This window comes from Pseudoalteromonas sp. SG45-5, assembly GCF_014164085.1.
Taxonomy (GTDB): Bacteria; Pseudomonadota; Gammaproteobacteria; order Enterobacterales; family Alteromonadaceae; genus Pseudoalteromonas; species Pseudoalteromonas aliena.
In genome coordinates, this window is sequence record NZ_JACJEM010000004.1 from 1 (window position 1) to 110,039 (window position 110,039).

General features: G+C 39.2%; 98 protein-coding genes and 1 tRNA gene. 56 read left to right on the forward strand and 43 right to left on the reverse strand.

What is annotated here, in order from left to right; translation table 11 throughout:
- Positions 1-174: 174 nt before the first annotated feature.
- The gene (locus tag H5119_RS01610; protein WP_182700957.1) at positions 175-2,250 is read left to right on the forward strand and encodes a M13 family metallopeptidase; all 2,076 of its coding nucleotides are present in this window, start codon (positions 175-177) and stop codon (positions 2,248-2,250) included.
- Positions 2,251-2,363: 113 nt separating this feature from the next.
- On the opposite strand, the gene H5119_RS01615 is transcribed toward H5119_RS01610, so the two are convergent.
- The 3 genes from H5119_RS01615 to H5119_RS01625 all read right to left on the reverse strand — a co-directional run bounded on the left by H5119_RS01615 (position 2,364) and on the right by H5119_RS01625 (position 6,535).
- On the reverse strand, positions 2,364-3,851 hold the full coding sequence (locus H5119_RS01615) for an exopolyphosphatase (RefSeq protein WP_182700958.1): 1,488 nt from the start codon (positions 3,849-3,851) through the stop codon (positions 2,364-2,366).
- Positions 3,844-5,931 carry a polyphosphate kinase 1 gene (ppk1, locus tag H5119_RS01620; RefSeq protein ID WP_077536838.1) on the reverse strand — a complete coding sequence of 696 codons (2,088 nt, stop codon included), beginning with the start codon at positions 5,929-5,931 and terminating at the stop codon, positions 3,844-3,846. The genes H5119_RS01615 and ppk1 overlap by 8 nt, the downstream gene beginning before the upstream one ends.
- Before the next feature lie 97 nt (positions 5,932-6,028).
- The gene (locus H5119_RS01625) at positions 6,029-6,535 is read right to left on the reverse strand and encodes a glycine cleavage system protein R (protein WP_077536839.1); all 507 of its coding nucleotides are present in this window, start codon (positions 6,533-6,535) and stop codon (positions 6,029-6,031) included.
- 371 nt (positions 6,536-6,906) lie between these two features.
- Here H5119_RS01625 and H5119_RS01630 point away from each other — a divergent pair, with 371 nt between their 5' ends.
- The 7 genes from H5119_RS01630 (at position 6,907) to H5119_RS01660 (ending at position 15,550) form a co-directional block, all read left to right on the forward strand.
- Positions 6,907-9,141 (forward strand): ABC transporter permease subunit, encoded by a 2,235-nt coding sequence (locus H5119_RS01630; RefSeq protein WP_182700959.1) that lies wholly within the window; start codon positions 6,907-6,909, stop codon positions 9,139-9,141.
- Between the two features lie 15 nt (positions 9,142-9,156).
- Entirely contained in the window at positions 9,157-10,806 is a 1,650-nt protein-coding gene (pstA, locus tag H5119_RS01635) for a phosphate ABC transporter permease PstA (protein WP_182700960.1), read from the forward strand.
- 27 nt (positions 10,807-10,833) lie between these two features.
- Complete coding sequence (pstB, locus tag H5119_RS01640; protein ID WP_138584108.1) at positions 10,834-11,661, forward strand: phosphate ABC transporter ATP-binding protein PstB; 828 nt, start codon at positions 10,834-10,836, stop codon at positions 11,659-11,661.
- Between the two features lie 46 nt (positions 11,662-11,707).
- Positions 11,708-12,409 (forward strand): phosphate signaling complex protein PhoU, encoded by a 702-nt coding sequence (phoU, locus tag H5119_RS01645; RefSeq protein WP_077536843.1) that lies wholly within the window; start codon positions 11,708-11,710, stop codon positions 12,407-12,409.
- 150 nt (positions 12,410-12,559) lie between these two features.
- The gene (locus tag H5119_RS01650; RefSeq protein WP_182700961.1) at positions 12,560-13,237 is read left to right on the forward strand and encodes a TIGR00153 family protein; all 678 of its coding nucleotides are present in this window, start codon (positions 12,560-12,562) and stop codon (positions 13,235-13,237) included.
- 39 nt (positions 13,238-13,276) lie between these two features.
- Positions 13,277-14,545, forward strand: coding sequence for an inorganic phosphate transporter (locus H5119_RS01655; protein WP_182700962.1), 1,269 nt, complete (start codon positions 13,277-13,279; stop codon positions 14,543-14,545).
- A gap of 81 nt (positions 14,546-14,626) precedes the next feature.
- Positions 14,627-15,550, forward strand: coding sequence for a hydrogen peroxide-inducible genes activator (locus tag H5119_RS01660; protein ID WP_182700963.1), 924 nt, complete (start codon positions 14,627-14,629; stop codon positions 15,548-15,550).
- A 5-nt stretch (positions 15,551-15,555) separates the two neighbouring features.
- On the opposite strand, the gene H5119_RS01665 is transcribed toward H5119_RS01660, so the two are convergent.
- Together H5119_RS01665 and H5119_RS01670 are read right to left on the reverse strand one after the other, a co-directional pair.
- Positions 15,556-15,768, reverse strand: coding sequence for a hypothetical protein (locus H5119_RS01665; RefSeq protein ID WP_077536847.1), 213 nt, complete (start codon positions 15,766-15,768; stop codon positions 15,556-15,558).
- 197 nt (positions 15,769-15,965) lie between these two features.
- A complete protein-coding gene (locus tag H5119_RS01670; RefSeq protein WP_182700964.1) occupies positions 15,966-18,491 on the reverse strand; it encodes an EAL domain-containing protein in 2,526 nt (841 codons plus the stop codon).
- A 367-nt stretch (positions 18,492-18,858) separates the two neighbouring features.
- On the opposite strand from H5119_RS01670, the gene queA reads away from it, so the two are divergent.
- The 7 genes from queA to H5119_RS01705 all read left to right on the forward strand — a co-directional run bounded on the left by queA (position 18,859) and on the right by H5119_RS01705 (position 27,151).
- A complete protein-coding gene (gene queA, locus H5119_RS01675) occupies positions 18,859-19,893 on the forward strand; it encodes a tRNA preQ1(34) S-adenosylmethionine ribosyltransferase-isomerase QueA (RefSeq protein WP_182700965.1) in 1,035 nt (344 codons plus the stop codon).
- Positions 19,894-20,062: 169 nt separating this feature from the next.
- A complete protein-coding gene (gene tgt / locus H5119_RS01680) occupies positions 20,063-21,190 on the forward strand; it encodes a tRNA guanosine(34) transglycosylase Tgt (protein WP_182700966.1) in 1,128 nt (375 codons plus the stop codon).
- A 25-nt stretch (positions 21,191-21,215) separates the two neighbouring features.
- Positions 21,216-21,554 carry a preprotein translocase subunit YajC gene (gene yajC / locus H5119_RS01685; RefSeq protein WP_007375993.1) on the forward strand — a complete coding sequence of 113 codons (339 nt, stop codon included), beginning with the start codon at positions 21,216-21,218 and terminating at the stop codon, positions 21,552-21,554.
- Positions 21,555-21,573: 19 nt separating this feature from the next.
- On the forward strand, positions 21,574-23,433 hold the full coding sequence (secD, locus tag H5119_RS01690) for a protein translocase subunit SecD (RefSeq protein WP_182700967.1): 1,860 nt from the start codon (positions 21,574-21,576) through the stop codon (positions 23,431-23,433).
- Positions 23,434-23,442: 9 nt separating this feature from the next.
- A complete protein-coding gene (gene secF, locus H5119_RS01695) occupies positions 23,443-24,390 on the forward strand; it encodes a protein translocase subunit SecF (protein WP_077536852.1) in 948 nt (315 codons plus the stop codon).
- 137 nt (positions 24,391-24,527) lie between these two features.
- A complete protein-coding gene (locus H5119_RS01700; protein WP_182700968.1) occupies positions 24,528-26,312 on the forward strand; it encodes a bifunctional diguanylate cyclase/phosphodiesterase in 1,785 nt (594 codons plus the stop codon).
- 29 nt (positions 26,313-26,341) lie between these two features.
- The gene (locus H5119_RS01705; protein WP_182701012.1) at positions 26,342-27,151 is read left to right on the forward strand and encodes an ABC transporter substrate-binding protein; all 810 of its coding nucleotides are present in this window, start codon (positions 26,342-26,344) and stop codon (positions 27,149-27,151) included.
- Positions 27,152-27,204: 53 nt separating this feature from the next.
- On the opposite strand, the gene suhB is transcribed toward H5119_RS01705, so the two are convergent.
- Positions 27,205-28,008 (reverse strand): inositol-1-monophosphatase, encoded by an 804-nt coding sequence (suhB, locus tag H5119_RS01710; RefSeq protein WP_002957826.1) that lies wholly within the window; start codon positions 28,006-28,008, stop codon positions 27,205-27,207.
- Positions 28,009-28,258: 250 nt separating this feature from the next.
- Here suhB and H5119_RS01715 point away from each other — a divergent pair, with 250 nt between their 5' ends.
- Positions 28,259-28,675: a VOC family protein gene (locus H5119_RS01715; protein WP_138584117.1), complete on the forward strand. Its 417-nt coding sequence runs from the start codon at positions 28,259-28,261 to the stop codon at positions 28,673-28,675.
- A gap of 46 nt (positions 28,676-28,721) precedes the next feature.
- Here H5119_RS01715 and H5119_RS01720 read toward each other — a convergent pair whose 3' ends face one another.
- On the reverse strand, positions 28,722-29,384 hold the full coding sequence (locus H5119_RS01720) for a LiaF domain-containing protein (protein WP_182700969.1): 663 nt from the start codon (positions 29,382-29,384) through the stop codon (positions 28,722-28,724).
- 327 nt (positions 29,385-29,711) lie between these two features.
- Here H5119_RS01720 and H5119_RS01725 point away from each other — a divergent pair, with 327 nt between their 5' ends.
- The 4 genes from H5119_RS01725 (at position 29,712) to H5119_RS01740 (ending at position 32,478) form a co-directional block, all read left to right on the forward strand.
- The gene (locus H5119_RS01725; protein ID WP_077536856.1) at positions 29,712-30,278 is read left to right on the forward strand and encodes a BON domain-containing protein; all 567 of its coding nucleotides are present in this window, start codon (positions 29,712-29,714) and stop codon (positions 30,276-30,278) included.
- A gap of 141 nt (positions 30,279-30,419) precedes the next feature.
- Positions 30,420-30,578, forward strand: coding sequence for a YqaE/Pmp3 family membrane protein (locus H5119_RS01730; protein ID WP_008166086.1), 159 nt, complete (start codon positions 30,420-30,422; stop codon positions 30,576-30,578).
- Positions 30,579-30,883: 305 nt separating this feature from the next.
- Positions 30,884-30,960, forward strand: a tRNA-Ile gene (locus tag H5119_RS01735).
- 660 nt (positions 30,961-31,620) lie between these two features.
- Positions 31,621-32,478 carry a PA4780 family RIO1-like protein kinase gene (locus tag H5119_RS01740; protein ID WP_077536858.1) on the forward strand — a complete coding sequence of 286 codons (858 nt, stop codon included), beginning with the start codon at positions 31,621-31,623 and terminating at the stop codon, positions 32,476-32,478.
- Between the two features lie 271 nt (positions 32,479-32,749).
- Here H5119_RS01740 and H5119_RS01745 read toward each other — a convergent pair whose 3' ends face one another.
- Entirely contained in the window at positions 32,750-33,079 is a 330-nt protein-coding gene (locus H5119_RS01745; RefSeq protein WP_077536859.1) for a 5-carboxymethyl-2-hydroxymuconate Delta-isomerase, read from the reverse strand.
- 206 nt (positions 33,080-33,285) lie between these two features.
- On the opposite strand from H5119_RS01745, the gene H5119_RS01750 reads away from it, so the two are divergent.
- The 6 genes from H5119_RS01750 (at position 33,286) to H5119_RS01775 (ending at position 38,490) form a co-directional block, all read left to right on the forward strand.
- Entirely contained in the window at positions 33,286-33,768 is a 483-nt protein-coding gene (locus H5119_RS01750) for a CreA family protein (RefSeq protein ID WP_077536860.1), read from the forward strand.
- Between the two features lie 26 nt (positions 33,769-33,794).
- Positions 33,795-34,568, forward strand: a complete 774-nt coding sequence (locus H5119_RS01755; RefSeq protein WP_182700970.1) for a hypothetical protein — start codon at positions 33,795-33,797, stop codon at positions 34,566-34,568.
- An 11-nt stretch (positions 34,569-34,579) separates the two neighbouring features.
- Positions 34,580-35,206: a LysE family transporter gene (locus H5119_RS01760; RefSeq protein WP_182700971.1), complete on the forward strand. Its 627-nt coding sequence runs from the start codon at positions 34,580-34,582 to the stop codon at positions 35,204-35,206.
- A gap of 226 nt (positions 35,207-35,432) precedes the next feature.
- Positions 35,433-35,927, forward strand: coding sequence for a gamma-glutamylcyclotransferase family protein (locus H5119_RS01765; protein ID WP_138586627.1), 495 nt, complete (start codon positions 35,433-35,435; stop codon positions 35,925-35,927).
- A gap of 14 nt (positions 35,928-35,941) precedes the next feature.
- Positions 35,942-37,483, forward strand: a complete 1,542-nt coding sequence (locus H5119_RS01770; protein ID WP_182700972.1) for a serine hydrolase — start codon at positions 35,942-35,944, stop codon at positions 37,481-37,483.
- 89 nt (positions 37,484-37,572) lie between these two features.
- Positions 37,573-38,490, forward strand: coding sequence for a histone deacetylase family protein (locus H5119_RS01775; protein WP_182700973.1), 918 nt, complete (start codon positions 37,573-37,575; stop codon positions 38,488-38,490).
- 12 nt (positions 38,491-38,502) lie between these two features.
- Here H5119_RS01775 and H5119_RS01780 read toward each other — a convergent pair whose 3' ends face one another.
- The 14 genes from H5119_RS01780 to rsmD all read right to left on the reverse strand — a co-directional run bounded on the left by H5119_RS01780 (position 38,503) and on the right by rsmD (position 54,333).
- Complete coding sequence (locus H5119_RS01780) at positions 38,503-38,796, reverse strand: DUF4144 family protein (RefSeq protein WP_182700974.1); 294 nt, start codon at positions 38,794-38,796, stop codon at positions 38,503-38,505.
- Positions 38,797-39,606, reverse strand: a complete 810-nt coding sequence (locus H5119_RS01785; RefSeq protein ID WP_182700975.1) for a DUF2797 domain-containing protein — start codon at positions 39,604-39,606, stop codon at positions 38,797-38,799.
- Between the two features lie 22 nt (positions 39,607-39,628).
- Complete coding sequence (locus H5119_RS01790) at positions 39,629-42,169, reverse strand: EAL domain-containing protein (RefSeq protein ID WP_182700976.1); 2,541 nt, start codon at positions 42,167-42,169, stop codon at positions 39,629-39,631.
- A gap of 115 nt (positions 42,170-42,284) precedes the next feature.
- Positions 42,285-43,568, reverse strand: a complete 1,284-nt coding sequence (gene purD, locus H5119_RS01795) for a phosphoribosylamine--glycine ligase (RefSeq protein ID WP_182700977.1) — start codon at positions 43,566-43,568, stop codon at positions 42,285-42,287.
- Positions 43,569-43,583: 15 nt separating this feature from the next.
- A complete protein-coding gene (locus H5119_RS01800; protein ID WP_182700978.1) occupies positions 43,584-44,405 on the reverse strand; it encodes a class I SAM-dependent methyltransferase in 822 nt (273 codons plus the stop codon).
- A 106-nt stretch (positions 44,406-44,511) separates the two neighbouring features.
- Positions 44,512-46,098: a bifunctional phosphoribosylaminoimidazolecarboxamide formyltransferase/IMP cyclohydrolase gene (gene purH / locus H5119_RS01805; protein WP_182700979.1), complete on the reverse strand. Its 1,587-nt coding sequence runs from the start codon at positions 46,096-46,098 to the stop codon at positions 44,512-44,514.
- A 325-nt stretch (positions 46,099-46,423) separates the two neighbouring features.
- Positions 46,424-46,714: a DNA-binding transcriptional regulator Fis gene (gene fis / locus H5119_RS01810; protein ID WP_002957804.1), complete on the reverse strand. Its 291-nt coding sequence runs from the start codon at positions 46,712-46,714 to the stop codon at positions 46,424-46,426.
- Positions 46,715-46,733: 19 nt separating this feature from the next.
- Positions 46,734-47,705, reverse strand: a complete 972-nt coding sequence (gene dusB, locus H5119_RS01815) for a tRNA dihydrouridine synthase DusB (RefSeq protein WP_182701013.1) — start codon at positions 47,703-47,705, stop codon at positions 46,734-46,736.
- 281 nt (positions 47,706-47,986) lie between these two features.
- The gene (gene prmA, locus H5119_RS01820) at positions 47,987-48,868 is read right to left on the reverse strand and encodes a 50S ribosomal protein L11 methyltransferase (protein ID WP_182700980.1); all 882 of its coding nucleotides are present in this window, start codon (positions 48,866-48,868) and stop codon (positions 47,987-47,989) included.
- A gap of 66 nt (positions 48,869-48,934) precedes the next feature.
- Positions 48,935-50,782, reverse strand: coding sequence for an RNA polymerase sigma factor RpoD (gene rpoD, locus H5119_RS01825; RefSeq protein ID WP_077536874.1), 1,848 nt, complete (start codon positions 50,780-50,782; stop codon positions 48,935-48,937).
- Between the two features lie 123 nt (positions 50,783-50,905).
- The gene (gene dnaG, locus H5119_RS01830; RefSeq protein WP_077536875.1) at positions 50,906-52,657 is read right to left on the reverse strand and encodes a DNA primase; all 1,752 of its coding nucleotides are present in this window, start codon (positions 52,655-52,657) and stop codon (positions 50,906-50,908) included.
- A gap of 243 nt (positions 52,658-52,900) precedes the next feature.
- Positions 52,901-53,347: a GatB/YqeY domain-containing protein gene (locus H5119_RS01835; protein WP_077536876.1), complete on the reverse strand. Its 447-nt coding sequence runs from the start codon at positions 53,345-53,347 to the stop codon at positions 52,901-52,903.
- A 19-nt stretch (positions 53,348-53,366) separates the two neighbouring features.
- Complete coding sequence (gene rpsU / locus H5119_RS01840) at positions 53,367-53,582, reverse strand: 30S ribosomal protein S21 (RefSeq protein WP_002957797.1); 216 nt, start codon at positions 53,580-53,582, stop codon at positions 53,367-53,369.
- A gap of 145 nt (positions 53,583-53,727) precedes the next feature.
- A complete protein-coding gene (gene rsmD, locus H5119_RS01845; RefSeq protein WP_182700981.1) occupies positions 53,728-54,333 on the reverse strand; it encodes a 16S rRNA (guanine(966)-N(2))-methyltransferase RsmD in 606 nt (201 codons plus the stop codon).
- 207 nt (positions 54,334-54,540) lie between these two features.
- On the opposite strand from rsmD, the gene ftsY reads away from it, so the two are divergent.
- The 5 genes from ftsY (at position 54,541) to H5119_RS01870 (ending at position 60,091) form a co-directional block, all read left to right on the forward strand.
- Positions 54,541-56,493 (forward strand): signal recognition particle-docking protein FtsY, encoded by a 1,953-nt coding sequence (gene ftsY, locus H5119_RS01850; protein ID WP_182700982.1) that lies wholly within the window; start codon positions 54,541-54,543, stop codon positions 56,491-56,493.
- Between the two features lie 85 nt (positions 56,494-56,578).
- Entirely contained in the window at positions 56,579-57,256 is a 678-nt protein-coding gene (gene ftsE, locus H5119_RS01855; RefSeq protein WP_182700983.1) for a cell division ATP-binding protein FtsE, read from the forward strand.
- A complete protein-coding gene (gene ftsX, locus H5119_RS01860) occupies positions 57,253-58,239 on the forward strand; it encodes a permease-like cell division protein FtsX (RefSeq protein ID WP_182700984.1) in 987 nt (328 codons plus the stop codon). Before ftsE ends, ftsX begins: the two co-directional genes overlap by 4 nt.
- 294 nt (positions 58,240-58,533) lie before the next feature.
- Complete coding sequence (rpoH, locus tag H5119_RS01865; RefSeq protein WP_077536880.1) at positions 58,534-59,397, forward strand: RNA polymerase sigma factor RpoH; 864 nt, start codon at positions 58,534-58,536, stop codon at positions 59,395-59,397.
- 181 nt (positions 59,398-59,578) lie between these two features.
- Positions 59,579-60,091: a ClbS/DfsB family four-helix bundle protein gene (locus H5119_RS01870; RefSeq protein ID WP_182700985.1), complete on the forward strand. Its 513-nt coding sequence runs from the start codon at positions 59,579-59,581 to the stop codon at positions 60,089-60,091.
- A gap of 359 nt (positions 60,092-60,450) precedes the next feature.
- On the opposite strand, the gene H5119_RS01875 is transcribed toward H5119_RS01870, so the two are convergent.
- From H5119_RS01875 to gpmM, 4 genes are all read right to left on the reverse strand, one after another.
- Positions 60,451-61,197 (reverse strand): divergent polysaccharide deacetylase family protein, encoded by a 747-nt coding sequence (locus H5119_RS01875; protein ID WP_220492837.1) that lies wholly within the window; start codon positions 61,195-61,197, stop codon positions 60,451-60,453.
- A gap of 89 nt (positions 61,198-61,286) precedes the next feature.
- Positions 61,287-62,543, reverse strand: coding sequence for a S41 family peptidase (locus tag H5119_RS01880; protein ID WP_182700986.1), 1,257 nt, complete (start codon positions 62,541-62,543; stop codon positions 61,287-61,289).
- A 34-nt stretch (positions 62,544-62,577) separates the two neighbouring features.
- Positions 62,578-63,717: a murein hydrolase activator EnvC gene (locus H5119_RS01885; RefSeq protein ID WP_182700987.1), complete on the reverse strand. Its 1,140-nt coding sequence runs from the start codon at positions 63,715-63,717 to the stop codon at positions 62,578-62,580.
- Between the two features lie 3 nt (positions 63,718-63,720).
- Positions 63,721-65,265, reverse strand: a complete 1,545-nt coding sequence (gene gpmM / locus H5119_RS01890; RefSeq protein ID WP_182700988.1) for a 2,3-bisphosphoglycerate-independent phosphoglycerate mutase — start codon at positions 65,263-65,265, stop codon at positions 63,721-63,723.
- A gap of 271 nt (positions 65,266-65,536) precedes the next feature.
- Between gpmM and H5119_RS01895 the strand changes: the two genes are divergently transcribed.
- From H5119_RS01895 to gpsA, 4 genes are read left to right on the forward strand one after another with little or no spacing between them, the layout of a single operon-like run.
- Positions 65,537-65,968, forward strand: coding sequence for a rhodanese-like domain-containing protein (locus tag H5119_RS01895; protein ID WP_077536885.1), 432 nt, complete (start codon positions 65,537-65,539; stop codon positions 65,966-65,968).
- Positions 65,969-65,999: 31 nt separating this feature from the next.
- Positions 66,000-66,257 (forward strand): glutaredoxin 3, encoded by a 258-nt coding sequence (gene grxC / locus H5119_RS01900; RefSeq protein ID WP_077536886.1) that lies wholly within the window; start codon positions 66,000-66,002, stop codon positions 66,255-66,257.
- A gap of 34 nt (positions 66,258-66,291) precedes the next feature.
- Complete coding sequence (gene secB / locus H5119_RS01905; protein WP_077536887.1) at positions 66,292-66,777, forward strand: protein-export chaperone SecB; 486 nt, start codon at positions 66,292-66,294, stop codon at positions 66,775-66,777.
- Positions 66,778-66,780: 3 nt separating this feature from the next.
- Positions 66,781-67,788: an NAD(P)H-dependent glycerol-3-phosphate dehydrogenase gene (gene gpsA / locus H5119_RS01910; protein WP_077536888.1), complete on the forward strand. Its 1,008-nt coding sequence runs from the start codon at positions 66,781-66,783 to the stop codon at positions 67,786-67,788.
- Positions 67,789-67,833: 45 nt separating this feature from the next.
- On the opposite strand, the gene H5119_RS01915 is transcribed toward gpsA, so the two are convergent.
- The 4 genes from H5119_RS01915 to trmL all read right to left on the reverse strand — a co-directional run bounded on the left by H5119_RS01915 (position 67,834) and on the right by trmL (position 71,377).
- Positions 67,834-69,321: a methyl-accepting chemotaxis protein gene (locus H5119_RS01915; protein ID WP_182700989.1), complete on the reverse strand. Its 1,488-nt coding sequence runs from the start codon at positions 69,319-69,321 to the stop codon at positions 67,834-67,836.
- Between the two features lie 9 nt (positions 69,322-69,330).
- Complete coding sequence (locus H5119_RS01920) at positions 69,331-70,056, reverse strand: ABC transporter substrate-binding protein (RefSeq protein ID WP_077536890.1); 726 nt, start codon at positions 70,054-70,056, stop codon at positions 69,331-69,333.
- Positions 70,057-70,394: 338 nt separating this feature from the next.
- Positions 70,395-70,580: a hypothetical protein gene (locus tag H5119_RS20395; protein ID WP_252371765.1), complete on the reverse strand. Its 186-nt coding sequence runs from the start codon at positions 70,578-70,580 to the stop codon at positions 70,395-70,397.
- A gap of 332 nt (positions 70,581-70,912) precedes the next feature.
- Positions 70,913-71,377 (reverse strand): tRNA (uridine(34)/cytosine(34)/5-carboxymethylaminomethyluridine(34)-2'-O)-methyltransferase TrmL, encoded by a 465-nt coding sequence (trmL, locus tag H5119_RS01930; protein ID WP_077536891.1) that lies wholly within the window; start codon positions 71,375-71,377, stop codon positions 70,913-70,915.
- 160 nt (positions 71,378-71,537) lie between these two features.
- Here trmL and H5119_RS01935 point away from each other — a divergent pair, with 160 nt between their 5' ends.
- Positions 71,538-72,404: a cation diffusion facilitator family transporter gene (locus H5119_RS01935; protein WP_182701015.1), complete on the forward strand. Its 867-nt coding sequence runs from the start codon at positions 71,538-71,540 to the stop codon at positions 72,402-72,404.
- Here the strand turns inward: H5119_RS01935 and H5119_RS01940 are convergent.
- Genes H5119_RS01940 through H5119_RS01950 form a run of 3 tightly spaced genes read right to left on the reverse strand, consistent with a single transcriptional unit; the run spans position 72,364 to position 75,397 of the window.
- Entirely contained in the window at positions 72,364-73,311 is a 948-nt protein-coding gene (locus H5119_RS01940; RefSeq protein WP_182700990.1) for an alpha/beta fold hydrolase, read from the reverse strand. The genes H5119_RS01935 and H5119_RS01940 overlap by 41 nt on opposite strands.
- 3 nt (positions 73,312-73,314) lie before the next feature.
- Positions 73,315-74,730, reverse strand: coding sequence for an ATP-binding protein (locus H5119_RS01945; RefSeq protein ID WP_182700991.1), 1,416 nt, complete (start codon positions 74,728-74,730; stop codon positions 73,315-73,317).
- Positions 74,708-75,397 (reverse strand): response regulator, encoded by a 690-nt coding sequence (locus H5119_RS01950; protein ID WP_182700992.1) that lies wholly within the window; start codon positions 75,395-75,397, stop codon positions 74,708-74,710. The genes H5119_RS01945 and H5119_RS01950 overlap by 23 nt, the downstream gene beginning before the upstream one ends.
- A gap of 187 nt (positions 75,398-75,584) precedes the next feature.
- Between H5119_RS01950 and H5119_RS01955 the strand changes: the two genes are divergently transcribed.
- Complete coding sequence (locus H5119_RS01955; protein ID WP_182700993.1) at positions 75,585-76,073, forward strand: Spy/CpxP family protein refolding chaperone; 489 nt, start codon at positions 75,585-75,587, stop codon at positions 76,071-76,073.
- 69 nt (positions 76,074-76,142) lie between these two features.
- Here the strand turns inward: H5119_RS01955 and yacG are convergent, their stop codons facing one another.
- From yacG to nadC, 7 genes are all read right to left on the reverse strand, one after another.
- Positions 76,143-76,373: a DNA gyrase inhibitor YacG gene (gene yacG, locus H5119_RS01960; RefSeq protein ID WP_077536896.1), complete on the reverse strand. Its 231-nt coding sequence runs from the start codon at positions 76,371-76,373 to the stop codon at positions 76,143-76,145.
- A 188-nt stretch (positions 76,374-76,561) separates the two neighbouring features.
- Positions 76,562-78,238 (reverse strand): type IV-A pilus assembly ATPase PilB, encoded by a 1,677-nt coding sequence (gene pilB / locus H5119_RS01965; protein ID WP_182700994.1) that lies wholly within the window; start codon positions 78,236-78,238, stop codon positions 76,562-76,564.
- 115 nt (positions 78,239-78,353) lie between these two features.
- Complete coding sequence (coaE, locus tag H5119_RS01970) at positions 78,354-78,998, reverse strand: dephospho-CoA kinase (RefSeq protein WP_182700995.1); 645 nt, start codon at positions 78,996-78,998, stop codon at positions 78,354-78,356.
- 1 nt (position 78,999) lies between these two features.
- On the reverse strand, positions 79,000-79,884 hold the full coding sequence (locus H5119_RS01975; protein ID WP_182700996.1) for an A24 family peptidase: 885 nt from the start codon (positions 79,882-79,884) through the stop codon (positions 79,000-79,002).
- A 16-nt stretch (positions 79,885-79,900) separates the two neighbouring features.
- Positions 79,901-81,127 carry a type II secretion system F family protein gene (locus tag H5119_RS01980; protein WP_182700997.1) on the reverse strand — a complete coding sequence of 409 codons (1,227 nt, stop codon included), beginning with the start codon at positions 81,125-81,127 and terminating at the stop codon, positions 79,901-79,903.
- 73 nt (positions 81,128-81,200) lie between these two features.
- On the reverse strand, positions 81,201-81,656 hold the full coding sequence (locus tag H5119_RS01985) for a pilin (protein WP_282130285.1): 456 nt from the start codon (positions 81,654-81,656) through the stop codon (positions 81,201-81,203).
- Between the two features lie 665 nt (positions 81,657-82,321).
- On the reverse strand, positions 82,322-83,167 hold the full coding sequence (nadC, locus tag H5119_RS01990; RefSeq protein WP_182700998.1) for a carboxylating nicotinate-nucleotide diphosphorylase: 846 nt from the start codon (positions 83,165-83,167) through the stop codon (positions 82,322-82,324).
- A 324-nt stretch (positions 83,168-83,491) separates the two neighbouring features.
- On the opposite strand from nadC, the gene ampD reads away from it, so the two are divergent.
- The 13 genes from ampD to H5119_RS02055 all read left to right on the forward strand — a co-directional run bounded on the left by ampD (position 83,492) and on the right by H5119_RS02055 (position 103,617).
- Positions 83,492-84,046, forward strand: coding sequence for a 1,6-anhydro-N-acetylmuramyl-L-alanine amidase AmpD (gene ampD / locus H5119_RS01995; RefSeq protein ID WP_182700999.1), 555 nt, complete (start codon positions 83,492-83,494; stop codon positions 84,044-84,046).
- Positions 84,047-84,059: 13 nt separating this feature from the next.
- Complete coding sequence (gene ampE, locus H5119_RS02000; protein ID WP_138586618.1) at positions 84,060-84,911, forward strand: beta-lactamase regulator AmpE; 852 nt, start codon at positions 84,060-84,062, stop codon at positions 84,909-84,911.
- Positions 84,912-85,260: 349 nt separating this feature from the next.
- On the forward strand, positions 85,261-86,010 hold the full coding sequence (gene pdhR, locus H5119_RS02005) for a pyruvate dehydrogenase complex transcriptional repressor PdhR (RefSeq protein ID WP_077536905.1): 750 nt from the start codon (positions 85,261-85,263) through the stop codon (positions 86,008-86,010).
- A gap of 91 nt (positions 86,011-86,101) precedes the next feature.
- Positions 86,102-88,768: a pyruvate dehydrogenase (acetyl-transferring), homodimeric type gene (aceE, locus tag H5119_RS02010; RefSeq protein ID WP_182701000.1), complete on the forward strand. Its 2,667-nt coding sequence runs from the start codon at positions 86,102-86,104 to the stop codon at positions 88,766-88,768.
- Positions 88,769-88,778: 10 nt separating this feature from the next.
- Positions 88,779-90,698, forward strand: coding sequence for a pyruvate dehydrogenase complex dihydrolipoyllysine-residue acetyltransferase (gene aceF, locus H5119_RS02015; protein WP_182701001.1), 1,920 nt, complete (start codon positions 88,779-88,781; stop codon positions 90,696-90,698).
- A 205-nt stretch (positions 90,699-90,903) separates the two neighbouring features.
- Positions 90,904-92,331 (forward strand): dihydrolipoyl dehydrogenase, encoded by a 1,428-nt coding sequence (gene lpdA / locus H5119_RS02020; RefSeq protein WP_182701002.1) that lies wholly within the window; start codon positions 90,904-90,906, stop codon positions 92,329-92,331.
- Positions 92,332-92,492: 161 nt separating this feature from the next.
- Positions 92,493-93,173 carry a tRNA-uridine aminocarboxypropyltransferase gene (locus H5119_RS02025; RefSeq protein WP_182701003.1) on the forward strand — a complete coding sequence of 227 codons (681 nt, stop codon included), beginning with the start codon at positions 92,493-92,495 and terminating at the stop codon, positions 93,171-93,173.
- Positions 93,174-94,038: 865 nt separating this feature from the next.
- Positions 94,039-95,262 carry an alpha-xenorhabdolysin family binary toxin subunit A gene (locus H5119_RS02030; protein ID WP_077536910.1) on the forward strand — a complete coding sequence of 408 codons (1,224 nt, stop codon included), beginning with the start codon at positions 94,039-94,041 and terminating at the stop codon, positions 95,260-95,262.
- 108 nt (positions 95,263-95,370) lie between these two features.
- Positions 95,371-97,719 carry a hypothetical protein gene (locus tag H5119_RS02035; RefSeq protein ID WP_182701004.1) on the forward strand — a complete coding sequence of 783 codons (2,349 nt, stop codon included), beginning with the start codon at positions 95,371-95,373 and terminating at the stop codon, positions 97,717-97,719.
- Between the two features lie 1,263 nt (positions 97,720-98,982).
- Entirely contained in the window at positions 98,983-99,987 is a 1,005-nt protein-coding gene (locus H5119_RS02040) for a Fe(3+) ABC transporter substrate-binding protein (protein WP_077536912.1), read from the forward strand.
- A complete protein-coding gene (locus tag H5119_RS02045) occupies positions 99,987-101,618 on the forward strand; it encodes an iron ABC transporter permease (RefSeq protein WP_182701005.1) in 1,632 nt (543 codons plus the stop codon). Before H5119_RS02040 ends, H5119_RS02045 begins: the two co-directional genes overlap by 1 nt.
- Positions 101,619-102,668, forward strand: a complete 1,050-nt coding sequence (locus H5119_RS02050) for an ABC transporter ATP-binding protein (protein WP_182701006.1) — start codon at positions 101,619-101,621, stop codon at positions 102,666-102,668.
- 49 nt (positions 102,669-102,717) lie between these two features.
- Positions 102,718-103,617 (forward strand): Dyp-type peroxidase, encoded by a 900-nt coding sequence (locus H5119_RS02055; RefSeq protein WP_077536915.1) that lies wholly within the window; start codon positions 102,718-102,720, stop codon positions 103,615-103,617.
- Between the two features lie 173 nt (positions 103,618-103,790).
- Here H5119_RS02055 and argR read toward each other — a convergent pair whose 3' ends face one another.
- The gene (argR, locus tag H5119_RS02060) at positions 103,791-104,258 is read right to left on the reverse strand and encodes a transcriptional regulator ArgR (RefSeq protein WP_024611653.1); all 468 of its coding nucleotides are present in this window, start codon (positions 104,256-104,258) and stop codon (positions 103,791-103,793) included.
- 5 nt (positions 104,259-104,263) lie between these two features.
- Entirely contained in the window at positions 104,264-104,449 is a 186-nt protein-coding gene (locus H5119_RS02065) for a hypothetical protein (RefSeq protein ID WP_125825543.1), read from the reverse strand.
- A 34-nt stretch (positions 104,450-104,483) separates the two neighbouring features.
- Here H5119_RS02065 and mdh point away from each other — a divergent pair, with 34 nt between their 5' ends.
- A complete protein-coding gene (gene mdh / locus H5119_RS02070; RefSeq protein WP_182701007.1) occupies positions 104,484-105,416 on the forward strand; it encodes a malate dehydrogenase in 933 nt (310 codons plus the stop codon).
- Positions 105,417-105,490: 74 nt separating this feature from the next.
- Here mdh and ispB read toward each other — a convergent pair whose 3' ends face one another.
- Complete coding sequence (gene ispB, locus H5119_RS02075; protein WP_182701008.1) at positions 105,491-106,462, reverse strand: octaprenyl diphosphate synthase; 972 nt, start codon at positions 106,460-106,462, stop codon at positions 105,491-105,493.
- 422 nt (positions 106,463-106,884) lie between these two features.
- On the opposite strand from ispB, the gene rplU reads away from it, so the two are divergent.
- The 5 genes from rplU (at position 106,885) to H5119_RS02100 (ending at position 109,793) form a co-directional block, all read left to right on the forward strand.
- Entirely contained in the window at positions 106,885-107,196 is a 312-nt protein-coding gene (gene rplU, locus H5119_RS02080; RefSeq protein WP_182701009.1) for a 50S ribosomal protein L21, read from the forward strand.
- A 16-nt stretch (positions 107,197-107,212) separates the two neighbouring features.
- Entirely contained in the window at positions 107,213-107,470 is a 258-nt protein-coding gene (gene rpmA / locus H5119_RS02085; RefSeq protein ID WP_002957747.1) for a 50S ribosomal protein L27, read from the forward strand.
- 152 nt (positions 107,471-107,622) lie between these two features.
- Positions 107,623-108,774, forward strand: coding sequence for an Obg family GTPase CgtA (cgtA, locus tag H5119_RS02090; protein ID WP_182701010.1), 1,152 nt, complete (start codon positions 107,623-107,625; stop codon positions 108,772-108,774).
- A 72-nt stretch (positions 108,775-108,846) separates the two neighbouring features.
- Positions 108,847-109,338 carry a type 3 dihydrofolate reductase gene (folA, locus tag H5119_RS02095; RefSeq protein WP_182701011.1) on the forward strand — a complete coding sequence of 164 codons (492 nt, stop codon included), beginning with the start codon at positions 108,847-108,849 and terminating at the stop codon, positions 109,336-109,338.
- Positions 109,339-109,415: 77 nt separating this feature from the next.
- The gene (locus tag H5119_RS02100; RefSeq protein WP_077536919.1) at positions 109,416-109,793 is read left to right on the forward strand and encodes a DUF3718 domain-containing protein; all 378 of its coding nucleotides are present in this window, start codon (positions 109,416-109,418) and stop codon (positions 109,791-109,793) included.
- The last annotated feature ends 246 nt before the right edge of the window (positions 109,794-110,039 follow it).

The window sequence follows — 110,039 nt, forward strand, 5'->3', positions numbered from 1 at the left end:
CTTTGATCAATTTAACGAATTAAATTGCACTATAACGTCGTTAAAAATTTTTTATTTAGAACAACTAGATACAAAAACTTTTGCCTAGTTCTAGCGTAATTTTCTTAACGTTAAATAGACCCCATACATAAGCAGATTGGTATGATTTAATTCTAACTAACAAACGGAATAATTATGAATAAAGTAACAATGGCCGCTGCGAGCATAGCGCTTGCACTTGGTTTAGTAGGTTGTGGTGAAAAACAACAAGAAGCTAAAGTAACCGACACTCCAGTAGTAACAGCGCCTACTGAAAAACCACTAGAGCTTGGTATTGAATTAGCTAATATGGATAGTTCAGTACGTGCACAAGACGATTTTTATTACCATGTAAATGGCCAGTGGTTAGCTAAAACTGAAATACCAGGTGATAAGTCTAACTACGGTTCTTTTTCGCAGTTATATGATGAGTCGCAAAAAGCGATGAAAATTGCGCTGGAAAGCGCCGCTGCAAACACTGCCGCTAAAAAAGGCAGCGATGAATATAAAATTGGTGCATTTTACAAAAGTTACATGAATCAAGCTGCTCGTAATGAGCTAGGTATTACGCCATTACAACCATCAATAGACACGATTGATAGTATTAAATCTAAAGCAGATTTAATGGGCTTAATGGCTAAAGTTCAAAAGCAAGGCGGTAGTTTACCGTTTGGTTGGTTTGTAAATAACGATGCTAAAAACTCAAGTGAGTATGCACTGTACTTATCTCAGTCGGGTCTTGGTTTACCAGATCGTGACTATTACTTAAAAGATGACGAAAAATTCACTAAAATTCGTGCGTCTTATGAGCAATACATCACCGATATTTTAGCTAAATCAGGCGTTAAAAATGCAGCAGAAGCTGCTAAGAGTGTACTTGCGTTTGAAAAAACATTAGCTGATGCTCAGTGGAGCCGTGTGCAAAGTCGTGATGCAACTAAATCTTATAACATGATGACAGTAGCAGATGCTAGCAAACTGATGGGCGACCTTGATTTAGCGGCGTTCTTTAAAGACGCAGGTGTGAGTACAAGTAATATTATTGTTCGCCAACCAAGCTACTTAGAAGCACTTGCTACTATTTATAAAGACACTGATTTAGCAACGTGGAAAAACTACTTAAAATTTCATTTTGTAAGTGGTTATGCAGAGCTACTTAGTGAAGATTTAGTTAACCTTAACTTTGATTTTTACAGCACAACATTACGTGGTGTAGAAGAACAAGCGCCACTTTGGAAGCAAGCAGTTGATGCATCTAACAGTGTACTTGGTGAAATTTTAGGTAAAGTATACGTTAAAGATAACTTCCCACCAGAAGCGAAAGCGCGCATGGAAGAGTTAGTTGATAACGTAATTAAAGGTTACGGTGTTGCTATCGAGAACCTTGAGTGGATGAGCCCTGAAACTAAAATTGCAGCGAAAGAAAAGTTAGACAAATTTACGCCTAAAATTGGTTACCCAGACACATGGAAAGATTACTCTGAGCTAAAAATTAACTCAGATGAGCTAGTTGGTAACTACATTCGTTATAGCGAATGGGCATACGCAGATATGATTGCAAAACTGGGTAAACCAGTTGATCGTTCTGAGTGGCATATGACACCGCAAACAGTAAATGCTTACTACAACCCAGTAAACAACGAAATTGTATTTCCAGCCGCTATATTACAACCACCATTCTTTAATTTAGAAGCGGATGATGCTGTAAACTACGGCGCAATTGGTGCAGTAATTGGGCATGAGCTTGGTCATGGTTTTGACGACCAAGGCGCTAAATACGACGGTGACGGTAACTTACGTAATTGGTGGAGCGAGTCAGATCTTAAGCAATTTGAAGAGCGAAGCGCTGCTTTAGTTGCACAGTATAACGAGTACAAACCATTTGAAGATGCAAGTGTTAATGGCGAGCTAACGCTTGGCGAAAACATTGGTGACTTAGGTGGATTAACCGTTGCGCACAAAGCATATATGCTATCTTTAGGTGATAAAACAGCTCCAGTAATTAATGGCTACACAGGCGATCAACGCTTCTTTATGGGGTGGTCACAAATTTGGCGTCGTAAATATCGCGATGAAGCATTACGTAATCGCTTAATGACGGACTCGCATTCACCAAGTCATTACCGTGTAATCGGTATCTTGTCGAATATGCCTGAGTTTTACGAAGCGTTTGACGTAAAAGAAGGCGATAAAATGTATATTAAACCAGAAGATCGCGTAAAAATTTGGTAATTAACTAATTACCCCGATTTAAGGTTAATTAAAAGCCAGTAAGTATTTAGCTTACTGGCTTTTTTATACGCCATAATCATTTTATTTTTTCAGCCTTACTATAAGCGCGGCTATTAACTGCAATTTAATGCGATACCGACTTTTTTGAGATAGTGCTGTTCTTGTTCTAAATCTGCTTGTAGCAGAGTATATTCTTGCAAGTAGCCATCACAAAATTTTATAAATAACCCTGTGCGGCTTGCGCTAATTTCCATGTTTGGCTTTTGACTCGCTTGCCGTTTTTGATTAAATAAAATAGCTAAACGCAAAATAGTAATAAGCTTAAGCACTCGCTGCTGCGAGATGGTTATAAAGTCGGAGAGTTCATTAAGCTTGATTTTTTTACGATAAAAGCGAATAAGCGAACTCAGTATTAATTGCTCCTGTTGCGTAAAACCAGGTAATTGGCTATTAGCAACAATATAAGCACTGTGTTTATTTATGCCTGATGAGTTTATAGATAAACCAATTTCATGCAGTTTTGCCGCCCACATCAGTAGTGCAATATCATCTTGATTATTAAGTTGCCATGGGCCTTTTAAGCGTTCGTAGAGCCAACTAACCGTGTCAGAAACACGGATTGCATGGGTTTTATCTACAGTGTATCTGTCGCTTATATTATTGATGGTATTACTGCGAATGTCGTTATCGACCAGTTTTTGCTGCATTTCATGGAGTAACCCTTCACGCAGCGAAAAGTCGCTGTAGGTAAGCTGGGTTATTGCAAACTCTCTAAAAATAGCGATTAGGATGGCAAGGCCACCACAAATACTAAGCTGGCGCTCAGGGGTTAAACCTTCAATTAGCAGGTTATCTATTCGTTGAGCGTTGATAAATTGTTGTTTAAGGTTAATTAAGTCGTCGTAAGTTATACAAGATTGATGTGGTTTTTTCGCACTTATTATCGCGAGTATTGACTTAATTGTACCCGATGTACCAATGACATTTTTCCAGCCTTCGTTTATGTAATTAGCAAAAATAACTTCTATTTCTTGCTCTGCTTTTATTTCAGCTTTATTGAAGTGCTTAGAGCTAATTATGCCATCAATAAAAAATTGATTTGTGAAACTAACGCAACCCATATTACGGCTAGTAAGTAGTTTGTGTTGAAAGTGCTGACCGATTATTAATTCTGTACTCCCACCGCCAATATCAATAACAAGACGGTTATCTTCATTATGTAGGTAGTGGGCAACACCTTGATAAATAAGACGAGCTTCTTCTTGTCCTGCAATAACGTTAATATGAAATGGAAATACCTCATTTGCTTGTGTTAAAAAGGCATGGATATTTTTAGCGCGTCTAAAGGTATGGGTTGCCGCTACTTTTACATTACAGGCAGGGAAATCTTGCAGAGTTTTAGCAAACTGTTTTAGCACGACTAAAGCGCGATCAATAGCATACTGGCTTAGTTTTGACTTATCATCGAAGCTATCAGCTAAATACACACGCTGCTTTTCTTTATGTAAAATTTGCAGTGTGCCATCAACTTCACGAGCAACGACTAAATGAAAGCTATTCGAGCCTAAATCGACAGCGGCTATAGATGGGCGATTACTCATTGTTATAATTACTTTCCCATTTTTTTAGATGATCATAAGTCGCTATTTGTGAACGAATTTTTTTACGATTCCCACGTCGCACATAAGTGTTTTTTTGTTCTTTGTCGATTAAGCGTGCTTTTGTGCGGTCTTTAAATTGTAGCTCTAAAATATCAATAATGAGCAGCTTTAATTTAGCGTCTAAAATTGGCACGCCCACTTCAACACGATGATCAAGGTTACGGGTCATCCAATCAGCAGACGAAATATACACTTTGTCCTCGCCGTTATTACCAAACACCATTACGCGAGGATGCTCTAAAAAACGATCAACAATACTAATCACTCTTATGTTATCGCTAAACTTGGCTACCCCTGGTATTAATGAGCACATACCGCGCACAATAATGCGAATTTTAACGCCACAACGACCAGCATGATAAAGCTTATCAACAAGCTGCTTGTCGACCAAATTATTTACTTTAACGGTAATTTTACCGACAAAACCATTTTCGACGTGTTGAATTTCTTTATCGATTAAATCGAGTAAAGTGTCACGAGCATTGATAGGTGATAGCATTAAGTATTCAAAACTAAAAGGCTTATAGCTGCTTTCTATAAATCTAAATACGCTGTCGCATTCTTCACAGATCCCGACATGTTTCGTGAATAAACTAAAGTCGGTATATATTTTGGCGGTTTTTTCATGAAAATTACCGGTTCCAATATGCGCATACTTTACTATTTGGCCTTTTTCTTTACGTTGAATAATACACAACTTGCTGTGCACTTTTAACGCGGGTATACCAAAAATTACTTTAATGCCTGCGCTACTTAATATTTTTGCCCATTCAATATTATTTTGTTCATCAAAACGGGCCTTTAGCTCAACCATTACGGTAACTTGTTTGCCATTTTTAGCGGCATTAATCAGTGATGAAATAAGCCGCGATTTACTTGCAACACGATAAATATTAACTTTAATTTGTGTCACTTTAGGATCAAAGGCTGCTTGGCGCACATACTCCAGTAAATGATTAAATGTGTGGTATGGGTAGTAAAGTAAAATATCTCTCTCGGTAATAGCGTCAAATACGCTGGTGTGTTTATTAAACGCGGTGCTTTGTAATGCAGGTAATGGTTTATTTTCAAGATACTGACGGCCTACATTCGGAAAGGCAATAAAATCTCTAAAATTACGGTAGCGTCCAGCTGGGATCAGCGCATCATGATGGGTTACATTTAGCCGTTTTTTCATTACTTTAAGCATGCTTTCGGGCATCGTTTCGTCATAGACTAAGCGTACTGGTTCTGCATAAATACGTTGTTTTAATCCTTTGGACATCTTATCCAGCAGACCCTCTTCTAATTCATCATCAAGATTATATTCGGCATCACGGGTAAGCTTGATTGAGTGACCTTGGATAGTTTGAAAACTAAAAAAGCTGCTGAATACGTCATTTAAAAAATATAAAATAACATCATCAAGCATCACAATGGTTTTATGGCGGCGGGTTTTCTCGCTTGGTAAATTTATAAATCTTGGTACACGATCGGTTGGCACTTCGAGCATTGCGTAATGATTTTTCTCGTCACTCATTTCTACAAATAAGTAAGTCATGGTGTCATTTACGTAATCTGAGTAATCTCTATTCTCATCAAGTAAGATTGGGGATATATGTTGTAGAACATTGTCAGTAAAGTAATTTTTTAACCAATTTAAATGAAATTCACTGAGCTTCTCTGGTCTATTTACGTGAATATTATGTGTGGTTAAATCATTTAAGATTTGTTGGTGAATTTGATTGAATTTTTTACCAAGCAGTAATACTTTCTTTTGTATCTGACTCAGTAGTACTTCATCTTCTTCAAAATTAGCATTAGGAAGTTTGCTTAATAAAATACGGCGCTTAACGTCGGCTACACGGACTCTGAAAAACTCATCAAGGTTATTAGAAAAAATACCTAAAAAACGTATGCGCTCAATAATTGGGTTACTTTTGTCTTTAGCTTCTTGCAGCACACGTTCGTTGAACGACAGCCAGCTTAACTCCTTTGAAAAATACTCAATAACGTGGGTGTGTTCTATATGGGCATTCATACTTCATTCCGCTATTTAATGCTGAATAAAATATAATGTAACTTAATGACATTAAAATGACATGCGTGCCAGCGATGTGGCACACATGAGGGGGGAGTTATACTTCTTCGGTGTCTACGATTAGATCACTTGTTATTGACTCGAGCGCATCAATAACTTCTTCTTTATTCATTCCGTTTGGCAAAGTGACCGTCGCCACAGCGCTAAAAATAGGTACTCCCCAATTAGGTGCGCTTTGTTGTCTTGAATTTAAGTGAGTAATATTAGCCCCTTTATGACGTATCACACTTGCTAGTTCTTGAACAATACCAGGGCGATCGTTACCTGTAATAACTAGATTAATTTGCTCAAGCGATGATTGTTCAATTTCAGTGTTACCCGCTTCAATGCGTACATCGAGCTTGGGAAGTGCATTGAGTGCGCTTTGTAAGGATTGAAAATGCTCCTCTGCTACTTCAAGTTGAATAATACCTGCAAAGTGACCTAGTAGATGGCTCAAGTTACTACTAAGCCAGTTTCCGTGATTCTCCAATACGACCGAGGAAATATTCTCGACTAATCCAGGGCGGTCTTTCCCTAAAATAGTAATAACCAGTTGCTTCATAAATAATTCTCTTTTTAAGGCCAAAGAAAGTAAATGCGTAGGCACTAAGTGTTTAATTTATCGGTTGTTAAAGTGTAGCTATAAAGTCCTAATTTTAAATTGATAAAAGCGGGATTTAATATATATGCTATGCATTTTTTAAAGCTACGATTGCCTATTTGATACTTTGTGAGTATTGACCTCGATAAATGCTTTGTCCAATTATTTTACAATTTAGTTCATTTATAAGTCACCCATTTGAAGTTTTATTAAACCAATTATTTAACTGCTTTATTTATAGCTGCTATTAAGGGCTTATTGTTACCGCTGTAACATTACTGTCATCTTGATGAAATATAATTTATGCAACGTTAAGATTTAAGGGTGTTTTGATGACTTCCAATCCGAATAAACCGACTTTTAATACGGATCGAAGCCGTCTATTTAAAGATCGGTTTGCCCAATTTGGCATAACCGCAGGCGGGGTAATGGTATTAGTGGCACTGCTATTAATATTCTTTTATCTTCTTTATGTAGTACAACCAATTTTTGAATCAGCTAAAGTTGAAAAGCGTAACAGCTTAAACATTGCTAATGCAGATCAGATTATCGGTTTAGGCGTCGAAGAGCAAACTGAGGTGGCTTATTTATTAGGTCAACAAGGGCAAGTTGATTTTTATAATATTGAAAAATCAAATTTTGGTAAAAAACTCAAAACCCTCGATGTCATATTGCCAAGCGAAGCAAGTAGTTTTGCGACAAGTGCACCGTTTCAGGGGCAATATGCTTATGGCTTGAAAAACGGCACCGTGGTGGTGGTTGTACCTAAGTTTTTAGTTACCTTTCCAAACAACGAGCGAAAATTAACCCCACGTGTTGATTATCCACTTGGCGAAATGGCATTAGCAGTAGACGAACAAGGAGCGGCAATTAAGCGCTTTGCGTTTAGTCATTATGAAGATAAAACGGCTGTGGTTGCGTTAACCGAAGATAAACGTGTTTTATTCAGCAGCTTTGTGGCTGAAGAAAATATGTTTACCGGAGATGTTGAATGGGTTGTGCAGCGCACTGAACTTGATATCGAAGGCCGTGTAGATGAGCTTCTAATATCACCGGATACAACGCGTACATTTATTCGTTCGGCTAATCAAATTTATGTATATGATACACGCGACCCAAGCGATGTTGAGCAAATACAATTGCTTTCAGCCAACGAAGAGCGCGCAAATATAGTGTCTGCTCAATTATTAGCGGGTGCAAATTCGTTAATGCTTGCTAATGATAATGGTGAAGTTTCACAGTGGTTTGAAGTGAATACAGATACTGGCCGAGAGTATCAAAAAATTCGTTCATTCGAGACGAGTAAACAAAGTAAACTCAATATATTCACAGAATTTTACCGACGTACATTTTTCACTACCAGTAGTAATGGTGAGTTGGGTGTTTACTACACAACAAGTGAAGCTAAATTATGGCAGGGTAAAGTAAGTGAAGGTGAAATTAAAAACTTTGCAATTGCACCACGCTCTAATGCGGCATTAATTTTAGCTGATGACAAATTAACCGTATTAGAAATACACAATGAACACCCAGAAGTAACATGGTCAGCACTTTGGCAAGAAGTATGGTATGAAGGTTACCCAGAGCCAGGCTATATTTGGCAATCAACCTCAGCCAGTGATGACTTTGAATCTAAGTTTTCATTAGTGCCAATTTCGTTTGGTACAATTAAGGCCGCATTTTACGCCATGTTATTTGCAGTACCAATTGCATTGTCATCGGCTATTTACACTGCTTACTTTATGTCGAGCGGATTACGTAAAGTTGTTAAACCAACAGTAGAAATAATGGAAGCACTGCCGACTGTTATTTTGGGCTTTTTAGCGGGCCTTTGGTTAGCACCACTGATTGAAGAACATCTACCCGCAATTGTTGGATTGCTCATCTTATTGCCGCTAGGTATTTTAGGTGCTGCATTTGGGTGGACTAAATTACCAGCCGGTATTCGTCATAAAATTCCTGAAGGCTCTCATTCAATAATCCTTATACCCGTTGTGTTATTTATTGGCTGGTTTTCATTTGCGATGAGCGAAACGATTGAGCTTTGGATGTTTGACGGCAATGTACGTCAATATTTAACAAATGAACTTGGTATGACGTTCGATCAACGTAACTCACTAGTTGTTGGTATTGCGATGGGCTTTGCGGTTATTCCTACTATTTTCTCAATAGCAGAAGATGCTGTGTTTAGTGTACCTAAGCATTTATCAAACGGTTCATTAGCGTTGGGTGCAACTCAGTGGCAAACACTTGTACGTGTTGTATTGCTAACTGCCAGCCCTGGTATTTTTTCCGCCGTAATGATGGGGTTGGGCCGTGCTGTTGGTGAAACAATGATTGTACTGATGGCCACCGGTAATACACCAATAATGGATTGGAGTATTTTTCAAGGAATGCGGACGCTTGCAGCAAATATTGCAGTTGAAATGCCAGAATCAGAAGTAGGCAGTTCACACTATAGAATATTATTTTTAGCGGCTTTTGTACTATTCATATTCACCTTTATTTTCAACACAATCGCTGAGTTTGTTCGCCAGCAATTGCGTGAAAAATACAGCTCAATGTAAGTGGAGAGACACGACATGGTAAAGCAGTGGTTTAGGTCTGGTTCTCCTTGGATTTGGATGACCGGTGGTGCAGTGAGCATCAGTTTGATTTCAGTGTTAGGTTTATTAGCAATGATAGCCTGGAAGGGATTAAGTTTTTTTTGGCCTTCTGAAGTGATGCAGTATGAGCTTGAAGGCTCTATTGCAAAGCAAACCGTTATTGGTGAAGTTTACGACCGAGAAATGGTACCCAAAGAGCGTTTAGCTGCAACAGGTGTTGATGTATCAGCATTTGATAAAGAAGAGTTTGAGCGTTTACTTATCAAAACAGGTAACCGTGAATACGTCGATTTAGATTTTCGTTGGATACTTGAAACCGATATAAAAGAAAAATCGGCACCAGCGACACTTGCGGTATTTGAGCGTAGTAAAAACGGTAATTTTTATGGTTACCTAGAGAGCGTTATTAAAGACGGCAAGCCAGTTGCTGGTGATACCGTTGAGGCTTTACACGAACTTGTTGATCGCGCAGTTGATTTAAATGATGAAGCGCTTGATTTACAAAACGGCGATATTGGCCATATTAACTATGAACTTGAACGCTTACGGTTAAAAGAGAAAGGTTATTTACTTGATAATGAGCTAACCGATGAGCGTGTTGCAGAACTTGCTCAAGCACGTGCTGATTTACGTACAGAGTATGGCGTACTTGAAAAAGAGTTATTCGCACTGCGTAAACTTGCAAAACGTGACTATGTTACTGTAAAAGATATGCGCGGTGAAATTGTGACTATCCCTATGTATCAGGTACTTGATGTTTGGTTTCCAAATGACATGGGTTTTTTTGCAAAACTAGGTCATTACTTTGTACAGCTAGGTAAGTTTGTATCTGATGATCCGCGTGAAGCAAATACCGAAGGTGGTGTGTTTCCTGCCATATTTGGTACTGTCTTTATGGTTATGCTAATGGCGGTAATAGTAACGCCGTTTGGTGTTGTCGCCGCAATTTACTTACACGAATATGCAGCGAAAAACGCAGTGACGAAAATGATTCGTATTGCAGTCATTAACTTAGCCGGTGTGCCTTCAATTGTATACGGTGTATTTGGCTTAGGCTTTTTTGTTTATATGTTAGGTGGTAGTTTAGACCAATTGTTTTACCCTGAAGCATCGCCAACCCCTGTATTTGGTACGCCAGGTGTAATGTGGTCAGCATTGACATTGGCTATATTAACGCTCCCTGTTGTAATTGTATCGACCGAAGAAGGGTTATCTCGAATTCCAAGCACGGTACGTGATGGTTCATTAGCGCTGGGCGCAACAAAAGTTGAAACGTTATGGCGTATTGTAATTCCAATGGCAAGCCCTGCAATTATGACCGGTTTAATACTCGCTGTTGCGCGCGCCGCAGGTGAAGTTGCACCATTAATGCTGGTGGGTGTGGTAAAAATGGCACCTACATTGCCACTTGATGGTAACTTTCCATATTTTCACTTAGATAGAAAGTTCATGCATTTAGGGTTTCATATTTACGATGTTGGCTTTCAAAGTCCAAATGTTGAAGCAGCGCGACCACTGGTATATGCAACTGCATTTTTATTGGTGTCGGTAATTATAACGCTCAACATAACGGCCATTGGTATACGTAACCATTTACGTGAAAAATTCAGATCGCTTGAACACTAATTAGTAAAGATTTTATAGGTAATAAACATGATTACAGTCGCTACACAAGTAAACCAAGCAAATTTGGGCATGAAGTTAGATTTAGATAATTTAACCGATGAGCAAAAAGCGCTAGAAATTAAAGACCTTGATCTTTACTACGGTGATAAACAAGCGCTTAGTAAAGTGAACATGAGCATCCCAAAAGGCCAAGTAACGGCGTTCATTGGTCCATCGGGTTGTGGTAAATCAACGTTACTGCGTTGTATCAACCGTATGAATGACCTTGTTGATATTTGTCGCATTGAGGGTGAAATATTACTGCATGGACAAAATATTTACGATAAAAGCGTTGATGTTGCTGCGCTTCGCCGTAATGTGGGCATGGTGTTTCAACGCCCTAATCCGTTTCCTAAATCAATTTATGAGAATGTGGTTTATGGTCTACGCTTACAAGGTATTAAAGAAAAGCGCAAACTAGATGAAGTGGTAGAGCAATCACTTCGTGGCGCAGCCCTGTGGGATGAAGTAAAAGATAGATTACACGATAGTGCATTTGGTTTATCGGGTGGTCAGCAACAGCGTTTAGTTATTGCTCGCTCAATTGCGATTGAGCCAGAAGTCCTTTTATTGGATGAGCCGACATCGGCACTCGACCCAATTTCTACTTTGGTAATCGAAGAGCTAATAAACGATTTAAAAAACAAATTTACCGTTGTTATTGTTACACATAACATGCAACAAGCAGCGCGAGTATCTGATCAAACCGCCTTTATGTACATGGGTGAATTAATTGAATACTCAGATACAAATACCTTATTCACAACACCAACGAAGAAAAAGACCGAAGATTATATTACCGGTCGTTACGGTTAATTAGCCTATTACAGCGTGTTGTATAAGATCAAAAGAGAAGGTAATTATGGAACATAACATTAATAAACACATTTCTGGGCGCTTTAACCAAGAACTAGAAAATGTGCGTAATCACGTATTAAGCATGGGTGGCTTAGTTGAGCAACAATTAAGCAGTGCACTTGATGCGGTTAGTCGAAACGATGCAGAGCTTGCGCAAAAAGTCCGTGAAAATGACTATAAAGTAAATGCTATGGAAGTGAACATTGATGAAGAATGTACACGAATTATCGCTCGTCGCCAGCCTGCGGCTAGCGACTTACGTTTAGTAATCGCCATAGCGAAAACAATTGCTGATTTAGAGCGCATTGGTGATGAAGCAAAGCGAATCGCAAAAGTTGCTCTTGATTCATTTACCAAAGATCAACAAGATCTACTCGTAAATATTGAAAACATGGGCCGCCAAGTTTTAAAAATGTTGCATGATGTACTTGATGCATTTGCCCGTATGGATGTGCAACGAGCATTTCAGGTTCACAAGGAAGATGCCAAGGTAGATCGAGAGTATGAAGCCATTACACGTCAAATTATGACTTATATGATGGAAGACCCTCGTTCAATCCCAAAAATTATGGACTTAGTTTGGTCTGTTCGTTCGTTAGAGCGTATTGGCGACCGTTGTCAAAATATTGCTGAATACATTATTTATTTTGTAAACGGTAAAGATATTCGTCATACATCTCAAGAAGATATAGAAAAATCATTATAAATTTAACTATTTCATTCTTTTGTATTAAAGCGACCTTGTGTCGCTTTGTGCGTTGCAAGAGCAAGTGAAGCAATAAAAAGCGTTCACAATCGTTGTTAATGCTGTAAAATTCATGCTGCAAAGCATATCAATTTGATTAAAGGGTCAGTTATGCCTACAAACGCGTTTTTAGGAGTATTTGCAAAATCTCCTATCAAGCCAATGGAAGAACACATAAAGAAAGTTCATCAAGCAAGTAAAGCTTTGATACCTTTCTTTAATCACGTATTTAAAGAAGAGTGGGTACAAGCTGAAGAGCTTCGCATCACGATTCGTAATTTAGAGCGTGAAGCCGATGATATGAAAAGAGATATACGTTTACAGTTACCGCGCGGTTTATTCATGCCGGTAGAGCGTACAGATCTGCTCGAATTAGTAACCCAACAAGATAAAATTGCAAATAAAGCAAAAGACATTGCTGGACGTGTGATTGGTCGTGAAATGACCATTCCAAAAGTTATGCAAGTTGATTTCTTGGCTTATTTAACTCGTTGTGTTGATGCGACAAAACAAGCATCTAAAGCAATTAACGAATTAGAAGAGCTGCTAGAAACAGGCTTTAAAGGTCGTGAAGTGACCTTAGTAGAAAAAATGCTAGTTGAATTGGATGCAATAGAACAAGACACGGACGACATGCAAATAAAAGTACGCCGCCAACTACGAGATGTAGAAGGTGAGTTAAATCCAATTGATGTGATGTTTTTATACAAAATCATTGAATGGGTTGGCGAGCTTGCAGATATTGCAGAGCGCGTAGGATCACGTCTTGAGCTGATGTTAGCTCGTTAATTTAAAATCAGTTCAAACACGAAAGATTAAGGTTTTACAATGGATATCATTGCATCTTACGGCACGGTATTAATTTTAATTGCCGCAGCAGTCGGCTTTTTTATGGCTTATGGTATTGGCGCGAATGACGTAGCTAACGCCATGGGTACTTCTGTAGGTTCAAAAGCATTAACAATCAAACAGGCTATTTTTATAGCAATGATTTTTGAATTTGCAGGTGCTTATTTAGCTGGTGGTGAGGTTACATCAACAATTCGTAAAGGAATTATTGATGCGGCACCATTTGCAGATATTCCAGAACTTATGGTTCTGGGTATGATTGCTTCTTTATTTGCAGCCGGAACATGGCTATTAATGGCTTCGTTTCTAGGTTGGCCAGTATCAACGACTCACTCAATCATTGGTGCAATCATTGGTTTTGCATTAGTTGCAGTAGGCACTGAGGCAATTCAATGGGATAAAGTAGGTGGTATTGTAGGTAGTTGGATTATAACGCCCGCTATATCTGGTTTTATTGCATACTTAATATTTATGAGTGCGCAAAAGCTTATTTTTGATACAGACGCTCCACTTAAAAATGCAAAGCGTTATGTACCGCTTTATATGGGCCTAGCAGGCTTTATTATGGCCTTAGTTACAATTAAAAAAGGCTTAAAACATGTTGGTGTTAATCTAGGTTCTGTTGAGGGTTATGCACTTTCAATCGCTGTTGCAGTGGTTGTAGCAATTATTGGTAAAATTGCTATTTCTCGCTTAAACATTGATCCTAAAGCCGATAAGCAAATGCAGTTCAACAATGTTGAAAAAGTATTTGCAGTATTAATGGTACTAACAGCCTGTTGTATGGCGTTTGCTCATGGCTCTAATGACGTTGCTAATGCTATTGGTCCACTAGCTGCTGTTGTAAACATTGTTGAAAACAATGGTGAAATTGCTAAGAAAGCCGCTATTGCTTGGTGGATTCTACCGCTTGGTGGTTTTGGTATTGTGGCAGGTCTTGCTATTTTAGGTAAAAAAGTAATTAAAACGATTGGTGAAGGCATTACACATTTAACACCTAGCCGTGGTTTTGCTGCTGAATTAGCTGCCGCTTCAACGGTTGTTATTGCATCAGGCACAGGTATGCCAATCTCTACTACACAAACCTTAGTGGGTGCGGTATTAGGTGTAGGTATGGCGCGTGGTATTGGTGCTCTTAATATGAGTGTTATCAGAAACATTGTAGTTTCTTGGGTAATTACGTTGCCAGTTGGTGCTGCCCTTGCTATTGTTATTTTCTACGTACTAAGAACCGCATTTGGGGTTTAACAAAAAAGTACTCAAAGACTTTTAGCTTGAAAAGATCTCAATGCCCTAGGTGTTGGGGTCTTTTTATTTGTGGAAAGAAAAATGACGAATCTCCCAAGTATTAAACAGTTACAGTATTTGTTGGCTGTTCACCAGTATCAGCATTTTGGCCGTGCAGCGAGTGCGTGCTTTATAGGGCAATCAACTTTAAGCAGTGCGATTCAAAACCTTGAGGAAACACTTGGTTGTCAGCTCATTGAGCGAGAAAATCGTAGCCTTATGTTTACCAGCATTGGTGAGGAAGTAGTAGAACGTGCACGTAGGATTATTAACGACACAATTAGTTTAAAAGAGCTTACTAAAAGCTTTTTAACACCACTGCATGGTAAATTAACCGTTGGTGTAATACCGACTATCGCCAGCTTTATTGCGGCTCCGCTCTATCACTTTTGTAAAGAAACTTTTGGTGATTTAGAACTGGTATTAATAGAGGATACGAGTGATAAGTTACTCGATAAGCTCGAGCATGGACATATTGATTTAGCATTACTGGCTTTGCCATATGAAACCGACAAGTTTCACACTCAAGTGCTTGCTAAAGATCATTTTAGTTTGGTGCATCATAAAGATTACACACCAGCAAAGGGCGTGGAGGATTTTAATTTACTGCCGGATGCAAGTGTATTTTTACTCGAACGAGAGCACTGTATGACAGGGCATGCGCTCAGTGCGTGTCATTTAAATCGTGCTAGCTGTATTAACCCCTTTGAAGCGGCGAGTTTGCATACATTGCTTAGTATGGTTGAGCATCAGCTTGGTGTGACTTTTTTACCGCAAATGGCGATTAATGCCGGTATTTTGGATAATAAAAACATGATTGCGACCCCTTCGCAAAATGATGCATATAGGGATGTTGGTATATTGTGGCGTAAGACAACTGGGCGTATTCGTGATTTTAAATTGTTTAGCCAGCAACTTGAATCATTCTTAAAGTATCAATGCAGCTTAGATTTTATTAAAAAATAAAGCAGCTACAAAGGCTGCTTTTGATCATGTTTATGACCTTCGAAAGGTTCTAGTTCAGGTAAAAATAATAGGTAAATCCATACGACTAGGTTAAAGTAGGGCACACATCCTAAGACAGTAAATACCTTAACAGGATAGCCTTTAATCGTTGCATATCGATAACATTGATATGCAATAACAAAGTGTATAGCTAATAACAAAGTAACTAATTGCATCATACCTTTCTCCTTAAGATCCTAAGTAGCATCAAACTTAACTACAAAAGCCAGTTATGTACCACTAAGTGGTAATGTCATGTTTTTCAAGTGTAATCCATTAAACAGCATGACATTCTCTGGGTTGTGAGTAGAGTATAGGCAATAAAGACAATAATGACAGCAATAAAATGCTTAAAATTGTTTAATTTTACGGATTATTAGCTAGGTGATTGTTGATAAAAAACTTTATTACTTAAAATATTTTCAAGCTCACCTTTAACTTTTTCGATGGGCATTGGACGAGCTATAAAGTAGCCTTGGCCATAATCTACGCCAATCTCTTTTAGTGCATAAAAGATCTCTTTATTTTCAACATATTCAGCTACAGAGAGTTTGTCGAGAGAGCTACTTATGTCATTGATTGCTTTTACTAGAGCTAAATCAATAGGATCATTTAGCATATCACGTACAAAGGAGCCATCAATTTTAACATGCTGTGCGGGAAGTTGTTTTAGATAGTTAAACGTACTAAAGCCAGTACCAAAATCATCTATTGAAAAGTGGCAGCCTAGGTTATTCAGCTTTTCGATCATTTTACGCGTTGCTTTTAAATTATTTATACTTGCTGACTCAGTAATCTCAAAAATAATACGGGTAGGAGATACTTGGTACTTTTCTAAATTTGATTCAATAAGCGGTAATAATCGTTCATCTAAAAAAGACTGAGCAGATAAGTTAATAGCAACTTGCTTTAATTCTGGATGTTTCGCAACGCAAGAAACGGTGTTACGTATAACGCATTGATCCATCAAAAAAGTATCGTTTAGCATTTCAAGAGAAGGAATAAATTGGTCAGGATATACGAGTTTATTATTGAGTTTTAAGCGCAGTAGAACTTCAAAATAGGCTACTTTATTCTCTTTAAAGTCCCATATAGGCTGATAGTGAAGCTCTATATTATTTTGCTGTAATGCTTGGCGAATTTCATGGCCCCACTCTAAACCTGTTTGTAATGTATTGTTTTGCTTATCTTCTTTTGAATAGCAGTGAACTAAGTTACGACCTAAGTTTTTAGCAATATATAAAGCAATGTCGGCTTGTTTTAAACACTCATTAGGATCACAATTTTTTGATGTTATTTGAGCTAAACCAATAGAGCAACTTATAGTATAAACTTGGTCGCCAGACATAAATGCATGTTTTTCTATTGCACTGCACACTCCCTCTGCTACTAAGTGAGCCTCAAGCAAGTTCATATTTGTTAGTATTACGGCAAATTCATCGCCACCAATACGACAAACTAAATGATCACCACCAATATTATCTTTAAAAAGCTCAGCGACTTCTTTTAAAACAACATCGCCTTGATGATGCCCTTTGCTGTCGTTTATTATTTTGAAATGGTCAAGATCAATATAGATCAATGCGTGTTCAATATTAGTATGAGTCTTATCAGGCAAGCAAATTTGGTTAAGTTGTTGATCAAAATAATAGCGATTGTGCAGTCCCGTTAATGTGTCGTGTAATGCTAAATGACGCAGCTGTAATTCTGCTTGTTTTCGTTCATGGATATTATCGATTGTTGCAGTAATTGTCGCATTATTACGACTATTTTTAATCAGCTGAAGCCTGCATTCAACCCAAATTTCATTCCCATTTTTATGATTTATTTTTATTTCAATTTGTTGTTGCTGATCACCGCCATGGAGAATATTGCTTACTGTATTTTGTAGTTTTTGCTGGCATTCATTGGTACAAAAATCAGTGAGTGAGCGTTGCAGTGAATACTTCACGCCAAAGCCACTGAGAGTCTCCCATGCTGGGTTAATGAAGCGAATAAGGCCTTGTTGATCTAGTTCAAGGACAACCGTATTTAAATGCAATAAAATACGTTGATGAGCTGAAAATAACTCTTTGTATTTTACTTCACTCAAACTTAATTGCTCAACTTTGTTGGCAAACTCAGCGTAACTCACCATAAAATCTTCTCGGCGTGCTGCGTGATCACATACTTTGTTCAAAAATGAAGGGTCGTAGGGGGCGCGGATAAAATCGGTAACGCCTGACAGCAAAAGCTGTTCTGCATAGTCAGCATCTGCGTTATCTATAATCGTTACAATCGCTTGCTTAGGGTTATGCTGTAAAATATCTTCTACTAATATGCTTGATATTTCAGCCCTGTTTGCTGTTGCATCGAGTAACACAATTGAAAACTGCTGCTGATAATAAGCACTAAGCGCCTCTTTACTTGTGGTTACATGAGTAATTGCAAAGTTTAGTTTGAGTTGTTCGCTAATATCATTGGCTTTACTTTGCTGAGGTTCTAATAGTAATAGATTTAGGCGGCTGCTTTTTTCTAAGTGTGTTGAAAGCACATTAGCCAAAACTTGTGGCAACATATCTTGATGCTCAAAAGGCAGTACCGCATCAATACCATAGCTACGGGCGGTCGTTTCGGCTATTCGCTCACAGTAAATAGGGGGAGTGAGTAATATAGGTGTGTTTTTTGTGGTTTTTAATAAACCAGAACGGATCATTCGAGAAAAACGCCAGCCATCAATTTTACCTACATTCAGTCCTGTAATAATAATATCTACAGGTTGTTGCTTTAAGATTTTTAAGGCTTCCTGACTGTCTTGGACTTCAATAAAAGTAAACACATTTAAGCTATCTAAAGTGGCACGAATAGTGCGGCGCTCAGCACTACTTGCATTTAATATTAGCAACTTAAGCCGTTTTGCCACGTATTATTACCCCTACAAAAACTTATAATTATTTAACCGAGTTAGAGTAATGACATTTCTTTACAAGAACAAGAAGATTTGACTCTAAGTATAGACACTATTGGATTTTTGAGGTTGAAATTACACATTTCCCTTGTTTTTATACACAGTAGATCATTATAGACGCAGGCGCATGTGTGAGTGCACATAATTACAAATGTTACAGAGTGATTAGAACATATTTAGTTTAAACAGCGTCTAACTACAAAATAGTAGCCGCAGCTATTGCCAAATACCTTTAAATCCACCGAAATTAGGCTGATTTCTTGAGCTTAATACACGATAGATATACACTTGGCGCGATTTTAAATGATGTGGATAACCAATTATGCGCGTGGCTGACTTTAGCTTTGACTTACCTGATGAATTAATTGCTCGCTTTCCTAAAACGGATCGAACGAGTAGCCGCTTACTCAAGCTTGATGGCCCAAGTGGCGAGATTGAGCACAAGGTTTTTAGTGACATACTTGAATTAGTTCATGAAAATGACTTATTAGTTTTTAATAACACCAGAGTGATCCCTGCGCGTATGTTTGGCCAAAAAGCATCGGGTGGTAAAGTTGAGGTTTTAGTAGAGCGTGTACTTGATGAGCATCGCGTGTTGGCGCATGTTAGAGCAAGTAAGTCATTAAAGCCTGGTAACGAAGTGATCCTCGAAGGTAAAGCTAAAGCAATAATGGTGGCGCGTCACGACACCTTATTCGAACTTGAATTTGATCATAGCCAAAATGTGCTCGATATATTAAATGACATTGGGCATATGCCATTACCACCTTATATTGATCGCCCTGATAATGAAGCCGACCGCGAGCGCTATCAAACGGTTTACGGTGAAAAACCAGGTGCTGTTGCAGCGCCCACAGCAGGTTTGCATTTTGATAAGCAACTAATGGCTGCGCTTAAAGAAAAAGGCGTAAAAATGGCATTTGTTACCTTGCATGTTGGCGCGGGGACATTTCAGCCCGTGCGTGTAGAGACGATTGACGAACATGTAATGCACTCAGAATACATTGAAGTACCACAAGATGTTGTAGACGCCGTTGCACAAACTAAAGCAAACGGTGGGCGAGTGATCGCTGTTGGTACAACGTCAATGCGTTCACTCGAATCTGCTGCAAAAATACATGGTGGCAAGCTCGATACTTACTTTGGCGATACCGATATATTTATTTATCCGGGTTATCAGTTTAACGTAGTGGATGCCATGGTTACTAATTTCCACCTACCAGAATCAACGCTTATTATGTTAGTGAGTGCCTTTAGCGGCCAAGAGAACATAATGGGGGCTTATAACACCGCAATTGAACAACAATATCGCTTTTTTAGTTACGGTGATGCGATGTTTTTAACACGTAAATATTAAATTTTTAGTAAAAATAACTACAAACCCCAACACATTGTTGGGGTTTGTGTTTACGATAGTAAATCAGCATCGAATTTACCGTAGCTAATAGTATTAACTTAGCAAAAAGGGTAGAATCGAGCGGTTAAATTATAGCTTGTTGGACTGTTTTTCTGACATTGAGGATGATATGAAATTTGAATTAGACCGTACAGACGGAAAAGCGCGCCGTGGCCGCTTGATTTTTGACCGTGGTGTAATAGAAACACCCGCGTTTATGCCTGTAGGTACCTACGGTACTGTTAAAGGTATGACGCCGGATGAAGTAAAAGCAACGGGCGCACAAATTTGCTTAGGGAATACTTTTCACCTAATGCTTCGCCCAGGTACTGAAATCATCAAACAACACGGTGATTTACATGACTTTATGAATTGGGACTTCCCAATTCTAACTGACTCGGGCGGTTTTCAAGTATTCAGCCTTGGTGCTATGCGTAAAATTACCGAAGAAGGGGTGCTGTTTAGTTCACCTGTTAACGGTGAAAAAATTATGATGTCGCCAGAAAAATCAATGGAAGTACAGCGTGATTTAGGATCTGATATTGTCATGATATTTGACGAATGTACGCCGTATCCTGCGACTGAAAAAGAAGCTAAAGACTCTATGGAGTTATCGCTTCGTTGGGCTAAGCGTTCAAAAGAAGGGCATGGCGACAATCCATCTGCGTTATTTGGTATTATTCAAGGTGGTATGTACCCAGAATTACGTGCACAATCACAAACCGGTCTTGAAGAAATTGGTTTTGATGGTTATGCATTAGGTGGCCTATCTGTAGGTGAACCTAAAAACGAAATGATGAATATTCTTGATCATTGTGCGTTTAAAATGCCAGAAGACAAACCTCGTTATTTAATGGGGGTTGGCAAACCTGAAGATTTAGTTGAGTCAGTGCGTCGTGGTATTGATATGTTTGATTGTGTTATGCCAACGCGTAATGCGCGTAACGGTCATTTATTTATTACCACGGGCGTTGTTAAAATTCGTAACGCTGTGCATAAAACAGACACCGGACCATTAGATCCAGAGTGTGATTGCCATACCTGTGGAAACTATTCGCGTGCCTACTTACATCACCTTGATAAGTGTAATGAAATTTTAGGTGCTCGACTAAATACAATTCATAACTTACGTTACTATCAACGTGTTATGGAAGGTTTACGTAACGCGATCAGCGAAGGTAAATTAGAAGAATTTGTACAAGATTTTTATGCTCGCCGAGGCCAAGAAGTGCCAGAGCTGGCTGATATAAAAAATTAAACTTTAAAATTATAGAGGAAGTATCATGAGTTTATTTATTTCAAATGCACAAGCAAGTACTGGCGCAGCAGCAGCCGGCGGCGGAACTATGCAAATGCTAATTATGTTAGCTATTTTTGGTTTAGTTTTTTACTTTTTGATTTATCGTCCACAAGCGAACCGTGTTAAAGAGCACAAAAGCTTGATGAATGCGATGGCAAAAGGTGATGAAGTGCTAACCCAAGGTGGCTTGGTCGGTAAAATCGTTAAGATTTCTGAAGATAAAGATTTCATCGTTATCTCTTTAAATGAACAAGCAGAAGTAACAGTACAAAAATCGTCTGTATCTGCAGTATTGCCAAAAGGCACAATGAAGTCACTATAAAAATAATAAGGACGACCCCGTGTTAAACAAGTTTCCAGTTTGGAAGTATTTACTTGTTTTAGCTGTGGTAGCCATTGGCCTTTTATATGCCTCTCCAAACTTGTATGGTCGCGATCCGGCTATACAAGTTTCAGGTGCTAAAGGCGCTGATGTCGATCTCAGTGTTGTAGACAAAGTAAACGCAATCTTAAAAAAACATAATGTAACCGCTAAATCGACAATACTTGAAGATGGGCAAATTTTAGTTCGTTTAAAAAATGTTGAAGAACAGCTAAAAGCGCAAGATTTACTGCGTGACTCGTTAAGCGATGATTATATTTCTGCTATTAATATGGCACCTGCTCAACCAGCTTGGTTAAAAGCGGTTGGTGGTAACCCAATGAAGCTAGGTCTTGATTTAAGTGGTGGTGTACATTTCACCATGGAAATCGATATGGCAACAGCGGTTGATAACCAACTTGAGCAAATGGAACAAGATTTTCGTAGTGACCTGCGCGAAGAAAAATTACGTTACCGCAGTGTTCGCCGTGTAGCTGGCTCTGAGCGTATGCGTGTAGAAATGCGTACCGAGGCCGATAAAGAAGCAGCAGAAAACTTCTTGGAGACTCGCTACCCACTAAACGTTTATATTGATGATAGCAGCAACGATAACGCGTTTTTTGCGACAATGAGTGAGCAAAAACTCAAAGAAATTCGTGATTACGCTATTAAGCAAAATGAAACGATTATTCGTAACCGTATCAACCAAATTGGTGTTGCAGAACCAAACGTACAGCGCCAAGGTGCTGAGCGTATCATTGTTCAACTGCCAGGTATTCAAGATACAGCCCGCGCTAAAGAAATTTTAGGTGCGACGGCAACGCTCGAATTTCGTGAAGTAGACGAAAACGCAGATGTGAGCGCGGCTGCTCAAGGTCGTATTCCGCCAGGTACTGAAATGATCATGAGTCGTGACGGTTACCCTGTTGTACTTAAAAAACGCATTATCCTAGAAGGCAGCCATATTACTGGTGCGCAATCTGGCGCAGATGAATATCAACGTCCACAAGTAAGCATTTCGCTAGATAGCAAAGGTGGGGCAAAAATGAATGCCTTTACCAAACGCGCTATTGGTAAGCGTATGGCAACGGTATTTATTGAATACAAACCATCAGGTAAAAAAGATGCAGACGGTAAAGCACTTCCACCTATTAAGGTAGAAGAAGTAATAAACGTAGCAACAATTCAAGCTCGCCTTGATCGCTCGTTCCGTATTACGGGTATTGATAACCCTGCTGAAGCGCATAACTTAAGTTTACTACTTCGTGCTGGTGCGCTTGTAGCGCCAATTCAAATTGTTGAAGAACGCACGGTAGGACCAAGCTTAGGCCAAGAAAACATTGAAGCAGGTATGACTGCGGTTGCACTTGGTTTTGCGTTTGTACTGGTGTTTATGCTTGTGTACTACAAAGGCTTTGGTATGGTGGCAAACCTTGCACTTGCGGCTAACTTAGTACTGATTGTAGGTGTTATGTCGTTAATTCCAGGTGCTACGCTTACTTTGCCAGGTATTGCCGGTATTGTACTAACAGTTGGTATGGCTGTTGATGCTAACGTGCTTATTTTTGAACGCATTCGTGAAGAGCTGGCCGATGGCCGCAGCCCTCAACAGGCGATTCATTTTGGTTACGATAGTGCCTTTAGCACTATTTTTGATGCCAACATCACTACATTAATCGCTGCCATTATATTGTTCGCAGTAGGCACCGGCCCAATAGCAGGCTTTGCGGTTACACTTGCGATTGGTATTTTAACTTCAATGTTTACAGCTATTGTTGGTACCCGTGCGGTAATCAACTTATTTGTTGGCGGTAAACGCATTGAAAAACTTTCTATTTAAGGAGCAGACATGCAAATTTTAAGTTTGGGTAGTAGAACCCTTCGTTTCATGTCTCTTCGAAAAGTGGCTATGGGCTTTTCGACGTTATTAATTTTAGCGTCGTTTGCATCAATTTTTGTTAAAGGCTTAAACTTTGGTTTAGATTTTACCGGCGGTACTGCGGTAGAAGTTGGTTTTTCACAGCCAGCTGATCTTAAAAAAGTACGTGATGCGCTAGCTGATAACGGTTTTGCTGATGCATCGGTACAACTGTTTGGTTCAAGCCAAGAGATTCTGGTTCGATTAGCACCACGCGGCAGTGATGTAAAAGCGGAAGTAATTGGTAACCAAGTAATCGACGCACTTAAAAAAGCAGACGACAGCGTAGTAATGCGCCGTATTGAGTTTGTTGGCCCAAGTGTAGGTGAAGACTTAAAAGAGCAGGGTGGCCTGGCCATGTTAACTGCGCTTATTTGTATCTTGATCTATGTTGCATTTCGCTTTGAATGGCGCTTTGCTGTTGGTGCGGTAGGTGCACTATTACATGATGTTATTATTACTGTAGGTTTGTTTTCTATATTAGGTTTAGAGTTTGATTTAACTATATTAGCGGCAATCCTTGCGGTAATTGGTTATTCACTTAACGATACTATTGTTGTATCGGACCGTATTCGTGAAAACTTCCGTAAAGTACGCATCGACGATACAGCTGAAATTATTGATATTTCACTTACGCAAACACTTAACCGTACGCTTGTAACATCAATCACCACTATTTTAGTATTGATTGCCTTGTTTGCGTGGGGCGGGCAAACTATCCACGGTTTTGCAACTGCATTACTGTTTGGTGTGTTTATTGGTACTTATTCTTCAATTTATGTTGCCAGCTCTATTGCCCTTGCAATGGGTGTAAGCAAAGAAGATTTAATACCAGAAGTAATTGAAAAAGAAGGCGCAGACCAAGACGCTATGCCGTAATGGATTTGTAACTGCTTTATAAAAAAAACCGCTCCTTTAGCGGTTTTTTATTATCTGTTGTTTGGCTATTTGCCATATAACGGTCATACAGGATTGTTACTTTGTCGCTCTTATCATAATTATAATTGGGCCTAGCAGTGACTGTGCAACGTAAAGTTTTAGAATATATTTTAGATAACGGTGAAATAACCACATTATTCCAACCTATTTTTGATATATCTAATCAAACTATTTTAGGCTACGAAGCCCTTAGTCGAGGGCCTAAAAATAGTCCTTTAGAGATGCCAAATAAGCTCTTTGCAGTTGCTCACGAACATGGACTGATTTCTGAACTTGAATTGCTATGCCGCTCCAAAGCAATCGAAAATTTTGTAAAGTTGGCCCTGCAAGGAAAACTGTTTTTGAATGTAAGCCCTAAAATTTTACTCGATCCGTGCCACCCCAAAGGAGAAACCCTGCACTTAATAGAACAATTTGGTTTAGCGGCCAATCGCGTAGTGATAGAGGTGACGGAGCAAGAAAAAGTAGACGACGGTTTCCTGTTGTTAAAAACTATCGCGCATTATCGAGAGCTGGGTTTTACCATAGCGATAGACGATCTGGGAGCTGGCTATTCAGGGCTAAAGCAGTGGTCAGAGCTACAGCCCAACTATGTAAAAATAGATCGTTACTTTATAGATTACTGCGATCAAAGTGAGGTTAAAAAAGAGTTTTTAAAATCAATTACCGTGCTGGCTAGAGCAACTAACACCTCTGTGATTGCGGAGGGGATTGAGCGTCCTGAAGAGTTGGCATTAGTCGAGGGTTTAGGTATTAAAAATGTACAAGGTTTTTTACTCGAAAAGCCAAGTCAGCAACCAAGTTACGATTTTAGATCAGAACAAATACAAGCCCTTACACTAAAGGAAAAAGATCAATTTGATCAATCTATGGCAATAGGATTGCTAAACCTCACACAAGCTCAAATTGGCAGTGAAACACGCTGTAAAGATGCTCATAAGCTATTTGAACAGGATAAATCGATTATTAGTATCGCGGTATTAAACCAGCAAAGTCAGCCTGTGGGGCTACTACACAAAGATCAACTAACCGAAGTGTTTGCGGCACCTTATGGCCATGCGCTTTACGATAAGCGCCCAGTGACAGCGTTAATGGATAAGCATCCATTGGTTGTCGACGAAAATCAAAAACTAGATACGGTGAGCCAGCAAATAACGGAGCAAGATTTTGATATTCGTCGTCATATTGTGATTACACGCAATAATAAGTATTTGGGATTAGCGCCACTTAGAGATATTTTAAAACATATAACAGAAGAAAAAATTCGTCACGCCCAGCATGCTAACCCGTTAACGATGTTACCTGGCAATGTGGCAATAAATGAAACAATCGAGCAGAGATTGCGAAACAGAGATAAGTTTTCTCTAGCTTACATTGACTTAAACCATTTTAAGCAATTTAATGATTTATATGGCTATGCCAGTGGCGACAGTGTGATCAAGCTGTTAGCGGATGTAACCGTGCAAGCTTGCGCAAACAGTGCTAACTTTGTAGGACATATTGGCGGCGACGACTTTATGGTTGTGTTTGATCAAACCGACGCGGTCGCTATTTGTAATACTATTATTGAACAATTTGAACTGCAGTCGAGAGTGTTCTTTACACCAGAGCATATAAACAATAAAGGGTACTGGGCAACAAATCGCGAAGGCGAAAAGCAATTTGTACCTTTACTTACTTTATCGATAGGCTTAGTGGAACCTGATTTACAGCAGTGTAAAAATAGTCATCAAGTCGCTGCATTAGCAACGGATGCTAAAAAAGAAGCCAAACGATATCGCCATAGCTATCTTTTTATATGTAAACGCAGAAGGCCAGCCCCCGCAGTAGTGCGCTTAACAACTAATAAAAGGGCGATTTAAAACCATAGGTGATAACTAAAATGATAACTATGTTGCCATTGAAGTATTTAATTAGTGCGATAAGTTTATTTGCGTGTAGCGCGATAGCAAACGAGGTTAATATCGTACATATTGCACAAGAGCAGCGCGTACAATATGCCCGTGATGACTACCTCAATGAACTACTTGCAAAAGCGCTTATTAGCGCACAATACCCTGCTGACATTCGCGCTGTACTCATTCACCCACACCAGCAACGGACTTTAATTGCGCTTGATACAAAAAGCCTGGATTTATATTGGAGTATGAGTAGTCCTGAGCGAGAATCATTAGCCATAGCGATTAAAATACCCTTATTTAAAGGCTACATAGGCAAAAGAGCATTATTGACCAGTAAAGATAGCTTAACTAGGTTTAAAGGTATTAATACCATAGAGCAGCTTAGTAAGCTTTCTGCTGTGCAAGGGCATGATTGGCCTGATACCAAAATAATGGCTTTTAATGGCCTGCATGTAAGGCCACTTGCAAATTATCAAGCGATGTTTACATTAACCAGCAGAGGGCGTATCGATTATTTTCCGCGTTCATTTATAGAAGTTAATTCAGAGTTAGAGGCAAATAAGCAAAGCAACTTGATGATAGTACCTAATTTATATATTAGTTATCCAACGGGGTTTTATTACTTTGTGTCAAAGCGTAAACCAAAGCTTGCAGAGGCAATTGAAAAAGGATTAAAAATAATGCAAGAAAATGGAGAGTTTGATGCGTTGTTTAATGAGTACTTTGCCAAAGAGATAAATAACTTGCCTTACAGTAAAGCTGATACTGTTGAAATTAAACTCGACAACCCTTATTTTTAGGCACAAAAAAAGGAGCCCAAGCTCCTTTTTAGCATGCTATTAAACGCATTAAATTAGCGAAGTAACGACTCAGTTAATACTGGACGAATTTCACGAATAATTGCTTGAGTCAGTTTTGGTGAACCACAAATGATATTGCCACTGTGGTTATAGTTATTGCCACCAGCGAAATCTACAACCATACCGCCCGCCTCTTTAACCATTAGTTCGCCCGCAGCAGAGTTCCACGGTTTTAAACCAATTTCAAAAAATCCATCAACACGACCCGCTGCAACATATGCCATATCTAAAGCAGAACAACCCGCACGACGAATGTCTGCAGTGTGCACAAATAATGCTTTAAACGCTTCGGTGTATGCATCCATGTGGTTTTTGTTTTTGAAAGGGAAACCAGTCGCGAGTACAGTGCCTGCAAGAACCGTTGTTTTGCTAACACGTAAGCGTTTGCTATTAAGTTGAGTACCTTGGCCGCGAGATGCAGTGAAAAGTTCACCACGAATTGGATCATAAATAACAGCTTGGTCCAAACGACCTTTAACTTTAAGTGCGATAGAAACCGCATAATGAGGGATGCCTTTGATGAAATTAGTTGTTCCATCGATAGGATCTACAATCCATTGGTAATCATCATCCTTGCCTTTATGCTCACCTAATTCTTCACCAACAATAGAGTGAGTAGGGTAAGACTGTAAAATAGTGTCACGAATTACGGCTTCGGCTTCTTTATCAATGTTAGTTACTAAGTCGTTAGCGCCTTTTTGTTGCACTTCAACTTTTGATAAATCTTCACTTGCGCGAAGTAAAATTTTGCCTGCGTTGCGCGCAGCGCGAACCGCAATGTTTAACATTGGATGCATGGAGTTACCTTTGGGTTGTAAAAGAACGTTTATATATTTCAGCCGGCGTATTTTAGCGACTTTTGACATAAAGTAAACAATAAACCCCAAATACTTATGTTTGTTTTTTATACAACATTGAAAGTTTAGTGTATTTATTAAAATATTTAGAGGGGATGCTGCTTTTAAAATAAAAAACTAAAAATAACACTTTACCTAAAGTTAGCTTGAGGTTTTATCGTGTGCCTAAATTAATAAACAGGAACACATTATGTATTTAGAGCACGTTAATTTAGTCGCTAATAATATTGAGAGCATGCTTAAATTTTATCAAGCCGTCTTTCCGAATTGGTCAATTAGAAGTGAAGGCGAGGGTACTTGGTATGGAAAGCCCAGACGCTGGGTACACTTTGGCGATGACACCCATTACATAGCAATAAGCGATCATGGTGAAGGTGAAAACAGAAACCTATCGGGTCATCAGGTGGGTTTTGCGCACTTTGCTTATGTAACTAATAACCTAGATGAGGTAATAATACGTTTAAATAAAGCAGGCTTTGTAATAAGTAAGGATGGCAGTGACAACCCATTTAGAAAAAACGTCTACTTTGTTGATCCGGCGGGTTTTGAAGTAGAGTTTGTCGAGTATTTAAGTGATATCCCCAGTGAAAGAAATAATGATTTGTAGCTTTATACTAAGCACCGTAAATTACGGTGCTTAAACATACTCAATATTATTGACGATTATTACCAGCTCCCAGCTGGGTTTTTAGCTCATTAGCAAAACTTATAAATTTTTCTTTTATGGTGCGTTTAATTTTTACTTCAACAGAGCCTAACACTGCTCTTCCTTCAATATGAATAGTGGGTCCTTGGCGCTTATTGAGCGATATCGATTTATTTTCAAGGCTACTTAAAATACAAAACATTTTAGACACTACGTTTACATGCTCCGGTACGTAAATTTCATCGCTGCCAAAAATACAATTAACGTGAATAGTCACATTTTGATGAGCAAAAATAGCGTCAGTAAAATCAAGTACCACCGAACCCATAAAATTGCTTAGATAAATATTTTTTGGCACAACCCATTGGCCACTTCGCTCGTTAGAGCCCAAGATGCTGCGTAGCGTAAAGTCATCATCACTGTTTTGCTGTGCACTGTAGTGTGGTGTGAACTGCGATTGTTTTTCGGCTTTGTATTGCTGATCGGTATTAAGTGTTAAATCTTCTACTAAGGCGAGTAGGGCTTCGTTATTAGATGCATCCATCGCTTTATCTAAGCGCCTTTCAAATGCATCAACAGAAATAATTCCATGACTGTAATTATAAATTAATTGATCAATGACTTGTTCGCGCACTTGCTCTATTGGACGGTCTTCAACTTTTACAGACATGGGCATTCCTTATTATATTCGCTATTGATGCTGCTCTTGTTAGTTTGATTGCAAATCACATACCACTTATAAGTACTTTAATTATCAATGGGTTAATTTTTAACTCGTTTTTTTATTTCGTTATATTAACGATAGATTAACCAAAACAGCAATTATCTAGCTAATTTTACTATTTGAGAAAGTTTTACCGATAAGTCTGTAAATACTGGCATAGCCATAATCAAATTATTATCAGCATTAAGCTTAACTTATTGATTTTTAATATTAAATAAAGTTGGCCTAAAGTTCGCATTAATAAAAGTGTCTTTAATCAAAAGGAGAAAGATTATGAAAACATTTAACAAATCTATTATCGCGGCTTTAGTTCTTGGTTCTACGGCTATGAGTGCCCAAGCAAACAGCTGGGAAAACGAAAGTAAAGATGCTTGGATTGATGGTAAGGCAGAAACAGTTCTTCTTATGAACACTAATCTAAACAACTTTGACATTAATACAGATGTAAAAAATGGCAAGGTAGTACTTACAGGTAAAGTTGATAGCGAAGTAGAAAAAGAGCTAGCAGAAGAACTTGTACTTAGCCTAGACGGCGTATCTGGTGTTGACAACAGCCTTACTGTTGTTAAAAACATGGATGCTAAACACACAGACAAAAACATGATGAACGATGATGATAACGACTTAACTGACGCTAAAATCACCACAGTAATCACAACGCGCTTCCTGTTTGACTCAGAAGTGGGCGGAACCGATATTGACGTTGATACCGACAACGGTATAGTAACCCTTAATGGTTCTGTAGAATCTGAAGCTGAAAAACAGCTAGCAGTTAAAATTGCTAAAAATGCTGAAGATGTTCGTGACGTAGTTGATGAGTTAACTATCGTTGCTGAATAACACAGTACAGCTAAAACCCAGCATTGCTGGGTTTTACGTTTTTTATACCAATTACATTAAATCAGTGAGCTATTTAATGTAATAGAAGGTCATATTTTTAATGAAATTGGTATTAATACTTAATTTAAATGGAGTTTTATCGTGGATATCATTCGTATAATATTATCTGTTTTATTGCCGCCGCTGGGTGTGTTTTTACAGGTAGGCTTAGGTTTACATTTTTGGTTAAATATTTTACTAACCTTGTTAGGCTATTTCCCAGGACTGATACATGCAATTTATATTATTGCTAAAAAATAATACTGTTCAACCCGCTGTATAAGTCGCTGTGACTTGAAAATGACGATTTTTAAGTTTAGAGGTAAATTGAATTTATTAGCGGGTCGTAATTTTAATCAGTCCACACCTTCACCGTTCGCTCTAAGTTTTGTAAATTTAATATTTACACCCACCGAAAGTTTACTATTTAAGCAGTTAGCTTACTGATTGTTAAAATAAATGTTTTTGGTAGTGACAAGCCCCTAAAAAGTTTTTATACTGCAGTCCACTTTAGTCACTCAGGTGATTAAACGTTTCAAAATTAACTGTTTCAGTTATATAAAGTTGGCCCCTTAGCTCAGTTGGTTAGAGCACACGACTCATAATCGTTAGGTCCCCAGTTCGAGTCTGGGAGGGGCCACCACTTTTACAAACTTTCCAAGTAAATACCTACTAACAGAAAATACCCTGTGCTACTTTTAATAATATTAATGAATTTGAAATGATGCAATAATTACCTAATTTATTTTATCTATTGAGATACTCTTCTAAAAGAGTAAATTAAATGGAGTGTTTTTTACTTAGTTGCTTATGAAAAATATTGCCCTATCCAAGTATGACTTTCAGTTGATGAGTAAAGTCTTTAGTCAAAATATATTAGTTGAACTTGCTAAGTTTGGTGAGAGTCGCTCTCTTGAAAAAATCGTTTCAGATTTAATCAGTCTTGATTATACAAACCTCACGCCGCGATTAAATCGCCCATAGATTGAATGAATTTCAATCCACAAAGGTCAACACGTCCTAACAAGATATAAACTTTACAGCTAAGGCGTATTGATGTTGCTGATTAAATTTGACACAAGTTTTGAGGTAAAAGCTAATTAACTAAACTATTTTTTTCAGTCTTAAATCTGTCTTAGTCTTATAATAAACAGATTGTTATGTGATAATTTTTTGAATCACTTTTACTGTTAATTATTTCTTAAATTCTCAAAGATGATATCCTGTTTAAGTCACATTTAAATACATAGAGCATACTCGATACAATAATGATTAATAACCAATCCTATATAGCAGGGAACCTGTGAAAATACCAAAACGCCTACAACCTCTCGTTGATGATGGTTTAATTGATGAGGTTATCAGCCGATTAATGAGCGGCAAAGAAGCCGATGTTTTTGTTGTTCGCTGTGGCGAGCATATTCGTTGCGCTAAAGTTTATAAAGATGCTGTTAAACGTAGTTTTAAAAAAGCAGCCCAGTACCAAGAAGGGCGAAAAGTTCGTGGTGGTCGCCAAGCCCGTGCTATGGGGAAGCGTTCAAGCTATGGTCGACAGTTAGAGGAAGAGATTTGGCAAAATGCTGAAATTGATGCCTTATCACGTTTAGCTAATGCGGGTGTACGAGTTCCAGAAACATATTGTTGTATGGATGGTGTGTTAATTATGGAGTTGGTTTCTGATGATGCTGGCGATGTTGCACCTCAACTTGGCCATGTAACGTTGACGCAAGAAGAAGCGATTGCACAACATAAGTTAATGATGCACTACATTATGTTGATGTTGTGTGCGGGCATTATACATGGTGATTTATCTGAATTTAATGTTTTAGTTGATGATAAAGGGCCCGTTATTATAGATTTACCGCAAGCGGTTAATGCCTCTGCAAACAATAGTGCTGAGGCTATGTTTGCCAGAGATGTAAATAATATGCGCCGTTATTACGGTGAATTTGCACCGGCTTTGTTACATACACAATACGCTAAAGAAATGTGGGCGTTATTTGAAGAAGCTAATTTAACACCTAATTCTATACTTACTGGCGAGTTTGAAGACGATAGTGAAAATGCTGACGTTGATTCTGTTTTAGAAGAAATTCAAGCGGCCAGAGAAGAAGAATTAGAACGACTGGAGCGTATTAACGGCTCCGATGATGATGAATAAACTAGGTTTTGTTGAACTTTTAGGATTAATTTTTTAAATTTTCTCTACTTTTTTGGATCACAGCGTTTAGCTAAACGCTGTGATCCAAAGAGTGCTTTGTACAGTGCCAATCCGCAATAATACTTATATCATTTTGAGGTGCCAAACTTGGCGCTAACTGCGTTAAATTTCTCATTTAGAGCAACTAAATCAAATTTTTTTTGCCTCGCCATCGATAAAGTTTTACTACCTAAAAAATAGAACGCTTAATTAAGTGAGTGGGTATAGCAAACTAATTTTTACGATATATCTCATGCTCAATATCATAAATAATTACGCTTAAGCTGTCTGATTCTCTGCAATAGGTTTTTAAGCACGAAAGTAAGCGCTCGCTTAGCATTTGCTTTTGTTCTATGGAACGTCCAGCCATTATGTGCGCTGCAATATGAATAAACCCTTCTTTACCTGCACCTAGTTGATATTGCTGATAAGCAATGGCACGTGTTTTTATGGTTTCTAAATCAAACAAACCACTTTCGAAAGTGGTGCTATGGATTTTTTCTACCAGAACTTGTGGCAAAACAGGGAGGTCTTCTGAGTGTTCAATAATAATGTGCGGCATTTAGACGTTTCCTATTATGTATTACAACATGGGCATGGGTTAATTGTATCAATACAACAGGGCTTACTAAACCCTGAGTTATTTAAAATCTTTGCTTTAAACTAATTTAGTCGTATTAATTTTTGATGTTAGTATAAAAGCCAATAAGTGAACCCTTGCTTATTTAGGTTGGCACTCAATTGTCGATATATTGATTAAGGATATGTATGAAACTACTACAAAAAATTAAACATTTGACTGTACTTGTGGGGGCTGTTGTTGCCTTAAGTGCTTGCTCTGATGATGTCGCATCGGTAAGTCTAGGGTTATTTACGACTAAAGATGTTGTAGTCAACTCTCAGCAAGATCCAATCATTAAAGGGGTTACGTGCCATATTAGCCATATAGAAGCTGATTTGGATTTTTCTGATCCGTCAGATATGTCTATTGCGTGTCGTCAAACCGGACCGATTACCGCAGATCAACTTCAAGCAATTGATCGCAGTAAATCGGGCGAGGTTGTATTTAAATCATCTAAAAGTATTCTATTTAAATCGTTAAAAGTACGTCGTATTTACGATGCTAAAAATCGTACTTTATTGTATTTATCGTATTCAACTAAAGAATCAAGTGGCAGTCATCATCATGCGCTATCGACAGTGCCGCTTTATAACACCAAAGCGTGGGACTGGGCACTTGAACAAGAATAATTAAACTAAAATTAAAAGAGCACATTATGTTAGCTTTATTTAAATCAGCACCATTATTAGAAGCGCAAGAGCAGCAATGGCTTATTGATACGTTTATTTGGGCTGTCGAAAATTTTGATGTTGAGTTTTTTACTAAACAAACCCAAATTGTATTGCCAACAGCTGCGTTTTTTCCAGATTCGGTATCAAGTATTGAAGAAATGGCGACGAATGTTTTTACTCGCGTTACTAATTACGCGGGTATGAGCGCATGGCCGATTCAGCTTGTTGCGCCGCAGCAATTACAACCACAAGTTTTTCCACATTTTGAATTTAGCGATAAAATACGTGGCGAAGGCAGTCATTTAATTGTGCCACCGAGCCATATGGTGAGCGTTTCTTTTAATCCAAATCAGATTAACCAGCCGCAGGATTTAGTGGCAAGTTATGCAGGTACATTGGCCACTATACTTATTCATCATGTTGGCGTGTTACCGCCAGGAGGTAAAGAATACTTACCACAAGCGGCTGATGCACTTGCTTGTTTTTTAGGGTTTGGCGTGATGATGAGCAACACTGTGTATCAGTTTAAAGGCGGTTGCGGCTCGTGCTATAACCCATACGCTAATCGTGAGGCTAAATTAAGTGAAACTCATACTGTGTTTATGCATGCACTTGTTAGTTATTTTAAAAACGATAAGAATTCTAAAAAACATTTAAAGCCACATCTGCGCAGTCAATTTAAAAAAGCTCAAAAAGAAATTAAAGAATTAGTAAATAACTCGGCCAATCCGCTGCTATTAGCATATTCGCCAAACTAGTAAGGGTACTTGTGGATTACTTAGATGAGTTTTTACTGATTGTTATTGCCCATTTTTTTGCTGTAGCAAGCCCTGGTCCCGACTTTGCTGTAGTACTTAAGCAAAGTGTTCAACAAGGTCGGCGTAACGCACTGTGGACAAGCGCAGGTGTTGGCGCTGCTATTTTACTGCACATTGCATATTGTGTTTTAGGTGTTGCGCTTATTTTAACGCAATCACCTAGTTTGTTTATGGCGTTGAAATATGTAGCGGGTGCCTATTTAGCTTACTTGGGCGTACAAGCGCTTAAAGCGGCAAAACCGCCTGCAAGCGCTGAAGATGAGGTTGAAAACAAAATAGTTCAAGAAGAACCAGTGTGGCTTGCCTTCAGACGCGGATTTTTAACAAATGCGTTAAACCCAAAAGCAACGCTGTTTTTTATGTCGTTATTTACGCTAGTGATTAGCCCAACCACACCGACTAACGTGCAGGTAGGTTACGGTGTGTACATGGCGCTGGCTACATGGGCGTGGTTTTCAATGCTTTCAATGGTGCTTTCTAAGGCGAGTGTAAGAGAGTTTTTCCAACAGCGTGGCTACTGGTTTGACCGTGGAATTGGCGTTATTTTAATTGCTCTGGCGATACGTGTTGTTATTTAACCTGAACTCTGGTTAAGATATTTACTAATGTATTGAATCATAATGATATTTAAATTTATTTTTCTCTAGCCAGAGATTTTCAGTGAAAACAAGGCGAATTTACGCATCAATAGCGGGCCTATTGTAAGTAAATTCAACATAGTTAGCGCTGAAAATAGCTGCTTGAGATAGATTTATTATCCAGAGTTCAGGTTATTTAACTTATTTAAAAAGCGCAGGAGATAACATGCCGCTCTATAATTTTTCGTTTGGCTCTAATATGTCATCTAATCGTTTATTAGCGCGTTTACCTAATGCTAAACGAGTTGGAACAGCGGTTCTTAAAGGATATGAACTTACGTTTGACATGTTATTTAAAGATGGCTCAGGTAAGTGCAGTATTTGCCCAAGCGCTAAAAAAGATGAACTAGTTTATGGTGTTATTTATGAGATTAGTGATGCCGAAAAAATCATTTTAGATGGCATTGAAGGCGCCGGCTACGACTGCGTAGATATAACCCCAACGCTATTAACAGGTGAGACAATAAACGCACATTGTTATATAGCAAATACGCACGACAGCGATGTGCTCCCATATGACTGGTACATAAAGCATGTTCATCGCGGAGCACTTGAAGCCGGCGTACCAAAAGCATACAGTGATGCTATATTAAATCGTCCACAAAAAAGCGATACCAATCAAGCACGCGCAGCCCTTGAGTTTGCCGTACATCAACAATAATAAATAGGATTGATATGAAATTAACCCAACTAGCCACAATTGCTTTATTAGCTGGCACTGCCTTTAATAGCTTGGCACAAGTAGACACCGACAAAATTGATAACGTGATCAAGGCGTCAATGGCGCGTTTTGACGTGCCTGGAATGGCGGTGGCTATCGTTGAAAACGATAAAGTGATATTTGCCAAAGGCTTTGGTGTCGTTAATCTTGAGACCAATAAAAAAGTAAATAAAGACACCTTATTTGGTATTGCTTCAAACACGAAAGCGTTTACTTCCGCTGCACTGGCTAAGCTGGTTGATGAAGGTAAATTAAGTTGGGACGACCGCGTTATTGACCGCTTACCAGAATTTAGATTGTACGACTCATATGTAACACGCGAAATGCGTATTCGTGATTTATTAAGCCATCGCAGTGGGCTCGGGCTTGGGCAAGGCGATTTAATGATTTGGCCAAGCACGGATAAGCCCGTTGATGAAATTTTAGCTGGATTAAAATATTTAAAACCTGCGAGCAGCTTTCGTAGTAAATATGCTTATAACAATTTGATGTTTGTTACCGCAGGCGAAGTGGTTGCACGTGTATCGGGTATGAGCTGGAACGATTACATCGAAAAAAATATATTACAGCCGCTGCATATGGATAATTCACGCGCAGGCTTTTCACGTATTCCAAAAAGTAACACTAACTGGGCAACAGGCCATATTCCTATGGATGGCATGCTTCATCCATTTTTTGTGAACTATCTTGAGGACTTTAGAGGCGCAGGCGCAATTGCCTCAAGCGTAAGCGACATGAGCCAATGGCTTCGTACACAATTATCAGGTGGTAAAATGCCAAATGGCGAGCAGCTCTTTAGTGAGCAACAGCAAACGCAAATGTGGCATCCACATATTACGTCTATTGCATCTAAAAGTGCGTTTGAATCATATCATCAGCAATTTAGAGGCTATGGGTTAGGTTGGAGTATAGAAGACTACCACGGCTTTAAAAAGTTAGGCCACGGTGGTGGTATTTTAGGAATGGTATCGCAAGTAACTCTGCTACCAGAGAAAAAACTCGGTATTGTTATTTTATCTAACCAACAAGCTTTTAGCGCGCTTTCGGCGGTTACACACGAAGTGCTAGAAGATGCACTTAACCTTGAAGATAAAGATTGGGTTGAAGACTTAGCTAAAAAACATTTTGAAGGAAAACAAAAAGCGTACGCTAATGCATCTCCAGAAGCGCCCGCTGATTATCAGCCACAATTACCAAATATTAATTACACAGGAACATTACATGATGATTGGTATGGCGACGTCATTGTTGAGCAGCTTGACAGTAAATTACGTATTGATTTTACGCATACTAAGCGCTTAAAAGGCACGCTTGAGCATTACACGGGCAATACATTCATTGTTAAATGGGACGAAAAATTGCTAGAAGCTGATGCGTTCATAACTTTTGATATGGACACAAAAAATAGAGTTAACGGCGCTAAAATGCGCGCAGTATCAACACAAGTAACCGACTTTAGCTTTGACTTTAGAAACCTACAGCTAAAAGCAAAGTAGTAATTTAATCTCGCTATACACCAAAGTAGCAAAGCCACCTGTCGGTGGCTTTGCTATATTAAGTTTTTACACCTTGTAAGGGACTTTTTATGCGTACCGCTGTTATTTCTCATCCTCATTGCCGTAAGCATAAAATGATAGACGACCACCCCGAGTGCCCTGAGCGTCTAGATGCTATAACCGACCGATTACTTGCCAGTGGTGTAGATGTCGGCTTAACGCATTTGCAAGCTCCTAAAGCAGCGCGAGAGCATTATTTACTTGCCCATGACGAAGCACTTGTTAAACACGTAGAAACCACACTCCCTACCGAGGGGCTCGCTAATTTAGATGGTGATACTTGGTTATGCCCCGATTCGTTTAAAGCAATTGAGCGTGCAGTAGGTGCTGGGTTGTTAGCGGTTGATGAAATACTTGCGGATAAACTCGATGCCGCTTTTTGTTCGGTGCGCCCACCGGGTCATCATGCTAATAGAGAGTCATCCTCCGGGTTTTGTGTGTTTAATAACTTAGCTATTGCCGTTAAGTATGCACAAAGCAAAGGAGTTAAGCGCATTGCGATTGCTGACTTTGATGTACACCACGGTAATGGCACACAAGATATTTTTACCGATGATGAAAATGTGTTGCTTTGCTCGTTATTTCAGCATCCTTTTTACCCTAATACGGCAGTAAAAAATAATAGTCACATAGTTAATTCACCGCTGCCAATAGCCAGTAATGGCGACGATTTAAAAGACGTGTTTACTCAGCAATGGCTGCCAAAATTAAAGGCGTTTAAACCCGAATTACTTTTTATCAGCGCAGGGTTTGATGCTCACTTAGAAGATGACATGGCAAGCCTAAAGTTTGTTGAAGATGACTACATTTGGCTTACCGAGCAATTATGTAAAGTAACAAAAGAAAGTGGCTGTAAAGGGGTTATATCGTATCTTGAAGGTGGCTATGCGCTATCAGCGTTGGGTAGAAGTGCTGTAGCGCATATAAAAGTGCTTACTGAGATTTAATTGTGCCGCGTTTTATAGCTCAAGTAAGTTAAATGCCTGCTCAACGGTCAGGGTCGTTATTTTACTTAAACAACAATGCCCTTCATTTAATAAGTAACTTGTTGTGATTACAGCAAGTTGCTCTGCGCTTAACTGCTCTCGCGGTGTATTGTTTAAAGTGCAGTACTCACCACGTTTATTAAGTATAACCACATCAGCTAAATCGTTTGTTGTAACATTGTGCAAGTGCTCTTCACGCTCTTGTTGTGTGTGCGCTATTTCAAGCTCGTTATAAACAATAAGCAACTGTGGAAATTGATTAAGCATTTAGTCTACCGTTACTTCGTAAGACGTAAATTTACGAATGTTAATAACGCCTTTTTCGAAAATTAAGTACTGGCCTTTAATGCCTTGTAGAATACCACTTACAACGGGGTCTTTATCAAAGTTAAATGAGCTGATTTTTGTTGGGTATTCGGTGACTGGAAAGCCTAAATCAACCACATCTTCATCTAATTGCTCTATTGCTGTTGCACCAAATAACTCGCTTAGTTCGTTGAGTTTTTCGCTAATTTGTGGAATTAACTCAGCCGCTGCTGCTTTTAAATCAAGTGCTTCGTTTTGGCCTTTCAACATATTGCGCCAATTGGTTTTATCAGCAATAAATTCAGCCAGTGCTACTTCAACTAAACCTGATTGCAGGCGAGTTTGTACTTTGAAAATAGGCAATGCTTGAGTTGCACCTTGATCAACCCAGCGGGTAGGTATTTGTGTATGACGAGTAATACCGACTTTGAGTCCTGAGGTATTGGCAAGATATACATAGTGCGGGATCATGCAGTTTTCTTCGCCCCACTGTGGCTCTCGGCACGTACCTTGATCGTAATGACAGGTTTCTGGTTTCATTATGCACATATCGCAGCTAGCGAGTTTGCGCATACAGACAAAACAGTGACCTTGAGAATAGCTTTTTTTAGTTTTTTTACCGCAGCTAGAACACAAAATAGTGCCGCTAAAGGTAAGTGTAAGCTCTTTGCCTATTAGTGCGTTTAAGTCTACTAAGTGCTCACCTACGGGTAAGTGGTACTGTACTGGATCGGTTAAGCTCGATTTTAATTTACGCAGTGTGCCTTGCATCTTTACTTGGCCCCTAAAGATGTTAAAAAGAGGAGTCTAACATTTTTAAGCTATATTGGCTTTTTAAGAAATGTAAATAATCGGTGTAAGGCAGTGCTTTGGCATATAAATAACCTTGAGCGTAGTTAGCGTTCATGTCTTTAAGTAAATGATGAGTTTCTTGGGTTTCAACGCCTTCTATAGTGATTGATAAACCCAAGTTGTGCGCCATATCAATGGCTGTTTGTACAATAACCTGATGAGTTGGGTTGTTAGGTAGGTCAAAAACAAATGATTTATCTATTTTTAGTTCACTAAAGTGATAATTAATTAAATAACTCAATGACGCGTAACCCGTACCAAAGTCATCTAAAACCACTTTAATACCCAATGCGCTTAGGTCATCAACCAATTTAATGAGGGCATCTTGGCTATCTACAAAAGCAGATTCGGTCAGCTCAAATTTGAGTAAACGTGCAGGTATTTGATATTTAATTAAAATATTTTCTACTTTTTCAGCTAAATTATTGATAGCTAAATTTTTAGCGCTTAGGTTTACGCTTATGGTGTGATTAGGGTAGCCATTTTTTGTAAGCTCAACAATATCTTTACAGGCCTGCTCGATAACCCAAAGAGTTAACTCGTTAATAATCCCAGTGTGCTCGGCAAGAGTAATAAGTTCTTCTATAGATAAACTGCTAAATGCAGGATCGGGCCAGCGTAATAAAGCTTCAGCCCCACTTACTTGGTTATCAAATAAGTTAACTTGTGGCTGGTAGTACAGTGCGAGTTGATTATTATTTATTGCTTGTTGCAATTTAGCCGCTAAAGATACATCCATCATGAGGTTATTGTCGCTTGAGGATGAACCTATTTGTTTTTGGCTGTTTTTGGCGTTTTTAAGTGCCAAATAACCACGCTTTAACCAATATTCAAAATCGTTATTTTGAGCAGCAGAGCTAATGCCTATACTGTAATTAAGTTGCAGATTAAGCCCTTTAATTTCATATTGCTTAGGCAGATTATTAATTATCTTTATCAGTAGCGCTTCTAAGGTTTCTTGATTTTGTGTTTTAGTTGAAATACAGGCAAATACACCGCTATTTAGATCAGCCAATCGAGGGCTTGTATTTAAATTTGTCTCAAGGATTACAAATTGACGTTCGTGGCTTAATTCGAGTTCAAGCTGTTTCGCTACATGTTTTGCCAGCGCATAACCTTGAGAAGGGGTAATAATGGTATTGAGCGAATTGAAGTGACGTATTTTTATTAAACACAAAGTGGTAGAGCGTTCTTGGCCTTGTAATGCCATAAATGCGTGCTTTAGCTTTGAGCTATTAAGTAGCTTAGTTTGTTGAGTGTGTGTGGCGTGGTAGAGTGCTCGTTCACGTTGATAACGCACTCGATCGGCTAATGCCATTGCCATCAATATCACTTCACATAATATGGCGACTAAAAAAGCATGGCGTGTAGTAAAGCTATAAGATAAAAGTCCAGTGAGCTCCATTGGCTGTATTGCAGCACCAAATATTAAAGGTATCCACGAAAGTACATAAAACTTAGCCCATCTAAATCCAGTACGTAGTTTTTTATAAATTAAAATAACACAGACAATATAAAGCACGCCCATCACGCAAAAGAAGATGGGTGCTGATATGTTCTCAGGAATGAATAAGCTACTTATTGCTAATATAAACATAGCGTAAAGTAACGATGTACCCATTTTATAACGCCAGCACTTATCTTTGTGGTAGCGTAAAAACATAATGCAAAAAGACAGTGTAAAAAAAGAGATCGCGTAGTTAGTAAATATAACTTTTTCGTGAATAAATAATTGCCACTCTAAAGGCCATAAGTAGAAACCAAAGCCCAGTACTGCTCCCATCATGGTTATTGCACTAATAATATAACCAATATAAATGAGGTAAACACGGTCTTTTATGCCAAAATAAAGAACCAAGTTATAAAGCGCTGCCATAAGCAAAACGCCCACAAAAATCCCCCAAATACCCGTTTGCGAACGCACTAAATCGATAAATTCTTTGTCACGATATAAGTTAACAGGGGTTTTACTTATACCGATAGTGTCTATTTTGAGAACCAATCGTTGTGATGTTCTACTATCTAACGAAAAACGAATATGCGGTACGCTGTATTGAAATAGTGAAAGCGACTCTTCTTTATCACCAAGCCTGTAAATATCAATAATTTCATTGTTTTTTGTTAGGTGATATATAGTGAGGTGATCGACCATAGGGTTATCAAAATGAGCAACTATATTTTCTCTTTTTAAGCTCTTATTTTCTAAATCAAGAAATAGCCAATAATTTTGCTGTGCAAAGCTCCAAGGTATTTCAGAGAATGAATCATGAATAAGAAGATTTGGTTGGCTCACTATATCGTTAAGTGTAAGTGTTTTTTTCTCATCAATGTAATACGCATAATCGAGGTACACCGGTGCCGTTTTATCAATTGTATATCGAGTAGGCATTACAAGGTTTGATGTCAATGTACTGATAATAAAAAATATAAATATCAGAATGGCAACAGCAATTGCATTGTAGCGTAAAGTTCTTAGTTCCAATATTTGCGCACTTTTAAAGACCTTTTAAATAGTGTAGCACTAAAAAAGCGCAGGTAAGCTGCGCTTTTTTAGTTTAATTAACTCATTACACCAATAAGTTTTACTCGTGGGAAGCCTATTGCTCGCGGGCAATGGCACGATAAGCAATATCTGTACGATATTCCATACCATCCCAGCTAATTTGTTTAACAAGCTCGTAGGCGCGTTGCTGCGCTTCAGTAACTGTATTACCGAGTGCTGTTGCGCATAATACGCGACCGCCTGCGGTTACAACGTCACTGCCATTTTGTTTAGTACCGGCATGAAATACTTTTTCGCCTGCGGGGTAATCAACTTGCAGCCCTGAAATAACATCACCTTTTGGGTAATCACTAGGATAACCTTTAGCAGCAAGTACGACACCAACGGCTGCGCGTGAGTCAAACTCAATCGTTGTTTTATCAAGTTCTACACGGTTAGCTGCTTCAATCAATTCAACAAGATCTGACTGCAAACGTAGCATCATTGGTTGAGTTTCAGGGTCGCCGAAGCGACAATTGTACTCAATTACTTTAGGAGTACCTGTTTCGTCAATCATCAAACCTGCGTATAAAAAGCCTGTGTACGGATGGCCTTCGCTTGCCATGCCTTCTACCGTAGGGGTGATCACTTCGTTCATAATACGCTGGTGGATTTCATCAGTAACAACTGGCGCAGGTGAGTATGCACCCATGCCACCCGTATTAGGACCCGCATCGCCATTGTAAGCGCGTTTATGGTCCTGACTGGTAGCAAAGGGTAATACGTTTTTGCCGTCAACCATAACTATGAAAGAGGCTTCTTCACCGTCCAAAAACTCTTCAATAACAACACGACTTCCCGCATCGCCAAACGCATTACCCGCAAGCATATCGCGAATCGCTTCTTCGGCATCGGCTTCCGTCATGGCTACAATTACGCCTTTACCCGCAGCCAAACCATCTGCTTTTACAACTATTGGCGCGCCTTTTTCTTTTAAATAAGCAAGGGCAGGGTCAATTTGTTCAAACGTTTGATAGTCGCCTGTCGGGATTTTATGACGTGCTAAAAAGTCTTTAGTAAACGATTTAGAGCCTTCGAGCTGAGCTGCGCCCGCAGTAGGGCCAAAAATAGCCATGTTATGTTCACGAAACTTATCAACAACACCCAGTACTAACGGTATTTCTGGACCTACAATTGTAAGCTCTACTTTATTTTGCTGTGCAAAACTAAGTAAACCCTCTAAGTCGTCAACGTTGATTGCTACGTTTTCAAGTTTAGGTTCAAGTGCGGTGCCTGCATTACCAGGGGCTACAAATACAGTGTTTACTTTGGTGTTTTGAGCGGCTTTGAACGCAAGCGCGTGTTCGCGGCCGCCGCTGCCAATGACTAAAACATTCATGGCGAAAATTCCTATTTAAAGCGGTTTCTTAAATTTCAGCGTCATGCGGTCGCTTTCACCAATGGCTTTATATTTATCAGCATCTTGTTCGCCGAGTCTTAAGCTTGGTGGTAGCGTCCATACCCCTTTAGGGTGATCGGCTGTATCTTTTGGATTTGCATTTATTTCACTGCTTGCTACTAATTCAAACCCTGCTTGTTTTGCAAGCTCTACTACGTAGCTCTGCTTCATATAACCTGACGTTTTTTGATCTTCGTCAGCGCGCTCTTCAGCTAAACGGTGCTCAACTAAACCTAATGTGCCACCTGGTTTAAGGGCTTTATAAAAAGCTTGGAATGCACTTAATGCTCCGCTTTTATCTTTGCCCATGTACCAGTTATGAACATTACGGAATGTTAAAACCATATCGGCGCTGCCAGCTGGCGCAATATCTAAATGTGTTACAGGTGCAAACTCGGTAATTTTAACGTTACTAAAGCGCTCATCGTCAGCTACTTTTTGTTTAAAGCCTGCAAGAGAACGTTGGTAGTAGCCAACTGATGAATCAGCAGGAAAATGCGCAGCATAATAAGTGCCTTGCTCTTTTAGTGCTGGCGCTAAAATTTCACTATACCAACCACCGCCAGGTGCAATTTCAACAACGGTCATGGTTGGTTTAAAACCAAAAAATGCCAGTGTTTGAGCTGGGTGGCGATATTCGTCACGAGCACTGTTTTTAGTACTGCGCTCACTTGATTTTAGTGAGTGCTCAAGGCTCGATTCGTGGTTATGGCTAAGTGCCATAGTCGATGTCATAGTTAGTGTGGCTACAAGTAGCGATTTTAGCGCAAATTTCATCATCTGTTCCTTCACATTATAATTTTAAATAGGTCATTGAATAGTCAGAATACGTGAATTTATAGCAAACAAAAAGGGCTAAACCAACGTTTAACCCTTTGTGTGATTAGTGGCGGAAATGGCGCATACCAGTAAGTACCATTGCCATACCAGCTTCATCTGCGGCAGCAATTACTTCTTCATCGCGCATTGAGCCACCAGGCTGAATTACCGCAGTAATACCAGCGGCTGCTGCTGCGTCAATGCCATCACGGAATGGGAAGAACGCGTCAGACGCCATAACTGAACCTTTAACTTCAAGGTTTTCATCAGCGGCTTTAATGCCTGCAATTTTAGCTGAGTATACGCGGCTCATTTGGCCTGCACCTACACCAATAGTCATGCCGTCACGGGCATAAACAATCGCGTTTGATTTAACAAACTTAGCTACTTTCCAGCAAAATAGTAAATCTTTAAGTTCTTGCTCTGTAGGTTGACGTTTAGAAACAACTTTTAAGTCGCCTTGCGTTACCATGCCTAAATCGCGGTCTTGAACTAAAATACCGCCGTTAACACGTTTAATATCTTGGCCAGCGGCTTTACCTGCCCACTGTCCACATTCTAATAAGCGAACGTTCTTTTTAGCTTCAACAATTTTTGCAGCGTCGCTCGAAATACTAGGTGCAATAATTACTTCAACAAACTGACGGTCAACAATTGCTTGTGCAGTTGCTGCATCTAGCTCTCGGTTAAAGGCAATAATGCCACCAAATGCTGATGTAGGGTCTGTTTTAAAAGCGCGCTCGTATGCTTGTAGAATGTTGTCCCCAATTGAAACACCACACGGATTAGCATGTTTTACAATTACACACGCAGGTACGTCAAATTCTTTAACACATTCAAGTGCTGCATCGGTATCTGCAATGTTGTTAAACGAAAGGGCCTTACCTTGCAATTGAGTGGCTGTTGCAACGGATGCTTCAGCAATGTCATTTTCAACATAAAAAGCAGCATCTTGATGTGAGTTTTCACCGTAACGCATATCTTGCTTTTTAGTGAACTGCATATTGATAGTACGTGGGAATTTAGTCTCTACAGCAGCTTCCTCGGTGTAATCAGGAACCATTTTACCAAAGTAGTTAGCAATCATGCCATCGTATTGGGCAGTGTGCTCGTAAGCGGCAATCGCTAAGTCAAAACGTGTTTTATACGTAGTAGAGCCATTGTTGTTTTGCATTTCGCTAATAACACGGTCGTAGTCGCTCGCGTTTACCACGATTGTTACGTCTTTGTGGTTTTTAGCGGCTGCACGAACCATTGTAGGGCCGCCAATATCAATATTTTCAATAGCATCTTCAAGGCTGCAGTTTTCTTGAGCGACAGTATTCGCAAAGGGGTATAAGTTAACTACAACTATGTCGATAGCAGAAATGTTGTTCTCTGCCATTACGCTTTCATCTTGTCCGCGACGGGCTAATATGCCGCCGTGAATTTTAGGGTGAAGAGTTTTTACGCGACCATCCATGATTTCAGGGTGGCCTGTGTGATCTGACACTTCAGTCACTTTTATGTCGTTATCAGCAAGTAGTTTGCATGTGCCGCCAGTTGACAATATATCAACGCCTTGCGCTTCTAGTGCGCGGGCAAATTCAACAATACCGGTTTTATCAGACACACTTAATAGTGCGCGACGAATGGGACGATGAGTATCCATTGTGGTTTGATTTCCTCAGTTAATGAGCTAGCTTAGAAGCGGGCATTTTAACTGATTACTACTCAAAAAACGACTTATAAAGGCTTAATAAGCGTGAGCATTTTGTAATTTGGTTAATAAGTTGTAGGCATAAAAAAAGCACCCTAAGGTGCTTTTTTTGCATAATACCAGTTGTATTGGATTAGTAAGTAATTATAACGATAGAAAAACAAGTCAATAACAAGGCAAAAATTTTGCTGTGTAGTTATTCTACATAAAAAATTATTAACGAAGTTATAGGCTTGTTTAGCTCGTTAGAATACTTACGTTTTCAATATAATTGGTATTAGTTCATGCCATATTTTTTTAGCTTTTTACGTAAAGTACCACGGTTGATACCTAGTAAAATTGCTGCACGTGTTTGATTACCACGTGTGTATGTCATTACTTCTTCAAGTAATGGCGCTTCTAGCTCTGAAAGAACAAGGTCGTAAACGTCTTGCACATCTTGACCGTTAAGCTGTTTTAAATAGTGGTGAACAGCTTTTTTTACTGCATCACGCAATGGCTGCGGTTTCTCGTGTGACTGAACATGAGGGTTAGTGATAAATGGAGAAGTCACGTTTTGTTCGAACATTATTAAGTCTCTTTCTTTCTTAGTTAGCTGCTAGTGTTTTAAAGTATTGCTCTAATGCGACGACCTGTGCCTGTGGGTTGTCGAGCGCATTAAATACTCGCCTAAACTGACCATCACTGTCATGGGTTTGCAAATACCAAGATACATGTTTGCGAGCAATTCGTGCGCCCATTGGTTCACCGTAAAACATATGGAGGTTTGTTAAATGCTCCATTAAAATGCTGCGTACCTCTGCAATAGCAGGTGGCTGCATATGTTCACCAGTTCGCAAATAGTGGTCTATCTCCCTAAATATCCAAGGGCGACCTTGGGCGGCTCGACCAATCATAATGGCATCTGCACCCGTATAGTCTAAAACCTGTTTTGCTTTTTCAGGTGATGTAATATCACCATTGGCAACAACAGGGATCGACACTGAACGTTTTATATCCCTAATCGTGTCATATTCTGCTTCACCCTTATACATACATGAGCGTGTACGCCCATGTACAGCAAGTGATGCAATGCCATAACGTTCAGCTATTCTCGCAATCTCTACACCATTACGGTTATCCGGATCCCATCCTGTACGGATTTTAAGTGTCACAGGTATATCAACAGCATTAACGACTGCGTCAATAATCTCTTCCACAAGTTCAGGAAACTGTAATAAGGCAGAGCCTGCGAGTTTCTTGTTCACTTTTTTTGCTGGGCACCCCATATTGATATCTATGATCTGTGCACCGTTAGCAACATTGAATTGTGCGGCCTGCGCCATAAGCTCAGGATCTGCTCCTGCAATTTGCACAGCACGTATACCCGATTCACCGCTGTGATCCATACGGTTCATCGACTTTTCTGTTTTCCAAACCCTAGGATTAGACGATAACATTTCAGACACAGCAAGCCCCGCGCCTAAGCGACGACAAAGTTGTCTAAATGGTCTGTCTGTAATGCCCGCCATTGGCGCAACAATTACATTATTCTCAAGTTGGTATTTACCGATACGCACTATATTCAATAGGCCTCTTTTCAAGGGGCGCTAAGTTTACGGTTTTTTTAGCAAAAATCAAAGGCTATAAATTGAACAAAAGTGACTTTTTTTTGCACTTTTCGTATTGACATTTGATAACCGTCTGACGAAGCGGTTTATTTGTGTGAAATATAAGCTGATTTTGTTTTTACTATAAAATAGGTTTATTTTTTATTATGTAAAAAAATAGTAAAGCCTGTTAAATACAGGCTTTACATGAGCATTTTGAGTTAATACTCTAAATTGATGTTTTAAGTGAATTACACTTTTTTGGTACCACTGACGCGTGTCCAGTCACCTTCAACAGCAATATTATCAAGTTCAATAAAAGGCGCGTAAATATCAGCAACTGATTGTGCTTGCTCTTCTAAAATGCCTGACATGGCAATTTTTCCGCCTGGCTTTAATAAGCCTAAAATGACACTGTGTAATTCTCGTAGCGGCTGCGCTAATATATTTGCCACAACAATGTCGGCGCTAAATTCCGGCTGGTTTTCAGGAAGGTATACTTCAAGTTTGTCAGCCACACCATTACGGTTAGCATTATCTAGGCTTGCTTCGAGTGCTTGAGGGTCAATATCTATCCCAATCATGCGCTCTGCGCCTAGTTTTATAGCTGCTATACCTAAAATGCCTGAGCCACAACCAAAATCAACAACGGTTTTACCTGTTAGATCCTGGCTTTCTAACCACTTAAGACATAAGGCCGTTGTTGCATGTGTACCCGTGCCAAAAGCAAGGCCCGGATCAAGCAGTACATTTACTGCAGTAGGGTCTGGAATATCGCGCCAGCTTGGGCAAATCCATAGTTTTTCGCCAAATTGAATAGGGTGGAAGTTATCCATCCATTCACGTTCCCAGTCTTTATCTTCAAGTTGTTCGATTTTGTATACTAAATTGTCTTTTAGCTCGTCATGACGCTTTAATAACGCAACGACTGCGTTCATATCATGATTAGCTTCGAACAAGCCAATGACTGTGGTATCAGCCCAAAATACAACGGTGCCAATTTTTGGTTCGTAAATAGGGGTGTCTTTTGCGTCAATAAAGGTTACTGAAGCGCTACCCGCTTCCATTAATAGGTCGCTTACGGCATCAGCTGTTGCAGCATTGGCATTAATACGAATTTGGATCCAAGCCATGGTTATTTCCTTCAAATAGAAAAAGGCCGCTATAGCGGCCTTTTTAGTTTATATAGTAGCGCTAAATTATTTAGCGTCTAAAAAGCTTTTCAGTAAATCTGAGCGAGAAGGGTGGCGTAATTTACGCAGCGCTTTCGCTTCTATTTGACGAATACGTTCACGTGTTACGTCAAACTGTTTACCTACTTCTTCTAAGGTGTGGTCGGTATTCATATCAATACCAAAACGCATACGCAGTACTTTCGCTTCACGAGCTGTTAGGCCTGCAAGTACATCGTTAGTTGCGCCACGAAGCGACTCCATTGTTGCCGAATCAATTGGCGAATCAATAGTTGTATCTTCGATAAAGTCACCTAAGTGAGAATCTTCGTCATCACCGATTGGTGTTTCCATTGAAATTGGCTCTTTAGCAATCTTAAGTACCTTACGGATTTTATCCTCAGGCATCATCATGCGTTCTGCTAATTCTTCTGGATTTGGCTCACGACCCATTTCTTGTAACATTTGACGAGAAATACGGTTAAGTTTATTAATCGTTTCAATCATATGTACTGGAATACGGATTGTTCTTGCTTGGTCAGCAATAGAACGAGTAATTGCTTGACGTATCCACCACGTAGCATAAGTAGAGAACTTATAACCACGGCGATATTCAAACTTATCAACCGCTTTCATCAGACCAATGTTACCTTCTTGAATTAAATCCAAGAATTGTAAGCCACGGTTTGTGTATTTTTTAGCAATTGAGATTACAAGACGTAAGTTAGCTTCAACCATCTCTTTTTTCGCACGGCGGGCTTTCGCTTCACCAATGCTCATTCGACGATTGATGTCTTTTATACGCTCAATGCTTAAACCTGTTGTTTGTTCAATAACAGATAATTTGTTAATGCTGCGAATGATTTCTGGCTTAACTTCTTCAAGTTTAGCTGAATACTTTTCGTTACCTGAAATTTCTAAATCAACCCAAGAAGCGTCTGTTTCGTTGTTAGCAAAATGCTTAACGAATGTTTTCTTTGGTAATTTAGCAATTTGAACAGCTTGCTTCATGATAAGACGTTCTTGAACGCGAACACGATCCATCATTTCACGCATGTTATTTACCATGCGATCAAACTGTTTAGGTATTAATTTAAAGGTCCTGAAAAGCTCACCGATTTCAAATATGGCAGCTTGTGATTCAGGATGCGAACGACCTTTAGCTTCAAATGTATCACGTGCTTTATTGTATAGATCACGTAAGTTTTCAAAATGAATGCGCGCTTCTTCAGGATCTGGCCCTGTGTCTACTTCTTCTTCATCTTCATCGTCGCCATCAATATCGTCTTTATCATCTTTATCATCATCAAGCTGTTTAGCGCTTAATTCTGAACCAATGTTAGTTGCTGAAATTGGCGCTTCATCTTCATTAGGATCAATGAAGCCGACGATAATATCGCTTAAACGCATTTCTTCGGCTTCAAACTTATCCCACTGTTCAAGTAGGTAAGTTATCGCTTCAGGATATTCAGCAACAGAAATTTGTACTTGATTGATACCTTCTTCAATACGTTTAGCGATAACAATTTCGCCCTCACGTGTCAGAAGTTCAACAGTACCCATTTCACGCATATACATGCGCACAGGGTCTGTAGTACGGCCGATTTCTTTTTCTACAGTCGCAAGGGCTGCAGCGGCAGCTTCAGCTGCGTCTTCGTCTGTCGTTGTTTCTTGCATCATTAATTCATCAGCATCAGGCGCGTTTTCGCTAACCTTGATACCCATATCATTAATCATGCTTATGATATCTTCTACTTGATCTGAGTCTATAATGTCTTGTGGAAGGTGATCATTTACTTCTGCAAAAGTTAAGTAGCCTTGCTCTTTACCCTTTTGAATCAGAAGTTTTAATTGTGACTGAGGAGTTGGATCCATAGAGATTGTTTCTTCCACTCTGATAAGTTGATACAACAGGCGCCATCATGTAGTTTGCATTAAGCTAACTAGAATAATGTGACGCAGTGAATAGCACAGTATAACAGCCTAAATCAAATCTGACTAGCTGTTAGTGGCTTTTAACGCTGTCATTAACAAATGACATTCAAGTCTTTCGTCGCTATTGAGACCTTGTGTCTTGTCCTTTATTAATAAGGTCTCTAGTCGATAATTTAAACACTGATCTTCAATAAATTTAAAAGTATTTTTAAAAACAGTCTCTAAACGCTCTTCATTTATCTCATGTTGCCACATTGTGAGCTTAATTAGTGGCTCATAGTCTTCAGTTCCTCTGAAAAACTCAAGCAGCTGTGCGGTGGTAATGTTTTCTTTTTCTAATGCTTGTTCTTGTAAGCGCAACAGTAGGCCGATACCAGCGATATTCATTTGCGCTAAGTCGGGCAAATAAGGAATACTTTTAGCTAGTTGTGGGTGTTGAATTAAAATTCCAATGGCTTGGCGCATCGGTGTTATTTTAAATTTTCGCTCAATAGAATGCTGTTGCTTAGGTGTTTTTAAGCGATTATTAAGCTGCTCGCGTGTTCGACCAATTAAACGACCGAGTTGTTCAAGAATATTTTCTTGGTAAAACTCACTGGGTATTTTTTCGATGAGTGGCAGTGCAGCGCTCAGTAGTTTTGCTTTACCTGAATCAAGCGTTAAATCTATTTCTTGGCTTAATTTATTAAACAATACTTTAGTGAAGTCATCAGCTTCACTTAAGCGTTGTTCAAACAGTTCTTTACCTTCCTTTTGTACTAAGGAATCAGGGTCTTCACCATCGGGTAAAAAAGCAAAGTTTAAGGCTTTTCCATCATTCAAATAAGGAAGTGCATTTTCAAGTGCTCGCCAAGCAGCATCACGGCCTGCACGGTCACCATCGTAACAACAAATAACTTTATCCGTTGTTCTAAAAAGGGTGTGCATGTGCTCGCTTGTTGTTGCAGTACCAAGTGCGGCTACAGCGTATTCTATACCTTGCTCAGCAAGCGCCACCACATCCATATAGCCTTCAACAATAAGCACATGGTCTAACTTTTTATGGGCTTGTTTTGCCTCGTATAAACCATATAACTCAAAACCTTTATGAAAAATTCGGGTTTCGGGCGAGTTTAGATATTTAGGGCCTTGGTCTGCTTGCATTACACGGCCACCAAACGCAACCACACGTCCGCGTTTATCGCGGATTGGGAACATTAAACGATCGCGAAAAAAATCAAACTGTCTGCCAGGTGTTTTTTCTGAAGCGAGCTTTAGTTCAACCAATTGTTCTTTTTGATCTTTATTGCGACCAAGTTGAAGGCATAAACCATCCCATTCACTAGGGGCGTAACCAATCATAAATTTCTTAACTATTGCACCGCTTAAACCACGGCCTTTAACATAGTCAATTACTGCCGCCGAATTGCTGTGGTGTTTTAATTGATGCTGATAAAAGCGCGCTGTATGGAGCATTAAATCGTAGTCAGAGCGTTTTTGCGCTGCGGTACGTTCTGGCGCTGAATTTGTGCCTTGTTCTCGAGGTACTTCTAAATTAAGCATGCTGGCTATTTCTTCAATAGCATCAACAAATTCAAGTTTTTCGTACTCCATCACAAACGAAATAGCGTTCCCGTTAGCACCACAGCCAAAGCAATGATAAAACTGTTTATCTTGCGATACAGTGAACGATGGGGATTTTTCGTTATGAAATGGGCAACAAGCTTGATAATCCTTACCTGCTTTTTTTAGACCTACTTTTGAGTCTATCAGGTCGACAATATCGGTTCTGGCAAGTAAATCATCTATAAAGTTACGTGGGATCTTTCCAGCCATTAGTAAAATACAGTCCTGAAATAATAAGAAAAATAACGAATATGAAATTTACTTTTTTATACTTGCTTGATGCAAGATATAACATGCTTTAACTTACCAAAATGATAGCTAAATAAATAGGGAAGCTATCAATAATTTCATTTTAAAGTGGTAAAATTGATGCATTTTTATCAAAGCTAAAAACAAAGAAACCGAGCACAAGGCTCGGTTTACTTCAATCATACTATAATGTATGTGGGCGTATCAGGCAGTTAATCGTTGCTTAATTAAACCAGAGATTTTGCCCATATCGGCGCGACCTTCAGCTTTGCTTTTGATTATACCCATTACTTTACCCATGTCTTGCATACCTGCTGCGTTAGTATCAGCAATAGCCGTGTCAATGAGAGCAATTATTTCTTCTTCACTCAATTTTTGAGGTAAAAAAGTTTCAAGCGCTACTATTTCATTGGCTTCAATATCAGCTAAATCATCACGCCCAGCATCTTTGTACTGAGTGTAAGAGTCACGACGTTGTTTAACAAGCTTCACTATAACGGAGGTAATGTCTGCGTCGTCTAGTGTTATTTGCTCGTCAATTTCACGTTGCTTGATTGCAGCAAGTACCATGCGAATAGGGTTAAGACGTTGTTTGTCTTTAGCTCTCATCGCATCTTTTTGCGCATCTTTTAGCGTTATTAAAAGGCTCATTTATACAAGACCTAATATATTAGTATAATTTAACGCGGCGAGCGTTATCACGAGAAAGTTTTTTCATGTGACGCTTAACAGCAGCAGCTTTTTTACGCTTACGCTCAGCTGTTGGTTTTTCATAGTGCTCGCGACGACGAACTTCTGAAAGGATTCCTGCTTTTTCACATGAACGCTTGAAGCGACGAAGTGCTACGTCAAACGGTTCGTTCTCTCTTACTTTAATTACTGGCATTAAAAATTCACCTACCTAAATTATGAGCGTTGCTCAAGTTGATCAAACATTGATCAAGTGGTTCAAAAATGGTGCGGTATTGTAATCCGAAGCAACACCACATGTAAAGGACAATATTAACAGAAACGCATCATGTAAAATAGTTTTAATTTGCTTGGCGCTGATACAACCTACAGAATACTTGTCCAGCTTTCTTTTCTTTAAGTAACAACCAGTTACTGGGCGCTTCAAATGACTTTAAGTCACTTTCTACTTCAACATAAATTAAAGATTTTGAGTTGAGCCATTGATTTTTTTCTAAAAAAGCACAGCTAGTTTGGGCTAAGTTTTTATGAAAAGGGGGATCAACGAAGACAAGATCAAAAGGGGCATTTAGATTTTTTTGTTCCAAAAACGATAATGTGTTTGTGTTTTTTACGTGCGCATTTTGCAATTTCAACGTCGTTATATTCTGCTCAAGCTGTTTTGCGGCTGATGAATCAAGCTCAATAAGGGTAGCACTTTTAGCAAAGCGAGATAGTGCTTCAAACCCTAAACCGCCGGAGCCGGCAAAGCAATCGAGCACGTTTGTATCTCGTGTATCTTGCATTAACCAATTAAAGACTGTTTCTTTTATGCGGTCAGTGGTCGGGCGAAGACCTTGTACGTCTTTTACTGGAAGCTTTCGACCTCGAAATTGACCACTTATAACTCTAATAAAGCCATCACTTGATGTGTTGGTTTCTTTATTTTTCGCTGTTTTATTTCTCATTTAGCTCACTAAAAAATGGTATCTGGGATCTAGCTCAGATAATATTACAGTAGATTACGTATAGCTTCATTTTTCAACCGCATTAAAAGTGTTACTATTTAACACTTATGTTTTGAACGGTTGTTTGGCTGGCAAATATTGCTGAGCATTTCCAAGCTATTTTCAAATTTTAGTTTATCAGATTTTTATAAGTGGTTATTAGCAAGTATGGCAAAAAAAAGTAAATTCCTGTCTTGGTTAGGTTTTGGTAAGTCAGATGAAAAACAAACAAAAGAAACTAATAACCAACAAACGTTGGCCGAACAACAAGAAACTGAGCGTTTAGAGCAAGCATGTGTTGAAGCTGAAAAAGCAGAGGTTGAGCGTTTAGAGCAAGCACGTGTTGAAGCTGAAAAAGCAGAGGCTGAGCGTACAGAACAAGCACGTGTTGAGGCTGAAAAAGCAGAAAACGATCGTTTAGATCAAGCACGTGTTGAAGCTAAAAAAGTAGAAGTTGAGCGTTTAGAGCAAGAACGTGTTGAAGCTGAAAAGCACGCTATTGAACAAGCACATGCAGAGTTATTGGTAAAAGAGCAAGCTGATGCCCAAGCACAACAATTAGAGCAACAACATCGTTTAGCTGAACAAGAAAGGCAAATGCGCCTTGAGCAAGAGCGTATTGCAGCCGAACAAGCAGAGAACGATCGTTTAGAGCTAGCACGTGTTGAGGCTGAAAAAGCAGAGAACGATCGTTTAGAGCAAGCACGTATTGCCGCTGAACAAGCAGAGAACGAGCGTTTAGAGCAAGCACATATTGCAGCTGAAAAAGCAGAGAACGATCGTTTAGAGCAAGCACGTATTACAGCCGAAAAAGCAGAGAACGATCGTTTAGAGCAAGCACGTATTGCCGCTGAACAAGCAGAGAACGCTCGTTTAGAGCAAGCACGTGTTGAAGCTGAAAAAGCAGAGAACGATCGTTTAGAGCAAGCACGTGTTGCAGCCGAACAAGCAGAGAACGATCGTTTAGAGCAAGCACGTATTGCCGCTGAACAAGCAGAGAACGATCGTTTAGAGCAAGCACGTATTGCCGCTGAACAAGCAGAGAACGAGCGTTTAGAGCAAGCGCGTGTTGCAGCTGAAAAAGCAGAGAACGAGCGTTTAGAGCAAGCGCGTATTGAGGCCGAAAAAGCAGAGAGCGATCGTTTAGAGCAAGCACGTATTACGGCTGAGCAAGCAGATAAACCTAAAAAAGAAGGGTTTTTCTCTCGTCTTAAAAAAGGTCTGTTAAAAACTCGTCTTAATATTGGTTCTGGGTTTGCATCAATATTCAGCGGCAAAAAAATAGACGATGATTTATTTGAAGAACTTGAAACCCAACTGTTAACTGCCGATTTAGGTGTTGACACTACCATGAAGTTAATCGACCGATTAACTGATGGCGCAAATCGTAAGCAGCTAAAAGATGGTGATGCGCTTTATGAGCTGATGAAGCAAGAAATGGCAACCATGCTCAAAACTGCAGAGCAGCCTTTAGTTATACCTGTTGATAAAAAGCCGTTTGTTATATTAATGGTGGGCGTAAATGGCGTAGGTAAAACAACCACTATAGGTAAACTAGCTAAGCAATTTCAAAGTGAAGGCAAGTCAGTTATGTTGGCTGCTGGTGATACGTTTAGAGCCGCAGCCGTTGAACAATTACAGGTATGGGGTGAGCGCAATAGTATTCCTGTTATTGCGCAGCACACAGGTGCTGATAGTGCGTCTGTTGTTTTTGATGCATTTCAAGCTGCTAAAGCTCGCAAGATTGATGTGTTAATCGCCGATACAGCGGGTCGCTTGCAAAATAAAGATAATTTAATGCAAGAGCTTGAAAAAATAGCACGCGTAATGAAAAAAATAGACCCAGATGCGCCGCATGAAGTGATGTTAACAATAGATGCTGGAACAGGTCAAAATGCTATCAGCCAAGTGAATTTGTTTAATCAATGTGTTGGTTTAACGGGCATTACCCTTTCAAAACTTGATGGGACGGCAAAGGGCGGCGTTATTTTTGCTGTAGCTGATAAATTTAATATCCCAATTCGTTATATTGGTGTTGGCGAAAGCATTGATGATTTACGCACTTTTAAGAGTGACGACTTTATTGATGCACTATTTAGCCAAGATGAGGACGACGTTTAATTTACCAAAAGGGAGCTTGCTCCCTTTTTAATTGCGAGGAATACCAATTGCATTTGTGTTTTTGATGAGGTTGGCATAATAAAAAATGATAAATTTTCAGCAAGTAAGTAAAACATATCCAGGAGGGCATCGCGCTCTCGAAAAAGTTAATTTTCATATCAAACAAGGTGAACTGGCGTTTTTAACCGGCCACAGTGGGGCGGGTAAAAGTACGTTATTAAAGTTGATTAGTTTAATGGAACGCCCGTCAGCGGGTAATGTATTTATTAACGGTGTTGATTTAAATAAGGTTAACTCACGCCAAGTTCCTTATGTTCGTCGTGATATTGGCATTATTTTTCAGAATCATCGTTTATTAGAGCGCTATACCGTATTTGATAACGTGGCATTACCATTAATTATTGAAGGTACTCACCACAACCAAATTGCAAAGCGTGTTCATGCTGCACTCGATAAGGTGGGTTTAATTGATAAAATAAAGTGTCACCCGTCTATGCTTTCAGGAGGCGAGCAGCAACGTGTTGGTATTGCTCGTGCTATTGTAAACTCTCCGCCAATTTTATTAGCCGACGAGCCGACTGGTAATTTGGATCCTGAGCTTTCAATGGAAATTTTGCGATTATTTGAAGACTTTAATAAACACGGTACAACGGTGCTTATTGCTACACACGATTTAGGTTTGGTTGCGCGCATGAAATACAGAAGTTTAACCTTAAAAGAGGGGCGAATGCTTCAAGATCCCTTAGCTGAGGGGGCATTATGAGCTTACTGTTTAAAGGTCGTCATAATAAAAACGAAAAGCAAAAAAAATCTATCTTGGCTGGCGGTTACTTTTTTATTATTAACATTTTTCGCCAAGGCGTGCATAGCCTCGGTGAAATGTGGCGAACCCCTTTGGCATCTTTGATGACAATTGCCGTGCTTGGGTTGAGCTTAACACTACCCGCCACACTTTATTTAGTTGTTAAAAATGTTCAACAAGTCAGTAGTGGATTTGAAGAAGCGAGCGAAATATCATTGTTTGTAAAAGAGACAATGAACGAGCAACAAACACAAACCTTAGTTAAACGACTGGCACTTTACCCAGAAATTGAAAGTGTGACGTTTATTTCAAAGCAGCAAGCGCTGAGAGAATTTAAAGATGTGTCAGGGTTTGGGCAAGCGTTAGAGTATTTAGATAGTAATCCACTTCCTGATGTTGTGCTTATAACGCCTACTAAGCGCCATAGTCAACCTAACGCAGCTAAAGCACTTTTAACCAAGCTTGAAAATGAGCGTGAGGTTGATTTTGGTAAGCTAGATATAGCTTGGTTAGAGCGTTTAAATGCACTCCTTAGCTTACTAAAAGAAAGTGTAATAACAATCACGCTACTATTATTGACTTCGGTTACGCTTATTATTGGTAATACTATTCGTTTATCTATTATGGATAAAAAAGAAGAAATACAAGTAATGAAACTGGTAGGGGCTACCAATACATTTATTCATGCGCCATTTTTATGGACTGGTATTTGGTATGGCGTTATTGGCGGGTTATTCGCTTTTGTATCGGTGGCTTTGATGATGTGGTGGCTATCTTCTGCCGTAAGTACTGTTGCAGGGGTTTATCAAACTAGTTTTTCGTTGATTGGCTTGTCATTAAAAGAATTTGGATTTTTGGTTTTACTTGCAACAAGCTTAGGCTTTATTGGCTCATACCTTTCTGTAAATCGTTATATTAAAGAAATAGAACCCGACAAAGTATAAGTGAACCAACCCAGCTCGATATGCGTATGTTGTTGAGTTGGGTTATACCCCATTATTAAAACTGTCATAATTTTGTACTATTCTCCATTTTAAGTAATGAGTTGTAAACGATGTGCTGCGCTAAGGTTAAGCCCTTACAGCGCCTTAATTCATCACTTATTCAGTCGCTTATAGTAGACTTAAATAACGCTAAAAACCTCTTGATTTATGATTCAAAAAAGTTTTAAATTGGGGTTAGCACTCTTAGGTAAAGAGTGCTAAGATGGTTTCAAATGTTTATCACCGAGGTGAAAAATGAGTAAAGATTTATACGCAATGGCACTTACAGTCGGACAACAAAGCGCAAGCATGGACGGTTACCTTCAAGCGGTAAGCACTATCCCTATGCTTAAAGTTGAAGAAGAGCAAGAGCTTGCCAAGAGGCTTCAGGAAGAAGGCGATCTTAGTGCTGCAAAGCAACTCATTATGTCGCATTTACGTTTTGTAGCGCATATTGCTAAAAGCTACTCGGGTTATGGTTTGCCACAAGCAGACTTAATTCAAGAGGGCAACATTGGCCTGATGAAAGCGGTAAAGCGTTTCGACCCTACCGTAGGTGTTCGTCTGGTATCGTTTGCAGTGCATTGGATTAAAGCAGAAATTCATGAGTTCGTGCTTAAAAATTGGCGTATTGTTAAAGTTGCAACGACCAAAGCACAACGTAAATTATTTTTTAATCTGCGCAAAAATAAAAAACGCTTAGGTTGGTTTAATCAAGCTGAAGTAAGCACTGTGGCAAGCGAGCTAGGTGTGAGTGAAAAAGAAGTGCGTGAAATGGAATCGCGTATGAGCGGCCAAGACATGGGCTTTGACTTAACTGGTGATGATGACGATAACGCACCAACAAGCACTTATTCACCCGTACAATACTTGACTGACGGCGCAGCTGATTTAGCTGATGACGTTGAGCAGCAACAGTGGAAAGAGCAGGCGCATACGCGTTTATTTAGCGCACTTAAAACACTTGATGAGCGCTCGCAAGACATTGTTAGCGCACGTTGGTTGTCTGACGACAAGGCAACTCTTCAAGAGCTTGCACAAAAGTACAGTGTATCTGCTGAACGTGTTCGTCAGCTTGAAAAAACAGCGATGAAAAAGCTACAAAGCGCTATGAGCTAATAGTGATTTGAGCAACAAATTTTAAAAGCCCTGCATGAAAATGCGGGGCTTTTTTGTTTTTGTATAGGTTGCTTTGAGGCAGTAAAGTCAGTTGAAATAAGCTGAACAGGTGCGCATAAACTATAGCGACCCGCTAATTTTTTCGATTTTTTAATGTGCTATTACATAGGAGGGTTTCACAATGTCATCAGTGCCTACAAATAAAGAAGAATTGTATCGAGCGATAAAACTAAACTCCGAAAAAATACTTGAAGACTATTTATCAATTCCAAAAGAGTATGCACACAAAAATGGTATCGAGGGTAATGTTAAAGGAGCGATAATTAATGTTGCAGATACACTCGCTTACCTTATTGGTTGGGGCCAGCTAGTGTTAAAGTGGCACGAATTAAAGTCAGAAGGTTCTAATGTAGATTTTCCAGAGACTGGGTATAAATGGAATGAGTTAGGTCAATTGGCTCAATACTTTCAATTACAGTTTAAAAGCTGGTCATATAGTCATTTGATTTTAGAGTTTGCAGTGACAATAGCTAAAATATTATCACTTATAGAGTCCTTAGATAATCATAGTCTTTATGGCACTGCTTGGTATGAAAAATATACGCTAGGCAAGATGATTCAGCTAAATACATCTTCACCCATGAAAAATATGCGCGCAAAAGTGAGGCGGTTTAAGAAAATCAATCAAATATAGCAGTAGATCATATGATATTTAAAATTTAAATACTCAGTACTTTTTGAGTGTTATTTTTTTAATTTTAACTTATTGCTTGCTATATTCTTTATCTGAACTTTACCTAGGGTGTATTGACCTTTGTGGATTGAAATTTGTTCAATCTAGGGGCGATTTAATCGCGGCGCGAAGTTTGTAACCTAGTGGGCTAAGTAAAAATCGAGCAACAAAGAGTTAATCGTCCCTAAAAAGAACCCAAAGGGCAGCGCATGTTTGGCATTTATGCTGCGTTATCGCCTATTTATGGGGAATGACCACACTTCATAGGCTCTGCCTTGCCTAAATACCAAACAGCCTGCTGCAAAATCAATCACGAAAGGTCAACGCGCCCTAGCACTTATTCTTTTACCCTCGGCCTGTGCGAGTTGAATGTATTTATGTTCGACCAGCTGTGAAACAGGCACAAGTTCGAAACCTTGCTCTGATAGTTGCGGCAATACTTTGCGTAAAAAGGCAATTGTTTCTGGGTAGGGGTGAGCAATTGCAATAGCAAAATTATGCTTAGTGGCTTGCTGTTTTAACTCATCAAACCTCAGTTGTAATTGTTCTGCAGTGGTTATGTTGTCCAAGAATACTTGGCGGCTAATATTAGCTACACCTAAAAAGTTAGCGGCATTTTGAGCTTGGCTTAAATCAGTAGTACGACTATCTAAAAAATATAAATGACGTTTTTTGAGAACTTCCATAGTCCACTTCATGGCTTGGCTTTGTTGCGTAAGTGCTGAGCCCATGTGATTATTAACCCCCTTAACTTGTGGCAAGCTCGCTAAAGCTGTGCCTAGTGTTTGCTGAAGCTGCTCTTTAGTCATATTTAGTGTAAGTGCGCCTGGGCCTAGCTCTTTATCATTTAGCGCCTGCATAGGGACGTGAAGTAATAACTCTTTATTTGATTGGCTAGCAAGCGTTGCAAAAATTTGTGAATAAGGTGTGTGAGGTAAAATTGAATATGACAATTGCCCAGGCAGGGTTAAAAATTCCAAGTCCCGTTGGTGATAGCCGATATCGTCAATCACTATTGCTATTTGTTTAGCTTTTACATCTATTGATGCAAAGTAAAATATCAACAAAAATGATGTTATTATTTTTATATTTATAGTTTTCACTTTATAATTTTTATTATCTTTAGGCTCAGTAAGTCGCTCTAAATAAAACGATATTATTGCATGCTGAGTAATTGTTTTGCTTTAACTAATTGCAAATCAGCTAGATTACTTACAGGTAATTGCTGAGTGCTTTTAGTTTGTTCGTTTTTTATTATAACGGCTTTATTGTTTTGTGAAAGGTTTGTTTGATTAATCGCCACATCGGGTGTTATTCCTACGCCATCAATTGATTTTCCTGACGGTGTAAAGTACTTCGCAGTTGTAAGTTTTAAGGCTGTATCTCCATTACCGAGGGGAATGAGTGATTGTACGGAGCCTTTACCAAAAGATTGATTTCCTACAACGGTTGCACGATTATTATCTTTTAAAGCCGCCGCTAAAATTTCAGCCGCTGAAGCTGAATTTTCATTTATCAGCACTACAATGGGGGCGCCTTTTAATACATCACCTCGTTTAGCGTAAAAAGTTTTATTTGCATCAAAAAAGCGACCTTTAGTTGTAACAATAGTGCCGCTTTGTAGAAACATATCAGATACGGCAATCGCACTTTGCAGTGTACCGCCGGGGTTATCTCGCAAATCAATAACAAGCCCCTTAAGTGAGTCATCATAATAGTTTTGCATTGCAGCAATTTGCAAAGCAACTTCTTGCAGTGTGTTATTAGAAAAAGTGTGAATGGCTAAATAACCAGTGCCAGAATCTAAGACTTTGCTTGTAGCACTTTTTAAATTTATTAGTGTTCGAGCAACGTTAAAAGATATATAGGCTTTACTTGTTTGGCGTTGTACGGTTAAGTTTATATCACTAAAGTTGCTATTTCTTATTAGTGTGGCGACTTCGTCAAGTGTCAGATTTTCAACGATCTCGTTATTAACACTTATGATAATATCGCTGGCTAAAATACCGGCTTTTTTGGCGGGAGAATTACTTACTACGTCTACGATGGTTATTTTGTCTTTAATACTTTTAACTTCAATTCCAAGACCCGTGTAGTGGCCATTGGTGTTGTTAAATAGAGCGGTGAGTTCATGCTCGTCTAGGTATTTGGAGTAAGGATCGAGTTTTGAGTACAAGCGTTCAAATTGCTGAGTGCTGTATTCTATGTGTTGGCTGTTTTGTAAGGCCAAATCGTCAACGTAATAGGTGTGTATATTAAATAAAATCTCATCTATTTGTTGGCTTTTTAATTCTTTTACTGAGCTAGCTAGAGCCTGGCTAAATGAAAAAATAAAACTAAATAAAAGCAGACTCATTATCAAGCCTGCATACATTGTTTTTGAATGGTTTGTAGTGGCGGTTTTATTTATCATCAGCTGCTCCAGAGCGGCGCAGCGGTTTATTCAATTAAATGCGTCTGCACCATTTTACAGGATTTACTGCGCGTCCTTTGTGGCGTATTTCAAAGTATAGACCAGAATTTGCTTGTCCGCCGCTTTGACCAACTAAGGCTAACGTTTCGCCTTCACGCACCATATCGCCAACATCTTTGAGAAGCGTTTGTGCGTGTCCATATAAGCTCATAAAGCCTTCGCCATGATCTACAACAATCACCCAGCCATAGCCTTTCAACCAATCAGCAAAGACCACTTGACCATTATGCACACTGTTAACATTAGCGCCTTCTGCAGCTCCAATCAGCACACCCTTCCAATCAATACCGCCATGCTTTCGTTGACCAAATGTGTGTTGCAACTTACCTTTACTTGGCCAATCTAGTTTTCCTTTGCTTTTATTAAGGCCGAGCAATTCAATTTTTTGTGTTTTTTCTTTTTCAAGCTCTTCGATAGTCGAGATTAAGGTTTGCTGGTTTTCTTTTAAATAGTTAATCGAATCTTTAGTACCGCTGAGTTGTGCTTTAAGGTTGTTAAAATTCGCTTTTCGCTCACTTTGGGCTGCAATTAATGCGGTTTGACGTCGTTTTTGTTCGTCATGTAGCTCAATTAGTTTTTGCTCTGTTTTTGTAAGTTCAACTTGATTCTGGGCAATTTGCTGTTGCAGTACTTTTAGCTCTTCAATTTGCTTTATTCGGGCTTTATTTAAATAGTTATAATAACTAAGTGTACGCTCAAACTTGGCTGTGTCTTCTTGATTTAGCATCATTTTAGAGTAGTCGTCGCCACCGGCCATGTAGGCACTTTTTAATTGTGCGGCTAAAATACGTTGAAACTGGACATGCTTTTCATCGAGCTGCTGTGCTTTTTGTTGCTGCTGCTTTTGTTGCTGTTGGGCTTTTTTAACTGCTTGCTCTGCCATATTCAGTGCTTTAGCATTTTTAGCTATATCTAGTTCATAGCTTTTGAGATTTGTTTGTAATTTGGCAATTTTTTTACGCTGCTCATTGTATTCGGCTTGGCTTTGGTTAAGAGCCTGTTGGACTTCTGATAAGTCCTTTTTAGTACGGTCTTCATTAGCGACAGCAGGAGCCGTCGCCAATGAAGTAAGTATTAAAGTGTATTGAATTAATAGATTAATGCGTCTATTCATGTGTTATTTCAGTGTCATGATAGGTGTGCCAGTCATTTCACTTGGCTGCTTCATACCCATTAAGTGCAGCATTGTGGGCGCTACATCGCTCAATGCCTTACCTGCTGATGGGGTTGCATCACGACCTACATAAATGAATGGTACAGGTTCGCTAGTATGTGCTGTATGCGCTTGGCCCGTTTTAAGGTTAGCCATTTGCTCGGCATTACCGTGATCAGCTGTAATTAATGCTTCGCCACCAAACTCTTCAAGTGCACTGATAACACGACCAATGCAAACGTCTACTGCTTCGCAGGCTTTAACGGCAGCTTCAAATACACCAGAGTGACCAACCATATCGCCGTTAGGGTAGTTACAAATAATAGCGTCGTATTTACCACTTTTAATTGCTTCAACGAGTTTATCGGTTAACATTTCTGAGTTCATTTCAGGTTGTAGATCGTATGTTGCTACTTGCGGCGAAGGGATAAGCTCGCGTGTTTCGCCTTCAAATTCGTTTTCGCGGCCACCACTAAAGAAAAATGTCACGTGGGCATATTTTTCGGTTTCAGAAATACGTAGCTGTGTTTTGCCATTTTTTTCAAACCATTCGCCTAAAACATTAACTAAAGGCGTAGGGCCAAACGCAACGGGTGCATTAATATCAGCAGCGTATTCGGTCATCATTACAAAAGCACTGAGTTTAGGTGTTTTTGTTTTAGTGAAGCCATCAAAGCTAGGTTCAACAAAAGCGCGCGTAATTTCGCGAGCTCTGTCGGCTCTAAAGTTTGCAAAAATGACAATGTCGCCATCGTTTATTGTTACTGGGGTTGCGCCTTCTGGGGAGATGGTTGTAGCGGCTACAAATTCATCGTTTTCATCGCGTTCGTAAGCCGCTGTAAGAGCAGCAACGCCGTTGTCATAACTATAGTCACCCTCACCCAGGGTCATTACGTTATACGCTTTTTCTACGCGGTTCCAACGGTTGTCTCTGTCCATTGCATAATAACGGCCGATTAGCGAGGCTAAGCGGCCGCATTTAAGCTCACTAAATAATGCTTCGATTCGTTCGATAGAGGTTTTGGCACTGCGCGGCGGTGTGTCGCGGCCATCTAAAAATGCGTGAAAATATACGTTTTTTGCACCGCGCTTTGCTGCAAGTTCAATACTTGCGACTATATGATCTTCGTGGCTATGTACGCCGCCAGGACTTAATAACCCCATGATATGAACTGCTTTACCTGCCTTTACAGCCTTATCTATATTTTCAACAAGTGCAGGCGTTGAATCAAATTCACCATCGTTAATTGCTTTAGTAATACGAGTGAAATCTTGATAAACGACACGTCCAGCGCCTAAATTTACATGGCCAACTTCTGAATTGCCCATTTGTCCATCAGGAAGACCAACATCAAAACCCGAAGCTGAAATTAATGTGCGTGGGCGTGTAGCCCATAAATTGTCTAATACCGGCGTGTTTGCTGCTAAAATAGCGTTACTTTGCTCATCTTCGCGATATCCCCAACCATCTAAAATCATTAATACCAGTGGTTTTTTATGTTCTGTCATAATAGTTCCTGAATAATTAACACCTGTCTGGCTTTAGCATACCGTGTTTTGTAGCTAGAATCAGCAATCAAAACAGCATATTAAAAATTTTCATAATACGGTGTAAAGTAAAGTTGTTAATGTGTGCTTGGTGAGTAGCATGCAGGGGGATTTATGTGCTTTTAAGCCGCCGTAAACTCGCATTTTAAGTTGGTTTGGGTATACTTGCGTGGCTAAAGTCTAAAATATCTAAAACATAGCGTTTTAGGATGTAATTTATAGTGGAAGTCGAATGGATCAATATATTGAATTTATCACCAATCACCCCATTTTAAGCCTTGCTTGGGTTGGTATTGTATTTCTTATTGTTAGTGGCTGGATAAAAAGTAAGTTTTCAGCTGTACGTCAAATAAATCCTCAGCAACTTACGTTACTTATTAACCGTGAAGATGGTCAAGTAATCGATATGCGTGCGCAAAAAGAGTTTAATAATGGGCGTATTTCTGGTGCTGAGCACTTAAGCCCAGAGAATGCGAAAAAATCTGACTTTTCAAGCCTTGAAAAGTACAAGACTAAACCCATTATAGTGGTATGTACTACAGGTATGACTGCCCAAGGTACTGCAACCGCTATGAGCAAAGCAGGTTTTGAACGTGTTTATGTATTAGCTGGGGGCATGGGGGCGTGGCAATCTGCGAGCCTACCAACCACAACAGGTCGCTAATCATTTTAGCTAGACCGATAGAGGATTTATTATGAGTAATGTTGTTTTATATACTAAGGCGTATTGTCCATTTTGCCAGCGCGCTCTTTCGCTACTAAATAGCAAAGGTGTTGAGTACACTAATATTGATATTGGTGTTCAGCCTGAGCTACGCGATGAAATGATTGCAAAAGCGGGTGGGGCAAGCACAGTACCGCAAATTTTTATTAATGATGAACATATCGGTGGCTGCGACGACATGATGGCTATTGAAGCGCAAGGTAAACTTGACGCTAAGCTAAGCGCTTAATTTAATTATAATAACGAACAAGTTAGGAATAACAATGAACGAAGAAACTCAAGATGTAGCAGCTCAAGAAAGTGGCGCACAATTTACAATTCAACGTATTTACACTAAAGATGTATCTTTTGAAACACCAAATTCGCCAGCTATTTTTCAAAAAGAATGGACGCCAGAAGTTAAGCTAGACTTAGATACTCGTTCTAATAAACTAGACGAAGGTGTATTTGAAGTTGTTTTAGCGCTAACTGTAACCGCTTCACTTGGCGAAGAAACTGCGTTTTTATGTGAAATTCAACAAGCAGGTATTTTCACTATTGCTGACGTTGAAGAGGTGCAACTTGCACACATGCTAGGTGCATTTTGTCCTAACGTGTTATTCCCATATGCGCGTGAAGCAGTATCAAACCTTGTTAACCGTGGTACTTTTCCACAGCTTAACCTTGCGCCAGTTAATTTTGACGCATTGTTTGCACAGTACATGCAACAACGTACTGCGCCAGCTGACCAGGTTACAGCAGACGCATAATTTATGAGTACAGCAACGACAGCTGTTACTGTATTAGGGGCGGGGTCTTATGGCACCGCCCTTGCTATTTGTTTAGCCCGAAATGGTCACAATGTGACGCTTTGGGGACGCAATAGCGACGACGTTGCCACGCTTGCAGCTGAGCGGAAAAATCAACGTTACTTACCCGATGCTCCTTTCCCTGATACTCTTTTTCTTGAAGCCGATTTACAACGTGCCGTTGCTAGTAGCGCTATTGTGCTTGTTGTTGTGCCAAGCCATGCATTTGGCGATACACTTGCGCAGATAAAGCCTGCATTGCAAGAAGGTGTAAAAGTTGCTTGGGCGACCAAAGGGCTTGAGCCAAACACGGGGCGCTTATTACAGGAAGTTGCTTTACAAGAGTTAGGTGATGGTATTCCATTAGCGGTACTTTCGGGTCCTACATTTGCAAAAGAGATGGCGATGGGATCACCGACTGCTATTTCTGTATCTTCCACGTCTCCTGAATTTGCTCAGCAGTTAGCTGATTTACTTCATTGTGGTCGCTCATTCCGTGTGTATAACAATGATGATTTTATTGGTATACAGCTAGGTGGTGCGGTTAAAAATGTTATTGCAATTGGTGCCGGTATCTCAGACGGGGTAGGTTTTGGCGCTAATGCACGTACTGCACTCATTACACGTGGTCTTGCAGAGTTATCGCGTTTAGGCTGCGCTCTTGGCGCAAAACCAGAAACCTTTATGGGAATGGCTGGTCTTGGTGATTTAATTTTAACCTGTACTGATAATCAATCACGTAATCGTCGATTTGGTTTAGCACTAGGTAAAGGCGAAAGTGTCGATGCTGCTATTGAGTCAATTGGTCAAGTAGTTGAAGGCTTTAGAAATACCAAGGAAGTGTATTTGCTTGCACAGCGTACTGGTGTCGAAATGCCAATTACTGAGCAAATCTATAAAGTTCTTTATGAAAATAAAGATATGAAAGAAGCTGCAATGGCGTTATTAGGCCGAGAGCAGCGTTCAGAATAAAAAATAAGCCTTCCAGTTCAATTATGTACTGTAAGGCTTGTTATTTCAGGTTTTAAAAATGCTTACCGACTTTTTCAGTTGCAGGGCCAGTGTTTTCATATCTTCTGAGTATGTTTGAACTTGTTCAATTTTCCCCATACTGTTTTGACCCGCAGAGACGACCTCATTAATATTTTTACTTAAGTCCTCAGCAACCGCACTTTGTTCGGATACAGCACTGGAAATATGACTCGACATATGTGTAATTGACTCTATCACTTCAGATATATTTGAAATCAATTCGCTGGCTGTACTTGCCGCACTCATGCTTTCTTGGCTCATATTTTTACTTAAACTCATAACATTTACAGCTGATTGTGATCCCTGTTGTAGTTTATTTATTGTTTCATGGATCTCAGCCGTACTTGTCTGTGTTCTGCTCGCTAAAGATCTTACTTCATCAGCTACTACAGCAAATCCACGGCCTTGTTCACCGGCTCTGGCAGCTTCAATCGCGGCATTTAATGCAAGTAAGTTCGTTTGCTCTGCTATTGCCTGAATAACATCTAGCATAGATACAATGCCCTGCACGCTATCTTCAAGGCTACCTATAACCGTTGATGCTTCATCGAGTTGAGCAGCTAATCTCTCTATTGAGTTAATTGAGCTTAAAAAGGCATCATGCACCTTTTTAGCATCTACATTTGCTGTTTCAGCAGAGCTTAGCGTCAACTTAGCATTACTTTCAATTTCTACTGCCGATGACGCCATTTGTGTAATTGCAGTGGCAATTTGATCTGTTTCCGACTGCTGCTCTGTCAAATAGCGAAAACCTTCACTGCTAACATCAGAGATGCTACCAGCAACGTTAAACGAATCCTCAACGGAAAGCTTAACATCGTTAATCAGCTCAGCTATTTTATGTTCAAACTGATTAAATGAAGCCGCAAGTTTTCCTATTTCGTCATTACGGCGAACAATTATTTGTTGAGTTAAATCGCCATCTCCATTGGCAATAGTTGCCATTTTTTCAGCAACTTCAGATAAAGGTTGAGCAACTAATTTTTTAAAAATATAAACTAAAACGGCGCCTAAAATAGTCACTAGGAGTAAAACTTTAATGATTGAAAATATAGCCAACTCAAGCAGTGCCGCTTCAATGTGACTAAATTCGACATAAAGGTTAATTTTGCCAACTTTATTTTGCGTTCCGGCATCATCATAAAACAATTCATTTTGTACCATTGACGGTGTTTCAGCCCCGTCGGTTTCAACAAAAAGTTGTCCGTTAGTATCATATATAGTGATTTTTGATATATTTTGAGATGCAACTTCCGCATTGATTAACTTTTTAGCTAGTTCATCTTGAAAATTCCACATCGCATTGGGCAGTGATAGCCCAATGCGTTCTTTTGTCAGATTAATCTCATTATCAAGCTTTAGTTTTAATTGGCTACTTTGTGCAGTGTAATCATAAACACCAAAGCAAAGTAAAACAAAAACCATTGCGCTTAATGTAGTAATAACCAGTCTAAATAAAATTGAACGAGTCAAAATAGCCCCTTACTTAAGGTAGTTTGCCATAATGGTATTAACATCGATTTTTGCTAGTCCTTGATTATAAATTGTTTGCCATTTTTGTCCTTCTGCATCATTTCTAAAGGCAATGTATAGCTTTTTATCTTCTAATAACGTTGTATTCATGGCTACTTTACTTTTTATTCCTGCTAAAGACTTATCTGTAGCTAGTAAATACTTAAGCACATTGGCATCAATCACCGCAGCATCAATTCGTCCAGCAGCTACTTTTTTAATGTTTAGGACATCAGAAGGTGCTGCGTCGCCTTTAATTGTGCCAGAAGCTATCATGTCATCAAGCTCCTTAGTGTTGACATAATCTTGTACAACACCAATACGTTTACCTGAAAGGTCATTCACCGATGAAAAGGTTATTGGCTTAGCACTATTTTGCACAAGGCCGAGCGGACCAGTGCCAGTTGCATCAGAAAAAATAAAATCACTGGTTTCGTGCATATATTCTGGAAAGTATCCAACATATTTTGAATTTGCTTGTAAGGCCGAATTTACTGCACGAGACCAAGGATAGAAGTCAACAATAAGCTCATGCCCTTCAGCCTTAAATGCAGCTTTTGCAACGGCTACAGATGCGCCTTGTTGTTCTAATGATTTATCAGAATAAGGTGGCCAAGCCAGTGATGTTAAATGCACTGTTTCAGCAGCGACGAAATTAGAAAAAGTAATAAAAATAAATAGTAATGTAATTTTCATGTATAAACCCTTAGAAATTAAATGTTCTTGAAACGGTTATTAGTAAAGTTGTATCGCCGTATGTTTCTAAATTTGTACCTTCATAGCCTGCAGTCAAATTCAAATCACTCCATGTATAATTTGCGGTTATACCCAATGCATCTAGTTATCGTCGAAGCTTAAATAATCAGCACTTAAGCTAATTGAGAATACATTATTAATTGGAATGTTGTGCGTCCAGCCTCTGTAGTAAAGTCATCCCATGCGTACCAAAAATTAAGGCTAGTAGTGCAAAAATTGAATTTAGCATAAGTTTTGATGTAATCATAATGGGAACTGAATTTATCACCTGAGTATGTCTATTGTGCAATATCAATATCTAGATTAATTAAATCGGTTAAGCTTGTGTAATAGCCAATATAAGCATCTGCTTCTATATCTGTCCCTTCTTGAGTTTGACTAACATAATTGAATAAGTAATCAGACGCTAAGGTAGCGGTTGCAGAGTAGGCTAAAAGTAACGAATAATAAAAAAGTTTTCCCATAGAGTTTTAACTATAAGTAAATAACTGCATGAGAATGAGCTTAGTTCAATAATTATATTTATGAGAAACGTACAAGAAAAAAAATTAGCGAATATTAGGGCGTGTTGAGCTGTAAGGATTAAAGTTTGTTCAATTTAGAGGTAATTAAATATTAATTGCTTCAGTTCGTAGAATGAATTGTTCTACTAATGCTCATTAAAAATAGCATTGAACAACTCTTTATTGTTGGCCCAGCTTTGGGCTTAGGAAATAATAGATTGATGATTTAGCCAAGGGCTTTAATTTTTACTTATGATATGCCTTGGCTTAAATGTAATAAAGGATCTAAAGCACTATTGTGCGTTAGGAAAGCCTAATTGACGCCACGATTCATAAACAAATACAGCGACTGCATTTGATAGGTTCATGCTGCGGCTATTGGCTTGCATAGGAATGCGTACACGTTGCTCATTTGGCAGTGCTTGGATCATATCATCTGGAAGGCCACGAGTTTCAGGGCCAAATACAAGGCAATCACCAGCTTCGTAACTTGCTTGATGATGAAATTGGCTACCTTTGGTGGTGCATGCATATACTTTTTTAGGTTTACATTTTTCAAGGTAATCTTCAAATGAGGCATGACGCTGAACATGGCTAAACTCGTGATAATCAAGGCCAGCACGTTTTACACGTTTATCGTCCCACTCAAAGCCCAGCGGTTCAATTAAGTGCAGCGAATAACCTGTATTTGCGCACAAGCGAATAATATTACCTGTATTAGGCGGTATTTCAGGTTGGTATAAAACGATATCCAGCATAGTGAGCCTTTTCAATAATCTAAAGTTTAACGATGTGCAGTATACACGAAACCCTCAAAAAAAATGATATACTCAAATTATTGAATACATCTATTTAGCGGATAAAAACGTGCATAACCGTAGTTACGAATTTTGGGTTAAAACTTCCAGTATTGTTACCATGGTCATGGTTAGTTTGATGATTGCTGCAAAAACGTGGGCATGGCTAGCATCGGGGTCTGCGTCAATGCTTGGCTCGTTAACCGACTCACTAATGGATATTACGGCCACGGCGATGAGCTTTTTGGTTTTAGGCTACGCGCTGCGCCCAGCTGATGACGACCATCGATTTGGTCATGGCAAAGCCGAAGCCATAGCGGGGCTTGGGCAAGCTGCATTTATTGCTGGCTCCGCTTGTTTACTTGCATTTCATGGTGTTGAGCGCTTGTTTAATCCCGTTGTTCTTAGCCATTCTCTTCTCGGTGTTTGGGTAAGTATTTTTGCCATTGCGTGTACTTTAGTTATCGTATTTGTACAAAATAAAGTGATTAAATATACAGACTCAATCGCAATTAAGGCCGATTCTGTGCATTACAAAGGCGACTTGATCTTAAATGCTGCAGTGTTACTCGCTATTTTATTAGCTTATTACGGGGTGTTGTATGCCGATCCACTCTTTGCAATTGGTGTGGCCGGCTACTTAATTTATAACAGTTGGGATATTGCCCGTGATAGTGCCGACCACTTAATGGATAAAGAACTACCAGATGATGAAAAACAAAGCATATTTGACATAGCCAAGGCGCATACTGATGTGCATGGTGTACATGGTATTCGTACTCGCCAAGGTGGAAAAATTAAGTTTATTCAAATGCATTTAGAGCTTGATGATAATTTAAGCTTAATTCGCGCACATAATGTAGCTGATGAAGTTGAAGCATTGATAACCAAAGAATTTGAGTCTCAGGTCGATATTTTAATCCACCTCGATCCATTGTCGGTAATTGTTAAGCCGTCACCGACCCACAAAACTGATACAAGCTTGTAAGCAGAGGTTTGCGTATTTCATCACGTTCAAAGAACAGTTCGTGCTTAGCGCCAGTAAAGCTTTCTAATACCGCGTTGTCGTGCCTGTTCGCCAATTTATAGTGTGCATTGTTGTCGACTATCTCGTCGTTTTGCGCGCTGGCAATGTACAGCGGAATGGATACGTTTAACGTATCCATCGACGATATAAATGCAAACGTAGCATTTAACCAGCCATAAGTAACACCACCAAGCTGTAGTAACGGCTCTTCATGATAGGTTTTTCTAAATAACTCGTAACGTTCAAGGCTACTGGTTAGTGTATTTAACGCAAATTCATCGGCAGTGTAATCGGTTTGTCCTAGCGCATAAGTGTTTTTAAAGCCAAGTTGTGTTGCTGTACTTGCAACGAATTTAGCTAAAGGTTTTGGTATGCCTTTAGTGTAAATGTCGAGCATAGGGGCTGAGAAAAATGCGCCACTAAAATTGTGTTTAAAATGTGCAAGATACTCAAACGCGACGGCTCCACCCATAGAATGGCTCACCAACACCTTACTCCCTTGCCAATGAGCATCTACAACCCGCTTATTAAATAAATTTAGATCAGCACTGTAATCTTTAAATTGGTTAACATGGCCTTTATGTTTATTTTTTAGCTGTCGGTAAGAGCGACCTTGCCCTTGATGATCGGCGATAAACACCGCAAAATTATTGTTATAAAGCTCCCACAACAATTCTTTATATTTATCTAATCCTTCAAGACGTCCTGCGCTGATAACAATTGCAGTGTGTGCATTATTAGGCAAAGCATAGGCATAAAATAGTTGCCCGCTAGGAGTCTCTAAATAAGCTTTAATGAGTGTTTTGGTATAAAAGTTATTAATCGTTAATTGATTACTTTGCAGGTCGTGCTCACTACTATAAAACATGGTTTACTCTTTAATTATCGGCAGGGTGATATTAGCACACAAGCCGCCTTGATCTTTATTCGATAATACTAAACTACCGCCGTGTGCGGTAATCGCATTTTTTGCAATTGCTAAGCCTAAACCAGTGCCACCACTTACACGATCCCTAGCATCTGATTGCCTAAAAAACGGCTCACAAAGTTTATTAAGTTGCTCATCTGGTACACCAGAGCCATCGTCACATATTTCTATATAAATTGCATCACAGTGCTTTAGTGTAACGCTAATGGTGCTATTTGCGTATTTAATGGCGTTACGCAGCAAATTTTCAAGAGCGCTGGCAATAAGCGCTTCATCGCAGTCAATGCTCACTTGTGCATCGCCACTTACTTGTAATTTTTTATTATTTTGTTTGGCCTCAAATTGTGCATCATTTAGCACATGGTCAACAATAATTTGTAGTGGCTGGGTTTGTAATGAAAGCGCTTGGCTTTTTGCTTCTAAGCGAGAGACTTGCAGCACATCAGCAATCATTTTATCTAACTGATTAGCTTCTTTTTCTATACGTAATAAATACGACTGACTAGCTTCGTTTGCTTGCATTTGAGCAAGGCCTGTTGCCATTTTTAAACGCGTTAATGGCGAGCGCAACTCATGGGATATATCGGCAAGTAAGCGTTTTTGAGAGCTAATAAGTAGCTCCAATTGATTTGCCATGCTGTTGAAGTCACGACCAAGTATGCCAAGTTCGTCTTTTCTGTTTACTGAAATAGCAGCTCGCGCACTTAAATCGCCATTGGAGAGTTTAATCGCGGCTTTTTTTAAGCTATTAATTGGCGCAATTAAATTGCGACTAAATAAAAAGCTTAAAATCAGAGAAGCAAAAATAGCAATAAACACTTTCATCCAAATAGGCATTAATTTTAAACGAATAAAAAACGGCTGTTGCTGATTAATATCTATTTCGTATAAATAAAAGTCACCTTCAGGCAGGGTTATTTGTATCGGTCCAAAAGCTTGGTATTTTTCGGTAAAAATAACTTGTGGAGCCATATTTTTAGTGAAATTAAGTAAGCTTAAATCTACATCACTCGGCACTTGTTTGCTCGTCAATGAATCCTCAAGTTGATCTGAGTTTAAATATAATAATTTGCGTTTGGATAGGCGAGGATGAGTGAGCGTTTCGCTAAGCGAACGCCTGTGTTTAATAACCGAGCGCTCAAGGTTTTTGGCTGTGTAAAGCAGGTTTTTCTTCATTGGCCCATGCAAAGGCTCATTACTTACCGCATTGATGGCAGTAATGTTACTTAAAAAAATGAGAGCAGTAACCGTGCCTATTATTGTTAACCAAAACCATATAAATATTTTAAAAAATAAATAATGTCTAGGGTTTTTAACATAAGTAAACAAAGCATACTTACTCGCCTTGAATGAATACATAGCCTGTGCCTCGCATTGTTTTAATTCGCTCTGTAGGGATATACTCAGCTATTTTTTTACGTATATTGCTAACGTGCATGTCTATAGAGCGATCGAATGATGCTAAGCGGCGACCCAATACTTCTTCGCTAATCAGCTCTTTACTTACCACGTCACCAGCATTTTTGCAGAGCAACGCTAATATTTCATATTCTGTGCCTGTAAGGCACAACACATGCTCGTTTATAGAGGCTTCTCTGGCAGCATAATTAACGATTACACCATTGATTAATACTTTGTTACTGGCCGTCATATTTAAACTATTTATATGCTCAATACGGCGCGTAATTGCTTTAACACGGGCGAGTAATTCACGGTGGTTGAAAGGTTTTGGAATATAATCATCGGCGCCTAGCTCTAAGCCAAAAATGCGATCGAAGTCTTCGCCTTTTGCAGTGAGCATAATCACCGGTGTCAATTTGCTTTGTCTTAACTGTTTAAGTACTTCAAAGCCATCGAGAGTCGGTAGCATTACATCAAGCAATATGAGTGCGTAGTCGTTCGCCTGAGCTAGCTTTAAGCCTTGCTCGCCATCGTGTACGCTTTGTATTTCAAAGCCCTGCGCCTTTAAATACTCGCTTAACAGCTCACAAAGGCCCATATCGTCATCAATCATTAATAGTTTCATTTGCAAACCCTTAGAGTTACTTATGGCGTAATTTTACGCGCAAAATTATCTGAAAGTGAATCTTTACACAACCTTTACACTGCTTTGCGTTACTTTGCATTGCAAGATGTATAGTTAACTCAGCTGATTAAGCAGTGACAACTAACCGAACTAAACCATAAGTTAAACCCATCGTTAAGGTATGATTATGACTAAATTAAATACACTTTCTAAATTAGTACTTGTTTGTGGTCTTGCAACTGCCACTCTAGGTGCTGGTAGCGTAATCGCTAAAAGTGACGGACACAAGCAAGGCCATTCTCAAGCGCATTTTTTACTTTCTGAACGTGGTGCTAATAAGCTTGATTTAACCGATGAACAACAAACCCAATTAAAAGCAATTTTTGAAGCTCAAAAAGCCCAAATGCAAGCGCTAAGAGGCACTGATAAAGAAGCACGAAAAGCGCAGCATGAGGCTAACAGAGCTAAAAAAGAAGCATTACTTGCTTCTGCTAGCTTTGACGAAAGTGCAGCGAAAGAATTATTAACGCAACGCCATCAAAAAAGCGAAGAGGTTGGACTCATTAAATTAAAAACTCAGCATCAGGTATGGCAAGTTTTAAATGCAGAGCAACGCGAGAAATTTGAAAAAATGCAAAAGCGTATGAGTAAAAAGCACCGTAAACAAAAAAGTTAATTTTACTTTTTTGTAAATACTAAAAAACCAGCGTAATGCTGGTTTTTTTTAGGGCATTATGGAGATAAATTATTTAAAAAAATCATCTTCATTTTTAGCCATCATGGCTTCAATATCTTCAATCATGTCTTGGCTAAATTCATCTGCGGAGGTGATTGGCGCCGAAATTTTATTATTTTCAAACGACCACTCACCGAGATCAATAAGCTGGCAGCGCTTTGAGCAAAACGGGCGAAATGGACTTTGCTCTGACCATTCAACTTTAGTTTTACAGGTTGGGCAGTTTACAACAGTAGGCATAAATTACTCTCTACAAATTTTTGGTGCATATTATATTGCTTAACCTGAACTCTGAATAATAAATTTAAATATCATTTATTATTCAATATATTAGTAAATACCTTAACCAGAGTTCAGGTTACTTAGATATGAGTCTCTAAGTATTCTAAATTATATCTTCAGAGCTTTATAATTATTACGGTGTGTCTTTAAAAATTAGTCACACGGTTAATTTCAGCAAGTGAGGTCATACCATCAGCGGCTTTACGAATACCAGATATACGCAAATTATTAAACCCAGCTTTAAGTGATACATCTGCTATTTCTAATGAGTTGCCGCCGCGCATAATAATTTGGGCAATTTCAGGAGTGATTTGCATAACTTCGTAAATACCCACACGACCTTTATAGCCATCAGTACAGCTATCACACCCTTTTGGTGCATATAGTGTCATTTCACTTATTTGTTGCGCGCTAAAGCCTTGGCGAGTGAGTTCTTCGCTTGGTAGTATTTCAGGCGTTTTACATTTAGGGCATAAACGACGTGCTAGGCGTTGGGCTATAATTAAGCTGATCGAACTTGCTACGTTATAAGCTGGCACACCCATATTTAATAAACGGGTAATTGTTTCCGGTGCTGAATTAGTATGCAAGGTTGATAATACTAAGTGGCCGGTTTGTGCTGCTTTAATAGATATTTCGGCGGTTTCTAAATCACGTATTTCACCCACCATTACCACGTCTGGATCTTGACGTAAAAAGGCGCGTAATGCATTGGCAAAGGTCATATCCGCTTTAATATTAATTTGTACTTGGTTAATACCTTCAAGGTTAATTTCAACCGGATCTTCTGCGGTGCTAATGTTGCGCTCTGGTTTATTTAGTATGTTTAAACCAGTGTAAAGTGAGACCGTTTTACCAGAACCGGTTGGCCCTGTTACTAAAATCATACCTTGAGGCTGAGCAAGTGCATCCATATATAATTTTTTTTGTTCTGGTTCGTAACCTAATACATCAATGCCTAGCATAGCGCTTGAAGAATCAAGGATACGCATTACTATTTTTTCGCCCCACAGCGTTGGCATCGAACTGACACGAAAGTCGATACTTTTTCGTTCAGTTATTTTTAGTTTTATACGGCCATCTTGCGGTTTACGTTTTTCAGCAATATCTAAGCGCGCCATTACTTTTATACGCGCAGAAAGTTTAGTTGCAAGAGTATTAGGCGGACTTGCTACTTCGTGCAAAATGCCATCAATACGAAAACGGATGCGGTATTTGTGCTCATAGGGTTCAAAGTGTAGATCAGACGCGCCTTTTTTAATTGCATCCATCAAAATTTTATTGATGTAAACAATGATCGGCGCATCTTCTTTTTCATCATCTTTTGGTGCGGAGTCTTTTACACCTTCGGTGTCTAAGTCTGCAAACTCTTTAAATTCATCATCACTTAAATTTAAACTTCCCGCTGCATCGAGTAATTGCTCAATTTTATTATTAAGCTGAATATAATCAACAACAACAATCTCACACGACAAACCAGTGCTAAATTCAAAATTTTCAAACGCGCCATAGTCGGTTGGATCAGAGGCTGCGATGTAAACTTTTCTATCTTTTTTTACCAGCGGTAAAATATGATGCTTGCGAATAAGTTTTTCTTTTACCAGCTCTGCAGGAATTTTCGCAGGATCAAAATCTTTTAGATCGAAGTAGGGTACGCGAAATAAATCGATGCATTGTGCAGCTAAATCTTTACTGTCGATTTTGCCACATTTAGAAATAAGCTCAGCTGTTGAGGTAAATTCTTGTTGTTTTTCTTTGACCATATCTGCATCGATACGACCAAGGGTAATAAACTTTCTCAATAACGGTGAGTTAATATTCATTGCGCACCTGTTTAAATCTTTCAATGTTAACAATTTATCAGAAAAAAGAAGGGGATTACATCACTCTTCACAATCTAGGCTAATTTTATAAGCTGAAACAGTAATATATGACCGTTTAAGTTGTGTTTTTTGACACTAATTTTAAGTAATGATCATGAAGTAACAAAATATCTAACTTTACGAGTGCTAAATCGCGGTCGTTATTTAAAATGTCGTCCGCTTTTTGCTGTTTATTTTCACGAGACATTTGCGTGGCAATAATACTATTTACTTGATCAAGACTCACGCCGTCGCGTTTAACTGTTCGCTCTACTTGTATATTTTTAGGTACGTCAATGAGGAGAGTACGATTGCACTGTTGATCAAGGTTATTTTCAAATAGCAATGGTGCAACTAAAACGACATAAACACTACTGGCCGCATTTAAATCGGCGAGTATTTTATTACGGATCAGAGGGTGAAGTAAGTTGTTCAGCCACTCTTTATCTGTATGGTCAGTAAAAATACGGGTGCGCAAGGCACTTCTGTTTAACGTACCATCGCTTAGTAATATCTCGTCACCAAAGTGAGCTATTATTGCGTTTAAACCTGTGCTGTTTGGTTCTACCACTTGGCGAGCGACTATATCGGCATCAATAATTGTTATCCCAAGCTCCTCAAACATATTACTGATAGCTGTTTTACCGCAGCCAATACCACCGGTTAAACCTAATACCCAATTTGGGCTTTTGGTGTTTTTTTCACCTGTTTGCTTATTCATTTTAGTAACCAACTAAATTTAAATACATAGATTGCAGTTGGTTGCCCCAAAGCATAGTGATCCAACCTGCGATTGCCAAGTAAGGGCCAAAAGGAATAGGGGTGGCTTTGTCTTTTCCTTGAATACTTAATAATGTAATACCAATAATGGCACCGACTACGCTTGAGAGTAATATAATCGTGAGCAGTGATTGCCAACCAAGTAGGGCACCAAACACGGCAAGTAATTTAAAATCGCCGTAGCCCATACCTTCCTTACCGGTAAGTAACTTAAATAACCAAAATACACTCCATAAGCTTAAATAACCGCAGGCCGCACCAATAATGGCATCGCTGGGTGATATGGTATAGCCTATTACAGATGCTATTAAGGCAAGCCACACAAGCGGTAATGTAAGCTGGTCGGGTAAGAGCATGTGATCAATATCAATGAATGTTAATGCAACTAATGCCCACGTAATTAAAATATAGAGTAATGCTTGTTCATTAGCACCCACAGTATATGCAACAACTAAGCTCAATAGCGCCGTAATGGCTTCAACAAGCGGGTAGCGTGCGGCTATCGTATTTTGACAACTTGCGCATTTTCCTTTTAATGCGAGCCAACTAATAATTGGGATGTTTTGCCAAGGTTTAATTGCAGCTTTACAGTGCGGGCAGGTTGAGTTGGGTTTTACTAAATTAAATGGCGTGGTATTTAAAGGCACGCTATTTTTAAGGTCATCCTCTAATAAAATACGGCATTCACTTTGCCATTCTTTTTGCATCATTAACGGTAGCCGGTAAATGACCACATTTAAAAAGCTACCTACACATAAACTAACTAAGCCAATGGCGGTTAAGTAAAACCACAATTGGCTTTGCATTACTTCTATAATACTTTGCATATAAAAAACCAAATAATTAAATAACAGAACCAAGTTGGAAAATAGGGAGGTACATAGCAACAATTAAACCACCGACCAGCACACCGAGTACAGCCATAATTAATGGTTCTAATAAGCTAGATAAGCCATCAACTGCATCATCTACTTCTTGCTCATAAATAGTGGCTACTTTGGCCAGCATATCATCAAGTGCGCCAGACTCTTCACCAATAGCAACCATTTGGATTACCATATCGGGGAATATTTTTGAATTGCGCATAGCCCAGTTCATTTGGTTACCTGAGGCAACCTCTGCTTTTATATCTAAAATAGCATAGCGATATACCGCATTACCTGAAGCACCCGCCGCAGAATCAAGAGCTTCAATTAACGGTACACCAGCTGCAAACGTGGTAGAAAGTGTACGCGCGTAACGCGCAACGGCTGCTTTATTTAAAATCATGCCTATTACAGGTAGCTTTAATATAACCCTATCGTTGGCATCACGTAGTTTTAAGCTTTTAAGTTTAGCTTCTTTAAAAATCCACCCAGCGGCAACCATTATTATTAGTATAATCCACCAGTATTCTTGCATAAATTCAGAAATAGCAATCACAAATAAAGTAAATGCAGGCAGCTCAGCACCAAAACCAGCAAAAATGTCCTGAAATTGCGGCACTACAAATATGAGCAAAATTGAAGTAACCATAAGCGCTATAACGAGTACCGCTATAGGGTAAAACATGGCTTTTTTGATTTTTGATTTAAGCGCTTCCGATTTTTCTTTATAAATTGCAACGCGATCAAATATTTTATCAAGAGCGCCCGATTGCTCGCCCGACTCTACTAAATCGCAATATAAGTCATCAAAATAACGTGGGTATTTTCTAAGTGCAGTAGACAGAGGTTGGCCGGCTTTTACGTCACCCGAAATCGCTCCCATTAGCTTGCTGACACTCTTATTAGTAGAGCCTGAGCCAATCATTTCTATCGATTGTATAAGGGGGACGCCCGCGATAAGCATAGTTGCAATTTGCCGAGTTACTAATGCTATATCTTTTGGGGTTATTTTTTGAGTATGTACACCAAATAAAGGTTTTGGTTTACGTTTAACTTTTGAAGGGGTGACCCCTTGTTTGCGAAGCTGTGCTTTTACTAATGCGATGCTGCTTCCCGAAAGCTCCCCTTCAAGCCGCTTACCTCGGGCACTAACACCAACCCACTGAAAAGTATCAATTTTCTTTGAATCAGGTTGTATGGCCATTTATAACTCTCACTAATCAATACAAATAAAAAAGGTAGCCAAATATGGCTACCTTGATGTTGTAGTTTTCTAATTATTTCGTAGTAACATTGTGGCATGAGCTCGGTACATACTTGTTTTTAGCCGCTGCATCAATAGAACAAGTCCAATTAATCTCACCTGCTGGTGGAGTACCTTTTACTAAAGCCGCTGAGCCTGTTTTTGGAGTCATTGCTATTGCAACTGCACCGGCTTTTGCTTCAGATGTTACTGTGATAACGCCTGTATCAGCAGCAACTGCAACAATGCCACAGTTTTCAGTTTTAGCATTAGCGTTAAAACCAGAGTTAAAGTCAGCACCTTCAGATGCGTTCATTGCGACAGTTGTTTTTGCTGCGCCTGCTAGGCTAATACACTCAGATACACGAGCTTTAACGGTGTAGTCTTGATACGCAGGCAATGCTACTGCAGCCAAAATGCCGATGATTGCTACTACAATCATTAATTCTATTAGGGTGAAACCCTGTTGTTTTTGAGTCATTGTTTTCATGTTTCCTCTCCTAAAGGATAGATTTTTGTATGTTCAATCATGTAAGTGGCAAGCCGCTTAACTTAATTGATTTATTTACCGTTTTATTTAAAGTAAATTTTACTGCATTTTTAGCTTAGGTTTAAAACACCAAAGCTAAATACGAATTCATTATATACAAGCTATTAAACGATTAACTAAACACTCATTCCTTTATATGCTAGTAATACCAAACTGCATAAATCTTTGAACAATTTAACGAATTAAATTGCACTATAACGTCGTTAAAAATTTTTTATTTAGAACAACTAGATACAAAAAATTTTGCCTAGTTCTAGCGTAATTTTCTTAACGTTAAATAGACCCCATATAAGCAGATTGATATAACAACTAATAACTCAGAGTATAGACATAAAATAAACAGTTTGGTGACTTTCGTTTTTACAACGTTAATAACAAGCTGCTTTTACTTGGTGCAGCTCTGTTACTTAGTATTGCTTTTAAAGTGTAAGTAATACACCGGTGTAATTCTATCACTGTTTTTTACTATTTAGCATCGTTGTAAAGTTAAAAAGGATACTTTATTTAACAAATTGTTACAAAGTAATCCTTTTGGGTTATTAAATGCTTTTTTTCATATTCTGTCAATGAATTAGCGAGGTTTAAGTTTTATTTTTGTATTATTTTCAGTCGAAACGCATAGACAAATCGATTGATTGTAAATTTTTTGTTAGTGCTCCGCTTGATATAAAGTCAACACCCGCTTGTGAGTAGGTTTTAAGCGTTTGTAGAGTCATATTGCCTGAAACTTCAAGCTTTGCGCGTTTATTAGTTAAAACAACGGCTTGCTTAATTTTTTCAACACAAAAGTTATCCAGCATTATAATATCAGCGCCAGCATTAATGGCTTGATCTAGCTCATTAAGTGATTCAACTTCTACTTCAATTGGTTTATTTGGGTGATTTAATTTTGCTTGAGTAACGGCTTTGTCAATTGTGCCACAGGCTGCGATGTGGTTTTCTTTAATTAAGAATGCATCAAATAAGCCAATGCGATGATTTGCTCCGCCGCCACATTTTACTGCGTATTTTTGTAATGCGCGCAGGCCCGGTATGGTTTTACGGGTATCGAGTAATTGTGTTGTGGTGCCACTTAACTCTTTTACGTAATGGGCCGTTGTTGTGGCTGTGCCAGATAATGTTTGTACAAAGTTAAGCGCGGTACGCTCTGCCGTTAATATTGAGCGGGCTGAACCGGAGGCCGTAAATAATGTGCTATTAGCTTTAACGGCATCACCATCATTTATAAGCACAGTTACGTTAACTGTTGAATCTACTTGTTTAAATACTTCAAGGATGATGTCTTTACCGCAAAATATGCAGTCTTCACGCGTTATTACTTTAGCGCTTGCTTGCTCGTTTTGTGGGATCAGTTGCGCGGTAATATCACCATCTTGCGCAGTTTGATAATTTAAATCTTCGTCGAGAGCCAAAGTGACTAGTTGAGTGATGAGAGAGTGCGAAATGGACATAGTAAAGCTCATAAGCGTTAATAAATTAAGCAAATTTTACTATGTTTGTTGATGAAAGAGAAGCGCTTAGCTTTTAATGCTCGGCTACAAACAAGGTCAGTTTAGAGATGGTTTTTCCTTATTTAACCTGAACTCTGGTTAAGAGATTTACTAACGTAGTTAGCGCTAAGAATAGTAGTTTGAGATAGATTTATTAGTTAGAGTTCAGGTTATTGAGCATTGATACCAAAAAACTTAGCATTGGACGTTACTCGCTATCATTTTTTTTATAAATCCTTTAGCATCAGTGCTATATATTTTTGGTATTAATACAATAAACGTGTCATGAAAATAGATTTAAATGGTGTGATGAGTAACACGCTCCAGCGTAGTTGTACGCATTTTGATGAGCGCCCAGATAATACCGATATTTCATTGTTGGTTATCCATAATATATCGCTTCCCGCTGGGCAGTTTGGTACGCCTTTTGTGGATGATTTATTTATGGGATCACTTAACTGTAAGGCTCATAAAAGCTTTGCTGATTTAGAAGGGGTTAGAGTATCTGCACATTGTTTTATTAAGCGTACTGGCGAAATTTTACAATATGTACCTTTTTCTAAGCGAGCATGGCATGCTGGTTTATCTGAATTTTCGGGGCAAACTGCGTGTAATAATTTTAGCATTGGCATTGAGCTAGAAGGCACGGATACCACGGCTTATACTTTAGCGCAGTACAAAGTGTTAACGAGTGTGGTGCAATCTATAATGCAACGTTATCCTAAAATAACACCTTCACGTATTGTGGGGCACTGCGATATAGCACCGGGTCGTAAAACTGACCCTGGCGATAGCTTTGATTGGCGATTGTTTTTTAATATGCTTGAGCAATCAAGCTAAGAGAGTAGCTACAATGATTTTGGTTTCTATAATAATTGCATTAATACTTGAGCGTTTAGGGGCTCGCTCAAGTTATTGGCAAATAAGTTATTACGCGAATGGTTATTTAAAACGCTCGACTAAATTACTCGCAGCGAAAGGTTTATTTGCCTCAGGTATTGGGTTTTTAATTTGGCTTGGGCTTCCTGTTATTGCGATGGCGTTTATTTATTGCTTATCTGACTTTGTGTTGTGGCACTTGGGTATTAATGTTGCCGTGCTTTTAGTGTGTTTTGGTTGTGCAAAACAACGTGCGTTATATAAATCATACTTAAATGCTTTAACGCGAGATGATGGTACAGCAGCATCGTTATATGCGTTGCAAATTGGGCAAAAGCGTACTGAGGATCAAGATAACGGCGAAACCTTTGGGCAAACATTAGCGTGGGTTAATTTTAGATTTTACTGCGCGGTTATTTTTTGGTTTGTTATTTTAGGTGCGCCAGGCGCTGTTTTGTATGCGTTAGTACGTACTTTTGCAGATCTTGTCAGAGAAGATCATAAGGTGATTTTTGCCAAACACTTTAAGTTAGTACATAAATTGTTATTTTGGCTTGATTGGTTACCAGCGCGTATAACGAGTTTTGGTTATTTAGTGATAGGAAACTTTAATAAGGGTACAAGTTGTTGGCTGCGTTATGCGCTTGATTTTTCCAGCCCTAATCGCAAGGTCGTCACTTGCACAGCATTAGCCGCTGAACAAGTAGAAAAACGCTATTACGGCTGTACCTACGAAGCCACTTGTATGATTAAGCTTGTTAAGCGCAATGTATTATTTTATTTAGTCCTTATAGCGTTGCTTACATTATTTGGTGGGCTGTCTTAAGTTAATACCTTCTTAATAAAGCACCTTATGCAATGTGAGGTGCTTTATCTTTTTATAATTTTCAAACACAATAAAATAGAGTGAAAACTCTAAATTCATCTGGTCAGACCAATTGCTTTTCATCTTGTTAACGTTCTCTTTTTGTATCAAATTGTGTATTGTTTGACCTTCGTTCAAAATGCGTTACGCTACTGCTATTACTCAAATGTTGTGTAAATTGACAGCTATTAGGCTTTTTGATACCTTATTGTCAAATTTTGGTATGACCAATTTACCTTCTGGGTAAGTCATACCTCTTAAAGCCTTGTTTTATGGGCTCTTGGTATTAATACAACGCGGACGTTGATTCATGTCTTTAAAGATTAAAGCAGCAAAATTATCTGATGTTATTTTACAGCAACTAGAGAACATGATTCTTGAAGGCTCATTAGCACCAGGTGAAAAGTTGCCACCAGAGCGTGAACTAGCAAAGCAGTTTGAAGTGTCTCGCCCATCGCTGCGTGAGGCGATTCAAAAATTAGAAGCAAAAGGTTTAGTGACGCGTCGCCAAGGTGGTGGCACGTTTGTAAAAAATCAGCTAGAAGAAGGCCTTACTGATCCATTGTTTGATTTGATTAGTAAGCATCCTGAATCGCAGTTTGATTTACTTGAATTTCGTCATGCATTAGAAGGGATTGCAGCTTATTACGCAGCACTGCGCGGGACCAGCACCGATTTTAGCAAAGTAAAACAAAGCTTTGATGAAATTGCCCTAGTTAATGATGATTTACAGCAAAAAGCAAAAGCGATTAATGAATTTCACTTTAGCGTGGCAGAAGCCTCACATAACGTGGTGTTATTGCATTTAGTTAGAGGTATGAAAGCGCTGCTTGAGCAAAACGTATTGCAAAATTTAACTGTTTTATTAAAAAAGTCAGATATTAGCAGTCAGTTAGCCCAGCACAGGCGTTTATTAATGGATGCCGTTATTGACGGTAATCCAGAACAAGCCCGTTTAGCAAGTAATGCGCACTTAGCATTTATTGAAGAAGCATTGCTTGAAGCAGGCAAAGAACATTCGCGAATTGAACGTAGTTTAAGACGCACCAAACAAAATTAAGTTAATACGCGACTACTTTGAACACACTAAATCAAGTAGCAGTGAGATTAAATTAACAATATTCGTATTTTACACATAAGGAAACCTCCATATGTCTGAAGTCAATAAAATTGACGTAGACGCGCTAGAAACACAAGAGTGGTTACAAGCTCTTGAATCAGTTGTGCGCGAAGAAGGTGTTGAACGAGCTCAGTTTTTACTTGAGCAAGTATTAGAGCAAGCCCGTTTAGACGGCGTTGATATGCCAACGGGTATTACCACGAACTACGTTAATACTATTCCTGTAGATCAAGAGCCTGCTTACCCAGGTGATGTAAATCTTGAACGTCGTATTCGTTCAATTATACGTTGGAACGCGATTATGATCGTTCTACGTGCATCTAAAAAAGATCTCGACTTAGGCGGCCATATGGCGTCTTACCAATCATCTGCTGCATTTTATGAAGTGTGTTTTAACCACTTCTTTAAAGCACCAAATGACGTAGACGGTGGTGACTTAGTTTATTATCAAGGTCATATTTCTCCAGGTATTTACGCGCGTGCATTTGTTGAAGGGCGTTTATCGGCGGCACAACTAGATAACTTCCGCCAAGAAGTAGATGGCGAAGGCTTACCATCGTACCCACACCCTAAGTTAATGCCTGAATTTTGGCAGTTTCCTACGGTATCAATGGGCTTAGGTCCTATTTCGTCTATTTACCAAGCACGCTTCTTAAAATACCTAGATGGTCGCGGCTTAAAAGACACTAAAAACCAACGTGTATACGCGTTTTTAGGTGATGGTGAAATGGATGAGCCAGAATCACGCGGTGCAATTTCTTTTGCTGCACGTGAAAAGCTAGATAACCTTTGTTATTTAATTAACTGTAACTTACAGCGTTTAGACGGCCCAGTTATGGGTAACGGTAAAATTATTCAAGAGCTAGAAGGCTTGTTTAAAGGCGCTGGCTGGAACGTAATTAAACTAGTGTGGGGCAGCGGTTGGGATATTCTTCTAGCTAAAGACACAACGGGTAAATTACTACAGTTAATGAATGAAACAGTGGATGGCGATTACCAAACATATAAAGCCAAAGATGGCGCGTACGTACGTGAGCATTTCTTTGGTCGTTACCCAGAAACAGCTGCACTTGTGGCTGACATGACAGATGACGAAATTTTCGCGCTTAAGCGTGGTGGACATGAACCGTCAAAATTATTTGCTGCATTTAAAAAAGCAGAAGATACGAAAGGTCGTCCAACTGTAATTCTTGCTAAAACTGTAAAAGGTTACGGCATGGGTGAAGCGGCTGAAGGTAAAAACATTGCGCACCAAGTGAAAAAAATGGACATGTCGCATGTTGCACATTTACGTTCACGCCTTGGTCTTGATGATTTAGTTTCTGAAGAGCAACTGGCAGAGCTGCCTTACTTAGAGCTTGAAGAAGGTTCGCCTGAGCATAAATACCTTCATGCTCGTCGTGATGCACTTAAAGGTTATACGCCTAAACGTATTCCACGCTTTAGTGAAAAACTGACATTGCCAGAAGTAGACGCGTTTAAACCGCTACTTGAAGAGCAAAAACGTGATATCTCTACTACTATGGGCTTTGTTCGTGCACTTAATATCTTATTAAAAGATAAAGGCATTGGTAAAAACATCGTACCAATTATTGCCGATGAAGCGCGTACATTTGGTATGGAAGGTTTATTCCGTCAAATCGGTATTTACAACCCACATGGCCAAAACTATACACCACAGGATCGTGATATTGTTTCTTACTATAAAGAAGCGACTTCTGGTCAAGTATTGCAAGAAGGTATTAATGAGTTAGGTGCAATGTCGTCATGGGTTGCTGCAGCAACGTCATACAGCACTAACGATTTACCAATGATCCCATTCTACATTTACTACTCTATGTTTGGTTTCCAACGTGTTGGCGACATGGCATGGATGGCGGGCGATCAACAAGCACGTGGTTTCTTATTAGGTGCTACTGCGGGTCGTACAACGCTAAATGGTGAAGGCTTGCAACACGAAGATGGTCACAGTCATATTCTTGCTAATACGGTTCCTAACTGTATTTCTTATGACCCAACTTACGCGTTTGAAGTTGCAGTTATTGTACAAGACGGTATTCGTCGTATGTACGGTGATGATCAAGAAAATATTTACTACTACCTAACGCTTATGAACGAAAACTACCATCAGCCAGCTATGCCAGAAGGCGCTGAAGAAGGTATTCGTAAAGGTATTTATAAGCTTGAAAGTTACGCAGGTAAAAAAGCCAACGTACAGCTATTAAGCTCAGGTACTATTATGACTGAAGTACGTAAAGCCGCTACGATTCTAAGCGAAGAGTATGGCATTGCGTCTGACGTGTTCTCAGTAACGTCTTTCAACGAATTAACGCGTGAAGGTCAAGATGTTGAGCGTTTCAACATGCTTAACCCTGAAAGCGAGCAAAAAACAGCATATATCACAAGCGTATTAAACGACTCTGTGACTGTTGCAGCAACGGATTACATGAAAAACTACGCTGAACAAGCGCGTTCATTTATTCCAAGCAGCAACTACAAAGTGCTAGGTACAGATGGTTACGGTCGTTCTGATAGCCGTGAAAACCTACGTCGTCACTTTGAAGTTAACGCGGGCTACGTTGTTGTTGCTACGTTATCTGAACTTGCTAAACGCGGTGAAGTTGAGAAGTCAGTAGTTGTTGAAGCACTTAAAAAGTTCAACATCGACACTAACAAACTTAACCCACTGTACGCATAAGAGGTTTGCAATGAGTATTGAAATTAAAGTACCTGATATTGGTGACGACGAAGTAGAAGTAACCGAAATATTAGTAAGCGTTGGCGACAAAGTAGATGTGGACCAATCACTATTAAATGTTGAAGGCGACAAAGCATCAATGGAAATACCTGCTTCGCAAGCGGGTACAGTGAAAGAGATTAAAGTAAACGTTGGCGACACCGTTACAACGGGCTCTTTAGTGTTTTTGTTTGAAGGCGAGAGTGAAAGCACTGGCTCGACTAATGCATCAGCCGCTGCTCCAGCTAAATCTGAAGAGGCAGCACCTGCTGCTTCTACAGGTTCTTCGACTAAAGAAGTAACCGTACCAGATATTGGCGATGACGAAGTTGAAGTAACTGAAATCATGGTTGCTGTTGGCGACACCGTTAAAGAAGAGCAATCTATCTTAAACGTTGAAGGCGACAAGGCTGCAATGGAAGTGCCAGCACCATTTGCTGGAACGGTTAAAGAAATTAAAGTAGCCGCTGGCGATACAGTTAAAACAGGCTCGTTAGTGTTTGTTTTTGAAGTAGCAGGAAGTGAATCTGCAGCACCGGCTAAAGAGTCGGCTCCTGTAGAAGCGCCAGCAGCTAGCTCAACAGCAAACGCAGCACCAAGTACTAAAGAAGTTAATGTACCTGATATTGGTGGCGATGAAGTTGAAGTAACTGAAATTATGGTTGCAGTTGGCGATACGGTTTCAGAAGATCAATCAATCTTAAACGTTGAAGGCGACAAAGCTGCAATGGAAGTACCAGCTCCATTTGCAGGTACAGTTAAAGAAATTAAAGTAGCCGCTGGCGATAAAGTATCGACTGGCTCATTAATTTTTGTATTTGAAGTTGCAGGCAGCGCGCCAGTAGCAGCACCTGCACCCGCTGAAAAATCAGCACCTGCAGCGGCGGCTAAAACTGAGTCGGCTCCCGCTCAAGCAGCACCAGCAAAAGCAAGTAATGAAAGCTTCACAGAAAACAGCGCGTATGCTCATGCATCACCTGTTGTTCGCCGTTTAGCGCGTGAGTTTGGTATTAACCTAGCTAACGTTAAAGGCACTGGTCGTAAAAACCGTGTGGTTAAAGAAGACGTGCAAAACTATGTTAAAACACTGGTTAAGCAAGTTGAATCTGGTCAATTATCAGCAGGTAGTAATGCTGGTGGCAGCGAGCTTGGTCTAATTCCATGGCCTAAAGTAGATTTTGCTAAGTTTGGTGAAATTGAAGAGAAAAAACTATCTCGCATTCAAAAGCTATCAGGCAAAAACTTACACCGTAACTGGGTACAAATCCCACACGTTACACAGTTTGACGAAGCTGATATCACCAGTCTTGAAGTATTTCGTAAAGAGCAAAATGCACTTAGCGAGAAGAAAAAGCTGGGTGTTAAAATCACACCTCTTGTGTTTGTGATGAAAGCAGCGGCTAAAGCACTTGCAGACTTCCCAACATTTAACTCTTCACTGTCTAACGATGGCGAAAGTTTAATTCTTAAGAAGTACATTAACATTGGTGTTGCTGTTGATACGCCAAATGGTTTAGTAGTGCCAGTGTTTAAAGATGTTGATAAAAAAGGCATTATTGAATTATCACGTGAACTAATGGAAGTATCTGTTAAAGCCCGTGACGGTAAGCTTACATCGTCTGATATGCAAGGTGGCTGTTTTACTATCTCTAGCCTTGGCGGTATTGGCGGTACGGCATTTACGCCGATTGTTAATGCGCCAGAGGTTGCTATTTTAGGTGTATCTAAATCTGAAATGAAACCTAAATGGAATGGTAAAGAGTTTGAACCTAAACTAATGGTTCCACTTTCTATGTCATACGACCATAGGGTTATTGACGGAGCATTAGCTGCACGCTTTACTGTGACTCTTGCAAGTTACATGAGCGATATTCGCCAGTTGGTGATGTAACCAGTTTAGAAAAATTGGTATACGCAATAAAATAAATAGAATCAAATCCCAGCCAGTTGTTTTTAGCTGGGATTTTTACCATTTGCAATGATACAATCTTTGTACGAATTGCATCACTTTGTGCGCTGCTCACTCTTTCTGCCTTGCAGAAACATGGCAGTTAAATTTTAGGGCAGTGTCCCGTTCAAACAATTAAGGTAAAAGCATGAGCAACGAATTAAAAACTCAAGTTGTTGTACTAGGCGGTGGTCCTGGTGGTTATTCTGCGGCTTTCCGTGCTGCTGACTTGGGCTTAGAAGTTACATTAGTAGAATCTCGCGAAACATTAGGTGGCGTATGTCTTAATGTTGGTTGTATTCCTTCTAAAGCACTTTTACACGTAGCTAAAGTGATTGATGACGCAGCTGAAATGTCATCTCACGGTGTTACTTTTGGCGCACCAAAAATCGATCTTGACCAAGTTCGTACTTGGAAAGATTCTGTAGTTGGCCAGTTAACTGGTGGACTAGAAGGTATGGCCAAAATGCGTAAAGTGAAAGTTGTATCTGGATACGGCAAATTCACGGGCAGCAATACTTTAGTAGTTGAAGGCGCAGACGGCGCTACAACTATCACGTTTGATAACGCGATTATTGCGGCGGGTTCTAAACCAGTTAACTTACCTTTCATCCCACAAGATGACCGCGTAATTGATTCAACTGGCGCGCTAGAGCTTAAAGATGTACCAGAAAAGCTACTTGTATTGGGTGGTGGTATTATCGGTCTTGAAATGGGTACGGTATACCGTGCGCTAGGTTCTGCAATTGATGTTGTAGAATTTGCTGATCAATTAGTACCAGCAGCTGATAAAGACATTATCAAAATTTACCAAAAATACGTAAGCAAAAAATTCAACGTAATGCTTTCAACTAAAGTTGTTGGTGTTGAAGCTAAAGAAGACGGCTTATACGTAACGTTTGAAGGTAAAAACGCACCAGCAGAACCAGTACGTTACGACAAAGTACTTGTTGCAGTTGGCCGTACTCCAAACGGTAACTTACTTGATGCTGAAAAAGCGGGCGTAAACGTTGATGAGCGTGGCTTTATTAATGTTGATAAGCAATTACGTACTAATGTAAGCCATATTTTTGCAATTGGTGACTTAGTTGGCCAGCCTATGCTTGCGCATAAAGCGGTTCATGAAGGTCATGTTGCTGCAGAAGTTATTTCTGGTCAGAAGCATTTCTTCGACCCTAAATGTATTCCTTCAATTGCGTACACAGACCCAGAAATCGCTTGGGTAGGTGTTACTGAAAAAGAAGCAAAAGAGCAAGGCTTGAGCATTGAAACTGCGGTATTCCCGTGGGCAGCTTCTGGTCGTGCTATTGCATCATCTCGTACTGAAGGTTCTACTAAACTTATTTTTGATAAAGAAAGTGGCCGTATAATCGGTGGTGCTATGATTGGTATTAACGCGGGCGAAATGCTTGGCGAAATCGGTCTAGGTATTGAAATGGGTGCAGATGGTGAAGATTTAGCGCTTACTATTCATGCTCACCCTACATTGAATGAATCAATCGGCCTTGCAGCTGAAATTTTTGAAGGTTCAATTACTGATTTACCAAACAAAAAAGCAGTTAAAAAGAAGAAGTAATTTAACTTTTTAATTTAGTTTCTAAAAACCCAGCTTTGCTGGGTTTTTTTATGTCTGGTTTTTAATTTAAGAGATGTTGAATTAATTCAATGACTATAAATATAAGATTAAATAACAAGAAGTCGTTACAATGCGCGCTTAATTAATTGAAGGTAAATACAGTGAAAAACTCAGTTTTAGCATTACGCGCTCAACAAATAAGTGAATCCCGTCGAGAGTTTAATGCTCGAGGCGGTAAATTAGATCGCTGTGAGCAATGCTTAATAGCTAAGCACTACTGTATTTGTAAAGGTGTTGAGCATGCAGATTGCGAGGCTGCTGTGTGCTTATTAATGTATCACAATGAAAGCTTTAAACCTTCAAATACAGGGCGTTTGATTGCTGAGATAGTACCAAATAACCACGCTTTTAGATGGGATAGAACAGATCCTAACCCAGCGCTTTTAGCTTTGATAAGCGATTCACAATATCAGCCTATGGTGGTTTTTCCCGCTGAGGATGTAGAAGAAGGTAGAGCCATCACAGAGGTTAATATTGAATCAGGTAAAAAGCCGCTATTTATATTTTTAGATGGTACGTGGCGCGAAGCTAAAAAAATGATTCGCAAAAGCCCTTATTTAGATAACTTGCCTGTACTTTCTGTTACTGCTGATAAACTATCTGATTATCGTCTAAGAGTTGCGCCTCATGCGCATCAATTAGGCACTGCTGAAGTGGCTATTATGGTATTAGCGCTTGCGGGCGAAATGGATGCATCAACAAAATTAGAGCAGCATTTCATCAAATTTCGTGATGCGTATTTACTCGGTAAGCGTAACAAAGGCCGGCCGTTAGAAGGTTAATGTTAAACACAGCTGTAGCTTTAACCTCGAAAGATAAATAACCTGAACTCTGGATAATAAATCTATCTCAAGCAGCTATTTTCAGCGCTAACTGCGTTGAATTTACTTGCAATAGGCCAGCTATTGACGCGTAAACTCGCCTTGCTTTCACGGAAAATCTCTGGCTAGAGAAAATAAATTTAAATATCATTATAATTCAATGTGTTAGTAAATATCTTAACCAGAGTTCAGGTTAGATAATAAATTTATTATAAGCCGCTATTTTCGGCGCTAACGGGGTTGAATTCACTAAAGTCCCATAATCAGAACTTAACATGTGTCCCCTTGGATATAATTGTACTGGCAACAAAAAGCTAATTGACTGTAGATGACAGCTCTCTACTTTGCTTAAACATCAAACATCAAACATATTGCCGAAAATGTAATTTCATAGGTTAATACTAACCCGCATCAGTATTTGAATAATTCGATTTTTACATTTTGAAATAAGCTTTCCTTAATTCCTCCTTTACTTAAAATCAATCCTTTTTCATTGTTATTTTTTGTTTTGTTAATTCTTTTTTACGCCGCTTATCCCATCAAACTGTCCTCCTGTACCATTTTTAGATAAATCAAATTGTACCCACTAGATATATGTTTATAAATTTCGTAATGTTTCCAAATGGTGAACAGCTTGTAATAAGTTGATGCATCCTCATTCGATTTCACTCTCGATTACACCCAGGTTCTATTAGCGCTTAGAGCTTAAAAGGCCCTATTGCACGGATAGATTTAACTTTCCGATAAGGAGATAACTAAAGAGCTCGATTAATGTAAAAAATGAAAAGATAACGATTAAATAATCATATAATTTAGGAAATAGAAAATGAAATTAATAAAATTAAAAAAAACCGCAATTGCTACTGTTATATCGTTACAGCTTTTGGGTTTTGGCCAAGTTGCAATAGCCGATAGCAAGATCCCAGAAATTTCACCAATCATGTACGACACACTCGGTGGTGGCTTAGATGGTGCTCCGCTATTTATTGACGTTGGTTCGGATAGTTTTTTACTTGAGAAAGATAAGTGGCAGAGTATTCAAATATTTGCAGAGTCGGCCGTTGGCCTACCAAATAGTGAGGCAGCTTTTAGAAGCGCAACTCGCTATCCTAATAGCACACCATTGAATAATCACTATATCTCTCTGATGGGAACGTTTGGGTCTATCTATTCACTAGGAGAAAGCTGGAACCGTAAAATTTATCCTGATGCGATTAATCTTGCTACAAAATTAGCAAATTATTCGGATATTCATTTGGCGTTAATTCAACCTTTTATCAATGGGTTAACTAGCTTACAGAACGCATCTCTAAGTGGAGATTTAAAAGCTGCTGAACAAAACCGTCAAACTACCATTGCATTTCTTAACACCTTTATTAATTTTGTCGATGGCAACCTTACTTCAACAGAATTGCTAGTGGACCAGATAATCGCTTTTCAGTCTGGTTTAACCACACAATCTGGTCAGCTCAATCAATCCGAGATGACTCTTGGCGATATTCTAAATAAAGAAGAGCCCGCTAATATTCGTTCCCGTATTGCTAAGTTAAAAGAAAAAATAGCAAAATTAAATGATGATATTAGTGATAAGGAACGCGACATAGGTTTAACGGCTATTGGCGGTCCATTAGCCTTACTTATAGGCGGCAGCATTCAAGGCGCTCAGCTAGAAAGTTTGAAAGACGATGTTAAAGATATTGAATCTCAAATCGAAACTCAAAATAAAGAGCTGGCACATGCTAGCAAATTAGCAACCTCATACGAAGTCGCAAAATATCAAGTAGAAGGCATGAATACAAAAATAAAAGATGCACTTAGAAACGTACGTTCAATACAAGTGCACTGGCAAGCATTGCACAGCGATATGAGCTCGCTAAGGGACGTACTTAAAGAGTTAGACGGCGAGAATGGATTGCGTAACGCCAATGTTGTGGTTGCCGGTATTGTTTCATCACCACTTGCTAGTAATGCTAGCAACTCTTGGATAAACATTTCCAATAAAGCGAAAGCGTTCTTACAAAACGCATACCTTCCAATCTCAAAACAATAAACTAACCACTATTCAAACAGTTGCACTTTTAATCAATATAAAGGAGTAATCTAGACTGGGTCTAGGTTATTTCCTTATGTTGTTATTTTTCTGCAACAGGGAGTTATTATGAAATATTCTTTACTCAGCTTATTAATAGGCTGTACTTTTGCGAGCCAAGCGGCCACATGGTCAGATTTATATCAGCTTAAATCTAGCGATAATTTGCCTACTGTCACGATGAAAAGCCAGCAACGGGTTGATGATCAAAATTATTTGGTGTCAGCCCTTCACTTAAACCTTAATGACGTGCTAAATAACGCAAAGGATCACAGTACTATAGTGATTGCTGCCGACACGGTTGAAATTAATCGAAACATGCTATTTGATGCGCCAAACAAACGGATATTTATTGTTGCACGAAAAATCATAGGAAATGGCACTCTCAGTATTAATTTAGACACTCAAAAGGCGCAAGCATCGACGCTAGTGTTGGTAGCGGACTCTGTAGAAGCTAAAATTAATATTGTAACAGCGCACTCATCAAGTGACGGAGAGCTTGAGCGCTTTAGTGTTGAGCCAAAATCATTTGGTACACTTTACCAAGTTTTTCAAGGGAATAAGTTTACAAGACCGATTTCGTCTGATCTAATTTCTTTGATTTCAGTCCATAAAGAATACATTTTAGATGTATTTGAAAAATCTTTTGATATGGCTGTTTCTATTTATGATCAAAACCCTGCATTGAGCCTCGAAATGCTAACTTGGGCTGAGTCTATTTTAAACTCAGCGCACAGTGTAAGAGAGTCAACATCTCAGTCAAAGAACTTTTACTTGCAGCTTGCTAATTTTAAACAGTTTTTATCTTACGCAACCATCAATGAAAATTATGTGCCTAGCTTATCTCTTGATTTTTACAAGCTAACGCTTAAAACCTATATAGAGGCAATGGAAGCATATCAAGGCAGCTACAATAACTTTAAACAGCAAGGCCGTAGTTTAGAAAGTAAACGCCAAGATCTTACCTTGATGCAGGATAATTTATCTGACGTTGCTGCCGCTGAGCAGCGTATTATTTCTCGTTCAGTGGAGCAACTTAACAGCTTAGTAAAAACGCTTGGTGAGCAAAAGAATTCGTTTCAAGCGCAAGATAACAATGTATTTGATTCAGCTTTAGTTTTTGAAACGGGGATCTCGGATTACAAACAAGACAAAATAAGCGAAATAGGCCTCAAGGTTATAGGGACTGTGGTCAATGCGGGAAAAGCACTTGCTGGCGCTGCAGGCGGTGACGTTAGTGGTTTGACAGAGCTGATTGCTAGCCTTCCGGAGACTATCAAAGAAATTAATGAGTTGAAAACCAAAATCGATGATATCGCCTCGTTAATGCAGCGAGTACAAACGGTTGGTGGTCAGCTAGGTTCTTTATCGAAAAAGACAGCAAATCCTTTTTCTAGCAGCGAGTTAGCCTTTGAGTTTAACCGTCTTAATGCGCTTATTCCTACAAAAGAAGAGTCTAACCGTATCTGGGATGAGTTTTTAATTACGGCAAAAGCACAGATGAAAAAGGCTATTGATGAAGATATTGATGGGTCAAGCGATTACCTAGTTGCAATTGAAAAGCTAATTAATCATGGTAAAGCAATTGTGGCTGTTGAAATAGACGTAGCGCAAGAGCAATCTCGCCAGATTGACTTACGTATTACTGCCGATGCAAAGCTTAAGCAGATCAGCCGAATTGATGAGTTTCTACAAAACAATCTAAATAGTTTAGATGAAGTACAGCAAATGGAAGAGCAGTTATTCCGCACGCTAAACAATCTAAAACGACCTATTTTTGTAGCGTTGACTAACTATCAAGCCGCTTTTAATTATTGGTCGTTAGGCGAAGCTATTGTGACGCCAAGTCTTAATCAAACTTATCAGGAGTACCGCCGCGACCTTGCATTACTTCGTGAGCAAGAAGCTGCTTCATTGGAGAGGTTTAATCCACGACCACAAGACTTTATGCTCACGATTGATAACTTAAATGCGCCACAGCAGCTTGTAGATTTTGCGAAAGATGGTGAGATGAGTTTTACTTTATCATTAGATAATGCCAATTTTTCACAGTTTGATCGTGTGCGCTTAGATGAAGTAAATGTTGTAATTGAAGGTAATGAGTTAAGTGAAAATCAACGATATGACATAGAAGTGAGATCGAGTGGTCACTACCTAGATAGATTTAAAGGGCAGCCTTACCAATTTAGTGCTGAGTCACTTTATCGCTTAGTTAGCTACGAGTTGTTAGATAGCCAATTATCGCGCATTGCGCTAATTACCAGTGGTGCAATTGCTGGTGATTACGCTATTAATTACTTTGAACCAACCCCTTTTACAACTTGGTCTATTAAGCTCAAACAACCAGAGTTATATGATTTAAGTAAAGTAGAAAATATTAAGGTGTCGTTTAAGGGAAATGCCATCCCTAAACAATAAATAGAGGGCGTATTTCTTTTTTGAGATTAAATTTGCAGTTGTGTGTTTGGTTTTTAAGTTAGGTTGAATCTCTGAGGTGTGGTTATTGCCAATAAATAGATGATGCGAGGCATAAATCCCAAACATACGCTGCTCACGGCTTTTTCTCAAGGCAGATTGAACCTGTGTTACTTGCATGTAGATAATAGATCATAGGTAATAGATATTTAATTTTAGCCGGATACAGAATTATAATGCTCACATAGGCTGCGGCTAATTAACCTGAACTCTGGTTAAGAGATTTACTAACGTATTGAATCATGGTGATATTTAAATTTATTTTCTCTAGCCAGGGATTTTCAGTGAAAACAAGGCGAATTTACGCGTCAATAGCTGGCCTATTGCAAGTGAATTCAACGCAGTTAGCGCTGAAAATAGCTGCTCGAGATAGATTTATTATCCAGAATTCAGGTTAATTAGTTTGTTGGAATTTATTTGGGCTTCTAATCGGTTTGAATTTTAAGCAAAGAAAAGCGCGCTCTATCTCTAGGCGCGCTTGCGGAATCTTCTAATTTTGCATCCTGCAATTGAACTTAATCAACTCCAATTTTTACTAATCCATGTCTATTACTATATTACTTTTTAGTTCTATGTAATGTAGATCAATCCCGATCTATATCCTTTATTCCTAAACATCCTGTAGGGGGAAATGCTATTACCAAATCCTCAATTGCACTTCCTAGTGCATCCATGTTTTAAGCAATCCCTTGTGTTACCTAAAAAGGCCTGTCCATTTATTCCTTTAACGTCCTGTTAAACAACTTAACCTGCGCTGTTATCCTTTTCGCGTCTTCCTGACGCTGTCCGTATTGCAACATTCCATTGTGATACTCGTCCTGAGCCTGTCCTAAAATCCGTATTATCCTGAGTAACCTAATCATTGGTTGGTCGAGTAAGCAATCCATTTCCATTTACTCGTAAGCATCACTGCTTGGTTGATGAATAAATTATAGGTGAATAAGGTAGTTAAACTAGGATAAAGCGGCATCAAATTACAGCTAGTGCAACTGTGATTTTATATTTGTTATTAAAATACAATGGGTTACTTTTTTTATGCTGCTTTTTTGTGTTACATTTTACTCATTTGCTGTCATATCCGTGAGAGATCTCCCACATGATATTTCCATTTCAGGCGTTTCTGTCTATTTATAGCCATTTAAAGTGTGCACTTTATAGTGGTTCAAGATAGAATTATTTGATAATAGTTATTGTTTAGGTGAAATAATGAAGAAAGCACTTACTATCGTTTTGGGACTTGTTGTATCAGTACCTGCATTTGCAAATGACGTTGTTAATATTTACTCTTTTCGTCAACCGTACCTTATTCAACCCATTTTAGATGATTTTACAAAACAAACCGGTATAAAAACTAATGTTGTGTTTGCTAAAAAGGGTTTAATTGAACGCGTTAAACGAGAGGGGAAGCACAGTAAAGCCGATCTAGTTTTAACCTCTAATTTTAGTGCGCTTATTCAGTTAGAAGACTTAAATTTAACGCAAAGAATAAAAAGCGACAGTGTCAATAAAAATGTGCCTGCAGCTTTTCGTGACACAGATGGCCAGTGGGTTGCATTAACAAAGCGCGTGCGAAATGTTTATTCGTCAAAAGAGCGTGTAGGCGCGTTACCAAACCTAACTTATGAAGATTTAGCAGACCCTAAATATAAAGGACAAATTTGCACTCGTTCGGGAAAACATCCGTATAACCTAGGGCTTGTTGCATCTATGATTGCTCATCATGGTGAGGCAGAGACTAAAGTGTGGCTGGAAGGCGTTAAAAATAACCTAGCGCGTAAACCGCAAGGCAATGACCGTGCTCAAGTAAAGGCGGTTAAAGAGGGGTTGTGTAACTTAGCGTTAGGCAATAGCTACTATCTTGGTAAAATGCTACAAGATAAAGAACAAAAAGCATGGGCTGAGGCGGTGAATATTAATTTTCCGAATCAAAATAACCGTGGTTCGCACATAAATGTATCGGGTGCTGTTATTACAAAGTTCGCTAAAAACCCTGAAAATGCCTTGAAACTTATAGAGTATATGACCGACAATAAAGCACAAAACGTGTATGCCTCGCTTAATATGGAGTATCCGGTTAAGGCAGGTGTTGAATTATCAAGTTTGGTTGCGTCTTGGGGTAGCTTTAAGGAAGACAGTTTACCACTTGATGAGATCAGTAAATATCGTCCGTTAGCACTTAAGCTGATTGATGAGGTGAAGTTCGATCTTTAATGAATTATAAATTTAAGCTGTCTAAATGGCAGCTATTTGCGTGGTCGACAGGCTTAATATTGTCGGCCCCGTTGTTCTTCCTCTTATTTGAATCCTTACAAGGCGACTCAGAGGTGTTTACTCACCTTTGGAATACCGTCCTTTGGGATTATATAACTAACACTGTGTTGCTGATTTTGGGTGTTTGTGTGCTCAGTTGTGTGATTGCATTGCCGCTTGGATGGCTAACTGCTTACTGTCGCTTTCCCGGTAAAAAACAGTTTGAATGGGCACTTATGCTGCCCCTTGCTATGCCTACCTATATTATTGCTTACGTATATACAGATTTATTAGATTACGCAGGCCCTGTGCAAATAACGTTGCGCGAGTGGTTTGGCTGGCAATCACCTAATGATTACTGGTTTTTTGATATACGCACATTACCAGGTGCCATAGTGATGATTGCTTTGGTCCTGTATCCGTATTTATTTTTGATTTTTAAAACAGCGCTTCGCGAGCAATCGTTTAAATTAGTCCAAGCTAGCCAGTTAATGGGGCTATCTCCTTGGAAAAGTTTTTTTAAAGTAAGTTTAATACTCTCCAGAGGTGCAATTGTTGCGGCCCTTGCGCTCATTAGTATGGAAACTATGGCTGATTTTGCAACGGTCAGTTACTTTGCTGTAAGCACCTTAACGACCGCTGTTTACGATACATGGTTTGGTTATTACTCACTGACAGCGGCTGCAAAAATATCAGGTGTTATGCTATTACTTTTATTTTTAGCATTAATGGCTGAGCGCTTTAGTCGCCGTGATCAGGCCGTGTTTGAGCGCCAGTCGAGCGTTAACAGTGAATCGCTTTATATTTTAAAGGGTAAGTCAGGGTGGTTAGCCACTGCATTTTGTAGTTTTATTTTACTTATCTCTTTTATGATCCCCATAGCGGTACTTATTAATTATGCCGTTACTTATTTTGGTAAAGCATGGAGCAGCGAGTTTTTTAGTTATGCTTGGCAAAGTTTAAAAGTAGCAGGAGTAGTGAGTTTAGTAACCATTGCTTTGAGCATATTAGTGGTTTTTTATCAGCGCGTGGCAAAACAAACATATCCACTTATTCCTGGACGCTTAGCAAGCACAGGCTATGCATTGCCTGGCACCGTACTTGCCATTGCGGTTTTATTACCGCTTACATTGTTAGAAAACACCATAAATACAGTACTCGCACCGTATAATTTAGACATAGGTTTGCTGCTTAGCGGCAGTGTTTTTACCATTATTATTGCTTATATTGTTAGGTTTTACGCTATTGCACATGGAGCGATAGAGTCTAGCTTTTTACGCATTAGTCCATCACTTGATATGGCAAGTCAGTCAATGGGTAAAAGCCAAGGGCAAACATTAAGGTTAATACACTTGCCTCTATTACGACGAGGTTTGCTTACTGCGGCGTTACTGGTATTTATTGAATGTATGAAGGAGCTGCCAGCGGCATTACTACTTAGACCCTTTGGTTTTGAAAGTTTGGCGACTCACGTATTTCAGTATGTAAGTGATGAGCAACTAGAGCTGGCCTCTATATCTGCTTTATTTATTGTGATTGTGGGCTTTATTCCTTTGTATTTTATTAACCGTTCTATGGAGCAACGTAGTTAAATGAGTAGTTTAATTTTACAAGGCGTAAGTTATCACTATAACGACACCCAGGTGCTTCATGATCTAGATTTAACGGTTGGTAAAGATGAAATAGTGTGTTTACTTGGGGCCAGTGGTTGTGGAAAAACAACGACACTTAAAGCAATCGCAGGATTAATTGAAACGAGCCAAGGCCGTATTTTTATAGATGGTAAATTGGTGAGTGATGAAAGCTCATTTATTTCACCAGAGCACCGTAACATCGGCATGATGTTTCAAGATTATGCGTTATTTCCACATTTAACAGTCGCTAATAATATCGCATTTGGGCTAAGTTCAATGAATAAAGCCCAGAAGCAGCAACGTGTTGATGAAATGCTTAAGCTTGTGCATTTAATTGGCTGTGCCGACAGGTTCCCGCATCAGTTATCGGGTGGCCAACAGCAACGTGTTGCTATAGCTAGAGCACTAGCTTATAGGCCGAGTTTATTACTCCTTGATGAGCCTTTTTCTAATATAGATACTCAAGTACGTTTTGAGTTAATCGCTGATATACGGCGAATTATTAAAACATCTCAAGTGTCTGCTGTATTTGTAACACATTCAAAAGAGGAGGCATTTGCCTTTTCAGATACACTTGCCATTATGCATCGAGGAAAAATTGCCCAACAAGGCTCGCCAGAGCAGCTTTTTTCAATGCCAAGCTCAAAGGAGGTTGCGCAGTTTCTGGGTCAAGGCATATACTTAAGCGCAGAAGTGTTAACGGCGACTGAATACCGTACTCCGTTTGGCTTAGTTAAATCGTATATTGCGCATGAACATACTGAAAAAGCAGGGACAATATATGTTCGTCCTCACCAAATAGAGTTAGTGAGCGACAATATACATAATGAACAAAGCGAGCGAGCAACAATATTAAGCAGTCGCTTTATTGGCTCTGCGTATGTTTATATGGTTGTTATTGCTGAACAGGAAATTGAAGTTGCTGCACAATATGGCCAATCATTTGATAAAAATGAGCAGGTTATAATAAAAATAAAACCTCACACGGTGAATTTTTTCGAATCATAACTAATTTGTTATTCGCTGTGTTAATCCGTTTATAAGCTAAGGAATGACAATGGCGCAAGCGCAGTCGGGGATTTGTGCTGAGGCAAACTTACACGGTTTGCATTTATTTTTTAATGTGTTTGATGGCCAAGATGAGTCTCTGCGCGCAAAACTAAAGCAAGTTAGTGCAATAGAAGAAGAGTTTAGCGATCAATTTTCTGAATCAATGCTGTCATGCATGCTTGCTATCGGCGCACAGTACTGGCCGCATATCTTGCCTGAATATATCCCAAGTGAATTACAGAGCTTTCCTAATATAAATCACAGCGATCATCATATGAGCGTGCAGCCGTGTGATTTATTCGTACAAATACGCTCAGACCGAGAAGACGTTAATCATTTATTTGCACTGCAAATTTTAAAATTATTTGCCCCCGATGTTGAGCTGGTGGAGCAAATTCGTAATTTTCGGTTTTTGGATGGCCGAGATTTTAACGGCTTCATTTATGGGGGCGACACAGCCCTTGGAAGAAAGAAACGTGCTACGGCCCTGGTAAATAAACAGGGGAGCTTTGAAGATCAAGGCAGTTATATTCATGTGCAGCGTTATAAGCACGATTTAACAATGTGGCAGCACTTATCATTGAGTGAGCAAGAGCAAATAATGGGGCGTACGCGTCTTGATAATACGCTTATTACACCTACTGTAGAAACCTCTCATGCTGTGCGTAGCGAGCTAAAAGACGAAAGCGGGCAACCGCTATTATTAAATCAGAGCATGCCTTACGGTGATGTTTACGAGCAAGGGATGTTATCTATTTCCTGCGCCTCGACAGGAACAGCATTTGAAAAAGTACTGAAAAGCCGTTTAGGTGAGAAAGAGTGTTATGATCAGTGGCTTGATTTCACTCAAGCCGACATGGGATCTGCTTTTTTTGCACCCTCTATAGGATTTTTAAAGCAGCTTTAATTTTTTAGCTTGTTATACCAACCGGCATAAATATCTGAACAAGTTAACGAATTAAATCACTCTATAACGTTGTTAAAAAATTTTTATTTAGAACAACTAGATATAAAAATCCTTGCCTAGTTATAGCGCAATTTCCTTATCGTTAAATAGACCCATATATAAGCCGGTTGGTATTAAACGTTATCGAATAATAGTCTTACGCGCTCTAGTGTGACGTCTATTTCAGATATTTTTGCAGGTGCAATAAATATTGTATCGTCGCCTGCAATGGTCCCTAGCACACCATCTGCTTTACCTAACGAATCGAGTAAACGCGCAATAAGTTGAGCAGCCCCTGGGCTTGTGCGAATAATGATCATCATTTCGTTGTGCATAATGTCGATTACTAATTGGCGTAATGGGCTCTTTGCCGTAGGAACGCCCATTTCTGCAGGTAAACAGTAGACCATTTCTTGTTTAGCGTTACGTGTACGTACCGCACCAAACTTACTTAGCATCCGAGATACTTTGCTTTGGCTGATATTATCAAAACCTTGCTCTTTTAACGCGTCAACTATTTCGCCTTGAGAGCCAAAATTCTCTTCTTTTAAAAGTGATTTAAATGCTTTTACCAGTGCTTCTTGTTTATCTTGCGGTTGCATAGTCTTTATTCATTTTTGTTATTTATGTCGTAAATTCTACACAATAATGAATAATTATGCAGTAGTTGTTTAGTTAACTTGCCAGTTTGATGCGATAAACCAATAAAGTTTACAACTATGGTCGAAAATATACCTGAAATACACAGGATAAATTTGTTTTTAGTCGCTAATTTCATTATCTTAAGAGCCACAAATATTTCCTACCTCAAATGACGGAGAATTCCAATGAAAGTTGCTGTATTAGGTGCTGCAGGCGGTATCGGCCAAGCGTTGTCTTTATTATTAAAAACAGGCTTACCAGCTGGCTCTGAATTATCACTTTATGATGTTGCACCAGTAGTACCAGGTGTTGCGGTTGACCTTTCTCACATCCCAACAGATGTTAAAGTAGCAGGTTTTGGCGCAGATGAACTAAACAAAGCGCTTGAAGGCTCTGACATCGTTCTTATTCCAGCGGGTATGCCACGTAAACCAGGCATGGACCGTGCTGATTTATTTAATGTGAATGCTGGTATCATCAAAACGTTAGCAGAAGGCATTGCTGCTAGCTGTCCTAAAGCGTTAGTTGGTATTATTACTAACCCAGTAAACGGCACCGTTCCAATTGTTGCTGAAGTATTCAAAAAAGCGGGTACTTACGACGCTAAACGCGTATTCGGTATTACTACGCTTGACGTTATTCGTTCAGAAGCATTTGTTGCTGAGCTAAAAGGCGTAGACGTAGCAACAGTGAAAGTACCAGTAATTGGTGGTCACTCTGGCACAACTATCCTGCCTCTACTTTCTCAAGTTGAAGGTGTTTCTTTCACTGATGAAGAGGTTGCTGCACTTACTCCACGTATCCAAAATGCAGGTACTGAAGTTGTAAATGCTAAAGCAGGCGGTGGTTCAGCTACGTTATCTATGGGCGCTGCTGCTGCTCGTTTTTGTATGTCTTTAGTTAAAGGCCTACAGGGTGAAGAAGTTGTAGATTACGCTTACGTTGCTGTTGAAAATGGCGATGCAGAGTACTTTGCACACCCAGTACGTTTAGGTAAAAACGGCGTAGAAGAAATCCTTTCTTACGGCGAACTAAGCGCATTTGAAACAAAAGCAAAAAATGACATGCTTGAAACACTGAAAAAAGACATCAAAGAAGGTGTTGATTTCATGGCGTAATAGCCGGTTTGAGCAACAAAAAAGCCTGCATTTGCAGGCTTTTTTTTGCTCAGAATTAAGTTCACACTGTGTAACTAGTGGTCGCGATTAACCGCAATTCGGGCAAGGCTTATGAGAGCTTGCTTATAGTCAGATTCAGCTAAAAAGTCTAAACAGGCAATGGCTTTGTCTGCTTCAAGCTCTGCTTTTTGCATTGTAAATTCTAGCGCGTTGGTTTGTTTAAGTGCAGATAAAATTTCTTCTAAATGATCCATGCCATTACTGTGCTCTATTGCATCACGAATGAGTTGTGTTTGTTGCTCATTACCGTGCTGCATAGCATAAATAAGCGGAAGCGTTGGCTTACCTTCAGCTAAATCATCGCCAATGTTTTTACCTAATTGGTCGGCATCTGCGTTGTAATCGAGTACATCATCTACTAACTGGAACGCGGTGCCTAAATGCATACCGTAAAGGTTCAGTGCATCAAGTGTAGCTTGATCTTGCTCTGTAATGATCGCAGCAAGGCCGGTGGCTGCTTCAAACAACTTAGCTGTTTTAGAGTAAATAACCTGCATATAGCTAGCTTCAGTTGTATCTGGGTCATTACAGTTCATTAATTGCAGTACTTCACCCTCAGCAATTATATTGGTTGCATCGGCAAGTATTTGCATAATTTGCATTTTGCCTAGGCCAACCATTAGCTGAAATGAGCGAGTGTAAATAAAATCACCTACAAGTACGCTCGCAGCATTGCCAAATTCAGCATTTGCAGTAGGCGTGCCACGACGCAAGTTTGATTCATCTACAACATCATCATGTAATAGCGTTGCTGTATGAATAAACTCAACAATTGTCGCAAGCGTTATATGATCTTTACCCTGATAACCGAGTGCTTTGGCTGCTAAAATAGCTAACATTGGACGAACACGCTTGCCGCCACTATTAACTATATACAAACCAAGCTGGTTAACTAACGCCACATCTGAACGCATTTGCGCATGTATAAGTTGATTGACGTCATTCATATCGCTTTTGATTAACGCCTGGATAGCTTGTATATCCATTGATCTCCGAGCCAATTTTTATGTGTGAACGGCGCAGATTGTACAACAAAAAATGCACTAGCTCGATATTTTGTGACGATTGATTGAAAAAACACTATTAAAGTACTGAATAGAGACTTAATTTGGCAAAGTAACTGGTTAATTGATAATCAAAATGCACTGTCAGTTAAGTTTAATTATTACACTGTAACGCTCCTAGTTAGCTGCGATAGTTTATTTTAGCTAATGGTTAAAAAGCACTTGGCAAAAGGGCTAATTAATATAAAATGAAGGAAATAATGAATTGTCCTCAATGCAGCTACTTTTTATTCGTTTTAATTACAAAAGAGGGTTGCTAGTTTTTTCGCATTAGCGTAAACTTCGCGCCCTATCGAAGAATATTTTAGTTGCGCCGATTTGAGGGCGCACAGACGGAGTTAATTATGTACGCGGTTTTCCAAAGTGGTGGTAAACAGCATCGTGTGACGGAAGGTCAAACGATTCGTCTTGAAAAATTAGACGTTGAAACTGGTGCGGCAGTTGAATTTGATTCAGTACTTTTAGTTGCTGATGGTGAGAAAATCGAGATCGGTGTACCGTTCGTAAACGGTGGTAAAATAACAGCTGAGGTTGTTTCACATGGTCGCGGTGAGAAGATTAAGGTTGTTAAATTTAGACGCCGTAAGCATTCTCGTAATCAAATGGGCCATCGTCAATGGTTCACTGAAGTTAAAATCACTGGCATTAGCGCTTAATTAGAGGTACTTAGAAATGGCACATAAAAAAGCAGCTGGTAGTACTCGTAACGGTCGCGATTCAGAAAGCAAACGCCTAGGTGTTAAGCGTTTTGGTGGCGAATCAGTTCTAGCGGGTAGCATCATTGTACGTCAGCGTGGAACTCGTTTTCACCCAGGCACTAACGTAGGTATCGGTAAAGACCACACTATCTTCGCAAAAGCAGATGGTAAAGTTCAATTTGAACAGAAAGGTCCTTTAAACCGTAAATACGTAACTATCGTAACTGAGTAATCAGTAAGGTAGTTAAAAAACCCCGCCTTTGCGGGGTTTTTTGTTTTCAGTTCTTTTATAATATATACCCAAGTGTTTTTCGTTGTGTGCTCTAAAGGCTACTTCGGTATATAATAGTTAAATTAACAAGCCAATCCCTAAAGTGAGTAATCATGAAGTTTGTAGATGAAGTAGAAATTCGCGCAGAAGCTGGTGACGGTGGCAGCGGTATCGTGTCTTTTCGTCGTGAAAAATATGTTCTTGATGGTGGACCTGATGGCGGTGACGGTGGAGACGGTGGTAGTGTTTATCTGCAAGCTGATGAAAACTTAAATACCCTTATCGATTATCAATTTGAGCGCTTTCACAGAGCTGAACGCGGTACAAATGGTCGTAGCCGTAACTGTACTGGCAGAAAAGCAGATGATTTGTTTGTTATGGTGCCTGTAGGTACGCGTATTATGGATGTTGAAACGCAAGAGGGGCTTGGCGATTTAACTCAACATGGTCAAAAAATTCTAGTTGCAAAAGGCGGTTTCCACGGCTTGGGGAATGCGCGCTTTAAATCAAGTACTAACCGAGCGCCTCGTCAAAAAACATTAGGTACACCAGGTGAAGTACGTAACCTGAAGCTAGAGCTACTGCTATTAGCTGATGTAGGCTTACTAGGCTTGCCAAATGCAGGTAAGTCGACATTCATACGTAGTGTATCTGCAGCTAGACCGAAAGTGGCTGACTACCCATTCACTACGCTTATACCTAACTTAGGTGTTGTACGCCCTGAGGCAAATAAATCATTCGTTATTGCCGATATACCAGGCTTAATCGAAGGGGCTTCTGATGGTGCTGGTCTAGGAATACAATTCTTAAAGCATTTAGAGCGTTGTCGTGTGCTATTACACATCATTGATCTACTGCCAGCAGATGGTTCAAATCCTATTGATAATGCTTTTGCAATAATTAATGAACTGCATCAGTACAGTCCAAAATTAGCTGAAAAGCCACGTTGGTTGGTATTCAACAAAATAGATTTGTTGCCTGAGGATGAAGCAAAAGCTTTATGCGAAAAAATAGCTGAAGAGCTTGGAGAGACTGAAAATATTTATGACATTTCAGCGATTAATAAACTCAATACTCAGCCTCTAATTCACAACATCATGACGTTATTAGATAGCATGCCGAAAGAAAAGTTTGCTGAAATAAAAGATGAAGAAATTGAGTTTAAGTGGGACACTTATCATAAAAAAGCTACTAAAGGCGACGATGATGATTGGGATGACTGGAATGAAGATGATTACGACGTGGAAGTTGTCTACGAGCGTTAATTACAGTTAATTATATAAAAGGAGCAATCGCTCCTTTTTCTTTGTTTAATTATAAAGTTTTAGGTGTTTAGAATGGTAATTTCAATGATTGCTGCAATGGCAAATAATCGTGTAATTGGTTTAGAGAATAAAATGCCTTGGCATTTACCCGCCGACTTACAGCACTTTAAAAGAATAACAACGGGTAAGCCGGTAATAATGGGTCGTAAGACGTTTGAGTCAATAGGGCGTCCTTTACCTGGTCGTCGTAATATTATTATCACTCGAAATAGCAAATACTGTGCGGAAGGTATTGAGATTGTTACAACACCAGAGGCTGCTTTAGATCTAGTTGGTGATGTGGAAGAAGTGATGATTATTGGTGGTGGTAATATTTACCAGCAATTTTTAGAGCATGCTGATCGCCTATATTTAACGTTTATAGATTTAGATATTAATGGTGATACACAGTTTCCTGATTACCAAAAAGTTGCTAATTGGGAAATAAAAGAAGAAGAAAGTAAACAAGCTGATGAAAAAAACAAATCTAGTTATAAATTCGTAACTTTATACAAAATTAAATAACATTATTGCGGTATCTTTAGTTAGTTGATACAATATTGACCAATCAACATAGGAATAAAGTACCATAAAGGTGTATCATGTCTAAATTATCAAAGTTAGTTGTTATTGCTGCTGTTGCAGTTGGTTCATTTTCTTATACAGCGCCTGTAAATGCTGACGATCAATTAGCGGTATCCATTTGTGAGTATATTGCTGCTGATGATAAAAATCGCCTACGTAGCAAACTTAAAAGTTCTCGTGTAAAAATTCGCAATATTTATGATGCAGTCCAATGTAATGGTAATAACTTGTTACGCCATGCTGTCGCAAGCAATGCGGTTGACACAGGTGAGTACATAGTTAAAAATCTATCGAAGAGCTCGCTTGCCGATGGCGCAGACATCGCTTGGGCTGAAAGCAGTGGTAATGGCGGTTCACCTCTTATTGCTGTTATTAAAGAGCGTGCGGGCCTTTAATTAAGAAAAGAAAAACTCCATATATCCATTATTTAATGAGGTATGGTTTTATATAAAAAACGCTCCTTTATTTGGGGCGTTCTTGTTTTTTAAATAGTATTTATTTTTGCGAAAAACCCTAATTATACCAATCTGCTTATATATGGGGTCTATTTAACGTTAAGAAAATTACGCTAGAACTAGGCAAAAATTTTTGTATCTAGTTGTTCTAAATAAAAAATTTTTAACGACGTTATAGTGCAATTT

Excerpts from the sequence above, each read along its gene's own strand:
- H5119_RS01770 (WP_182700972.1), top strand. The coding sequence starts at position 35,942 with ATGAAATTAACCCAACTAGCCACAATTGCTTTATTAGCTGGCACTGCC.
- aceE (WP_182701000.1), top strand. The coding sequence starts at position 86,102 with ATGTCTGAAGTCAATAAAATTGACGTAGACGCGCTAGAAACACAAGAG.
- cgtA (WP_182701010.1), top strand. The coding sequence starts at position 107,623 with ATGAAGTTTGTAGATGAAGTAGAAATTCGCGCAGAAGCTGGTGACGGT.
- H5119_RS01755 (WP_182700970.1), top strand. The coding sequence starts at position 33,795 with ATGTTAGCTTTATTTAAATCAGCACCATTATTAGAAGCGCAAGAGCAG.
- H5119_RS01780 (WP_182700974.1), bottom strand. The coding sequence starts at position 38,796 with ATGCTTAATCAATTTCCACAGTTGCTTATTGTTTATAACGAGCTTGAA.
- H5119_RS02050 (WP_182701006.1), top strand. The coding sequence starts at position 101,619 with ATGAGTAGTTTAATTTTACAAGGCGTAAGTTATCACTATAACGACACC.
- pilB (WP_182700994.1), bottom strand. The coding sequence starts at position 78,238 with ATGAATATTAACTCACCGTTATTGAGAAAGTTTATTACCCTTGGTCGT.
- fis (WP_002957804.1), bottom strand. The coding sequence starts at position 46,714 with ATGTTCGAACAAAACGTGACTTCTCCATTTATCACTAACCCTCATGTT.
- H5119_RS01660 (WP_182700963.1), top strand. The coding sequence starts at position 14,627 with ATGACGAATCTCCCAAGTATTAAACAGTTACAGTATTTGTTGGCTGTT.
- trmL (WP_077536891.1), bottom strand. The coding sequence starts at position 71,377 with ATGCTGGATATCGTTTTATACCAACCTGAAATACCGCCTAATACAGGT.
- queA (WP_182700965.1), top strand. The coding sequence starts at position 18,859 with ATGCGCGTGGCTGACTTTAGCTTTGACTTACCTGATGAATTAATTGCT.
- rpoD (WP_077536874.1), bottom strand. The coding sequence starts at position 50,782 with ATGGATCCAACTCCTCAGTCACAATTAAAACTTCTGATTCAAAAGGGT.
- H5119_RS01985 (WP_282130285.1), bottom strand. The coding sequence starts at position 81,656 with ATGAAAACAATGACTCAAAAACAACAGGGTTTCACCCTAATAGAATTA.
- purD (WP_182700977.1), bottom strand. The coding sequence starts at position 43,568 with ATGAATGTTTTAGTCATTGGCAGCGGCGGCCGCGAACACGCGCTTGCG.
- pdhR (WP_077536905.1), top strand. The coding sequence starts at position 85,261 with ATGTCTTTAAAGATTAAAGCAGCAAAATTATCTGATGTTATTTTACAG.
- rpmA (WP_002957747.1), top strand. The coding sequence starts at position 107,213 with ATGGCACATAAAAAAGCAGCTGGTAGTACTCGTAACGGTCGCGATTCA.
- tgt (WP_182700966.1), top strand. The coding sequence starts at position 20,063 with ATGAAATTTGAATTAGACCGTACAGACGGAAAAGCGCGCCGTGGCCGC.
- gpmM (WP_182700988.1), bottom strand. The coding sequence starts at position 65,265 with ATGACAGAACATAAAAAACCACTGGTATTAATGATTTTAGATGGTTGG.
- H5119_RS01610 (WP_182700957.1), top strand. The coding sequence starts at position 175 with ATGAATAAAGTAACAATGGCCGCTGCGAGCATAGCGCTTGCACTTGGT.
- mdh (WP_182701007.1), top strand. The coding sequence starts at position 104,484 with ATGAAAGTTGCTGTATTAGGTGCTGCAGGCGGTATCGGCCAAGCGTTG.
- H5119_RS01920 (WP_077536890.1), bottom strand. The coding sequence starts at position 70,056 with ATGAAAATTACATTACTATTTATTTTTATTACTTTTTCTAATTTCGTC.
- H5119_RS01765 (WP_138586627.1), top strand. The coding sequence starts at position 35,433 with ATGCCGCTCTATAATTTTTCGTTTGGCTCTAATATGTCATCTAATCGT.
- H5119_RS01630 (WP_182700959.1), top strand. The coding sequence starts at position 6,907 with ATGACTTCCAATCCGAATAAACCGACTTTTAATACGGATCGAAGCCGT.
- H5119_RS01705 (WP_182701012.1), top strand. The coding sequence starts at position 26,342 with ATGTTGCCATTGAAGTATTTAATTAGTGCGATAAGTTTATTTGCGTGT.
- ftsE (WP_182700983.1), top strand. The coding sequence starts at position 56,579 with ATGATAAATTTTCAGCAAGTAAGTAAAACATATCCAGGAGGGCATCGC.
- yacG (WP_077536896.1), bottom strand. The coding sequence starts at position 76,373 with ATGCCTACTGTTGTAAACTGCCCAACCTGTAAAACTAAAGTTGAATGG.
- rpoH (WP_077536880.1), top strand. The coding sequence starts at position 58,534 with ATGAGTAAAGATTTATACGCAATGGCACTTACAGTCGGACAACAAAGC.
- H5119_RS02045 (WP_182701005.1), top strand. The coding sequence starts at position 99,987 with ATGAATTATAAATTTAAGCTGTCTAAATGGCAGCTATTTGCGTGGTCG.
- pstA (WP_182700960.1), top strand. The coding sequence starts at position 9,157 with ATGGTAAAGCAGTGGTTTAGGTCTGGTTCTCCTTGGATTTGGATGACC.
- phoU (WP_077536843.1), top strand. The coding sequence starts at position 11,708 with ATGGAACATAACATTAATAAACACATTTCTGGGCGCTTTAACCAAGAA.
- H5119_RS01975 (WP_182700996.1), bottom strand. The coding sequence starts at position 79,884 with ATGCAAAGTATTATAGAAGTAATGCAAAGCCAATTGTGGTTTTACTTA.
- H5119_RS02055 (WP_077536915.1), top strand. The coding sequence starts at position 102,718 with ATGGCGCAAGCGCAGTCGGGGATTTGTGCTGAGGCAAACTTACACGGT.
- H5119_RS20395 (WP_252371765.1), bottom strand. The coding sequence starts at position 70,580 with ATGGGAAAACTTTTTTATTATTCGTTACTTTTAGCCTACTCTGCAACC.
- H5119_RS01750 (WP_077536860.1), top strand. The coding sequence starts at position 33,286 with ATGAAACTACTACAAAAAATTAAACATTTGACTGTACTTGTGGGGGCT.
- yajC (WP_007375993.1), top strand. The coding sequence starts at position 21,216 with ATGAGTTTATTTATTTCAAATGCACAAGCAAGTACTGGCGCAGCAGCA.
- H5119_RS01650 (WP_182700961.1), top strand. The coding sequence starts at position 12,560 with ATGCCTACAAACGCGTTTTTAGGAGTATTTGCAAAATCTCCTATCAAG.
- coaE (WP_182700995.1), bottom strand. The coding sequence starts at position 78,998 with ATGAATAAGCAAACAGGTGAAAAAAACACCAAAAGCCCAAATTGGGTA.
- folA (WP_182701011.1), top strand. The coding sequence starts at position 108,847 with ATGGTAATTTCAATGATTGCTGCAATGGCAAATAATCGTGTAATTGGT.
- aceF (WP_182701001.1), top strand. The coding sequence starts at position 88,779 with ATGAGTATTGAAATTAAAGTACCTGATATTGGTGACGACGAAGTAGAA.
- H5119_RS01800 (WP_182700978.1), bottom strand. The coding sequence starts at position 44,405 with ATGAAATTTGCGCTAAAATCGCTACTTGTAGCCACACTAACTATGACA.
- grxC (WP_077536886.1), top strand. The coding sequence starts at position 66,000 with ATGAGTAATGTTGTTTTATATACTAAGGCGTATTGTCCATTTTGCCAG.
- H5119_RS01835 (WP_077536876.1), bottom strand. The coding sequence starts at position 53,347 with ATGAGCCTTTTAATAACGCTAAAAGATGCGCAAAAAGATGCGATGAGA.
- argR (WP_024611653.1), bottom strand. The coding sequence starts at position 104,258 with ATGCAACCGCAAGATAAACAAGAAGCACTGGTAAAAGCATTTAAATCA.
- rplU (WP_182701009.1), top strand. The coding sequence starts at position 106,885 with ATGTACGCGGTTTTCCAAAGTGGTGGTAAACAGCATCGTGTGACGGAA.
- H5119_RS01935 (WP_182701015.1), top strand. The coding sequence starts at position 71,538 with ATGGTCATGGTTAGTTTGATGATTGCTGCAAAAACGTGGGCATGGCTA.
- pstB (WP_138584108.1), top strand. The coding sequence starts at position 10,834 with ATGATTACAGTCGCTACACAAGTAAACCAAGCAAATTTGGGCATGAAG.
- H5119_RS02100 (WP_077536919.1), top strand. The coding sequence starts at position 109,416 with ATGTCTAAATTATCAAAGTTAGTTGTTATTGCTGCTGTTGCAGTTGGT.
- H5119_RS01785 (WP_182700975.1), bottom strand. The coding sequence starts at position 39,606 with ATGCAAGGCACACTGCGTAAATTAAAATCGAGCTTAACCGATCCAGTA.
- H5119_RS01870 (WP_182700985.1), top strand. The coding sequence starts at position 59,579 with ATGTCATCAGTGCCTACAAATAAAGAAGAATTGTATCGAGCGATAAAA.
- prmA (WP_182700980.1), bottom strand. The coding sequence starts at position 48,868 with ATGGCTTGGATCCAAATTCGTATTAATGCCAATGCTGCAACAGCTGAT.
- dnaG (WP_077536875.1), bottom strand. The coding sequence starts at position 52,657 with ATGGCTGGAAAGATCCCACGTAACTTTATAGATGATTTACTTGCCAGA.
- H5119_RS01880 (WP_182700986.1), bottom strand. The coding sequence starts at position 62,543 with ATGATAAATAAAACCGCCACTACAAACCATTCAAAAACAATGTATGCA.
- ppk1 (WP_077536838.1), bottom strand. The coding sequence starts at position 5,931 with ATGAATGCCCATATAGAACACACCCACGTTATTGAGTATTTTTCAAAG.
- secF (WP_077536852.1), top strand. The coding sequence starts at position 23,443 with ATGCAAATTTTAAGTTTGGGTAGTAGAACCCTTCGTTTCATGTCTCTT.
- rpsU (WP_002957797.1), bottom strand. The coding sequence starts at position 53,582 with ATGCCAGTAATTAAAGTAAGAGAGAACGAACCGTTTGACGTAGCACTT.
- H5119_RS01945 (WP_182700991.1), bottom strand. The coding sequence starts at position 74,730 with ATGTATTCATTCAAGGCGAGTAAGTATGCTTTGTTTACTTATGTTAAA.
- ampD (WP_182700999.1), top strand. The coding sequence starts at position 83,492 with ATGAAAATAGATTTAAATGGTGTGATGAGTAACACGCTCCAGCGTAGT.
- purH (WP_182700979.1), bottom strand. The coding sequence starts at position 46,098 with ATGGATACTCATCGTCCCATTCGTCGCGCACTATTAAGTGTGTCTGAT.
- ampE (WP_138586618.1), top strand. The coding sequence starts at position 84,060 with ATGATTTTGGTTTCTATAATAATTGCATTAATACTTGAGCGTTTAGGG.
- H5119_RS01950 (WP_182700992.1), bottom strand. The coding sequence starts at position 75,397 with ATGAAACTATTAATGATTGATGACGATATGGGCCTTTGTGAGCTGTTA.
- H5119_RS02040 (WP_077536912.1), top strand. The coding sequence starts at position 98,983 with ATGAAGAAAGCACTTACTATCGTTTTGGGACTTGTTGTATCAGTACCT.
- ftsY (WP_182700982.1), top strand. The coding sequence starts at position 54,541 with ATGGCAAAAAAAAGTAAATTCCTGTCTTGGTTAGGTTTTGGTAAGTCA.
- H5119_RS01625 (WP_077536839.1), bottom strand. The coding sequence starts at position 6,535 with ATGAAGCAACTGGTTATTACTATTTTAGGGAAAGACCGCCCTGGATTA.
- H5119_RS01725 (WP_077536856.1), top strand. The coding sequence starts at position 29,712 with ATGAAAACATTTAACAAATCTATTATCGCGGCTTTAGTTCTTGGTTCT.
- H5119_RS01885 (WP_182700987.1), bottom strand. The coding sequence starts at position 63,717 with ATGAATAGACGCATTAATCTATTAATTCAATACACTTTAATACTTACT.
- H5119_RS01720 (WP_182700969.1), bottom strand. The coding sequence starts at position 29,384 with ATGTCTGTAAAAGTTGAAGACCGTCCAATAGAGCAAGTGCGCGAACAA.
- H5119_RS01745 (WP_077536859.1), bottom strand. The coding sequence starts at position 33,079 with ATGCCGCACATTATTATTGAACACTCAGAAGACCTCCCTGTTTTGCCA.
- rsmD (WP_182700981.1), bottom strand. The coding sequence starts at position 54,333 with ATGAGAAATAAAACAGCGAAAAATAAAGAAACCAACACATCAAGTGAT.
- nadC (WP_182700998.1), bottom strand. The coding sequence starts at position 83,167 with ATGTCCATTTCGCACTCTCTCATCACTCAACTAGTCACTTTGGCTCTC.
- H5119_RS01665 (WP_077536847.1), bottom strand. The coding sequence starts at position 15,768 with ATGATGCAATTAGTTACTTTGTTATTAGCTATACACTTTGTTATTGCA.
- gpsA (WP_077536888.1), top strand. The coding sequence starts at position 66,781 with ATGAGTACAGCAACGACAGCTGTTACTGTATTAGGGGCGGGGTCTTAT.
- H5119_RS01940 (WP_182700990.1), bottom strand. The coding sequence starts at position 73,311 with ATGTTTTATAGTAGTGAGCACGACCTGCAAAGTAATCAATTAACGATT.
- H5119_RS01615 (WP_182700958.1), bottom strand. The coding sequence starts at position 3,851 with ATGAGTAATCGCCCATCTATAGCCGCTGTCGATTTAGGCTCGAATAGC.
- ispB (WP_182701008.1), bottom strand. The coding sequence starts at position 106,462 with ATGGATATACAAGCTATCCAGGCGTTAATCAAAAGCGATATGAATGAC.
- H5119_RS01895 (WP_077536885.1), top strand. The coding sequence starts at position 65,537 with ATGGATCAATATATTGAATTTATCACCAATCACCCCATTTTAAGCCTT.
- H5119_RS02030 (WP_077536910.1), top strand. The coding sequence starts at position 94,039 with ATGAAATTAATAAAATTAAAAAAAACCGCAATTGCTACTGTTATATCG.
- H5119_RS01655 (WP_182700962.1), top strand. The coding sequence starts at position 13,277 with ATGGATATCATTGCATCTTACGGCACGGTATTAATTTTAATTGCCGCA.
- H5119_RS01775 (WP_182700973.1), top strand. The coding sequence starts at position 37,573 with ATGCGTACCGCTGTTATTTCTCATCCTCATTGCCGTAAGCATAAAATG.
- secB (WP_077536887.1), top strand. The coding sequence starts at position 66,292 with ATGAACGAAGAAACTCAAGATGTAGCAGCTCAAGAAAGTGGCGCACAA.
- suhB (WP_002957826.1), bottom strand. The coding sequence starts at position 28,008 with ATGCATCCAATGTTAAACATTGCGGTTCGCGCTGCGCGCAACGCAGGC.
- H5119_RS02035 (WP_182701004.1), top strand. The coding sequence starts at position 95,371 with ATGAAATATTCTTTACTCAGCTTATTAATAGGCTGTACTTTTGCGAGC.
- lpdA (WP_182701002.1), top strand. The coding sequence starts at position 90,904 with ATGAGCAACGAATTAAAAACTCAAGTTGTTGTACTAGGCGGTGGTCCT.
- H5119_RS01715 (WP_138584117.1), top strand. The coding sequence starts at position 28,259 with ATGTATTTAGAGCACGTTAATTTAGTCGCTAATAATATTGAGAGCATG.
- ftsX (WP_182700984.1), top strand. The coding sequence starts at position 57,253 with ATGAGCTTACTGTTTAAAGGTCGTCATAATAAAAACGAAAAGCAAAAA.
- H5119_RS01955 (WP_182700993.1), top strand. The coding sequence starts at position 75,585 with ATGACTAAATTAAATACACTTTCTAAATTAGTACTTGTTTGTGGTCTT.
- H5119_RS01980 (WP_182700997.1), bottom strand. The coding sequence starts at position 81,127 with ATGGCCATACAACCTGATTCAAAGAAAATTGATACTTTTCAGTGGGTT.